At 72.5% G+C, this 112,990-nt stretch carries 101 protein-coding genes and 1 tRNA gene (2 of these 102 cut by a window edge); 36 read left to right on the forward strand and 66 right to left on the reverse strand.

The features are described from left to right. Positions 1–709, forward strand: partial view of a carboxylesterase family protein gene (locus AB0H82_RS06425; protein WP_362989436.1) — the 3' portion only. 800 nt of this gene lie to the left of the window's left edge; 709 of the gene's 1,509 nt are visible here — the last part of the coding sequence; its start codon lies off the left edge, out of view; it ends in the stop codon at positions 707–709. A gap of 71 nt (positions 710–780) precedes the next feature. On the opposite strand, the gene htpG is transcribed toward AB0H82_RS06425, so the two are convergent. From htpG to AB0H82_RS06440, 3 genes are all read right to left on the reverse strand, one after another. Next, positions 781–2,637: a molecular chaperone HtpG gene (gene htpG / locus AB0H82_RS06430; protein ID WP_362989438.1), complete on the reverse strand. Its 1,857-nt coding sequence runs from the start codon at positions 2,635–2,637 to the stop codon at positions 781–783. 78 nt (positions 2,638–2,715) lie between these two features. Next, positions 2,716–3,894 carry a spore photoproduct lyase family protein gene (locus tag AB0H82_RS06435; RefSeq protein ID WP_362989440.1) on the reverse strand — a complete coding sequence of 393 codons (1,179 nt, stop codon included), beginning with the start codon at positions 3,892–3,894 and terminating at the stop codon, positions 2,716–2,718. A gap of 106 nt (positions 3,895–4,000) precedes the next feature. After that, positions 4,001–5,644 (reverse strand): amidase, encoded by a 1,644-nt coding sequence (locus tag AB0H82_RS06440; RefSeq protein ID WP_362989442.1) that lies wholly within the window; start codon positions 5,642–5,644, stop codon positions 4,001–4,003. A gap of 248 nt (positions 5,645–5,892) precedes the next feature. Here AB0H82_RS06440 and AB0H82_RS06445 point away from each other — a divergent pair, with 248 nt between their 5' ends. After that, positions 5,893–6,714: a VOC family protein gene (locus AB0H82_RS06445; RefSeq protein WP_362989444.1), complete on the forward strand. Its 822-nt coding sequence runs from the start codon at positions 5,893–5,895 to the stop codon at positions 6,712–6,714. A gap of 27 nt (positions 6,715–6,741) precedes the next feature. Here AB0H82_RS06445 and AB0H82_RS06450 read toward each other — a convergent pair whose 3' ends face one another. Continuing rightward, positions 6,742–6,939 carry a hypothetical protein gene (locus tag AB0H82_RS06450; protein WP_362989446.1) on the reverse strand — a complete coding sequence of 66 codons (198 nt, stop codon included), beginning with the start codon at positions 6,937–6,939 and terminating at the stop codon, positions 6,742–6,744. Positions 6,940–7,403: 464 nt separating this feature from the next. On the opposite strand from AB0H82_RS06450, the gene AB0H82_RS06455 reads away from it, so the two are divergent. Together AB0H82_RS06455 and AB0H82_RS06460 are read left to right on the forward strand one after the other, a co-directional pair. Continuing rightward, on the forward strand, positions 7,404–8,543 hold the full coding sequence (locus AB0H82_RS06455; RefSeq protein WP_362989448.1) for a Vms1/Ankzf1 family peptidyl-tRNA hydrolase: 1,140 nt from the start codon (positions 7,404–7,406) through the stop codon (positions 8,541–8,543). 253 nt (positions 8,544–8,796) lie between these two features. Next, entirely contained in the window at positions 8,797–9,300 is a 504-nt protein-coding gene (locus tag AB0H82_RS06460) for an SPW repeat protein (RefSeq protein WP_362989450.1), read from the forward strand. A 100-nt stretch (positions 9,301–9,400) separates the two neighbouring features. Here the strand turns inward: AB0H82_RS06460 and AB0H82_RS06465 are convergent, their stop codons facing one another. Both AB0H82_RS06465 and AB0H82_RS06470 read right to left on the reverse strand, forming a co-directional pair. Continuing rightward, the gene (locus tag AB0H82_RS06465) at positions 9,401–9,859 is read right to left on the reverse strand and encodes a DUF6098 family protein (protein ID WP_362989452.1); all 459 of its coding nucleotides are present in this window, start codon (positions 9,857–9,859) and stop codon (positions 9,401–9,403) included. Between the two features lie 79 nt (positions 9,860–9,938). Beyond that, on the reverse strand, positions 9,939–10,964 hold the full coding sequence (locus AB0H82_RS06470) for a DNA topoisomerase IB (RefSeq protein WP_362989454.1): 1,026 nt from the start codon (positions 10,962–10,964) through the stop codon (positions 9,939–9,941). Positions 10,965–11,170: 206 nt separating this feature from the next. On the opposite strand from AB0H82_RS06470, the gene AB0H82_RS06475 reads away from it, so the two are divergent. Further along, a complete protein-coding gene (locus AB0H82_RS06475; protein ID WP_362989456.1) occupies positions 11,171–13,708 on the forward strand; it encodes an ATP-dependent Clp protease ATP-binding subunit in 2,538 nt (845 codons plus the stop codon). Here AB0H82_RS06475 and AB0H82_RS06480 read toward each other — a convergent pair. The 6 genes from AB0H82_RS06480 to AB0H82_RS06505 form a co-directional block, all read right to left on the reverse strand. Further along, complete coding sequence (locus AB0H82_RS06480; protein WP_362989458.1) at positions 13,684–13,953, reverse strand: DUF6480 family protein; 270 nt, start codon at positions 13,951–13,953, stop codon at positions 13,684–13,686. The two genes, AB0H82_RS06475 and AB0H82_RS06480, sit on opposite strands and share 25 nt — an antisense overlap. Positions 13,954–14,013: 60 nt before the next feature. After that, the gene (locus AB0H82_RS06485; protein ID WP_362989460.1) at positions 14,014–14,919 is read right to left on the reverse strand and encodes a glycosyltransferase; all 906 of its coding nucleotides are present in this window, start codon (positions 14,917–14,919) and stop codon (positions 14,014–14,016) included. Between the two features lie 41 nt (positions 14,920–14,960). Then, positions 14,961–15,836 (reverse strand): glycosyltransferase, encoded by an 876-nt coding sequence (locus AB0H82_RS06490; RefSeq protein WP_362989462.1) that lies wholly within the window; start codon positions 15,834–15,836, stop codon positions 14,961–14,963. Next, positions 15,833–16,849, reverse strand: coding sequence for a glycosyltransferase family 9 protein (locus AB0H82_RS06495; protein WP_362989464.1), 1,017 nt, complete (start codon positions 16,847–16,849; stop codon positions 15,833–15,835). Before AB0H82_RS06495 ends, AB0H82_RS06490 begins: the two co-directional genes overlap by 4 nt. Beyond that, positions 16,833–17,807, reverse strand: coding sequence for an NAD-dependent epimerase/dehydratase family protein (locus AB0H82_RS06500; RefSeq protein WP_362989466.1), 975 nt, complete (start codon positions 17,805–17,807; stop codon positions 16,833–16,835). The genes AB0H82_RS06495 and AB0H82_RS06500 overlap by 17 nt, the downstream gene beginning before the upstream one ends. A 115-nt stretch (positions 17,808–17,922) precedes the next feature. After that, positions 17,923–18,669, reverse strand: a complete 747-nt coding sequence (locus AB0H82_RS06505; protein WP_362989468.1) for an SDR family oxidoreductase — start codon at positions 18,667–18,669, stop codon at positions 17,923–17,925. A 438-nt stretch (positions 18,670–19,107) separates the two neighbouring features. On the opposite strand from AB0H82_RS06505, the gene AB0H82_RS06510 reads away from it, so the two are divergent. Further along, positions 19,108–20,532 (forward strand): MFS transporter, encoded by a 1,425-nt coding sequence (locus AB0H82_RS06510; protein ID WP_362989662.1) that lies wholly within the window; start codon positions 19,108–19,110, stop codon positions 20,530–20,532. Here the strand turns inward: AB0H82_RS06510 and AB0H82_RS06515 are convergent. The 17 genes from AB0H82_RS06515 to AB0H82_RS06595 all read right to left on the reverse strand — a co-directional run bounded on the left by AB0H82_RS06515 (position 20,498) and on the right by AB0H82_RS06595 (position 39,212). Then, a complete protein-coding gene (locus AB0H82_RS06515; RefSeq protein WP_362989470.1) occupies positions 20,498–21,607 on the reverse strand; it encodes a glycosyltransferase family 9 protein in 1,110 nt (369 codons plus the stop codon). The two genes, AB0H82_RS06510 and AB0H82_RS06515, sit on opposite strands and share 35 nt — an antisense overlap. Before the next feature lie 2 nt (positions 21,608–21,609). Further along, positions 21,610–23,028, reverse strand: coding sequence for a D-glycero-beta-D-manno-heptose 1-phosphate adenylyltransferase (gene rfaE2 / locus AB0H82_RS06520; RefSeq protein WP_362989472.1), 1,419 nt, complete (start codon positions 23,026–23,028; stop codon positions 21,610–21,612). Continuing rightward, the gene (locus AB0H82_RS06525) at positions 23,025–23,675 is read right to left on the reverse strand and encodes an SIS domain-containing protein (protein WP_362989474.1); all 651 of its coding nucleotides are present in this window, start codon (positions 23,673–23,675) and stop codon (positions 23,025–23,027) included. Before AB0H82_RS06525 ends, rfaE2 begins: the two co-directional genes overlap by 4 nt. A gap of 148 nt (positions 23,676–23,823) precedes the next feature. Further along, complete coding sequence (locus AB0H82_RS06530; protein ID WP_362989476.1) at positions 23,824–25,107, reverse strand: glycosyltransferase; 1,284 nt, start codon at positions 25,105–25,107, stop codon at positions 23,824–23,826. Beyond that, on the reverse strand, positions 25,104–26,069 hold the full coding sequence (locus AB0H82_RS06535) for a glycosyltransferase (protein WP_362989477.1): 966 nt from the start codon (positions 26,067–26,069) through the stop codon (positions 25,104–25,106). Before AB0H82_RS06535 ends, AB0H82_RS06530 begins: the two co-directional genes overlap by 4 nt. Beyond that, positions 26,066–27,178, reverse strand: a complete 1,113-nt coding sequence (locus tag AB0H82_RS06540; RefSeq protein WP_362989479.1) for a glycosyltransferase family 9 protein — start codon at positions 27,176–27,178, stop codon at positions 26,066–26,068. Before AB0H82_RS06540 ends, AB0H82_RS06535 begins: the two co-directional genes overlap by 4 nt. Beyond that, positions 27,175–27,882, reverse strand: a complete 708-nt coding sequence (locus AB0H82_RS06545; RefSeq protein ID WP_362989481.1) for an HAD family hydrolase — start codon at positions 27,880–27,882, stop codon at positions 27,175–27,177. Before AB0H82_RS06545 ends, AB0H82_RS06540 begins: the two co-directional genes overlap by 4 nt. Beyond that, positions 27,879–28,991 carry a glycosyltransferase gene (locus tag AB0H82_RS06550; RefSeq protein ID WP_362989483.1) on the reverse strand — a complete coding sequence of 371 codons (1,113 nt, stop codon included), beginning with the start codon at positions 28,989–28,991 and terminating at the stop codon, positions 27,879–27,881. Before AB0H82_RS06550 ends, AB0H82_RS06545 begins: the two co-directional genes overlap by 4 nt. Then, complete coding sequence (locus AB0H82_RS06555; RefSeq protein ID WP_362989485.1) at positions 28,991–30,652, reverse strand: carbamoyltransferase C-terminal domain-containing protein; 1,662 nt, start codon at positions 30,650–30,652, stop codon at positions 28,991–28,993. Before AB0H82_RS06555 ends, AB0H82_RS06550 begins: the two co-directional genes overlap by 1 nt. Before the next feature lie 165 nt (positions 30,653–30,817). After that, positions 30,818–31,780: an NAD-dependent epimerase/dehydratase family protein gene (locus AB0H82_RS06560; RefSeq protein ID WP_362989487.1), complete on the reverse strand. Its 963-nt coding sequence runs from the start codon at positions 31,778–31,780 to the stop codon at positions 30,818–30,820. 237 nt (positions 31,781–32,017) lie between these two features. After that, positions 32,018–32,434, reverse strand: coding sequence for a CBS domain-containing protein (locus tag AB0H82_RS06565; RefSeq protein ID WP_362989489.1), 417 nt, complete (start codon positions 32,432–32,434; stop codon positions 32,018–32,020). A 111-nt stretch (positions 32,435–32,545) separates the two neighbouring features. Further along, positions 32,546–32,902: a DUF6479 family protein gene (locus AB0H82_RS06570; protein WP_362989491.1), complete on the reverse strand. Its 357-nt coding sequence runs from the start codon at positions 32,900–32,902 to the stop codon at positions 32,546–32,548. 55 nt (positions 32,903–32,957) lie between these two features. Continuing rightward, complete coding sequence (locus AB0H82_RS06575) at positions 32,958–34,157, reverse strand: metallophosphoesterase (RefSeq protein ID WP_362989493.1); 1,200 nt, start codon at positions 34,155–34,157, stop codon at positions 32,958–32,960. Positions 34,158–34,243: 86 nt separating this feature from the next. Beyond that, positions 34,244–36,154, reverse strand: a complete 1,911-nt coding sequence (locus AB0H82_RS06580; RefSeq protein ID WP_362989495.1) for an ABC transporter ATP-binding protein — start codon at positions 36,152–36,154, stop codon at positions 34,244–34,246. A 57-nt stretch (positions 36,155–36,211) separates the two neighbouring features. Then, on the reverse strand, positions 36,212–37,069 hold the full coding sequence (locus tag AB0H82_RS06585; RefSeq protein ID WP_362989497.1) for a GNAT family N-acetyltransferase: 858 nt from the start codon (positions 37,067–37,069) through the stop codon (positions 36,212–36,214). 72 nt (positions 37,070–37,141) lie between these two features. Further along, positions 37,142–38,431, reverse strand: coding sequence for an MFS transporter (locus tag AB0H82_RS06590; protein ID WP_362989499.1), 1,290 nt, complete (start codon positions 38,429–38,431; stop codon positions 37,142–37,144). Further along, complete coding sequence (locus AB0H82_RS06595) at positions 38,424–39,212, reverse strand: FadR/GntR family transcriptional regulator (protein ID WP_362989501.1); 789 nt, start codon at positions 39,210–39,212, stop codon at positions 38,424–38,426. Before AB0H82_RS06595 ends, AB0H82_RS06590 begins: the two co-directional genes overlap by 8 nt. A 242-nt stretch (positions 39,213–39,454) precedes the next feature. Here AB0H82_RS06595 and AB0H82_RS06600 point away from each other — a divergent pair, with 242 nt between their 5' ends. Then, entirely contained in the window at positions 39,455–40,345 is an 891-nt protein-coding gene (locus AB0H82_RS06600) for a glycoside hydrolase family 19 protein (RefSeq protein WP_362989503.1), read from the forward strand. Between the two features lie 41 nt (positions 40,346–40,386). Here the strand turns inward: AB0H82_RS06600 and AB0H82_RS06605 are convergent, their stop codons facing one another. Next, positions 40,387–40,938, reverse strand: a complete 552-nt coding sequence (locus tag AB0H82_RS06605) for a TetR/AcrR family transcriptional regulator (RefSeq protein ID WP_362989505.1) — start codon at positions 40,936–40,938, stop codon at positions 40,387–40,389. A gap of 200 nt (positions 40,939–41,138) precedes the next feature. Between AB0H82_RS06605 and AB0H82_RS06610 the strand changes: the two genes are divergently transcribed. The 3 genes from AB0H82_RS06610 (at position 41,139) to AB0H82_RS06620 (ending at position 43,776) form a co-directional block, all read left to right on the forward strand. Continuing rightward, positions 41,139–41,612 carry a nuclear transport factor 2 family protein gene (locus AB0H82_RS06610; RefSeq protein WP_362989507.1) on the forward strand — a complete coding sequence of 158 codons (474 nt, stop codon included), beginning with the start codon at positions 41,139–41,141 and terminating at the stop codon, positions 41,610–41,612. A 128-nt stretch (positions 41,613–41,740) separates the two neighbouring features. After that, positions 41,741–42,157: a CBS domain-containing protein gene (locus AB0H82_RS06615; protein WP_362989509.1), complete on the forward strand. Its 417-nt coding sequence runs from the start codon at positions 41,741–41,743 to the stop codon at positions 42,155–42,157. 221 nt (positions 42,158–42,378) lie between these two features. Beyond that, on the forward strand, positions 42,379–43,776 hold the full coding sequence (locus AB0H82_RS06620) for an NADP-dependent succinic semialdehyde dehydrogenase (RefSeq protein WP_362989511.1): 1,398 nt from the start codon (positions 42,379–42,381) through the stop codon (positions 43,774–43,776). A gap of 46 nt (positions 43,777–43,822) precedes the next feature. Here the strand turns inward: AB0H82_RS06620 and AB0H82_RS06625 are convergent, their stop codons facing one another. Then, positions 43,823–44,050, reverse strand: a complete 228-nt coding sequence (locus AB0H82_RS06625; RefSeq protein WP_362989513.1) for a DUF5133 domain-containing protein — start codon at positions 44,048–44,050, stop codon at positions 43,823–43,825. Positions 44,051–44,173: 123 nt separating this feature from the next. On the opposite strand from AB0H82_RS06625, the gene AB0H82_RS06630 reads away from it, so the two are divergent. From AB0H82_RS06630 to AB0H82_RS06645, 4 genes are all read left to right on the forward strand, one after another. Beyond that, entirely contained in the window at positions 44,174–44,695 is a 522-nt protein-coding gene (locus AB0H82_RS06630; protein WP_362989515.1) for a DUF6328 family protein, read from the forward strand. Between the two features lie 228 nt (positions 44,696–44,923). Further along, entirely contained in the window at positions 44,924–45,637 is a 714-nt protein-coding gene (locus tag AB0H82_RS06635) for a HemK2/MTQ2 family protein methyltransferase (RefSeq protein WP_362989517.1), read from the forward strand. After that, positions 45,621–45,881 (forward strand): CDGSH iron-sulfur domain-containing protein, encoded by a 261-nt coding sequence (locus tag AB0H82_RS06640; protein ID WP_362989519.1) that lies wholly within the window; start codon positions 45,621–45,623, stop codon positions 45,879–45,881. Before AB0H82_RS06635 ends, AB0H82_RS06640 begins: the two co-directional genes overlap by 17 nt. Next, the gene (locus AB0H82_RS06645; protein WP_362989521.1) at positions 45,878–46,930 is read left to right on the forward strand and encodes an iron-containing redox enzyme family protein; all 1,053 of its coding nucleotides are present in this window, start codon (positions 45,878–45,880) and stop codon (positions 46,928–46,930) included. The genes AB0H82_RS06640 and AB0H82_RS06645 overlap by 4 nt, the downstream gene beginning before the upstream one ends. A 3-nt stretch (positions 46,931–46,933) precedes the next feature. Here the strand turns inward: AB0H82_RS06645 and AB0H82_RS06650 are convergent, their stop codons facing one another. The 4 genes from AB0H82_RS06650 to AB0H82_RS06665 form a co-directional block, all read right to left on the reverse strand. Then, positions 46,934–47,635, reverse strand: coding sequence for a DUF6766 family protein (locus tag AB0H82_RS06650; protein ID WP_362989523.1), 702 nt, complete (start codon positions 47,633–47,635; stop codon positions 46,934–46,936). Between the two features lie 83 nt (positions 47,636–47,718). Next, complete coding sequence (locus AB0H82_RS06655; RefSeq protein ID WP_362989525.1) at positions 47,719–48,123, reverse strand: hypothetical protein; 405 nt, start codon at positions 48,121–48,123, stop codon at positions 47,719–47,721. 174 nt (positions 48,124–48,297) lie between these two features. Beyond that, positions 48,298–48,711: a hypothetical protein gene (locus tag AB0H82_RS06660; RefSeq protein ID WP_362989527.1), complete on the reverse strand. Its 414-nt coding sequence runs from the start codon at positions 48,709–48,711 to the stop codon at positions 48,298–48,300. Position 48,712: 1 nt separating this feature from the next. Continuing rightward, the gene (locus tag AB0H82_RS06665) at positions 48,713–49,678 is read right to left on the reverse strand and encodes an LLM class F420-dependent oxidoreductase (RefSeq protein WP_362989529.1); all 966 of its coding nucleotides are present in this window, start codon (positions 49,676–49,678) and stop codon (positions 48,713–48,715) included. Positions 49,679–49,812: 134 nt separating this feature from the next. Between AB0H82_RS06665 and AB0H82_RS06670 the strand changes: the two genes are divergently transcribed. From AB0H82_RS06670 to AB0H82_RS06680, 3 genes are all read left to right on the forward strand, one after another. Then, on the forward strand, positions 49,813–50,949 hold the full coding sequence (locus AB0H82_RS06670) for a glutamate--cysteine ligase (protein WP_362989531.1): 1,137 nt from the start codon (positions 49,813–49,815) through the stop codon (positions 50,947–50,949). A 93-nt stretch (positions 50,950–51,042) separates the two neighbouring features. Beyond that, positions 51,043–51,669 carry a TetR/AcrR family transcriptional regulator gene (locus tag AB0H82_RS06675; protein WP_362989533.1) on the forward strand — a complete coding sequence of 209 codons (627 nt, stop codon included), beginning with the start codon at positions 51,043–51,045 and terminating at the stop codon, positions 51,667–51,669. Then, positions 51,666–52,532 (forward strand): alpha/beta hydrolase, encoded by an 867-nt coding sequence (locus tag AB0H82_RS06680; protein ID WP_362989535.1) that lies wholly within the window; start codon positions 51,666–51,668, stop codon positions 52,530–52,532. The genes AB0H82_RS06675 and AB0H82_RS06680 overlap by 4 nt, the downstream gene beginning before the upstream one ends. Positions 52,533–53,133: 601 nt before the next feature. Here the strand turns inward: AB0H82_RS06680 and AB0H82_RS06685 are convergent. From AB0H82_RS06685 to AB0H82_RS06705, 5 genes are all read right to left on the reverse strand, one after another. Beyond that, positions 53,134–53,451: an SCO5918 family protein gene (locus tag AB0H82_RS06685; protein WP_362989537.1), complete on the reverse strand. Its 318-nt coding sequence runs from the start codon at positions 53,449–53,451 to the stop codon at positions 53,134–53,136. Positions 53,452–53,509: 58 nt separating this feature from the next. After that, positions 53,510–53,764, reverse strand: coding sequence for a CBS domain-containing protein (locus AB0H82_RS06690; RefSeq protein ID WP_362989663.1), 255 nt, complete (start codon positions 53,762–53,764; stop codon positions 53,510–53,512). Between the two features lie 74 nt (positions 53,765–53,838). Next, positions 53,839–55,314 carry a DEAD/DEAH box helicase gene (locus AB0H82_RS06695; RefSeq protein WP_362989539.1) on the reverse strand — a complete coding sequence of 492 codons (1,476 nt, stop codon included), beginning with the start codon at positions 55,312–55,314 and terminating at the stop codon, positions 53,839–53,841. A 177-nt stretch (positions 55,315–55,491) separates the two neighbouring features. Then, positions 55,492–55,695, reverse strand: a complete 204-nt coding sequence (locus tag AB0H82_RS06700; RefSeq protein ID WP_042169227.1) for a cold-shock protein — start codon at positions 55,693–55,695, stop codon at positions 55,492–55,494. A 318-nt stretch (positions 55,696–56,013) separates the two neighbouring features. Beyond that, positions 56,014–57,855, reverse strand: a complete 1,842-nt coding sequence (locus tag AB0H82_RS06705) for an APC family permease (protein WP_362989541.1) — start codon at positions 57,853–57,855, stop codon at positions 56,014–56,016. A 248-nt stretch (positions 57,856–58,103) separates the two neighbouring features. Between AB0H82_RS06705 and AB0H82_RS06710 the strand changes: the two genes are divergently transcribed. The 7 genes from AB0H82_RS06710 to AB0H82_RS06740 all read left to right on the forward strand — a co-directional run bounded on the left by AB0H82_RS06710 (position 58,104) and on the right by AB0H82_RS06740 (position 64,853). Continuing rightward, positions 58,104–59,258: an aminotransferase class V-fold PLP-dependent enzyme gene (locus tag AB0H82_RS06710; protein WP_362989543.1), complete on the forward strand. Its 1,155-nt coding sequence runs from the start codon at positions 58,104–58,106 to the stop codon at positions 59,256–59,258. Between the two features lie 456 nt (positions 59,259–59,714). After that, positions 59,715–61,040, forward strand: coding sequence for an ATP-binding protein (locus AB0H82_RS06715; protein WP_362989545.1), 1,326 nt, complete (start codon positions 59,715–59,717; stop codon positions 61,038–61,040). Between the two features lie 3 nt (positions 61,041–61,043). Further along, on the forward strand, positions 61,044–61,460 hold the full coding sequence (locus AB0H82_RS06720) for a roadblock/LC7 domain-containing protein (RefSeq protein WP_362989547.1): 417 nt from the start codon (positions 61,044–61,046) through the stop codon (positions 61,458–61,460). Continuing rightward, positions 61,457–61,813, forward strand: coding sequence for a DUF742 domain-containing protein (locus AB0H82_RS06725; protein ID WP_362989549.1), 357 nt, complete (start codon positions 61,457–61,459; stop codon positions 61,811–61,813). Before AB0H82_RS06720 ends, AB0H82_RS06725 begins: the two co-directional genes overlap by 4 nt. Continuing rightward, complete coding sequence (locus tag AB0H82_RS06730; protein WP_362989551.1) at positions 61,791–62,402, forward strand: ATP/GTP-binding protein; 612 nt, start codon at positions 61,791–61,793, stop codon at positions 62,400–62,402. Before AB0H82_RS06725 ends, AB0H82_RS06730 begins: the two co-directional genes overlap by 23 nt. Further along, positions 62,399–63,607, forward strand: coding sequence for a cytochrome P450 (locus AB0H82_RS06735; RefSeq protein WP_362989553.1), 1,209 nt, complete (start codon positions 62,399–62,401; stop codon positions 63,605–63,607). The genes AB0H82_RS06730 and AB0H82_RS06735 overlap by 4 nt, the downstream gene beginning before the upstream one ends. A gap of 13 nt (positions 63,608–63,620) precedes the next feature. Beyond that, positions 63,621–64,853, forward strand: coding sequence for a cytochrome P450 (locus AB0H82_RS06740; RefSeq protein ID WP_362989555.1), 1,233 nt, complete (start codon positions 63,621–63,623; stop codon positions 64,851–64,853). A gap of 81 nt (positions 64,854–64,934) precedes the next feature. Here AB0H82_RS06740 and AB0H82_RS06745 read toward each other — a convergent pair whose 3' ends face one another. The 5 genes from AB0H82_RS06745 to AB0H82_RS06765 form a co-directional block, all read right to left on the reverse strand. After that, entirely contained in the window at positions 64,935–66,245 is a 1,311-nt protein-coding gene (locus AB0H82_RS06745) for a cation:proton antiporter (protein WP_362989557.1), read from the reverse strand. A gap of 227 nt (positions 66,246–66,472) precedes the next feature. After that, positions 66,473–67,885: a hypothetical protein gene (locus AB0H82_RS06750; protein WP_362989559.1), complete on the reverse strand. Its 1,413-nt coding sequence runs from the start codon at positions 67,883–67,885 to the stop codon at positions 66,473–66,475. A gap of 244 nt (positions 67,886–68,129) precedes the next feature. Beyond that, complete coding sequence (locus AB0H82_RS06755) at positions 68,130–70,775, reverse strand: glycosyltransferase family 4 protein (RefSeq protein WP_362989561.1); 2,646 nt, start codon at positions 70,773–70,775, stop codon at positions 68,130–68,132. Beyond that, positions 70,772–72,700 (reverse strand): hypothetical protein, encoded by a 1,929-nt coding sequence (locus AB0H82_RS06760; RefSeq protein ID WP_362989563.1) that lies wholly within the window; start codon positions 72,698–72,700, stop codon positions 70,772–70,774. Before AB0H82_RS06760 ends, AB0H82_RS06755 begins: the two co-directional genes overlap by 4 nt. Next, on the reverse strand, positions 72,697–73,488 hold the full coding sequence (locus AB0H82_RS06765) for a glycosyltransferase (RefSeq protein ID WP_362989565.1): 792 nt from the start codon (positions 73,486–73,488) through the stop codon (positions 72,697–72,699). Before AB0H82_RS06765 ends, AB0H82_RS06760 begins: the two co-directional genes overlap by 4 nt. Before the next feature lie 319 nt (positions 73,489–73,807). On the opposite strand from AB0H82_RS06765, the gene AB0H82_RS06770 reads away from it, so the two are divergent. Further along, positions 73,808–74,755: a hypothetical protein gene (locus AB0H82_RS06770; RefSeq protein WP_362989567.1), complete on the forward strand. Its 948-nt coding sequence runs from the start codon at positions 73,808–73,810 to the stop codon at positions 74,753–74,755. Positions 74,756–74,821: 66 nt separating this feature from the next. Here AB0H82_RS06770 and AB0H82_RS06775 read toward each other — a convergent pair. Beyond that, a tRNA-Pro gene (locus AB0H82_RS06775) sits at positions 74,822–74,895 on the reverse strand. Between the two features lie 107 nt (positions 74,896–75,002). On the opposite strand from AB0H82_RS06775, the gene AB0H82_RS06780 reads away from it, so the two are divergent. Together AB0H82_RS06780 and AB0H82_RS06785 are read left to right on the forward strand one after the other, a co-directional pair. Further along, entirely contained in the window at positions 75,003–75,530 is a 528-nt protein-coding gene (locus AB0H82_RS06780) for a DUF309 domain-containing protein (protein WP_362989569.1), read from the forward strand. Positions 75,531–75,604: 74 nt separating this feature from the next. Continuing rightward, positions 75,605–77,701 carry a DHA2 family efflux MFS transporter permease subunit gene (locus tag AB0H82_RS06785; RefSeq protein ID WP_362989571.1) on the forward strand — a complete coding sequence of 699 codons (2,097 nt, stop codon included), beginning with the start codon at positions 75,605–75,607 and terminating at the stop codon, positions 77,699–77,701. Between the two features lie 49 nt (positions 77,702–77,750). Here the strand turns inward: AB0H82_RS06785 and AB0H82_RS06790 are convergent, their stop codons facing one another. The 3 genes from AB0H82_RS06790 to AB0H82_RS06800 form a co-directional block, all read right to left on the reverse strand. Continuing rightward, positions 77,751–79,268, reverse strand: a complete 1,518-nt coding sequence (locus AB0H82_RS06790) for a long-chain fatty acid--CoA ligase (protein WP_362989573.1) — start codon at positions 79,266–79,268, stop codon at positions 77,751–77,753. 997 nt (positions 79,269–80,265) lie between these two features. After that, entirely contained in the window at positions 80,266–81,453 is a 1,188-nt protein-coding gene (locus tag AB0H82_RS06795) for a thiolase family protein (RefSeq protein WP_362989574.1), read from the reverse strand. Positions 81,454–81,590: 137 nt separating this feature from the next. Next, positions 81,591–82,058 (reverse strand): MarR family transcriptional regulator, encoded by a 468-nt coding sequence (locus AB0H82_RS06800; protein WP_362989576.1) that lies wholly within the window; start codon positions 82,056–82,058, stop codon positions 81,591–81,593. Positions 82,059–82,145: 87 nt separating this feature from the next. On the opposite strand from AB0H82_RS06800, the gene gap reads away from it, so the two are divergent. Further along, a complete protein-coding gene (gene gap / locus AB0H82_RS06805; RefSeq protein ID WP_362989578.1) occupies positions 82,146–83,150 on the forward strand; it encodes a type I glyceraldehyde-3-phosphate dehydrogenase in 1,005 nt (334 codons plus the stop codon). Between the two features lie 16 nt (positions 83,151–83,166). Here gap and AB0H82_RS06810 read toward each other — a convergent pair whose 3' ends face one another. The 3 genes from AB0H82_RS06810 to AB0H82_RS06820 are packed head-to-tail and all read right to left on the reverse strand — an operon-like array spanning position 83,167 to position 87,259. Further along, positions 83,167–84,387, reverse strand: a complete 1,221-nt coding sequence (locus AB0H82_RS06810; protein ID WP_362989580.1) for an FAD-dependent oxidoreductase — start codon at positions 84,385–84,387, stop codon at positions 83,167–83,169. Further along, positions 84,384–85,799 (reverse strand): FAD-dependent oxidoreductase, encoded by a 1,416-nt coding sequence (locus AB0H82_RS06815; RefSeq protein WP_362989582.1) that lies wholly within the window; start codon positions 85,797–85,799, stop codon positions 84,384–84,386. The genes AB0H82_RS06810 and AB0H82_RS06815 overlap by 4 nt, the downstream gene beginning before the upstream one ends. After that, a complete protein-coding gene (locus tag AB0H82_RS06820) occupies positions 85,799–87,259 on the reverse strand; it encodes an FGGY family carbohydrate kinase (RefSeq protein WP_362989584.1) in 1,461 nt (486 codons plus the stop codon). Before AB0H82_RS06820 ends, AB0H82_RS06815 begins: the two co-directional genes overlap by 1 nt. 277 nt (positions 87,260–87,536) lie before the next feature. Between AB0H82_RS06820 and AB0H82_RS06825 the strand changes: the two genes are divergently transcribed. Both AB0H82_RS06825 and AB0H82_RS06830 read left to right on the forward strand, forming a co-directional pair. Beyond that, a complete protein-coding gene (locus AB0H82_RS06825) occupies positions 87,537–88,523 on the forward strand; it encodes a hypothetical protein (RefSeq protein WP_362989665.1) in 987 nt (328 codons plus the stop codon). A gap of 73 nt (positions 88,524–88,596) precedes the next feature. Continuing rightward, a complete protein-coding gene (locus AB0H82_RS06830; protein ID WP_362989586.1) occupies positions 88,597–90,123 on the forward strand; it encodes an amino acid permease in 1,527 nt (508 codons plus the stop codon). A 1-nt stretch (position 90,124) separates the two neighbouring features. On the opposite strand, the gene AB0H82_RS06835 is transcribed toward AB0H82_RS06830, so the two are convergent. The 3 genes from AB0H82_RS06835 to AB0H82_RS06845 all read right to left on the reverse strand — a co-directional run bounded on the left by AB0H82_RS06835 (position 90,125) and on the right by AB0H82_RS06845 (position 92,977). After that, positions 90,125–90,682, reverse strand: coding sequence for a GNAT family protein (locus AB0H82_RS06835; RefSeq protein WP_362989588.1), 558 nt, complete (start codon positions 90,680–90,682; stop codon positions 90,125–90,127). A gap of 36 nt (positions 90,683–90,718) precedes the next feature. Beyond that, positions 90,719–91,453: an SDR family oxidoreductase gene (locus AB0H82_RS06840; protein WP_362989590.1), complete on the reverse strand. Its 735-nt coding sequence runs from the start codon at positions 91,451–91,453 to the stop codon at positions 90,719–90,721. Positions 91,454–91,618: 165 nt separating this feature from the next. Then, on the reverse strand, positions 91,619–92,977 hold the full coding sequence (locus AB0H82_RS06845) for a radical SAM protein (protein WP_362989592.1): 1,359 nt from the start codon (positions 92,975–92,977) through the stop codon (positions 91,619–91,621). A gap of 335 nt (positions 92,978–93,312) precedes the next feature. Here AB0H82_RS06845 and AB0H82_RS06850 point away from each other — a divergent pair, with 335 nt between their 5' ends. Next, positions 93,313–95,004 carry a translation initiation factor 2 gene (locus AB0H82_RS06850; RefSeq protein ID WP_362989594.1) on the forward strand — a complete coding sequence of 564 codons (1,692 nt, stop codon included), beginning with the start codon at positions 93,313–93,315 and terminating at the stop codon, positions 95,002–95,004. A 40-nt stretch (positions 95,005–95,044) separates the two neighbouring features. On the opposite strand, the gene AB0H82_RS06855 is transcribed toward AB0H82_RS06850, so the two are convergent. The 8 genes from AB0H82_RS06855 to AB0H82_RS06890 all read right to left on the reverse strand — a co-directional run bounded on the left by AB0H82_RS06855 (position 95,045) and on the right by AB0H82_RS06890 (position 104,852). Next, positions 95,045–97,189, reverse strand: coding sequence for an NB-ARC domain-containing protein (locus AB0H82_RS06855; RefSeq protein WP_362989596.1), 2,145 nt, complete (start codon positions 97,187–97,189; stop codon positions 95,045–95,047). A gap of 36 nt (positions 97,190–97,225) precedes the next feature. After that, positions 97,226–98,248, reverse strand: a complete 1,023-nt coding sequence (locus AB0H82_RS06860) for a Gfo/Idh/MocA family oxidoreductase (protein ID WP_362989598.1) — start codon at positions 98,246–98,248, stop codon at positions 97,226–97,228. Further along, a complete protein-coding gene (locus tag AB0H82_RS06865) occupies positions 98,245–99,297 on the reverse strand; it encodes a Gfo/Idh/MocA family oxidoreductase (RefSeq protein WP_362989600.1) in 1,053 nt (350 codons plus the stop codon). The genes AB0H82_RS06860 and AB0H82_RS06865 overlap by 4 nt, the downstream gene beginning before the upstream one ends. A gap of 73 nt (positions 99,298–99,370) precedes the next feature. Beyond that, positions 99,371–100,207, reverse strand: coding sequence for a carbohydrate ABC transporter permease (locus AB0H82_RS06870; protein WP_362989602.1), 837 nt, complete (start codon positions 100,205–100,207; stop codon positions 99,371–99,373). Further along, positions 100,200–101,147 carry a sugar ABC transporter permease gene (locus AB0H82_RS06875; protein WP_362989604.1) on the reverse strand — a complete coding sequence of 316 codons (948 nt, stop codon included), beginning with the start codon at positions 101,145–101,147 and terminating at the stop codon, positions 100,200–100,202. The genes AB0H82_RS06870 and AB0H82_RS06875 overlap by 8 nt, the downstream gene beginning before the upstream one ends. Then, positions 101,144–102,400: a sugar ABC transporter substrate-binding protein gene (locus AB0H82_RS06880; protein ID WP_362989606.1), complete on the reverse strand. Its 1,257-nt coding sequence runs from the start codon at positions 102,398–102,400 to the stop codon at positions 101,144–101,146. The genes AB0H82_RS06875 and AB0H82_RS06880 overlap by 4 nt, the downstream gene beginning before the upstream one ends. A 67-nt stretch (positions 102,401–102,467) precedes the next feature. Beyond that, positions 102,468–103,601 carry an ROK family transcriptional regulator gene (locus AB0H82_RS06885; RefSeq protein ID WP_362989608.1) on the reverse strand — a complete coding sequence of 378 codons (1,134 nt, stop codon included), beginning with the start codon at positions 103,599–103,601 and terminating at the stop codon, positions 102,468–102,470. 159 nt (positions 103,602–103,760) lie between these two features. Next, positions 103,761–104,852 (reverse strand): amidinotransferase, encoded by a 1,092-nt coding sequence (locus tag AB0H82_RS06890; protein ID WP_362989610.1) that lies wholly within the window; start codon positions 104,850–104,852, stop codon positions 103,761–103,763. Positions 104,853–105,179: 327 nt separating this feature from the next. On the opposite strand from AB0H82_RS06890, the gene AB0H82_RS06895 reads away from it, so the two are divergent. Next, positions 105,180–106,277, forward strand: coding sequence for a mechanosensitive ion channel family protein (locus AB0H82_RS06895; RefSeq protein WP_362989612.1), 1,098 nt, complete (start codon positions 105,180–105,182; stop codon positions 106,275–106,277). Between the two features lie 288 nt (positions 106,278–106,565). Next, positions 106,566–107,492, forward strand: a complete 927-nt coding sequence (locus AB0H82_RS06900; RefSeq protein ID WP_362989613.1) for a cation diffusion facilitator family transporter — start codon at positions 106,566–106,568, stop codon at positions 107,490–107,492. Between the two features lie 13 nt (positions 107,493–107,505). Here AB0H82_RS06900 and AB0H82_RS06905 read toward each other — a convergent pair whose 3' ends face one another. Further along, on the reverse strand, positions 107,506–107,727 hold the full coding sequence (locus AB0H82_RS06905; protein ID WP_362989615.1) for a hypothetical protein: 222 nt from the start codon (positions 107,725–107,727) through the stop codon (positions 107,506–107,508). A gap of 271 nt (positions 107,728–107,998) precedes the next feature. Between AB0H82_RS06905 and AB0H82_RS06910 the strand changes: the two genes are divergently transcribed. After that, complete coding sequence (locus AB0H82_RS06910; protein ID WP_362989617.1) at positions 107,999–108,991, forward strand: alpha/beta fold hydrolase; 993 nt, start codon at positions 107,999–108,001, stop codon at positions 108,989–108,991. 23 nt (positions 108,992–109,014) lie between these two features. On the opposite strand, the gene AB0H82_RS06915 is transcribed toward AB0H82_RS06910, so the two are convergent. Further along, entirely contained in the window at positions 109,015–110,388 is a 1,374-nt protein-coding gene (locus AB0H82_RS06915) for a phenylacetate--CoA ligase family protein (protein WP_362989619.1), read from the reverse strand. A 669-nt stretch (positions 110,389–111,057) separates the two neighbouring features. Here AB0H82_RS06915 and AB0H82_RS06920 point away from each other — a divergent pair. Both AB0H82_RS06920 and AB0H82_RS06925 read left to right on the forward strand, forming a co-directional pair. After that, positions 111,058–111,837, forward strand: coding sequence for an alpha/beta fold hydrolase (locus AB0H82_RS06920; RefSeq protein ID WP_362989621.1), 780 nt, complete (start codon positions 111,058–111,060; stop codon positions 111,835–111,837). Further along, entirely contained in the window at positions 111,834–112,640 is an 807-nt protein-coding gene (locus AB0H82_RS06925; RefSeq protein ID WP_362989623.1) for an AfsR/SARP family transcriptional regulator, read from the forward strand. Before AB0H82_RS06920 ends, AB0H82_RS06925 begins: the two co-directional genes overlap by 4 nt. Before the next feature lie 85 nt (positions 112,641–112,725). Here the strand turns inward: AB0H82_RS06925 and AB0H82_RS06930 are convergent, their stop codons facing one another. Next, a protein-coding gene (locus tag AB0H82_RS06930; protein ID WP_362989625.1) for a cytochrome P450 crosses the window boundary here: on the reverse strand, positions 112,726–112,990 show its 3' end. It continues 986 nt past the right edge of the window; the window shows 265 of its 1,251 coding nt (coding positions 987–1,251); its start codon lies off the right edge, out of view; its stop codon occupies positions 112,726–112,728.

Below are 112,990 nucleotides of genomic sequence, written 5' to 3' on the forward strand. Positions count from 1 at the left end.
CTCCCGGCTCTCGGGCATCGACCTGCGGACCGATACGCACCACGATCCGCTGATCGGACTCAGCCCCTTCAGTCTGGTACTCGACACGCAGCCCGCCGAAGCCGTCGCCGCCGGCCTCGGCAAGGACGTCGACCTGGTCATCGGGACCAACGCCGAGGAAGGGAACCTCTATCTGGTTCCTGTGGGCCAGTACGCGGCCTCGACCAGCGGTGACGTCGACGACGCCGCGGCGCGCTCGCACCCGGAGCCGGTACGGCTCGTCGAGGCGTACCGGAAGGCACGGCCCGGCGCGTCCTGCGGTGAGCTGCGCTCCGCCATCATGGGCGACGCGCTGTTCGGCGCGGGCAGCTGGGCCCTGGCCGGCGCACACGCCGCCCACCCCGGGTCCGGCACCACCTACGCCTACGAGTTCGCCTGGCGCTCCCACGCCCTGAACGGAAAACTCGGCGCCACCCACGCGGTCGAGCTGCCCTTCGTCTTCGACGTCGCCCACCTTCCGCGGCTGCACGGGCCCACCGGGCTGCTCGGCCCCGACGAGCCCCCGGCGGGGCTCGCCGCCCGCATGCACGAGGCATGGGTCCGGTTCGCCAGGACCGGCGACCCGGGCTGGGACCCGTACGACGACGAGCGCCGGGCCACGATGCGCATCGACGCCGAGTGGACCGAGGTCGACGACCCCCGGAGCCAGGAGCGCCAGGCCTGGCGCTGATTTTCCGCCCCGGCTGCCGCGCGACACTCCGTACGCGCGGCAGCCGTCGCCACAAGACGTAGGCGCCGGGCTCAGACCGTCTTGCTGAGGCGGTCTGCCAGCAGGGCGGCGAAGCGTGCCGGGTCGGCCAGGTCGCCGCCTTCGGCGAGCAGCGCGGTGCCGTACAGCAGCTCGGCCGTGCCGCTCAGCTCCGGGTCGTCGGGCCGCTCGTCATGCGCCGTCCTGACCGCGCTGACCAGCGGGTGCTTCGGGTTCAGCTCCAGGATGCGCTTGACCGGCGGAAGCTCCTGGCCCATCGCCTTGTACATCTTCTCCAGCGCCGGCGTGAGGCCGTCCGTGTCGCTGACCAGGCACGCCGGTGAGCTGGTGAGCCGGGTCGTCAGGCGCACCTCCTTGACGTCGTCGAGCGTCTCGTTGAGCCAGGCCAGCACGGCCGCGTACTCCCCGGCCTCCTCCGCCGACGGCTCCTCCTCGGAGGGCAGGTCCACCGCGCCGCGGGCGATGGACTGGAACTCCTTGCCGTCGTGGTCGCGGACCGCCTCGACCCAGATCTCGTCCACCGGGTCGGTGAGCAGCAGGACCTCGTACCCCTTGGCCCGGAAGGCCTCCATGTGCGGGGAGTTCTCGATCTGCGCGCGGCTGTCGCCGGTCATGAAGTAGATCTTGTCCTGGCCCTCCGGCATCCGGCCGAGGTAGTCGGCCAGGGTGGTGGGCTCCTCGCCGGCGGTGGACGCGAAGGACGCGATGTCGAGAATCGCCTTGTGGTCCTCCGTCCGGTCGAGGAGCCCCTCCTTGACGGCGGGCCCGAACTCGCGCCAGAAGGTGCGGTACTTCTCGGCGTCCTTGCTCATCAGGTCCTTGATGGACGCCAGGATCTTCTTCGCGAGGCGGCGGCGGATGAGCTGGATGTGCCGGTCCTGCTGGAGGATCTCGCGGGAGATGTTCAGCGACAGGTCGGCGGCGTCCACGACGCCCTTGACGAAGCGCAGGTGATCGGGGAGCAGCTCGCGGCTGTCGTCCAGGATGAACACCCGCTTGACGTACAGCTGGAGGCCGTGGCGGGAGTCGCGCTGGTAGAGGTCGTGCGGGGCCCGCGACGGCAGGAAGAGCAGTGCCTCGTACTCGAAGGTGCCCTCGGCCCGCATCTGGATGATGTCGAGCGGGTCCGTCCAGTCGTGGCTGATGTGCCGGTAGAACTCCCGGTACTCCTCCTCGCTCACCTCGGAGCGCGGGCGGGCCCAGAGCGCCTTCATCGAGTTGAGGGTGGTCTCCCCCATCCGTACGGGGAAGGAGATGAAGTCCGAGTACCGCTTGACGATCTCCCGGATCTTGCCTTCATCGGTGTAGTCGTAGAGCGCGTCCTCCTCGTCGGCGGGCCGCAGGTGCACGTGGACCGACGTGCCCTCCGGGGCGTCCTCGACGGTCTCGATCGTGTACGTGCCGTCGCCGTCCGACTCCCAGCGCACCCCGGTCGGCTCACCGGCCTTGCGGGTGACCAGGGTGACCTTGTCGGCGACCATGAACACGGAGTAGAAGCCGACGCCGAACTGACCGATCAGCTCGGCCGTTTCCGTGCTCTCCTTGCCACCTTCCTTCCCCCTGTTCTCCTTGAGCCGGCGCAGCGTCTCGGCGGTGCCGGACTTGGCGATGGTGCCGATCAGCCCCACGACCTCGTCGCGCGTCATGCCGATGCCGTTGTCCCGCACGGTCAGCGTGCGGGCCTCGGTGTCGGCCTCGATCTCGATGTGCGGGTCGTCCGTCTTGAGGCTGTCGTCCTGCAGGCCGGCCAGGCGCCGCTTGTCCAGGGCATCGGAGGCGTTGGAGATGAGTTCGCGAAGGAAGATGTCCTTGTTCGAGTAGATCGAGTGGACCATCAGTTCCAGCAACTGCCGCGCCTCGGCCTGGAACTCCAGCGTCTCGGTACTCATGACTTCCCTTCTGGTCGGTTGGTCTGTGCGACGCCCATATTTTCCGCCACCATTTTCGGTGGTGGCGCGGGGGTCGTGTCAGAAGGCATACCGGACGCGCAGCCACGGGGCGCGCGCCGCCAGCAGTTCCCTGAGGCGCGCCAGGGAACGCTGTTTGACGTCCAGGGAGTAGCGGACGTTCAGAGCGCCGTTCTGTGAACGCTTGGTCTCCTGGATGTCCGGCTGCCACAGCACCTCCTCGGCGCGGGGGTGCCATCCCAGGTTGACCTCGTGGAGCGCCTGGTTGTGCGTCAGCATGATGACCTCGGCCGCCGCCTGCTCCTTCACACGGGCGGGCAGCACGTCGTCGAGGTGGGTGAGCAGCCCGGCCCAGTCCCGCTCCCAATCCGGGCGCAGGACGACGGGTGAGAGGTTGAAGTGGACCTCGTAACCGGCGTCGAGGAAGTCGGCGGCCGCGGCGATCCGCTCGGCGACCGGGCTGGTGCGGATGTCCAGCAGCCGGGCGTCGTCGGCGGGCATGACCGAGAAGCGCACGCGGGTCCGCCCCCGGGGGTCGAGTGCGAGCAGGTCGGGGTTGACGAACTTGGTCGCGAAGGAGGCCTTCGCCGTCGGCATGCCCCGGAACGCGGCGACCAGATCGGCGGTGTTGTCGCAGACCAGGGCGTCGACGGAGCAGTCGCCGTTCTCGCCGATGTCGTAGACCCACGCCTGCGGATCGCACTGATTGGGCGTCGTCTTGGGGCCCTGGGCCCGTACGTGGCGCCGGATGTGGGCCACGACCGCCTCGATGTTGGTGTAGAGGGTGATGGGGTTGGCGTAACCCTTGCGGCGGGGGACGTAGCAGTAGGCGCAGGCCATCGCGCAGCCGTTGGAGGGCCCCGGCGCGATCCAGTCGGCCGATCTGCCGTTGGGGCGGGTCACGAGCTGCCGCTTGACGCCGAGGACGAGCGTCTCGGTCTTGACGCGGACCCACCGGGCGACGTTGCCGTCGTTCCCGTGCAGGGAGGGGATGCGCCAGTGGCTGTCCACCTCGGTCACGCGCACCCCCGGCAGCCGGGCCATGATCTGCCGGCCGCGCGGCGAGTCGAGGGCGGCCGGCTCGGCGTAGACCTCGCGCACATCGAGCAGCCGGCGCGCCTGCGGGCTGTCCCTGAACGTCCCCTGCGCCGGCGGTGCCGGAGGTTCGTCCGGCCATCCGAACAGCGCCGGCTGCTCGGGCTCTCCCGAGGCGGGGCGTCCTGACACCGGCTGATCCATGGCGTTCCTCTCCGGGCGGGCACGGCACGACCGGCCCCTGCAGGCTGACGCACCGATCAAAGCGCACGCCGACACGGCCGTGCCGCCCACACGCCGGGGGCAGCCCCTAGCCGCGGGGCTGTACGCCGGGCGGTGTGCCGGTCTCCGCCGTCGGCAGGTAGCGCGGTGCCCGCCAGGCGTTCAGGCGGTGCTCCACGGCGGCTCCCAGTGCCAGCAGCTCGGTGTCCTCGTGGTCGCCGGCCATCAGGAGCACGCCCACCGGCAGCTCGCCGACCGAACCCGCGGGCACCGAGAGGGACGGGTATCCGGCGACGGCCGCGGGGGTGGAGGACGGGATGACGTCGTTGTCGCCGCGCGCGCAGTCGGTCGTCCAGGCGGGCGGGTTCGTGGGTGCGGCGATGGCGTCCAGGCGGTGGGTGGCCATGGTCTCGTCGAGGGAACGCCGGGAGAGGTCCTTCAACTCGGCCCGCATCGCCCGGTACCCGGGGTCGGTGGTGGGCGGTGCCGCGAGGGCCTGCTCGAACAGTTCCTGGCCGGCGAAGCAGGTCTGTTCCGCGGGGTGGGAGCGGTTGAACTCGATCAGCTCGGCGAGGTTCCGGGGGCCTTCGCGCGTGCCGAGGTAGGCGTCGATGTCCCGGTGGAACTCGCTGAGGAGGGCGGGGAATTCGAGTTCGGCGAGCCGCGCCTGGTAGGGCGGTGTCACCTCGACGACCTCGGCTCCGGCCTCGCGCAGCTTCTTCGCCGTACGGCTCATCACCGCGTCCACGTCGGGGCCGAGCGACGGCAGCCGCCACAGGCCGATCCGCTTGCCGCGCAGGCCGGTCGGCTTGCCGTGCGGAGCGATTTGCCCGTCGTGCGGACCGGCCGCGCGGTCGCTCTCCGCGCGACGGCCCCCGCCCCCGCTCAGTACCGAGAACGTGAGCGCGGTGTCTATGACGTTGCGCGCCATCGGCCCCGCCGTGTCCTGCTCGGCGGAGATCGGCACCACGCCCGACTGGCTGACCAGGCCGAGGCTGGGCTTGTGGCCGACGACGCCGTTCATCCCGGCCGGGCACACGATGGAGCCGTCCGTCTCGGTGCCGATCGCCACCTGCGACAGCGACGCGGCGAGTGCGGCGGCGGAACCGGATGAGGAACCGCACGGGTTCCGGTCGAGTACGTACGGGTTGTTGGTCTGCCCGCCCACCGCCGACCACCCCGACGTCGGCTTCGCGGCACGGAAGTTGGCCCATTCGGACAGGTTGGTCTTGCCGAGGATCACCGCCCCCGCCTTGCGCAACCGGGTCACCAGCACCGCGTCCGTCTTCGGCGGTCCGCCGGCGAGGGCGAGCGATCCGGCCGTCGTCGGCATGTCACGGGTGTTCACGTTGTCCTTGAGCAGGACGGGGATGCCGTCCAGCGGCCCGAGGGTCTCGCCCCGCCGGTGCCTGGCATCGCTGGCGGCCGCCTGGCGCAGGGCCGTGGGGCTGGTGCGCAGCACCGAGTGGATCCTGGGATCGACCTCGTCGATCCGCCGGAGGTAGGCCCTGGTCAGCGCCGACGAGGTCAGCGAGCCGCGCGCCATGCGCGTCTGTAACTCCGGGATGGTCACGGTGTCGAGGTCGAACCCGAGCGCGGGAGGCGACCCGGGTCGCGGCGACGTACTCCCGGTGCCGGGCTCGGCGGCTTGCGCGCCCGCATGCGGTACGCCCGTCAGAAGGGACCCCGCGACGAGCGCGGCGGTCATTGCGGCAACACTTCTCTTCCCCATGCGGCCCAGCCGACTACACGGGCAGCATCCGGCGCAAGGGTGCGGGGTCAGGGTTCGGCGGCGGGACCGCCCCGTGCCGGACCAGACGCACCCGGGCCGGCGCTTGCCATGCCGAGTAGCATGGCAAGCGCCGGGAATCCGGGCATATGCACCGGTTCAGCGGCTCGGCACGACAAGAACGCACGAGAGCGGCGCCCCGGGTGGACCGGCCCGCTGCCGCACCCCTCCCCACCTGGATGTTGAGTGCGATGACCCACCACAGATCAGCCACCCCCGCCGCCCACGCGACGACGAGCCGCGAGGTCGTCGGAGCACCCTGCTGGGCCACCCTGCTGACGCACGACCTGACGGCCGCCGAGTCCTTCTACGGGGCGGTCTTCGGCTGGACGTTCCGTCCCGCGCCGCTCGGCGAGGACTTCCGCGTCGCCGTGCACGAGGGCAAGCCCGTCGCGGGCATCGGTTCTCTCGCCTCCGCGCTGCGGGTTCCCGTCGCGTGGACGCCCTACTTCGCGGTCGAGGACGCCGACGAGACGGCCGCGCGCATCCGTGAGCGCTGCGCCACCGTCGCCGTGGGGCCGCTCCGGTTCCCGGTGGGCCGCGGGGCGCTCGCGGCGGACCGGGACGGGGCCGTCTTCGGCATCTGGGAGGGCCGGCTCGTCTCCGACTGGCACTCCTGGCGCGCGCAGGCGCCCGTCTGGCTGCGGCTGCGCTCACCGGACGCCTTCGAGGCCGCCATCTTCTACGGCCAGGTCCTCGACTGGGCCTGCGGGCGGCCCGGTTGCTGCGACGTCGACTACGAGAACGACGAAGTCGTCCTGAGCCAAGAGGGCACGGTGCTCGCCCGGCTCCGCTCCGGCGCCGTCGAGGCGGCTCGCGACCCGGCCGACCTGCCCCGCTGGGAAGTCCACTTCACGGTCGCCGACCCCGAGGCCACGGTGCGTACGGCGCTCCGCCACGGCGGGTCCGTGGTGCGCCGCGACGACGGCGGGGAGGCCCCGGCGATCACCATCAGCGATCCCGAGGGCGGCATCCTCACCGTGACGGCACGCGTAGCCCCTCGTCAGGGCTGAGCAGCACCGGGAGCGGCGACGGAGGCCTCACGGATGGTTCGGGCGCTCCTCGGGCGGGGTTCCGCCACCGCGGCCGCCGCCCTTGCCGCCCTTGTCCGTTCCGTGGGCGTGCGCGCCGGCCCGGCGGGAGGTGCCCGGCTGTCGCGCCTTGAGTTCGGCGCTGTCCTGGGGCGTTGCCGCGCCCTTGTCGCTGCGCCGTTGGTCGGGCTGCTGCGGGTTCGACATGACCTTCGCTCCCTTGCCTCGCATGGTGCGACCGGCGCGGCACGGTGCGGTTCGTCCGCTCACATGGGCCGGTCGTTCCATGCTGCCACGGCGCGGCGTACGGGTCCCGTCGAGCGGTCGCAGGGCCCGTACGGGCCTGTGTCCCAAGGGAAATGAGTCCTGAAGCGGCGCGCGGGTTCGGCGCGTATTCTGGTGGGCAAGAACGCACGGTTCCGCCGCCGGCCGCGGCGACAAGCCCCACATTGCGGCCCGTCTCGCGTACGTGAGCCCACTACGCCGGCCCCCTCAAATGGACTCCTGGCACCGACTTCGCAGCAAGACACCGACTTCGCAGCAAGAGGGAAGTTTGCTCCCTTTTGCGCCAGGGGACCCGCAGAGCCGAGAGGGGAACGAGCCCACCGACTGAACAGACGAACCCGAACGTGGGCCGGTCGCGGAACGCGGCCCACAAGGAGCGAGTCACCATGCGTCTTTCTTTTCTGCAACCACTCCTGGACCGGCCCGGCCCCTGGGCGACGGTGTACTTCGACCCCGGTCAGGCGGACGAGTCGGGCGCCAAGCGCCGTGAACTGTCGGTACGGGAGGTATGCCGGACCCTGGAGCAGGAGGGTGCGGACGAGGCCACCGTCGCGGCGGTCCGCGACAACCTGTCGTCGCTCTCCCCCGCCGAGGACCCGGCGGGCCGCGTCGTCTTCGCCACCGGCGGCGAGATCGTGCTGAGCCACCGGCTGTCCCGGCGCCCCCAGGGCGAGTTCGCCTGTTGGGCCCCGCTGCCGCGGCTCACGCCCCTGCTGGAGCTGTGCGGCCAGGACCCGGTGAGTCTCGTCGCCTACATCGACCGCACCGGCGCCGACTTCGAGCTGCGGGCCGCGGCAGGACCGCAGGACTCCGGGCACGTGGAGGGCGAGCAGTGGCCGGTGCACCGCACCGCCACCTCCGACTGGTCCGAGCGGCACTTCCAGCTCAAGGTGGAGAACACCTGGGAGCGCAACGCCGCGGAGATCGCCGAAGCGCTGGCGGCGGCCTACGAGGAGTCGGGCGCCGACTTGGTGGTGCTGGTGGGCGACCCCCGCGAGCGGCCGGCCGTGCGCGACAAGCTGCCGGAGGCCGTGCGCGCCGTGACGGTCGAGACGGAGCACGGTGGCCGCGCCGCCGGTTCCGGCTCCGCCGCGCTGGAAGAGGCCATCGAGAACGCCTGCCGGGAGCATCTGCACCGGCGCGTCGACGACGCGCTCGACCGCTTCCGGGCGGGCCGCGTCGGCACCGACCGGCCCACCGACGCCGTGGAGGGCGTGCCCGCCGTGGTGGACGCCGCGCGCGAGCACCGCATCGACACCCTCCTGGTCCGGCCGGACGGGCCCGACCTGCACCGCGAGATGTGGGCGGGCGCCGACCCGGACCAGGTGGCGGTGCGCCGGACGGACGCCGAGGCGCTCGGCGACGGCTCCCCCGTCTCCGTACGCGCCGACGACGCGCTGCTGCGTTCCGCGGCGGCCACGTCCGCCGACGTCCTGATCATCCCGTTCGAGGAGGTGAGCGACGACATCCCGGCAGGAGGACTCGGCGCCCTGCTGCGCTGGACGTACGAACCGAGTGCGGTCTGAGAGTCAGGCACCCGCGAGAGGGAGGTGCATCGCCATGGACCGAGGCAGCAACCCGGTGAGTCCGCGCCAGGACGACGAGATCACCGAAACCGTGCGCGCCATCGGTGCCGCACCCTCGGGCTGAGGCACGGCCCCGGCCCCGTCCGCACCAAGAACCACCTAGTTGGAGGTGGACGCAGTGACAACGTCCCCCAGGTCCCCGTCCGGAATGCCGTCCGGAGCCCCGTCGTCGATGTCAGGAGCCCACGCCCCCATGTCCGGGGCGCCGTCCTCCATGGACACGCACCCCGACATCGTCGACATGCGCGCCCGTCACGAGAGTGCCGAGCGCGCGGCAAGCACACCCAAGGTGCAGGCCATCGACGCGCTGGCCTTCCTCACCGGCCTCTATCTGGCCGCCTCTCCCTGGATCGCGGGCTTCAACCAGTTCACGCGGCTGTCGATGGTCAATCTGATCGTCGGCATCGCGTACGCGCTCCTGATGAGCGGCGGCTTCGGCCGGGCCTACGAGCGCACCCACGGCATGGCGTGGGCGGCGTGCGCGCTGGGCGTCTGGACGATCGTCGCGCCCTGGGTCATCGCGGGTGACGCCACCACCACGAGGACCGTCGTGAGCAACGTCATCACGGGTGCCGTGGCCGCCCTCCTCGCCCTGGCCGCCAGCGCGGCCGCCCGGGCGGGAGACAAGTCCGAGGCGTCGCACGGAAGGGCCGGCGGTAAAGGCAGGAGGGGCATGAGCCGCGCCGGTCACGACTGACCGGCCGGCCACGACCGACCGGTCGGTCCTCCACCACCGACCGGTCGCTCCCTCCACGATCGCGCCCCGCGGCACCTGCCGCGGGGCGCGGTCGTGCGGGTCAGCCGTCGACTTCGTTCGTACGCCGCAGAGGCCCCCAGCCGCCCGCCTCGCGGGCCACCTTCTCGCGGGCCTCGTCGATCATCCTCGTGTCGATCCAGGCCTTCGGCTCGACGTCGTCGACCAGCGGCTCGTTGTCGGGGCCGCGGGCGGCCTCGTGGCCGAGCAGCACCCAGGGGCGGACGCCCGGGCCCTTCTCGCGCGGCAGATGCGAGTAGTCGTGCAGGCGGCGGGCCACCCACAGCTCGACGGGGCGGTCCTCCCACCACGGTTCGACTCCGAGCGGGTTGGCCGAGAGGCCCGGCATGCGGACACCCGTCAGGTCGTCCCTGCTCATCACCCTGCCGAGGTCCGTGGCGGGGCCGCGGGACCAGCGCACGTACAGACCCTCGTGGCGTTCCACGAGACGGGCCAGCTCCTCCAGCGTGTGCAGGACCGGCAGGTCGTCCGAACCGCTCATGCGTGTGGTCACTCTCCTTGTCGCCGTTGCTCCCCTTGTCGGGCTTCTCCTTGGCGGGCCTTTGGCCTTCCCGCCCATCTCACGTCAGCAGCCGCAGTACCGCCTCCTCAATGGCCCCTTGGGTCGCCGGACGGCCGAACGTGGCGCCGTCCCCCAGCCGGTCCAAGGCCTCGGCGATCGTGCGGCCCTCCTCGAAGAGCTCGATGACGCGCGGGTTGATGTACGAGGCACGGCAGACCGCGGGCGTGTTGCCGAGGTACTCGCTGACCTCGCGGACCGCCCGGGTGACGGCGCGTTTGCGCGCCGTCCGGGACTCGTCGGCGACCTGCACCGACACCGCGAGGGCGACCGCCGCGAGGACGGTGGCGTGCCAGACGCGGAAGTCCTTCGCGGTGATGTCCGTGCCCGCGCGCTCCCGCAGGTAGTCGTTGAGTTCGGCGGCGCGCAGCTCGTGCCAGGCTCCGCCCTGCCAGTAGGTGAACAGCCGCGGGCCCTCGGTGTTCCGGCGCAGCAGGGCGCGCAGCACCTTGCAGGCGGGCGGGTCGACGAGGGCGCGCGTCTGCGTCTTGGAGTACTTCGCCGGATACGTGACGCAGACCTCGCCGCTCCGGCAGGAGACGTGCTCCTTGAGCAGGGTCGTCAGTCCGTAGGTGCCGTTGTCCCGCCGGTAGGACTCGTTGCCGATGCGGAAGAAGCCGAGGTCGAGGAGGCGGGCGGCGCAGGCGAGGACGCGTGCGCGGCTGAGGCCGCGGCCCTCCAGATCCTCCGCCACGTGTGCGCGCACCTTGGGAAGCGCTGCGGCGACCTCCAGGACGTGCTCGTGCTTCGCCGTCTCCTGCTGTTCACGGAACCGCGGGTGGTACAGGTACTGGCGCCTGCCCGCGGCGTCGGTGCCGACGGCCTGGAGGTGCCCGTTGGGCCAGGGGCAGATCCAGACGTCCCGCCAGGCCGGCGGGATGACGAGCCGCCGCAGGCGCTCCTTCTCCGCGGGGTCCGTGACGGGGCGGCCCGAGGCATCCGTATAGCGGAACCCGCGTCCCGAACGGACGCGGGTGATCCCGGGCCCGTCGATGTGGCTCGTTCTCAGTCGCCGCTTCTCACCCATGTCCCAGGAGTGCCCCCAAAGCGTGGCGGCAGACTTCGGAGCAGGCCGTTCGGCGGAGTGCGCCGCGGGCACGCCGGGCCGTCACGGGCGACGATCGTAGGCGGGACGCCAGGAGTGACGAGGGTGACGACTGGGCACCCGGAGCGGACACGACACGATCAGGCACGAGGCTGTCCCGGCGGGCCGGGACACCGGAACGGACGGCTATGAGCAGCGGTTTCATCGGGCCCGAGGGATTCGGGCAGGACCCCTTCGGGGAGCTCTTCGCGCGGTTCCTCGGCAGCGGGCGGCGGCAGATCGACATCGGCAGGCTGATGAGCGGCCCCGCGCGGGAGCTGGTGGCCGCGGCGGCCTCGTACGCGGCGGAGCACGGCAAGAGCAACCTCGACACGGAGCACCTGCTGCGGGCGGCGCTGACCATCGAGCCGACCCGCGGTCTGGTCGCGCGTTCCGGGGCCGATCCCGAGCAGATCGCCGAGGAGATCGACCGGCACTCCGCGGAGACCGAGGGCGCCGTGCCCACCCAGGCGGTGGCGCTCACGCCGGCCGTCAAGCGGGCGCTGCTCGACGCGCACGAGGTGGCCCGGGCGGTCGGCGCCGGGTACATCGGGCCGGAGCACATCGTCATGGCGCTGGCCGCCAACCCCGACTCGGCGGCGGGCCACATCCTCAACGCGGCGCGCTTCGACCCCGGTCCGGCCCCGCAGCCGCCGCAGGGCCGGCCGGGCCCCGCCGAGCAGCGGCAGAGCGGTGGCGGCGGCACGGCGACGCCCACCCTCGACCGGTTCGGGCGGGATCTGACGGCGCGGGCCGCGGAGGGCGGCGTGGACCCGGTCATCGGCCGTGAGGAGGAGATCGAGCAGACCATCGAGGTGCTCTCCCGGCGCGGCAAGAACAACCCGGTGCTCATCGGTGACGCGGGTGTCGGCAAGACCGCCGTCGTGGAGGGGCTCGCCCAGCGGATCGCCGACGGCGACGTGCCGGACACCCTCGCGGACCGGCGCGTCATCGCGCTGGACCTGTCGGGCGTGGTGGCGGGCACCCGGTACCGCGGTGACTTCGAGGAGCGCCTGAACGGCATCATCGAGGAGGTGCGCGCCCACTCCGACGAGCTGATCGTCTTCATCGACGAGCTGCACACCGTGGTCGGGGCCGGCGGCGGCGGGTCCGAGGGCGGGTCGATGGACGCGGGCAACATGCTGAAGCCCGCGCTGGCCAGGGGTGAGCTGCACGTCATCGGGGCGACCACCCTGGAGGAGTACCGCCGGTACATCGAGAAGGACGCGGCGCTCGCCCGGCGCTTCCAGCCGATCCTGGTGGCGGAGCCGACGGCCGCGGACGCGGTGGAGATCCTGCGCGGCCTGCGCGACCGCTACGAGGCCCACCATCAGGTGCGCTACTCCGACGAGGCGCTGCTCGCCGCCGTGGAGCTGTCCGACCGCTATCTGACCGAGCGTTTCCTGCCGGACAAGGCGATCGACCTGATGGACCAGGCAGGAGCCCGGGTGCGGCTGCGGGCCAGCACGAAGGGCACGGACGTGCGGGCGCTGGAACGCGAGGCGGAGCAGCTGGCCCGGGACAAGGACCAGGCGGTGGCGGCGGAGCAGTACGAGCGGGCCACCGAGCTGCGGGACCGCATCAACGACCTGGTCCGGAAGATCGCGGCGGGTCAGGGCCGCGAGCCGGGTGACGGGCAGATCGTCGAGGTGACCTCCGACGACATCGCCGAGGTGGTGTCCCGGCAGACGGGCATTCCGGTCAGCACCCTCACGCAGGAGGAGCGGGACCGCCTCCTCGGCCTGGAGGAGCACCTGCACGAGCGGGTCGTCGGGCAGGAGGAGGCGGTGAGCGCCGTCGCGGAGGCGGTCCTGCGCTCACGCTCGGGTCTGTCGAGCCCCGACCGGCCCATCGGCAGTTTCCTCTTCCTCGGTCCCACGGGCGTCGGCAAGACGGAACTGGCGCGGGCCCTGGCCGAGGCGCTGTTCGGCAGCGAGGAGCGGATGGTCCGCCTCGACATGAGCGAGTTCCAGGAGCGGCACACCGTCAGCAGGCTCGTCGGGGCGCCGCCCGGCTACGTGGGCCACGAGGAGGCGGGACAGCTCACCGAGGCCGTACGCCGTCACCCGTACTCGCTGCTGCTGCTCGACGAGGTGGAGAAGGCCCACCCGGACGTCTTCAACACCTTGCTCCAGGTCCTCGACGACGGGCGGCTGACCGACGCCCAGGGCCGGACGGTGAACTTCACCAACACCGTGATCGTGATGACGAGCAACCTCGGCTCCGAGGCGCTCACGGGGCGCGGCGCGAGCCTCGGGTTCCGGGCCGACGGGACGGAGGCCGACGAGGAGGCGCGGCGCGAGCAGGTGCTGCGGCCGCTGCGCGAGCACTTCAGGCCCGAGTTCCTCAACCGCATCGACGAGATCGTCATCTTCCGGCGGCTGACGGACGAGCAGCTGAGGCAGGTCACGGACCTCCTGCTTGAGGAGACCCGGCGCAGGCTGCACGCGCAGGACGTGGCCATCGAGTTCACCCCGGAGGCGGTGGACTGGCTCGCCCGGCGGGGTCACCAGCCGGAGTACGGTGCGCGTCCGCTGCGCCGCACGATCCAGCGCGAGGTGGACAACCGGCTCTCCAGGCTGCTCCTGGACGGCAAGCTCACGGCGGGCAGCCAGGTCCTGGTGGAGGTCGCGGACGACGCGCTGAGCGTGCGGGTCACGCGTCACAGCAGCAGCACGATCGCGTAGACGAGGAAGAACGCGGCGATCAGCACCCCCAGGCCGATGATCAGGGCCAGCGGCCCCTTCCCCCAGCCCTTCGGAGGGTTGTAGGTCTCCTCGGGCCCCGCCCCCGGCATGCTGCTCTCGGCGGGCGGGGTCTCCCCCGGCGGCACGCTCCCGCCGGGTTCCAGTCCTGTGGCGTTTCGCGGGTCGGGGTCGGGATCCGGGTGGCGGGGGTCGGAACCCGGGTCCGGTTTCTGGGAAGGGCTCATGTGATCCAAGTTCCCACGACTTCTGGTGGCTCACCTCTCCACGGCTCACCTCTCCACGGCTCAGCCGACGTAGCGGCGTGCCGTCGAGTGGCGGCGCGCCTTCTCCAGGGCGACGAGGCGGTCCTCGATCGGCGGGGGCACGGGGGCCCGCTGCCGGAGGACCCAGGGCAGGCCCGCCACCGCCCGGGCGACGGCACGCAGGGAGGGCCGGTCGCGCGGCACGGTGCGCAACAGGTGGCCGGTGCGGCGCAGCGCCGAGGGCCAGGGGCGGCGCAGCCAGGTGAACCACAGGGTGTTGCGCAGGCCGAGGACGCGCCGGTCGGTGCTGTCCCGGACCGTCGACGCCGCGTGATGGACGGTCAGTTCCGGTACGTAGCTCAGCCAGTGCCCCTGTGTCAGGAGGTCGGTGGCGAGGAGTTCCTCCTCACCGCCGAGCCACAGCCCGGGGTGGAAGCCGCCCGCGTCCCGGAAGGCGTCGGCTCTGATGACGGTCGCGGCGGCCAGGAACGAGCCGAGGGCCGGTCCTGGCAGCCAGTCGGGTCCCGAGAGCGGGGAGTCGCGCAGCTCGGCGACGACGGGGTCCTCCTCCCCCGACGGTTCGACCACGATGCGGGCCGTCACGGCCGCGAGCGCCGGGTGCGCGTCGAGGTGGTCCGCGGCGCGCCGCAGCGATCCCGGGTCCCACCAGCTGTCGTCGTCGCAGAACGCCACGTACGGCGTGCGGACGTGGCGGACGGCGAGGTTGCGCCCGACGGCTCCCAGGTTCCGACCCGGCCGCAGCAGTCGGACCTCGGGGAAGTATCGGGCGACCGCCTCGGCCGTGCCGTCGCTCGACGCGTTGTCGGTGACGATCACGTGGGGCCGTTCGGGGAGGTCCCGCAGGGTGCGCAGGGTCCGCAGCAGTTCGCGGCGGCGGTCCTTGGTGATCACGACGACGGTCGTACGGGGGTCGGTCTCGTGCGTCATCTGCACTGATCCTTGTCGGAACGGTTCGGGAGAGGTGGTGGTCAGGAAGGGGCCCGGTCCAGCAGGCGGGCCGCGGACTCGATGCGGGCGGGCAGCGGTTCCCGGGCGCTGAGAGCGGCGGGGAGGCGGACGAGTACGCCTTTGAGGGCGCTCGCGGCGTCCCGTTCCCCGCGGGCGGCCGCCGCGGCGAGGTGCGCAGTGCCGCGCAGGGCCACGTGGACCGGCCGCCGGAGCCAGGCGGTGAGGAGGGCGTTGCGCCGCTGCACCGCGGAGCGGCCCGGCCGGGTGGCGGGGTCGGGGTGGTGGTGGGCGGTCACGGAGGGCGCGTAGGTCACGCCCCAGCCACGGGCCGCCAGGTCGTAGGCGAGCAGGGTCTCCTCGCCGCCGAAGAACAGCACCCGGTGGTAGCCGCCCGCCTCCAGGAAGGCCGCGCGCCGGGCCACCGCCGCGCAGGCGAGGAAGCCGAGTACGGGGCGGCCGGGCAGGTCGTGGACGGGTGGCAGCGGCGACTCGGCGAGTACGCGGTTGAGCGGGTCCTCGTGGGTCTCGGGGCCGACCAGGGTGCGGGCGGCCAGGAGCCCGAGGCGTGGATGCGCGTCGAGGAGGTCGGCGGCCGTGTCGAGGGCGCCGGGGGCCCACCAGGAGTCGTCGTCGCTGAAGGCCACGTACGGCGTGGTGGCGTGCCGCACCGCGAGGTTGCGGCCGAGGGCTCCGGTGTTGCGTCCGGCCTCGACGACATGGGCGCCGACGGGGTGGGCGCGCACCGCGTCGGCCGTCGCGTCGGTGGAGCCGTTGTCCACGACGACGACGGGCGGCCGCTCCGGCAGCGCGGCGAGCCGGTCGAGGGTGCGCAGCACGCTCTCGCGGCGGTTCCTGGTGATCACGGCGACGGTGGTGCGCGGGGGACCTGCGCTCACGTGCTCTCCTTCAGAAGTTTCCGCACCGCGCGCACCACGTCGTCCGGCGGTGCCGCGGTCAGGCCCGGGCGGCCGGTGTCCGCGCACACGTCCTGGTCCCCGAGGAGCACGGCGGGCACGCCGTAGGGGCTGCGCCGTTCCGCGGGTACGTCCTGGGGGCCGACGGAGACGACCGGGGTGCCGGTCGCGGCGGCGAGGTGGGCCGGGCCGGTGTCGCCCGCGACCACGACGTCGGCCGTGCGCAGGACGCCGGCCAGGGTCCGCAGGTCGGTGCGGCCGCCGAGGTCGACGGCGGTGTCGCCGCTGACCCGCCGGGTCAGGGCGGTCTCCTCGGGGCCGCCGGTGACGACGACGCGGTGGCCCGCGTCGGCGAGCAGGGCGACCGTCTCGGCCGCGCGTCCGGCGTCCCAGGCGCGGGCGGGTGCCGCGGTGCCCGGGTGCACCACGACGTACGGGCCGTTCCCGGTGAGGCCCGTCGTGTCGGGGGCCGGGAGCACGCGGAGCCGGCCGTCGTCGCCGGTCCTGGGTGAGAAGCCGAGGGCCGCTGCCGTGTCGAGCGCCGCTTCGGCGTCGTGCCTGCCGGGCAGCCGCCGGTGGTGCACGTCGATGAGGCTGCCCGCGTGGTCGGTGCTGTCGGCCCCGATGCGGGGGACCTGCGCCATGCGCAGCAGGAGCGCGATGGGCAGCGGGCTCTGCTCGAAGGACGTGACGACGAGGGCGACGTCGTACGCCGCGTCCCTCATGCGCGTCAGCAGGCCCTCGACGTCCGCCTCGTCCACCGACGGCGGCCGGTCGCCCTCCCAGGGCGCCTCCCAGACGAGGACTTCGTCGACGTGGGGCAGCAGCCCGGCGGCGGGCGCGCCGCGCGGCCCGCACAACATCGCCACGTGGTCGGCCCTCGTCGCGACGGCGCGGACGGCGGGCCCGGCCAGGAGCACACCGCTCATGCCGTCCAGGCAGACGACGAGCGCCTTCGCCACGCTCCCCCGCAGGTCGTCACCAGGAGCACGCATGGCGTACGCCTCCCTCGGCACTCGGTGCGTCTGGTCCGCCGTTCTGGAAGTGGGCGATGGTGCGCTTGAGCCCGTCGTCCAGGGAGACCTTGGGCGTCCACCCGAAGAGTTCGTGGGCGAAGCCGGTGGCGGGCGCGGGGGGCTCGACGGCGTCGGCGCGCGGCCCGGTGAACTCAGGGCGCGCGTCGGAGCCGGTGAGCTCCAGGACCCGTCGGGCGATCTCCGCCAGGGTCGGCCCGGGGTCGCCGCCGATGTCGACGGGCCGCACGGAGCGGCTCGCGGCGACCAGGAGGACACCGTCGACCGTGTCGTCGACGTAGCACAGCGAGGGTGTACCGCCGCCGTCTCCGGCCACGGTCACCGGTCCCCCGCTCAGCGCCTGCCGGATCAGGTCGGGGATCAGCCGGCCGTCCTCGGCGTCCATGCGCGGCCCGTACGCGGGGAAGACGCGCACGATGCCCGCGTCCGCCTCCTTGGCGCTCACGTACGCGGTGGTCAGCGCCTCCGAGAAGCGCTGGGTCTCGTCGGCGGGCCCGGCCGGGTCGCCGTGGGCGGGGCAGGTGGACGCCAGGAGGAAGCGGGCCCCGTCGCGCTCGGCGACGGCCAGGGCGTTGCGGGCGCCGAGGCTGCCGGCGTCCAGCGTCTCCAGGGGGCGTGCGGCGGCCGCCGGGGCGGGGCACGCGAAGTGCACGACCAGGTCGTAGGGTCCGGGGAGGGTGTCGGCGCAGCCGGGTCGCGCGAGGTCCCGTTCCAGGACGCGGAACCCCGGGTGGTCCGCCAGGTGCCGGACGTTGCGGGCCGAGCCGGGCGACATGTCGTCCACGCAGTCGACCGCCACGCCCGCGTCCAGCAGCCGTTCGCACAGGTGCGAGCCGAGGAAGCCGGCTCCCGCGGTGACCATGGCCCTCTCCCACGGGGGCGGTGGCTGCGGCGCCATGGAGAACATCGTCGGCGTCATGGGCTGAACCTTCCTTCCGCTTCCGGGTGGGCAGCGCCTCAGGTGCCCGCCGGGGCGGCTTTCAGACACGGACGTCCGTAGGTCCGTCACTCCTCCGCGGGCGCGAGCGGGCCCCTCACGGCCAGGACGGCTCCCTGCGCGGTACGACGACCAGCTCGCCCACCACGCTGCCGGCCGGGACCGACAGGGCGTACAGGACCGTGTCGGCGACGATGTCCGGGCTCTGCAGCATGCTCACGTCGGCGTCCGGGAAGCGCTCCATGATGAACGGGGTCTCCATGCCGCCCGCGATGATCCCGGTGACGCCGATGCCCACGCAGTCGCGCTGGGCCTCCTTGAACAGCGTGTGGGTGAACGCGCGCAGACCCGACTTGCCCGCCGCGTACGGTCCCGCCTCGGTCCAGGTCCGGTTCGCGGCGGTGGACAGGATGTTCACAATGTGGCCGCCGCCGCGGGCGATCATGCGCCGGTACGTCTCCAGGCACAGGTACATCGGCCCGAGCAGGTTGGTCTCGACGACCCGCGTCACCTCGTCGGCCGTCAGGTGCTCGATCGGCTTGGAGACGTCCACGGCCGCGTTGTTCACCAGGATGTCGAGGGGGCGGCCCGCCTCGTCCAGGTCACGGAAGGCCGCGGCGACTCCCGGGGCGTCCCGCACGTCCATCTCAAGGAACCGGGCGTCGAGACCCTCGGCGGCGAGCTCGTCGCACAGCTCGACGGCCATTTCCTTGCGGACGTCGGCGACCAGGACCGTCGCGCCCGCCGCGGCCAGTTTCCTGGCGATCGAGGCGCCGAGGCCTCTGGCCGAGCCGGTCACGAGAGCCTGCTTGCCGTGGAGGTCGACCTGTGGTGCGCCGCCCATGCCTGTGCCTTCCGTCGTTCCCGTTGACGGCGGTGCGCTCCGCGACCGCCCCGCTTCCCACTGTGACGGCCGGTGCGGAGTCCGGCACCTCGGGCCGGGCGACGGGCGGGCGGCGCGCGGCTGTGGCGCCCCTCACGCGCGGAGGGCCCGGAAGAGGGGTCACGGGGCCGCCGGAAGACCGTGTGAGCAAGCACACCAGAACCGCCAAATCCCTTGCGGGGGAACGATTTTGTGCCCGTTCGGCGTCGCGTCCGGCAGAGCCGTCCCGAAGCGCGGCGAACCGGTCTGCCACCATGGTCATCGCCGTACTTCCGGGGCGTCCACGCGCCACTTGGCGCACCCCGCCGACGCCCCTCCCGCAGCGCGGCGCCCCAGACAGATCCGGTGGAGTGACCGCGCAGTGCTGCCGGTGTTCCGAGCTCCCGCCGAGACCTCCGCCTGAGTCCGTCCCTCCGGACTCACCCCGAGTCTTCGAGTGCCCCTGTGTCTTCTTCTCCCTCCTCTCCTGCCCCGCCGGTGTCCGCTCATGCCTCCGCGTCCGCATCCCGGTCGCCGTGGCGGTCCCTGCGGTACCGGAGCATGCGCTGGTGGTCCGTCGCCAACTTCGTGTCGAACGCCGGCACCTGGATGCAGCTCACCGTGCAGAACCTCCTGGTCCTGCAGATCACCGGCTCCGCCGCCGCCACCGGTCTCTCCATGTCCGTGCAGGCCGCGCCCGCGCTGCTGATGAGCCTGGTGGGCGGTGCCGCCGTCGACCGCTGGCCGCGCAAGCTCACCGCCTCCGTCAGCCAGGCGCTGCTCGGCGCCGTCGCCTTCACGACGGCCGTCCTCGTGGCGACCGGCGGACTCGACCTGACGGTCCTCATGGTCCTCGCGGCCGTCACCGGCGTCATCGCCACGGTCGACGGGCCCGCGTGTGCCCTGCTGGGCAACGACCTCGTGCCGCCGGAGGACGTGCCCTCCGCCATCGGCGTGGGCTCGCTCGTGCACAGCGCGGGCCGGCTCGCCGGTGCCGCGCTCGGCGGTGTCACGGTCGGCTTCCTCGGCACGGCCGCCGCGTACGCCGCCAACGGAGTGTCGTTCCTCTTCGTCGCCTCCGTCATCCCCTTCCTCCGGCCCGCGTACGGGGCGGTGCGCCAGGCCGGGGCCGGCCGGTCCGTCGCTCCGGTGCCGACAGGGCCGGCGCCGACCGGGCCCGCGCCGGTGGGCGAGCACATGACCGTCCGGCAGGGCCTCGCGTACTTCATGCGGCGGCCCCGGCTCGTGGCCCTGGCGGGGGTGACCGGCGTCAGCGCGGTCTTCGGGCGGAACTACAACCTCACGCTCGCCGTGCTCGTCACCGGGCCGCTGGCCGGCGGCGCCGGGTCGTTCGGCACGGTCTCCACCGTCCTCGCCGTCGGCGGCATCATCGGCGCGGTCCTCGGCGCGCGGCTGCGGAAGCCGTCCGTGCGGCTCGTGGGCACGCTGGCCGCCGCGGGGGCGCTGCTCCAGGTCGTGGCGGGCTTCTCCCCGTCCTTCGCCGTGCTGCTGGTCCTCGTCCTGCCGATGGCGGTCGTCGAGTCCGTCTCCGACACCGCGGGGACGACCGTCCTGCAGACCGACCCGCCCGCCCACCTGCGGGGCCGTGTGCTCGGCGTGTGGGGCAGCATCAGCACCGCCTGGGGCCTCGGCGGGCCGCCCGCGCTCGGCCTCCTCATGGAACTGGCCGGCGCCCGCGGCGCCCTCGTCTCCGGCGGCCTGATCATCGCCGGATCCATCGGAGCGGGGTTCCTGCTGCGCAGGCGCCAGACCACCGAGCCCGTACTCCTGCGCAAGAACGGGCGCGGCGTCACGGCGCAGCCCGCCCTGGAAACGGCGGCCTGACCCGTCCGGCGACGGATTCCCTCGCGGGGAAGTCTGTCAGGGGCGCGGGGAACCGGGACTGATCCGGCTCCGGTAAGGACCCCACCGCGGCGAGCACCTCCTCCGGAGTGATCCGGAGGAGGCGTTCGTCCGGCTGCGTGCCGTGGGCGTCGCCCGGGCGGGAGGCGTCGTCGGTGTCCGGGTGCCACAGCGCCCGGTGGCGGGGGTCCGCCGGTGGGCCCCACAGGCGGGGTGCCACGGGGCCGAAGAGGACGACCGAGGGGGTGCCGAGTGCCGTGGCCAGGTGGGCCAGGCCGGTGTCGCCGACGATCACGCAGCGGGCGTGGGCCACGACCGCCGTCAGCCGATCGAACGGCACATCCGCGGCGCCGCCCAGCACGGCGTCCGCCGGCAGCCCCGCGTGCGACGCCACGTACCGTGCCGTCGTCTCCTCCCCCGCCCCTGCCGTCACCATGACCTTGTGCCCGTGGGCGACCAGTCCCCGGGCCACGGCGGCGAACCGCTCCGGCGGCCAGCGGCGGGCGCCCGCGTCGGCGCCGGGGTGGACGACGACCGCGCCGGGTGCCGGTGACGGCGTCGCGGGCGACGGGATCCGTACGTCCGCGGGGTCCGCGTCGATGCCGTACCAGGACAGCAGCCGGCACCACCGGTCCCGCTCGTGCTCGTCGTCCCGCCATGCGGGCCCCTCGATGCCGGGTGTGTCCGGGTGCGCGTACGCCAGGAGCCGTCGGGGCCGCAGTCGTTGGAGGAGCAGGTGGCTCGGGGGGCCGTTGCCGTGCAGGTCCACGGCCAGGTCGGGGGGCGGGCCCGGCCAGGGGAGGCCGGACGGCACCGCCCGGCCCGGGGCCGACGCGGGCAGCAGCCGGTCGACCAGGCCGGTGGCCAGGGCGGGGCCGGTGAGCCGTTCCGGCGCGGCCAGCACCGTCTCGTACGCCGGGAAACGCCGTCGCAGGGCGCGCAGCGCCGGTACGACGGTCAGCAGGTCCCCGAGGCCCAGTGCTCGCAACACCAGGACTCGGGGGCGGTCCGGCGCCGGGGAGTCGTGCCGCGGCGGTCGCGTGGTCTCTTCGGTCACGTTCAGGGGCGCCTCTCGGCCGAGGGTGGGGCCGGCCGGGCCGGCGTCGCGGCCGCGGCGGCCCGGCGGGCCAGCAGCGTGGTGGAGCGGCCGTCGAGGTACGGCAGGACGACGGCCTGTCCGCCCCACGCGCGCAGGGTCCCGGCCTCGGGCAGGTCCTGGACGGAGTAGTCGCCGCCCTTGACCCACACGTCGGGCCGCAGCCTGCCGAGCAGTTCCTGCGGGGTGTCCTCCTCGAAGACGGCCACGGCGTCGACACTGCCGAGCGCTTCGAGGACACGGACGCGGTCCGCCTCCTGGTTGAGCGGCCGCCCGGGGCCTTTGCGGCGGGCGAGCGACGCGTCGGAGTTGAGGCAGACGATGAGGCAGTCGCCGATGCGCCGGGCGCTCTCCAGCAGGCCGACGTGGCCCGCGTGCAGGAGGTCGAAGCAGCCGCCGGTCGCCACCACCGTGCCGCCGCGCGCCCGTACCTGTTCCGCGAGGGCGAACGCGTCGGTGCGGGGCTCGTCCTCGGCGCGGTCTTGGGGCGTCGTCCGCCACAGGGACGGGTTCGTGGCGCCGCCCGCGGAGACGAAGGCGGCGGCCTCCGCGACGGCCCGCTGCAGCGCCTCCTCCGGGAGGGCCCCGTCGGCGAGGGCGGCGGCCGTGGCGGCGGCGAAGCAGTCACCGGCGCCGCACGGGTCGCCGCTCGCGCGGTAGGGCGCGGGGATGAGCATCGGCGTGCCGGAACCGGGCCGGGTGAGGAGGACGCCGCGCTCGCCCAGGGTGACGGCGACTCCGGCGACCTGCCAGCGGTCCGCCAGTTCCACGCCCCGCGCCGCGTACGCGCGCAGCGTCTCGTCGTCGCCGGGGCACAGGGCGCGGGTCTCCGCCGCGTTCGGGGTGACGAGCCGCGCGCCCGGAACCGGCGTGTCGCCCTTGGGGTGCGGGTCCCACACCAGTGGGGTGCGGGGGGTGACGGCCGCCAGATGTTCGCGTACGGCGCTCGCGGTGTGCCGTCCGTAGTCCGCGACGAGGACCGCGTGGGCATCGGCCAGCGCGTCGCGCACCGCGGCGTCGGGCTCTCCCGGCGTGCCGCCGCCCCGGTCGAAGCGCACCAGCGGGCGGCCGGACGCGAGGACGCGCGTCTTCACCGGCAGGGTGCCGTTCAGCGGCAGCTCCACCAACCTGACCCGGCCGCTGAGCGCGCGGCGCACCGCTTCGCTCGCGGGGTCGTCGCCGAGTGCGGTCACCAGGGTCACATCACGGCCGCCGCGTGCCGCGAGGGCGGCGGCGAGTCCGGCGCCGCCGGGGTGGCGCCGGTCGACGGTGACGTCGACGACGGGCGCGGGGGCGTCCGGGGAGAGCCGGGTGGCGACTCCTTCGATGTCCTCGTCGAGCAGGACGTCCCCGACGACGACGAGCGGCTTCGGCGCGGTCACGAGACGTTCCCGTTGACGGGGATCACGGTGCGGGGCGCGACGCGTCCGGCCGTCGCCACGACGGGTTCGGAGAGTGCCGCGTCGAAGGCTTCGCACAGCAGGTGGACGGCGACGAGGTGGGCTTCCTGCACGGTCGCCGTGGTGTCGCCCTCGATGTACAGGACCTCGTCGGCGGCTTCGCCCACGGGGTTCGGGCCCGGCCCTGTGAGCGCCCAGACGCGCAGTCCGGCGGCCCGGCCCGCGACCGCCGCCGTGATCAGGTTGGCGCTGCGCCCTGACGTGGACAGCAGGACGAGGATGTCGCCGGGCCTGCCGTGGGCGGAGACCTGGCGGGCGAACACGTGGTCGAAGCCGTAGTCGTTGCCGATGGCGGTCATGCTGGATGTCTCGGCGTGCAGGGAGATGGCGGAGTACGCCGGCCGTTCCTGCCGGTAGCGGCCGACGAGTTCGGCGGTCAGGTGCTGGGCCTGGGCGGCGCTGCCGCCGTTGCCCGCGGCGAGGAGCCGGCTCCCGGCGGGCAGTGCGGCGGCGAGCCTGCCGCCCCAGTCCGCGATCCGGCCGAGGCCGTCCCGGCGCAGCCGGCCGAGCGCTTGCTCCAGTGCCCGGCAGTGCAGCTGCGCGGCGTCGAGTGCGGGGGATTCGCTCATGCTGGTCGGGCGTGCGGCGTCGCTGAGGACGCCGGGGGCCCGCACCTCCTTCGGGTGTCGGTGCTGCGCGATCGGCCGGCGGAAGCCGGCGGCGGTCGGGAGCGCCCGCGGTGACCGGCACCGGTCACCGGGCTGTCCGGTGCGTGCCTCACACCGCTCCGACCCCCGTCACGAGGGACTTGGCGTCGAGGACTTCGCAGTAGGCCGCCTCGGTGGCCGCGGCGACCTGGCCCCAGCCGTACCGGCGCAGGACCCTGCGCCGCCCCGCCTCGCCGCTCGCCTCGCGCAGCGCGGGGTCGGCGAGGAGTTCGGCGACCGCGCGGGCCAGGGCCTCGGGGTCCCGGGGCGGCACGAGGCGGCCGGTGGCCGGGTCGGCGACCGTGTCCAGCTGTCCGCCGACGGCGCTGGCGACGACCGGTCTGCCGCATGCCATCGCCTCCAGCGGCACGATGCCGAACGGTTCGTAGTCCGCGGGGCACAGCACGACGTCGGCCGCGCGCAGCAGCGGCGGCACGTCGCCGCTCGGTACGCCGCCGGTGAAGCGGACCCGGTCGGCGACGCCCGCCTCGCGGGCGAGCGCGCGCAGCCTGCGGACCTCGGGGTCCTCGGCGATCCTGTCGGCGGGCGGGCCGCCGACCACGACGAGTTCGGTCTCGGGCAGCTGTGCCAGCGCGGCGACGGAGACCGCCGCGCCCTTGCGCGGCACGAGGCGGCCCAGCTGGAGCAGCTGGTGGCGCTGGGCGCCGCGCTCGGCGACCGGCCCTCGCGGGGTGAACAGTTCGGTGTCGACGCCGCACGGCACGATGCCGACCTTGGCGGCGGGGACGCCCATCCTGCCCAGCTCGGCGACCTCGTCGCGGCAGGTGGCGATGATCCGGTCGCAGCCGAGGCCCACCTCCGTCTCCAGCGCGATCCGCTGGGGCGGGCTGGGGTCGGCGAGCTGCTGGTGGCGTCGCTTCACCGTGCCGAGGGCGTGATACGTGTGCAGCAGGGGCAGGCCGGCTTCGCGCGTGGCCCACAGCGAGGCGAGTCCGGACATCCAGAAGTGCGAGTGCACCACATCGGGCGGCCGGCCGCGCCAGACCCGCGCCAGATGGCGGCCGAACTCGCCCATGTGGGGCAGGAGTTCGTCCTTGGGTATCTGCTCGGGCGGGCCCGCGGGCACGTGGTGCACCTGTACTCCGGCGCGCAGCGCGACGCGCTCGGGCAAGTCGGGCGCGTCCCGGCGGGTGTAGACGGTCACCCGGTGGCCGCGGTCGGCGAGCGCGCCGGCGAGGCAGGCCACGTGCACGTTCTGGCCGCCCGCGTCGACGCCTCCGAGGGCGGCGAGCGGGCTCGCGTGTTCCGAGACGAGTGCGATCGACAGCACGCCGGGGCCGACGGGTTCGGCGCCGAGGACGCCGGAGTCGAGGGGGCCGAGGGTCGAGGTCATGAGATCGCCTCCGTCAGCACGCGCTCCCAGTCGTCGAGGAAGCGCTTGAGTCCGTACCTTTCGAGAGCGGCCTGGCGGGCGCGTGCGCCGTCCTCGGCCGCGGCCTCCGGTTCGTGCAGGTAGTGCCGGGCGGCCTGCGCCAGTACCTCGGGGCGGGTGGAGAGGGTGCCCGTGCCGCGCGGCACGGCCTCGACCGCCTCCGTGGTGGCGAGCGCCACGACCGGCATGCCCAGGTGCATGGCCTCCAGCAGGGAGAGGCCGAGGGACGTCCAGCGCACCGGGTGCAGATACAGGCGGCGCTCGGCGAGTGCCGCGTGCAGTTCGCTCTGCGGCAGGTCGGCGGTGCGGCAGCGGTCCTCGGGGAGGCCCAGGTGCTCCGCCAGGCCTTCGGTCCGCATGCCGAAGACATCCAGGGGGGCCGCCTCGCTCAGGTCGGTGAGGAGGTCGGTGCCGGTGTAACGGCCGCGGCGCACCGGTTCGTTGACGACGACGGCGGCCCGGTCGAGGCGGCCGGTGTAGAGGTGACCGGGGTCGACGATGCCGTGCTCGATCACCTCGGTGCGGGTGGTGCCGTTGTCCCAGAACAGCCGGTTGAAGTGCGTGACGTGGACGAGCGTGAGGTCGTCGCGGTCGGCGCACGGGTGCCGGGTGTTGGGCACGTCGCCGTCCGGTGCGTTGTGCTCCAGGTACACGGCGGGCACGTCGCGTCCGGGCCGCCGGCCGCCGAGCCGGCGTTCGGCCAGCTCGGGTTCGTGCGGCCGCTGGAAGAGGACGAGGTCGACCTCGGCGTCGCGCAGTTCCTCGGGCGTGACCTCGCGCACGGAGTCGGGCCAGGCGAACGTCCGGGCGCGGCCGAGGCCGTCGGGGCCGCGGTCCGGTGTGACGGGAACGAGGTAGGTGTGGGGCCCCTGCACGAACGAGGTCGTCCAGGAGCCGTGCACGTGCCACAGCAGGATGTTCATACGGTCGCTCCTCGTTCGGTCACCGGTCGCGGAGGCGTCCGGTGGACGGTTGTGCGGTCGGCGTCGGCGATGTCGGCGGTCCGGGCGGCATCGGAGATGAGTGCCGCCACCGCGGCGAGCACCTCGCCGTCGCCGATGCCGTCGAGACAGGGGTGGCCGGGCACCGGGCAGGTCCGCGCCCTGGTGTCCGCGCACCGCTCGCGCTGGTCGCCGAGCAGGATGTGGCGGACGCCGTACGGGCCCCAGCGCTCGGCCGGCACCACCGGCGCGAACAGGCTGACGACGGGGGTGCCCACGGCGGCGGCGAGGTGCCCGGGCCCTGTGTTGCCGACCACCGCCACTCGTGCCGCCGCGAGCACGCCCGCCAGGTGCCGCAGGTCGGTGGCTCCGCCGAGGTCGAGGCCGTGCCGTCCGGCGACCTTCGCGGTCAGCTCGCGCTCCCCAGGACCGCCGGTGACCACGACCCGGTGCCCTGCGGAGGCGAGGGCCGCGACGGCACGGCGTGCCCGGTCGGGGCTCCAGGCGCGGGCGGGCACGGTGGCCCCGGGGTGGAGCACCACATAGGGTTCGCCGCCGGTGAGGGGTGTGGTGTCGGGCGGTGTGGTCACCCGCAGGGCCCCGTCGTCGCCGGGCGGCAGCGCGAAGCCGGACGCCTCGGCGAGGTCGAGGGCGGCCCTGGCCTCGTGGCGGTGGGGCAGCCGGTGGTGGCGCAGGTCGAGGAGGGCGCCCGGGTAGTCCTCGCTGTCGGCGGCCGTCCAGGCGACTCCGGCGAGCTTGAGGAGCAGCGCGACGGGCAGCGGGCTCTGGTGGTAGGAGACGAGGATCAGGGCCCGGTCGAAGCGTCCTGCCGTCATGGTGTTGAGCACCTGGCGCGTCGCCTCGCGCGACACCCGCGCGGGCTCCAGGCCCACCCAGGGGGCGTCGTACACCAGCACGTCGTCCACGCCGGGCAGCAGCTCGCCCGCGTGGACGCCCTGCGGCCCGCAGAGCAGCGCGGTGTAGGAGGAGCCTGCCGCCACGGCACGCACGGCGGGCCCGGCGAGCAGCACGTCGCCCGCGCTGTCGAGACGTACGACGAGCGTGCGCGGAAGGGACGGGGTGCCGGTCATCGCCGCTCCCCCTCCCCCGCACCTGTGCCCGCCCCGGGCGCGCACACGGCTGCCGCCGGGCGGTCCGCGCCCCGCCCGTCGAGGACGAGGCGGACCGCGGTGAGCAGGTCGGGGGCCACGGTGTCGGCCGCCTCGATCTCCTCGGCGCGGGTGACCGGGGTGGGAACGAGGACGCCGCGGGCTCCGGCGGCGCGGGCGGCGTCCGTGTCGGCCCCGATGTCGCCGATGACGGTGGTGCGCCCGGGCGGGACGCCGAGCCGTTCGCACGCGGCGAGCACCAGGCCGGGCGCCGGTTTGCGGCAGCCGCAGCCGTCGCCGGGGCCGTGCGGACAGATGGCCCAGACGGCGAAGGGTCCGAGGAGGTCCTCCACGCGCCGCCGCACCGCGTCGACCTGGGCGCGCGTCAGCAGGCCACGGGCCACGCCCGACTGGTTGCTCACGACGCCGACCGGGATGCCCGCCGCCCGGACGGCCCGGACGGCGGCGCGCACGGTCGGTGCGAGCCGCACCAGCGCGGGGTCGCCGTTGTAGGGCACGTCCTCGACGAGGGTGCCGTCGCGGTCGAAGAGGATCGCCGCGGGCAGGTCCGGGTGGTCGCCGCGCGGGGTCGCCACCGCCCCTCGGGGGCCGTCGATCAGCCAGGGCCCTTCGCGGCCGTGGGCGAGGGTGTCCGTGCGCGGGGTTTCCGGAGGGCGCCGGCTCATCGGCGCACCCGTTCCTCGTGGGCCGGCCGGACCGGCGGGGGCGAGCCGTGTCCGGGCACGGCCGGGTGCGGGCCGAGCTGTTCGACCCGTCGGTGCACGGCCTGTCCGCGCAGCCAGTGCCAGACGGCAGCGGGCGGGATGAGCACGCTGGTCAGCGCCATGGCGGTGACTTCTTCCCGGTTCCGCGGCCCCGGCAGGATCCGGGCGAGGGCGAACTCGGCGGTGCCGGCCAGCCAGCCGGCGGCGCAGAGGGTGGCGGCCCCCGGCCTGCGGAGCGCGGCGCAGGCGAGGGTCCCTGCGGCCGCCGCGGTCACCGCGATGTGGCGGTGCAGCCGGCCGCGCGGCGCGGCGGCGCGGGCCCACCAGTCGGGTCCGTGCAGCCGCGTCATGAGTACGTCGTCCGCGTTGCCGGCCTGCACACGCACGGAGACCCAGCGGTCGGCGGGGCGTACGGGGTGTGCCGTGGTGCGCGTTCCCGCGTCCACCGTCCAGCCTGCGGCGAGCACCCGCAGCGCGAGGTCGGCGTCTTCCCTGAAGGCGCGCCGGAACCGCTCGTCGAAGCCGCCGACGGCCTCCAGGGCCTCGCGGCGGTACGCCATGTCCGCGGTGATCCACCGGGCGGTGGCGAGCCCCGCGGTGTTGCGTTCCCAGTCCGTGGGCCTGCGGTCGTCGGGGAGCGGGACGTCGATGTGGGCGGTGACCGCGGCGTCGCGCGGGGCCGCCGCGGCGAGGTCGAGTGCGAGGTCGTCGCACCAGGTGGGGCCGGGGACGACGTCGTCGTCGAGGAAGACGATCCACGGCACGCGCCCGGCCGCCCGCCATCCCGTGTTGCGGGCCGCGGCGGGCCCGCGGGCCTTGCCCTCGACCACGGTGGTGAAGGGCCGCAGGGCGGCCGGGACCTCGACCGGCAGCGGGGTCGTGCCCTCGGCTCCCGGCCGGTCGTCGACGAGGATCACACGGTCCGGTGCGGGTCCCGCGGCGTCGGCGAGGGCGCGGAGGGTCACGCGCAGGCTCGGCCGTCCGAGAGTGGGGATCACCACGGCGTACGTGCCTTCGGGGGTGTTTCCGTTCCGCTTCTTGTGGCCGGTCGTCTTCTTGTCGGCGGTCATCAGGCACCGCCGCCTTCGGAGCCGCGGAAGAGGTCCTGGCGGCGGATGGCGTACGGGCCGATGGCCAGCAGGTCGACGGGCGAGGAGCCGAAGCACTCCAGCGCGTCGCGCGGGTCGTCCACCATGGGGCGGCCTGCCGTGTTCAGGCTGGTGTTGACCACGACGGGCAGCCCGGTGAGCTTCTCGAACTCGCCGAGCATGCGGGCGACCAAGGGCTCCTGCACCGGGTCGACGGTCTGGATGCGGGCGGTTCCGTCGACGTGGACGACGGCCGGGATCCGGTCCCGCCAGGGTTCCGCCACGTCGTGCACGAAGAGCATGTACGGGCTGGGCATCGGCCCGTCGAAGATCTCCGGGGCGCGGTCGGCGAGGACCATGGGGGCGACGGGCCGGAACTGTTCGCGGCCCTTGACGTCGTTGAGGCGTTCCAGGTTGCCCGCGTGCCCGGGGTGGGCCATGAGCGAGCGGTGGCCGAGCGCCCGTGGGCCGTACTCGGACCGGCCCTGGAACCAGGCGACGATCCGGTTCTCCGCCAGCGCCCGCGCGACCGTCGCGGCGATGTCCGCGGGCCGCTCGAAGGTCACGGCGGCGGTCTTCAGCCAGGCGCCGAGTTCGGCGTCCGACCAGTCGCGGCCGAGGTCGGCGCCGGTCATGGGCTCCGTCGTGACGCCCTCGCCCGCGGTGAGGAGCAGCGCGCCGCCCAGTGCCGTGCCCGCGTCGCCGGCCGCGGGCTGCACCCACACCCGGGAGAAGGGCCCTTCGCGGGCGATCCTGGAGTTGGCGACGCAGTTCAGCGCGACGCCGCCGGCGAGGGTGAGCACGTCGTGATGCGTCTTGCCGTGCAGCCAGCGTGCGAGGTCGAGCAGGGTCTCTTCGAGGACGGCCTGAGCGCTGGCGGCCACGTCCGCGTGGTCCTGGGTCCACGGTTCGTCCGCGCCGCGCGGCGGGCACAGCTCGTGCCACGGCACGGCGGTCGCGCGGAACCCTCCGTCGCCCGTCGGATACACGTGCCGGCGCAGCTCCGGGAGCATGCGGGGGGTGCCGTGGGAGGCGAGGGCCATCACCTTGAACTCGTCGGAGGAACGCAGGAATCCGAGGTGCCCGGTGAGCTCTTCGTAGACGAGGCCGAGCGAGTGCGGCAGGTCCTGGGCGTACAGCGGCTCCAGCTTGTCGCGGACGCGTCGGGCGGCGAGGTGCGAGGCGCGCTCGCCGCGGCCGTCGAGCACGAGGACCGAGGAGTCCTCCGCGTCCGGCGCGGCGAAGGCGCTCGACGCGGCGTGGGCCATGTGGTGCGGTACGAAGCGGACGATGCCCGGATCGAGCCCCGGCAGCGCCGTCCTGAGGAAGTTCGGGGCCTCGCGGGCGTAGGTCTGGCGCAGGTGGTCCCAGGGGTCGTCGAGGCCCATGGACTCGGCGGGCCTGGCGAGTTCGGGGTCGTAGGAGTAGGCGACCGCGTCGAGGTCCTCGGGCCGTAGGCCGGCCCTGCTCAGGCACCAGGCGGCGGCCTGTTCGGGCAGTTCCCAAGCCGAGAACGGCAGGGGCCGTTTGCCGTGTTTGCGCCGGGAGAACCGCTCCTCCTCGGCGGCGGCGACGGTTCTGCCGTCGATCACGAGGGCGGCTGCGGGGTCGTGGAAGAGGGCGTTGATTCCGAGGACGCGCATGGAGTGTCCGAGATTCTGTCGGCGGTCCTTGGCCCGTGTCCGGTGCCGCGGTCGCGGGCGCGTGGGCGCACGTCCGACAGCGGTACGGGGAACATGACCAAGCTGGGTCTGGGCAGGCAGGTTTCCCGCGAGGGGCGGCGGCTCGGTGGGCGCGCCGCGCGGCGGTCAGTGGCCCGCTGTGGCGCGGAACCAGTCGATGGTGCGCCGCAGGCCTTCCTCGGCGGCGACTTCCGGTTCCCAGCCGAGCTTGTCGCGGGCCAGGGTGATGTCCGGGCAGCGCACGGCCGGGTCGTCCGTCGGCCGGTCGATGAAGCGGATCTCCGAGCGGGAGCCGGTGAGTTCGATGACCAGGCGCGCCAGTTCGAGCATGGTGATCTCGGTGGGGTTGCCGATGTTGACCGGGCCGCGCATGCCGTGGGCGGCTGCCGCGAGGATGCCGCGCACGGTGTCGTCGACGTAGCAGAGCGAGCGGGTCTGGTTGCCGTCGCCGGTGACGGTCAGCGGCTCGCCGTCGAGTGCCTGCCGGACGAAGGTCGGCACCGCACGGCCGTCGTGGCCGCGCATCCGGGGCCCGTAGGTGTTGAAGAGGCGCACGATGCCGGTGTCGGTGCCTTCGGCGTCGGCGTGTGCGGTGGTCAGGGCCTCGCCGAACCGCTTCGCCTCGTCGTACACGCTGCGCGGTCCGACCGGGTTGACGTGGCCCCAGTACCGCTCGTCCTGGGGGTTCTGCTCCGGATCTCCGTAGACCTCCGAGGTCGAGGCGAGTACGAAGCGGGCGTCGGACCGGTGGGCGAGTTCCAGGGCGTGACGTGTGCCGAGGCTGCCCGTGTCCAGGGTGTGGAGGGGGAGCCGCAGGTAGTCGGCGGGCGACGCCGGGGAGGCGAAGTGGAGGACGAGGTCGACGGGCCGCTCCACGGTGAGTCCCTCGGCGACGTTCGCCTGTATCAGCCGGAAGCCGGGCCGGTCGAGGAGCGGCGCCAGATTCTCGGGCCGCCCGGTGCTGAAGTCGTCGACGCAGGTCACAGCGGTGCCTGCGGCCAGCAGGGCGGTGCAGAGGTGCGAGCCGACGAAGCCTCCGCCGCCGGTGACGACGGCGTGCTCCCACTTTCCTGACAGAGCTGTGGTCATCCAGGACTCCTCCGTACACGGGGACGGCGTACCCGATGCGGTGCCGACCGCCGGTCGCCGGCGGCTTCCGGGGCCGCCGAGTTCTCGATCAGCCTCTGTCAGGTCAGCGCGGACGGCTCGGTGGTGTACGGCATACGGGTGACGCGTTCGCGCCGTCGGGCACGCGGAATGCCCGCCGCGCCACGCCGGTGGCGGCGTCGCGGGCGGGCATCGGGAACGCGGGGCCCGACTGCGTGTTCAGTCGGAGGAGAGGGCTTCGAGGAGCTGTCCCACGGACGGGTCGGGAAGGCTGCGGGCGACGTCGGCCTGGGCGACGACGCCGATGAGGTCGTGGCCGTCGATCACCGGCAGTCGGCGGACCTTGTGGGACGTCATGGTGCGCATGATCTCGTCGGCGTCGTCGTCCGCGCCGATGGTGACGGCCTCGCCCTGGGCGAGCTCACCGGCCTTGGTGCCGGCCGGGTCCTTGCCCTGGCCGAGGACCTTCACGACGATGTCGCGGTCCGTCAGCATGCCCTTGAGCCGGTTGTCGGTGCCGCAGATGGGCAGCGCCCCGACGCCGAGCTCGGTCATCTTCCGGGCGGCGAGCAGGACGCTTTCTTCGGCGCCGATGCACTCCGCGCCGCCGGTCATGATGTCTCTGGCGGTGGTCATGTCACTCCGTGGGTCGGTCCGCTGAGGGGCAGCCCTATGGGTTCCCGGGAGCGGCACGGGGTGTATCGCCGCCGTACGGGTCTATTTCCGGCCGCGGCCGCCTCGGCCGCCTCAGCTTCCGAGGCCGCCGCCGCCGAAGCTGCCGCCGCTGCCCTTCCTGTGGTCGTCCGGGTCCTGGGAGGGGCTGGGGTGCGTGCCGGACTTGCCGTACCCGTCGTTGAGCTCGTGCGGCGTGAGACGGCCGCCGTCCTGCGGCATCTCGTCCGGGTCGCGGTACTCCCGCTCCTCCCGCACCGGTCCGTCGTACGGCCGTTTCGGCTGCTCTTCGGGGCTCGGCGTGCGCGTCTCGCGTGCTTGGGCGCGCCGGCCCCAGAAGAAGGCGGCCAGGAGCACGCCGGCCACGACGATGCCGGCGACCCACATCAGCAGGGCCACGGTGTGCGGGACAGCCAGTTCCATTGGTTCCATACAGGGGGTGTACCCGCCCTGCTCGAAAAATAGCTTAAATCGCCCTTTTGCGACGTCACTGCACGGGCGTGGCTGTCCGCATACGGTGGGCGAGGCGGGCCCGGCGTGTGGCGACGTCGACCGTGTACGCCTCGACGGTCATCGCTCGCTCGGACACCTTCAGCACCATGAAGCCGTGCTCGGAGAAGTTCTGCCAGGCCGACGGATGATTGAAATGGGCCCTTCCGTCGCCGGCCTTCCCGGCGGCGCCGCAGACGATCTGCCGGGTGCCGCCGGTGCGGGCGGTGGGCTCCAGGATCTGCAGCGTGTGGTCGTGCCCGGACAGGATCAGGTCGGCGCGCCCGCACACCACTTCCTCGTACAGCTCCTTGAGGTGGATGCCGCTGGTGTAGTGGCCGATCACGAAACCGTCGTACGAGCCGGCGCTCCCGTGCTTGCCGTTGTTCAGGTACGGGTGGTGGCCGAGCACGATCTTCCAGCGTGCCCGCGACGCCTTGAGCGCGCTGTAAAGCCACTCGCGCTGCGCGCGCATGTAGGGGCCGTTCCACCGGTAGTGCGGGTCGAGCTGGGCGACGTAGGACGAGACGGGGTTGGTGTCGATGGCGAAGAACTCGACCACCGGGTCGTTCCCGGCCGTGGCGGGCAGCGCGACGTTGTAGTAGCGGCTCGGCATGTACCAGCGGGGCGATCCCTGGGCGTAGGCGACCTCCCGGTCGCCGCGTGACGGGTCGCCGCCGCTGCCCGGTATCAGGCCGGAGCAGTCGTGGTTGCCGAGGACCATCAGCCACGGCATGTCCACACCGGAGTTGGGCTCCTCGAACTTGGTGCGGAACTCCGAGTCGTCGGCGGACTCCGGGCCGTTCTCGTAGATGTTGTCGCCGAGGCCGACCGCGAGGCCGATGCCCTCGGCGCGGCACACCTCGCGGGCGGCGGCGGCCACCGCGTGCTGGGCCTCCTCGCCGGTGCCTGCGTCACCGGTGAGGAGCACCGCGTACTCCCCCGACCTGTTCGGAGACGCCGGAAAGGGGAACTTGCCGGTGCGGGAGGCCGCCGCGGCGGGGGTCTGCGCCCCGCCCGGCAGCACGGTCAGCGCCGCCGCGCCCGCCACCACACCGCCCAGCACGGTCCGGCGGCGCGGCGCCCGCAGCTGCCTGACCCGCTCCCCCACCGGCCCTTCGGCGAGCGCCGGATCGGCCCGCAGCCACTGGTCCTCCGTCAGATCCGCGCCCGGTGGTATCAACTCGTCGTCGCACATGGAGGGTTTCTCTCACGGGTGCGCGTGTGGTTGGTGGTGAACCGATGAACTCCTGGTGGACGAATGGACACGGGCCGTCGCACCTCTCAGGCCGCTGTCACGACCTCCGCCGGATCCGCAGGGTCCGCCGGCTCCGTGCCCTTGGCGAACTGGGTCCGGTACAACTCCGCGTACCGCCCCTCGACGGCCAGGAGTTCGTCGTGCGTCCCGCGTTCGACGATCTGTCCCGCCTCGACGACGAGGATCTGGTCGGCGGACCGCACGGTGGACAGCCGGTGCGCGATCACCACGGCGGTACGGCCTTCGAGCGCCTCGGCCAGCGCCTCCTGCACGGCGGCTTCCGAGGTGTTGTCCAGGTGGGCCGTCGCCTCGTCGAGGATGACGACGCGCTGCCCGGCGAGGAGCAGCCGCGCGATGGTCATCCGCTGCCGTTCGCCGCCGGAGAGGCGGTATCCGCGCTCGCCGACCACGGTGTCCAGGCCGTCGGGCAGCGAGCGGACGAGGTCTTCGAGGCGGGCCCGCCGCAGGACGTCCCACAGCTCGTCCTCGCTCGCGCCGGGCCGGGCGAGGAGCAGGTTGTCGCGGACGGACTCGTGGAAGAGGTGACCGTCCTGCGTCACCATGCCGAGGGTGGCCCGCATCGAGTCGGCGGACAGGTCCCGCACGTCGACGCCCCCGATCCGGACGGTGCCCTCGTCGGTGTCGTAGAGGCGCGGCAGCAGCTGCGCGATGGTCGACTTGCCCGCTCCGGAGGAGCCGACGAGCGCGATGGTCTGGCCGGGCTCGGCGCGGAAGGACAGTCCGTGCAGGACTTCGTCGCCGCCGCGCGTGTCGAGGGATGCGACCTCTTCGAGGGAGGCGAGGGAGACCTTGTCGGCGGAGGGGTAGCCGAACCGGACGTTGTCGAACTCGATGGCGACGGGCCCGTCGGGCACCGGCACCGGCTTCTCCTTCTCCTCGATGAGCGGCTTCAGGTCGAGCACCTCGAAGACCCGTTCGAAGCTGACGAGGGCGCTCATCACCTCGACGCGCGCTCCCGCCAGCGAGGTCAGCGGTGCGTAGAGCCGGGTGAGCAGCAGGGCCAGCGCGACGACGTCGCCCGCCGCGAGGGTCCCTTCCAGCGCGAAGTACCCGCCGAGGCCGTAGACGAGCGCCAGCGCGAGGGCCGACACCAGGGTGAGCGCGGTGATGAACGCGGACTGCGCCATCGCGGTCCGTACGCCGATGTCCCGCACCCGGCGGGCCCGCGCGGCGAACTCCGCGGACTCGTCGGCGGGCCGGCCGAAGAGCTTGATGAGGGTGGCGCCGGGTGCCGAGAAGCGCTCGGTCATGCGGGTGCCCATGGCGGCGTTGTGGTGCGCGGCCTCGCGCTGCAGCCTGGCCATGCGTGAGCCCATGCGGCGCGCGGGCACGACGAAGACGGGCAGCAGCACCAGCGCGAGGAGGGTGATCTGCCAGGAGAGCGTCAGCATGACGACGAGGGTCAGGAGCAGCGTGACGACGTTCCCGACGACGCCGGACAGCGTGTTGCTGAACGCCCGCTGCGCGCCGACCACGTCGTTGTTGAGGCGGCTGACCAGCGCGCCCGTGCGGGTGCGGGTGAAGAAGGCGACGGGCATCCGCTGTACGTGGTCGAAGACGGCGGTCCGCAGATCGAGGATGAGGCCTTCGCCGAGGTTCGCCGACAGCCAGCGGCTCAGGAGTCCGAGGCCGGCCTCGGCGAGCGCGATGACGGCGATGAGCACGGCGTACCGCACGACGGTCGAGGATTCGGAGCCCTTCACGATCGCCGTGACAACATGCCCGGCGAGGACGGGAGTTGCCACGGCGAGCAGTGCGGTGAGGACGCTCAGCAGCACGAACTGCCAGATGCGTCGGCGGTGGGGCCGCGCGAAGGCGCCGATGCGGCGCAGCGTGGCTCGGGCGAAGGGGCGGCGGTCCTGCTGCGCGTTCATGACGCTGTACATCTGCGTCCACGCGGTCGTTTCCATGCTCATGCTGGAAGGTTATGACCTCAACTAAACTTGAGGTCAAGGCTCGACCGCCGCTTTCACCTAGCCGAGTTCCAGCGAGGTGACGCCGAAGACCCGGCGCTCCGCGTACTCCCGTATCGGTCCCGTGTACATGCGGGCGGTGTCGAAGGTGGGCTTCATGCCGCGCGCCTCGGCGAGCGCCACCGCCTCCGGGTTGGTCTCGGGCACGTCCATCGCGACGGGCGCGCCGTCCGTCTCCGCGGCCAGCGCGTCCAGGAGCGCCTCGGCGTCGGCGCGGGTGTCGGCGAACAGCGGACCGACGCGCGGGGCGTCACGGCCGGGGCGGAGCACTCCGTACCCGGTCAGTCGGCCGTCGACGATGCGGGCGAGCGCCCGGTGGCCCGGGGCGGCGAGCCAGGACTCCAGGAAGCGCGGCCGGTCGGCGGGCAGACATGCGCTGTCGTACGCCAGGAGCGCCCGCAGGCCCGCCGCCTCGACGGGGCGCACATGCCGGTCGGGTGCGCCGGCCGCGGGCAGCGGGCCGAGGTAGCGCAGCGTGCCGTGCCGCCGCTCGAAGCCGGAGCGGCGGTAGTTGTCCTGCTGGGCAGGGACGCCGTCCAGGCCGACGATCCTGCCCTCGGCGTGTGCGAGCCCCGTCCGCCAGGTGGCGAGGCCGAAGCCGCGGCCTCGCCGGTCGGGGCGGACGAGGTAGAAGCCCAGGAAGGCGTAACTGTCCCCGTAGTTGACCACGGAGATCGCGGAGACGGGTTCGCCGTCGAGGCGGCCCAGGAAGAACCCGTCGGGGTCCTGCGCGAAGAACGAGGGGGCGTCGCCGAGGCCGGGGTTCCAGCCCTCGTCCGCCGCCCAGCCCGTCACCACTCGCCAGTCGTCGAGCGTCGCCCGTGACACCGAGAGCCGCCCGGGGGCCGAATCCGTCATCGCTGCACCCTTCTCGATCCGACACGGCGGGCCGTGGAGGACCGCACCGGATGCATCCTGCCCGACCCGGCGTCAGCCGATGCCCGCCACGTGCCGGTCGCGTGCGGCGCCGAGCCCGGCCACGACCTGAGGCACCAGCAGGACGAGCAGGAGGACGAGCGGCACGGTCCAGCTGTGCGAGACGTCGTGGACGGCGCCCAGGAGGGTCGGTCCGGTGGCGGCGAGGATGTACCCGAAACACTGCGACATGCTGGAGAGTTGCGCCGCGTGCCGGGCGTCGGGCGCCCGCTGCACGATGAAGAGCAGCGCCAGGCTGATGGCCGCGCCCTGCCCGAGGCCGAGCAGCGTCATCCACAGATAGGCGCCGCCGACCGGCGCGGCGAGCAGTCCGGCGAAGCCGAGCGCGCACAGGACGGCGCCGAGCGCGGCGAGGGTGCCCGAGCGCAGCCTGCGGCCGACGATCACCGGGGCCAGGAAGGAGCCCGCGATGCCGAGCAGCGAGGAGAAGGAGAGCATCCAGCCGGCGTCGCCCGCGTCCATCCCCGCGTCCTGGAAGACCGTCGGCAGCCAGGCGGCGGCCGCGTAGTAGTTGAGGGACTGCAGGCCCATGTACGCGGTGACCTGCCAGGCCAGCGGGGAGCGCCACAGGCCGCGTACGGGATGCGCGGCCTGCCGTGCCGCGGCCGCGCCCACCCGCGTACGCGACCGGATCTGCGGCAGCCACACGAGCAGCGCCACCACCGCGAGCGCACCCCAACAGGCGAGCGTCGTCCGCCAGTTCATGCCGCTCGCCTGCTGCACGGGCAGCGTCACACCGGCCGCGAGCGCCGCGCCGCCGAACAGCGACATCGAGTACAGGCCGGTCATCAGGCCCGCCCTCGCGGGGAAGTCACGCTTGATGAGACCGGGCAGCAGGACGTTGGCGACGGCGATGCCCGCGCCGATGACGACGGTGCCCGCGAAGAGCGCGACGACCGAGTCGAGCATGCGCAGTGCCGTGCCCGCACAGATCAGCACCATCGTGCCGAGCAGCGACCGCTCCATGCCGAGGCTTCGGCCGAGCCGCGGCGCGACGGGCGCGAGCAGCCCGAAGCAGAGCAGCGGCAGCGCGGTGAGCAGACTGGTCGCGGCGGCCGACATGCCGCTGTCGTCGCGGATGGTATCGGCGAGCGGGGACACGGCGACAAGGGCGGGCCGAAGATTGAGAGCAAGAAGCACGACCCCGAGGGCGAGGTAGAGGGCGCCGCGTCGGGATATCGGGGGTGTTGGGGGGTTCGGCGAGGCCGCGGCGCCGGGTGAGGCCGTTCTGGTGCCGGCGGGCGCGACTTCCGCGCATGCGGCTTCCGGTGCTGCCTCACTCATCTGCTGCTCCTGGTTCGTTCTCGTCGGCGCCGAAGGCGGTGTCAGGGACGGTGCCGGGGGTGGCGTCCGGCGCGGTGTCGGGGGTGCCGGGCGGGTGTTCGCGCAGTGCGGCCATGCCCTCGGCGAGATGCGCCAGCACCGCGGCCTCCGCGGCCTCGGGGTCGCGCGCCTCGATGGCGTCGACGATCGCCTCGTGGCCCGCGAGCTGGTGGCGCACCGCGTCCGGGACGGGTGCGCCGATGACGGACTGCACCGTGGAGCGCAGGGCCTCGCTGAGGTGGCCGTACAGCTCGGCGAGGACACTGTTGTGCGCCGCGTCGGCGACCGTCCGGTGAAAGGCCATGTCCGCGTCGACGAACGCGGCCGTGTTCCCGCTCTCCCACGCCAGGTTGCGCTCGGCGAGAGCGGCCCGCAGCGTCGCGAGGTCCTCGTCCGTGCGGCGCTCCGCCGCGTACCGGGCGGCGTCCCGCTCCAGGCTGGCGCGGACTTCGTACGCCTCAAGGACGCCGGCCCTGCGCACCCTGCGCTGCACGGCCGCGCCGAAGTCGCTGTTCGCCCGGACGTACGTGCCGTCGCCCTGCCGGGGCTCCAGCATGCCGGTGTGCACGAGTGCGCGGACCGCCTCCCGGACGGTGTTGCGCCCCACGGCGAGCTGCTCCACGAGCAGCGGCTCGGCCGGGATCTTCTCGCCCACCCGCCACTCGCCGTCGGCGATGAGGCTCTCCATCTGGGCGATGACGAGGTCGACGAGGCTCGTCCGGGCGGCGCTGCGCAACGGCATCCGTCGGCACCTTCTCTCACAACTCAAGGCATGGGAACATCCCATGTTTCTCGCGCTTCTCAGACATGGGAACATCCCATGTTTCGACTGTCAAACGAGGCACGAATGGGGGCACCGAACGAGGCTTTACCTTCCAGGGCTGGTCTAGACCTTGACAGGTCCAGACCATTTTCGCTTGAGTTCGCGAGACCCCCTGGAGGCGCGGCCCCCCGCAAACCGCGCCGCCCGTAAGGAGAGTTGGCATGATCCGACGCTTCACCAGCTTCGCGGCCGCGCTCGCCGCGCTCGGCGCGCTGATCGTCCTGGGCCCGGCCGCCACCACGGCGTCCGCCGCCGAGTGCGCCGCACCCTGGAGCTCCTCGTCCGTCTACACGGGCGGCAAGTCGGCCTCGTACAACGGACACAACTGGACCGCCAAGTGGTGGACCCAGAACGAGACCCCGGGCCGCTCCGACGTCTGGGCCGACCAGGGCACCTGCGGCGGCGGGACGGACCCGGGCAACCCCGACCCGTCCGGCTTCGTCGTCAGCGAGGCCCAGTTCAACCAGATGTTCCCGAGCCGGAACTCGTTCTACACGTACAAGGGCCTGACCGACGCGCTCAAGTCCTACCCGGCCTTCGCGAAGACCGGCAGCGACACCGTCAAGCGCCAGGAGGCGGCGGCGTTCCTCGCCAACGTCAGCCACGAGACGGGCGGCCTGAAGTACGTGGTCGAGCAGAACCAGAACAACTACCCGCACTACTGCGACAAGACCCAGCCCTACGGCTGCCCGGCAGGACAGGCCGCCTACTACGGCCGCGGCCCGATCCAGCTGAGCTGGAACTTCAACTACAAGGCCGCGGGTGACGCGCTCGGCATCGACCTGCTCAACAACCCCTATTTGGTCGAGCAGAACCCGGCCATCGCCTGGCAGACGGGCCTCTGGTACTGGAACACCCAGAGCGGCCCCGGCAAGATGACCCCGCACAACGCCATGGTCAACGGCGCGGGCTTCGGCGAGACCATCCGCGCCATCAACGGCACCCTGGAGTGCAACGGCGGCAACCCTGCCCAGGTCCAGAGCCGCATCGACCGCTACAAGGCCTTCACGCAGATCCTCGGCACCACCCCGGGCTCGAACCTGAGCTGCTGATACCCCGCGGGCGGGCCCGGCACACGGGCCCGCCCGCCCCGTCACACCGAGGCAAGCAGCCGCGCCGCGCCGCCGCGCGCCTGGCGGGCCGGGTCGGGCGAGCCGGAGATCGCGGCCGCCGTCATGGCCCCTTCGGCGAGCAGGACCAGCGGACCGACCAGGTCGCGCGGGGCACCCGCGTCCGCCACGAGAGCGGCCAGGTACGCGGCGAAGGCATCCTTGTGAGCCCGGACGGCGCCGGCCACCGCCGGGTCGACCGCGCCGAGTTCCCCGTACGAGTTGATGAAGGCGCAGCCCCGGAAGCCCGGCTCGGCGAACCACTCGTACAGCCAGTCGTAGACGGCGAGGACCCGCTCCTCGCCGTCCGCCTTTCGCGCCACATACGCGGCGAGGCGCTCGCGCCAGCGACGGTCGCGGCGCTCCAGGCAGGCCAGGACCAGCTCGGACTTGGACGGGAAGATCCGGTAGAGCCGCTTGAGGGAGATGCCCGAGGCGGCGCGGATCTGGTCCATGCCGACCGTCTGGATGCCGCGCTCGTAGAACAGCGCTTCGGCGGCGTCGAGGAGCCTGCCCTCCGCCTCCACTTGATCCATCGGGCTCCCCCATTGATCCATCGGGCTCCCCCACTCCTGACCGCCCGGCCGAGAACGTACGTTCTCCGAGGCTACTACGGCCTGTCACCACCCCGCACCATTGCGGGAGAACGAGCGTTCTCCTATCGTGGCGCCACGACGAGGGAGAACGAGCGTTTTCCCTCCGTGCGTCCCCGTGTCGAGCCCTCCAGGAGCACCCCATGGCCACTGCTGCCCGCCCCCCTGTCCCACCCTTCACCCGGAAGACCGCCATCGAGAAGGTGCGCCTCGCCGAGGACGGCTGGAACAGCCGCGACCCCGAGAAGGTGGCCCTCGCCTACAGCGAGAACTCCCGCTGGCGCAACCGCGCGGAGTTCGTCGCGGGCCGCGAGGCCATCGCCGGCTTCCTGTCCCGCAAGTGGGCCCGCGAGCTCGACTACCGGCTCATCAAGGAACTGTGGGCGCACGACGGCCACCGCATCGCCGTGCGCTTCGCCTACGAATGGCGGGACGACTCCGGCCACTGGTTCCGCTCGTACGGCAACGAGAACTGGGAGTTCGACGACAGCGGCCTGATGCACACCCGCCACGCCTGCATCAACGACCTGCCCATCCGGGAATCCGACCGCCTGTACCACTGGCCGCTCGGCCGCCGCCCCGACGACCACCCCGGCCTCACCGGCCTCGGTCTCTGAGCGGCCGAAAGCTCTGCCCGGACCGGGTGTTACCCCCTCGCACACTGGGCACCCGGTCGGCGACAGCGGCCCGGTCCACCCCATGGACGACGAGGCCGAACATTTCGCCGACCGGCAAGGAGATCCACATGACCACCGCACGCGAGATCATGACGCCGGGCGCAGAGTGCGCCGGAGCCGAGGAGACCGTGCTCCAGGCGGCCACCAAGATCACCGAGCTGGGTGTCGGCGCCCTTCCCATCTGCGGGACCGACAACCGCCTCAAGGGCGTCATCACCGACCGGGACATCGTGGTCAAGGTCCTGGGCAAGGGCAAGGACCCCTCGAAGGTCCTCGTGAAGGAGCTCGCGCAGGCCGAGGCCGTCACCATCGGCGCGGACGACAGCGTCGACGAGGTCTTCGCGACCATGACCTCGCACAAGGTGCGCCGGCTCCCCGTGATCGACGGGCGTTCCCTGGTGGGCATGGTCGCGCTCGCCGACGCCGCCCGCGCGCTGACCGACCCCAAGGCGGGTCAGCTCCTGGAGGCCCTCTCCACGGACTGACCGGATCATCCAGTCATCAGAACTGGCCGGACTGACCGGTCCGCCGTACCGAACGATCACCTCGCCGTGGGGCGGGCAGCCGCCCCACGGCGCCGGGCGGCCCTCTCCGGCATGCCGCCGCACGCGGGTCGCCCTACGGTGGACATTCCGGGGCCGCGTCGCCGCTCGGAGCCACACCGCCCCGGCCCCGCCGGGCCCCGGGCACCCCGAGGAGGAACCGCATGCCCATCGCCACGGTCGACCCGGCCACCGGTGAGACCCTCGAAACCTTCGAGCCACTGTCCGCCGACGAGGTACAGGAACGCCTCGCGGCGGCGGAATCCGCGTACGCCCACCACCGCACCACCGGCTTCGCCGAGCGCGCGCGGCTGCTCAACCGCGCCGCCGACCTCCTTGAGGAGGACGCCGCGGACGTCGCCCGCACCATGACGACCGAGATGGGCAAACCGGTGAAGGCCGCGCGGGCGGAGGCCGCGAAGTGCGTCAAGGCCATGCGCTGGTACGCGGAGCACGCCGAAGAGCTGCTCGCGGACGAAGAGCCCGCGCAGGACGACGTGTCCGACTCCGGCGCGTCCCGCGCGGTCGTCCACTACCGCCCCCTAGGCGTCGTCCTCGCCGTGATGCCGTGGAACTTCCCGCTCTGGCAGGTCATCCGCTTCGCCGCCCCCGCCCTCATGGCGGGCAACGTCGCCCTGCTCAAGCACGCCTCGAATGTGCCGAGGACCGCCCTCTACCTCCAGGACCTCTTCCGCCGCGCCGGCTATCCGGAAGGCTGCTTCCAGACGCTGCTGATCGGCTCGGGCGAGGTCGAGGACATCCTGCGCGACCGGCGAGTGGCCGCGGCGACGCTCACCGGCAGCGAGCCCGCAGGACGCTCGGTGGCGTCCGTGGCGGGCGACGAGATCAAGAAGACGGTGCTGGAACTGGGCGGCAGCGACCCGTATCTGGTGCTGCCAAGCGCCGACATCGAGCGGGCCGCCGCGACCGCGGTGACCGCCCGGGTCCAGAACAACGGCCAGTCCTGCATCGCCGCCAAGCGCTTCATCGTGCACGCCGACGTCTACGACGCCTTCCGCGACCACTTCGTCGCCGGCATGCGGGAGTTGACCGTGGGCGACCCGATGGACGAGGACACCGATGTGGGCCCGCTGTCGAGCGAGCAGGGCCGCGCGGACCTGGAGGAGCTCGTCGAGGACGCGCTGAGCCGGGGCGCGACCGCGCTGTGCGGCGGCGAACGGCCCAAGGAACAGGAGCGGGGCTGGTACTACTTGCCGACCGTCCTGGCGGACGTCACTCCGGAGATGCGGATCCACCGGGAGGAGACGTTCGGGCCCGTGGCCACGCTCTACCGCGTCGCGGACCTGGACGAGGCGGTGGCACTGGCCAACGACACGCCGTTCGGCCTGAGTTCGAACGTGTGGACCCGCGACGACGCCGACATCGCGCGGTGCGTGCGCGATCTCCAGGCGGGCGGCGTCTTCTTCAACGGCATGACCGCCTCCCACCCCGGACTGCCCTTCGGCGGCATCAAACGCTCCGGCTACGGACGGGAGCTGTCGGGCCACGGCATCCGCGAGTTCTGCAACGCCACGACGGTCTGGTACGGCGCCACGGAATGAACCAAGGAGGCCCGGGGTGCCCGCGGGCACCCCGGGTCGGTGACCCTCACGCCGACAGCAGCGAGTCGTCCATGGTCCTGGCGCCCGGCAGCCGGTGGCCCGCCGCGACGACCGCGGCGTCGACGTCGCTGGTGCCGGTGGCCAGGCACAGGCTGTACGCGATGTCCTCGTACGCCTGCCGGCTCTCGGCACTTCCCTGGTCGGCGCGGAGCACGGCCAGGGCCTTGTAGCGCTCCAGCAGGTCTTCCAGTACGACGGGGTGCGCCAGCAGCACGGGGTGCCTCCTCGGGTCGGGTACAACGGTTGCTCGACGTCCCGCCTGCCCCCGTGAACCGACTCGAATCAACATGAGTGCTTCCGTTTGTCGATCCGGCGGTTCATGGTCAGACTCGGTGATGTGGACACGTCGAACAGCAAGGCCGCGGGGCGGCCCGGACCGGAGACCCGCGACGACGGCCGCCGCGAGACCGAGAGCGAGCGCGCCGACCGCCGCTGGACCGAACTCATCCAGGAAGTGCGGGTGGCGCAGACCGGTGTGCAGATCCTGTTCGGCTTCCTGCTGACGGTCGTCTTCACGCCGCGGTTCACGGAGTTGAGCGACACCGACCGGACGATCTACATCGTGACGGTGCTGCTCGGCTCGGCGACGACGGGCGCCCTCATCGGGCCGGTCTCGTTCCACCGCGTCGTCTCGGGCCGGAAGATCAAACCGCAGGCGGTGGTGTGGGCGTCCCGGCTGACCTTCGTCGGCCTGATCCTCCTCCTCTGCACACTGACGACGGCACTCCTCCTCATCCTCCGGGTCGCCACCCACGACTCCGTGGTGCCCTGGCTCGTGGCCGGTGTCGTCGCCTGGTACCTGCTGTGCTGGTTCGTGCTGCCCGCGTGGGCGCGGCACAGGTACACGACGGCCGACTGAGCGCGTACGGCCGACAGCCTCCTCCCGTGTGGGTCGCGCAGGGATCAGGTGTGGATCACCGCGCCCGGGGCACCCAGTGTCAGGACCAAGCAGGCAGCAAATCCACACTGTTCGCGATAAGTCACCGGAAATCACTACGCGTCACTTTTCGGGTGGTGGCAGGTGACGAACGAGCGGAGTGTGGGAGGAGGAGCCTCTAGTGCAGTTCCCACAGACGGGAGATGCCACATGACCACGCACACTCGGTCGCCCATCCCGATTCCGGCACGCCCGACACGCCCGGCACGTCCCGGGCGTCTGGTCGCTCTGCCCGGCGTCTACGCACCGCAGCACGACACCGAGATGCTGGCCCGCGCCCTGTACCGCGAGCGCATCGGTGAGGGCACTTCCGTACTGGACCTGGGAACCGGCTCCGGGGCGCTCGCCGTGACGGCGGCCCGGCAGGGCGCGCGGGTGACGGCCCTCGACATCTCCTGGCGCGCGGTGCTGTCCACCTGGCTCAACGCACGCCTGTCCAGGCAGTCGGTCACCGTGCGCCGCGGCGACATGACCGCCGGGGTGCCGGCCGGACCGTACGACGTCGTGGTCAGCAATCCGCCCTACGTCCCCTCTCCCTCACCCCTGCTCCCCCGGCGCGGCCCGGCCCGCGCGTGGGACGGCGGACCGGCCGGCCGCGCCGTCGTGGACCGCGTCTGTGACGCCGCTCCCGACGCGCTGCGGGTCGGCGGCGTCCTGCTGATGGTGCACTCCGCGCTCTGCGACGTGGACGCCTCGCTGGAGCGGCTCGCGAACCGGGGCATGGAACCCGCCGTCGTGGAGCGGGAGTTCATTCCCTTCGGGCCCGTGATGCGCGCCCGCGAGGCGTGGCTGCGCCGCCGCAACCTCCTCGGGGAGGACGAGACCTGCGAGGAGCTGGTGGTGATCCGTGCCGAACGCCGCTGACCGACCTCGCCGCGTCACGGTCGACCGCGACGGGCCGCTCCTGGTGGAAGGGCCGGTCGAGGTGGTGGGTGACGACGGGACCGTCTCCGTCTCGCGGCGGTTCACGGTCGCGATCTGCACCTGCCGCCGCAGCCGTACGTACCCGTGGTGCGACACGAGCCACCGCCGACGGGTGAAGCAGCACGCGGACAAGGCGGACAAGCCGTCCGCGCCCGACACCGAGGAGCCGGAGACCTCGTCATGACCGCCCCCGCCGAACTGCGCCCCACCGTTCCGCCCCACGCCGAATCGCGGTACCGCAGCCCCGAGCTGCCGTCCGCCCGCGGCGAGCTGTCCCGCGGCGTGCTCGCCGCCCTGCGGAACGGCGGCCCGGTCCCCTCCCCGCGGGACGCCGAGCGCGCGGACCCGTACGGGGACGATCTCCAGCTCGCCCTCTACGTCCTCTACGAGCTCCACTACCAGGGGTTCGCGGAAGTCACCGACGAGTGGGAGTGGGACCCCGCCCTGCTGACCCTGCGCCGCGCGATGGAGCGGCGCTTCCTGGACGCCCTGCGCGCCGACGTGCCCCCGGGCGACGACGCGGAAGCGGCCCTGTCCGAGCTCCTGGTGGAACCGGTCGGGCACGACGAGGCGAGCGTCAGCCACCACCTCCAGCGGAACGGCGAGCTCTGGCAGCTGAGGGAGTACGCGGCGCTGCGCTCCCTGTACCACCTGAAGGAAGCCGACCCGCACGCCTGGGTCATCCCCCGGCTGCACGGCCGGGCCAAGGCGGCGATGGTGGCCGTCGAGTTCGACGAGTTCGGCGCGGGCCGCGCCGACGACATCCACGCCAGGCTCTTCGCCGAGCTCATGGCCGACCTCGGCCTGGAGACGTCCTACGGCCACTATGTGGACGCCGCCCCCGCCGACGCCCTCGCGACCGTGAACCTCATGTCCCTGTTCGGCCTGCACCGCGCCCACCGCGGGGCGCTGGTCGGGCACTTCGCCTGGGTCGAGGTGACGTCGTCGCCCGGCTCGCGACGGCTGGCGGCGGCGCTGCGCCGGGCGGGCGCGGGCCCGGCCGCGCAGCGGTTCTACGACGAACACGTGGAGGCGGACGCCGTGCACGAGCAGGTGGTGCGCCGCGACGTCGTCGGCGGTCTCCTGGCCGCGGAGCCGGATCTCGAAGCCGACGTCGCCTTCGGGGTCCGCGCCACCGGCTTCCTGGAGGACCGCCTCGGCGCCCGGCTCCTCGACTCGTGGCGGGGCGGGCACAGCGCGCTGCGCGTCCCGCTGTCCGGCACGGAGGGGTGAGCGTCAGCCGCCTTCGACGCCGGTCGCGCCGTGCGGGGAGCCGACCGGCTTCGACTCCGGGGAGCCGCGCTGGCGCAGATAGACGGAGAAGACGGCCATCGACCCGACGGCGAGGAGCTCGGACTGCCAGTTCTGCAGGGTCCTGCTCCAGAAGTCGGCGGCACCGAGGTACTCGAACCAGCCGATGGGGGCCTGGAGTTCACGCAGGTGGTCTTCGTTGTAAGCGGCTGTGCCCGCGACGGACTGGGCCAGCCAGGAGAGCAGGAACAGGGCGCACATGAGGATGCCGAGCGAGCGGGAGTACCAGGCCTGACGCGCTCCGCCGACGGAGGCCAAGTGCGGCGAGTCGTGCTGCGCGTGTGCGCCGGTCCGCTGGTCCTCGTCGGACTCGGTGCCCGCCTTGTGGAGCTCCTTGGACTCGGGCGAGCCGCGCTGGAGCAGCCAGACCGTGCCGAAGATGTAGAGGAAGAACTGCAGGTATTCGGACTGCCAGTTCTCCATCACGTCCACGGCGAAGTCGGAGCTCAGGAGATAGCCGCCGAAGCTCATCGGGGCCAGGTCCTCGGCGGCGAGGTGGTTGTTGAAGTCGGCGTGCCCGGCGACCGCCTGCCCGGCGAGGGTGAGGAGGAAGCCCGCGCCGAAGGCGAGGGTCAGGCTGTTGTCGTGCAGGAAGCCACGAGCGCCCTTCTCGCGCCCCGGCCTCATCGCTGCATCAGCCCCAGCACCGTGCAGTAGGCCAGCCCGGCGGCCACCATCAGCAGATACACCGTGAACATCGTCCGCACCGGTCAACCCCCCTTGATCAGACACTGATACGGCTTCTCGGGGCGCTCGGTACAGCCGGCGGCCGTGACCTTCCAGCCGTCCGGGAAGGACGACAGGAAGAGCGTGTCGCGGTCGGTCACGACGCGCGCCTGACGCCCGTACACGTCGACGTGCCGCACCTCGGCCGCGGTGGGCAGCCCCGCGTCGGGCAGAGCCCGTGCGCAGGGCAGGTCGGCGGACTGCTCCAGCTCGTCGCGGGTGCCGGGGGCGAGCGCCCCGCAGCCGCGTGCGGCGTCCGAGGCGCGCAGGCCGGCCTCGAACCGGGTGACGGCCCGGGCCGCGCCGTCCTCGCGTGCCCCGACGTCCCCGCAACCGCTGAGGGTGCAGCACGACAGTGCCGCGGCCACCCCCCACCTCGTTCCGCGCACCAGTTCTGCTCTCCTTCGCGGTCCCGTCGGCTCGTGACTGCTGCCCCACCGCGACGGCGGTCCGTCAGGGTGCAGGCCCTCCGACGATGCCGTCGCCCCGTCCGGGCACGCGGAACCCGTACGTCCGACACGCGGACGTGCACCCGAACGGACGGCACCCGTTCGGCCGCCCCCTCAGCCGTCCTCGGGCGGTGCTCCGCGCTCGGGGCCGGTCAGCCGGAGCTGCACCTCGACCTCCTGGTCGCCCGAGACGCTGCCCGCGGCCGACACGACGAAGGCCGATTCGAGCGTCCTGCGCAGGCGGGCCACCGCGACCGGGCCGCCCTGCAGGTCCGCGGTGACCGAGCCCGCGAGCAGTACGCCCGGGACGGAGTCCGGAGTGTGGGCGGCGAGGAAGCCACCGGTCCAGACGGCGGGGCACTCCTCCCCCGTCTGGCGTGGCGCGTCGCTTCCGCGGTCGGACGTGAAGTGGGCGCGCAGGACGTTGAAGACGGTGTCCGCGTCGGCCGGTGAGCACTCACCGAGGACCACTTGCACGAGGTCCGGGGACGGGGCGTGCGGTGTACGGGAGTCTCGGGTCTCCGGCACGTCACAGCTCCCGCAGCGCGGGCAGGAGCTTCTTCTCGGCCCACTCGATGAAGGGACGCTGGTGGTCGCCGCCCACCTGTACGAGGGCGACCTCCGTGAAGCCCGCGTCGACGAAGGGGCGTACGGCTTCAACGAAGTCGTCGACACTGTCTCCGCACGGGATCTGCCGGGCGATGTCCTCCGGGGTGACGAACTGTGTGGCGCCGGCGAACCCGGAGGGCCCGGGCAATTCGGAGTTGACCGGCCAGCCGCCGACGGACCAGCGGAACTGGTCGTGGGCACGGGCCACCGCCGCGTCCTTGTCGGTGTCGTAGCAGACGGGCAGCTGGCCGACCCGGGGCTTGCCGCGGCCGCCGTGCTCGTCGAAGGACGTGAGCAGGTCGGCCTTGGGCTCGGTCGCGATGACGAGGTCGGCGAGCCGCCCGGCCAGCGCACAGGACCGGCCGCCGGAGACAGCGATGCCGATGGGCGGCAGTTCGTCGGGCAGGTCCCACAGACGGGCGTTCGCCACGTCGAAGTGGTCGCCCTGGTGGTTGACGTTGTCACCGGTGAACAGCGCGCGGATGATGCCGACCGCTTCTTCGAGCATGTCGAGGCGGACGTGCGGGGAGGGCCAGCCGGCCCCGACGACGTGCTCGTTGAGGTTCTCGCCGGAGCCGAGGCCAAGGCGGAAGCGGCCCTCCGAGAGGAGCTGCATCGTCGCGGCCTTCTGGGCCACCACGGCGGGGTGGTAGCGGACCGTCGGGCAGGTCACGTACGTCATCAGCGGGATGCGCGAGGTCGCCTGCGCCGCCGCGCCGAGCACGCTCCACGCGTACGGGGAGTGCCCCTGTGTGTCGAGCCACGGAAAATAGTGGTCGGAGGTGACGGAGAAGTCGAACCCGGCCCCCTCCGCCGCGACCAGGTCGTCGACGAGTGCGCGCGGTCCCGCCTGCTCGGTCATCATTGTGTAGCCGATTTGCACCATAATGGATCGGTTTGCCGAACTGCTCCCGCTCAAACATCCGACGAACCCCTGCTCCACCGTACGGATGCGGACGGCGAGCGGGGGTACCGGGGGAACCACAGCCCGGACGGTTACGGACAGAGAGGCAGGCCCCTTTGCGCACTGTAGGAGTGGAGGAGGAACTCCTCCTGGTCGACCGCGAGAGCGGGGAACCCCGAGCCCTTTCCTCCGCGGTTCTGGCGCGAGCGGCCAGGGACACCGGGGAGCGCCCCGGCACGGAGAAGCACGCCGACGACTACCGCGAGCCCGAGGACGAGGCGTTCGAGAAGGAGCTCCAGAGTCAGCAGCTGGAGTTCGCGACGCAGCCGCGGACGAGCATGGACAGCCTCGCGGACGAAATCGTCCGGTGGCGCGGGGAAGCAGCACGGCACGCGGGCGACGTGGGCGCCGCGATCGCCGCCCTCGCCACCTCCCCGCTGCCGGTGAGCCCGTCGATCAACACGGGCAGCCGCTACCAGTGGATGGAGGAACAGTTCGGCCTGACCACTCAGGAGCAGCTGACGTGCGGCTGCCACGTCCATGTGTCGGTCGAGTCGGACGAGGAGGGCGTGGCCGTCATCGACCGCATCCGCCCGTGGCTCCCCGTCCTGGTCGCGCTGAGCGCCAACTCGCCGTTCTGGCAGGGGAACGACAGCCTGTACAGCAGCTACCGCAGCAGGGTGTGGGGCCGCTGGCCGATGGCGGGCCCCACGGAGCTCTTCGGCTCCGCCGCCCGGTACGAGGAACAGGTCGAGCAGATGGTCGCCACCGGGGTGCTGCGCGACCGGGGCATGATCTATTTCGACGCCCGGCTCTCCCACCGCTACCCCACGGTCGAGATCCGGGTCGCGGACGTCTGCCTGGAAGCGTCGTCGACCGTCCTGGTCGCGACTCTGGCGCGGGCGCTGGTCGAGACGGCGGCGCGGGAGTGGCGGGCCGGCCGGCCGCCGCTGGCGCACGGCATCGACCTGCTGCGGCTCGCCGCGTGGCGGGCCGCGCGCTCCGGCCTCGACGACACGCTGCTGCACCCCGTGACCATGCGGCCCGCCACGAGCGCCGAGGTGGTGCGCGTACTCATCGACTACGTGCGGGACGCCCTGGAGGACACCGGCGATCTGGACCTGGTGCGCCGGGCCACGGCGGATCTTCTGAAGAACGGCAACGGAGCGCAGGTCCAGCGGGACCTGTTGCACCGGACGGGCAGTCTGCGGGACGTGGTCGCGGAGTGCGTACGCCGCACACAGCTGACGTGATCGCTCTCCCCCACCCTTGACACTTTTAGAGACCTCTCTATTTTTAGAGGGGTCTCTAAAATTTTCCATGTCATGGCGGAGGGGTGTACGCGTATGCGGAAGGTCGAAGGGGGCGGGCTGCGTGAGCAGAACAAGGCCCGGCGACGGTCCTTGATCCTTGAGGCGACACGCGCGCTCCTGCGGGACGGCCCGGATTCGGTGATCAGTACCGAGCGGATCGCCGAGCGGGCGCAGGTCTCCCCGGCCACCGTGTACAACCTGATCGGGCCGCGCGACAAGGTCTGGGAGGCGCTCGCCGCCGGATTCATGGATGAGCTCGAACGCCGACTGGCGGTGTCGGGAGCCGGTGATCCGCGGGACATCGTGAGGTCGACCGTCCGGCTGTTCGCGGACGACCCGGTGGTGTCGCGGCGCATGGTGCGGGAGTGGCAGGCCAGTGGCCTCGTGTTCGACCGCAGTCCGCTCCTTCAGCTCCGTCGGACGATGGCGGACGCCCGGACGCATGGCCTGCTGCGGGCCGACATCGACACCGACGCGCTGGCGGCCACCGTCGCCGCCTCGTGCGTGGGCGCACTGCATCAGTGGGTCGCCGACCTGATCGACGACGAGCAGTTCCTGGCGCGTTCCCTGTTCGCACTGGACGTCGCCCTCGCGGCGGCGGCCTCGGACCCCTGCCGCGACCAGTTGCTGGCACCGCTGCGGACCCGGGGCACCGCATGAGGCCCGGCGCCGCGCCACGGACCCGGCGTTTCGTGGGCCGCGACGGCATCCGCCTGGTGGCGGACGTATGGGGCGAGGCGTCCGCGCCGCCCCTCGTCCTGCTGCACGGCGGCGGCCAGACGCGCCACGCCTGGGACAGGACCGGCCCTCGGCTGGCCGCCCTGGGGTGGCATGTCGTCGCTCCCGACCTGCGCGGGCACGGCTCCAGCGAGTGGTCGGCCGACGGCGGCTACGACCTCGGCCAGTTCGCCGACGACATCCGGGCGCTCGTCACCGCCATCGGCGGGCGCCCGGTGCTCGTCGGTGCCTCGCTGGGCGGCCTCGGTTCGCTGCTGGCCGCCGGAGAGCCGCCCGGGGCGGCGGTTCGCGCGCTGGTCCTCGTCGACGTCGCCCATCGGCCGGACCCCCGCGGGGCCCACAGGATCGTCGAGTTCATGCGCCGTCGGCCGGAGGGATTCGCCGACATCGGGGAAGCGGCTGCGGCGGTCTCCGCCCACCTGCCCCACCGGCCGCGCCCGGACGACCCCGAGCGGCTACGGAACAACCTGCGCCGCCGCGGCGACCGCTGGGTCTGGCACTGGGACCCCCGGCTGGTGGACGGCTTCGAGGACCGGATGGACCCGCCCGGCATGGCGGAGCGCCTCCTCGGGGCCGCGCGCGGTGCCGACGTGCCGATCCTGCTCGTCCGCGGCGGGAGCAGCGACGTGGTGCGTCAGGACATCGCGGAGCAGTTCTGCGCCGGCGTCCCCCACGCGCGGTGCGTCGAGGTGGCGGGTGCGGGACACATGGTGGTCGGCGACCGGAACGAGCGCTTCATCGAGGCGGTCGTCCCGTTCCTCGAAGGGGCGCTCGCCCGGCCATGACATGCGGGCGGGCAAGTGGGCGGACGACACGCGTCGGGCATGTGGAGGGCCCCGGTGCCGTGTGGCACCGGGGCCCGAAGGAATTGCAACACCATCTGCCGACGTCAGTGTCGCGTCGGCTTTCCGTATCCGCACGGCCGTCCGTCGCTCCGACGGGGGTGCGGGGATCGCGGATGCGTGACCGGAGACCACCTGCCTATCGATGTCCTGCGGTACCCGGGTGCAGATTTCCGCCCGGGCGATCCTGACGGCGCTCGTTTCCTCCGTTCTTCCCTCTCTGTACTCAACCGTGGCCTTTCACAGCGCCACTTCGGCAGCCGGCCCTTCGCCCATCCCGATCCACTCCGGCGCTGGGCCCCACTGCCGTACCGCTGCCCGGCAGTTCGTGTCTGCCGGGCCTTTCTCGATCTCGGCTACGGGAGAAACCATAGACGGGTGAGCACCCAATGTCTACTCCAGCGAGAGCAGATTTTTCGCTTCACTCCGGTGAGGTAATCGGACTCGTCGATCTATGGGTGCGGAACGCGATGAGGGCCTGACCGGCACATGCCGGTCAGGCCCTCACTGCTGTCACTGCTGTTCTGGTGGTCGCTCCGGCGGGTCAGGCCGGCAGCGGAGCGCCCAGCAGGGCGGAAGCCCGCTCGAACGGACTGCCGACCCCGGCGGGGGCTGCCGGGGCGGTCGCGGGAAGGGTCCGGCACGTGAAGCCGAGCTGAGTCATGGCCCGGAGGACCTCACCCGCGCTGAAATCACGGCGGTCCTGCCGGGTGATGACCTGGCCGACCTGCTTGACCGGGTAGTGGCGGCGCCCGATGATCACGGACTGGCCGGTGACCGGCTCGGGCTTGACGCCCTTCATCGTTTCCAGCACCCCGCTCTTGGTGAGGTCGAACGGGAAGCGAGCGATGACACAGCGCATGAGACCTCACATGGGGAGGGGGTGAAGTGGAGGGTCGGGCGGCCCGTGGCGGGCTGGTTCAGTGGACCGGGGTGGCGGCGAGGTCCCGCAGGCGCAGCAGATCCGTGTAACCGGAGCCGTCACGGACAGCGGTGAGCTGGGCCCGGGTGACCAGAGCGGTGCGCCGGCCGTCCTCGTCGCAGACGAGCAGGTGCCCGACGCGGGCGCCGGCCATCACGGACAGCGCGACCTCGACGGTCATGTCGTCCCAGACCCGCGGCCCTGCCTCGACCGCGGTGTCGGCCGAAGGCCCGCGGGCGGGCTCGGTGTCCACCGGCCGGGAATGCGTCTGAACCAGCGTCAAAGGTGCCTCCTGGAAGCGGGGTTGGCGTGCGGAGCGCGAAGGGGTTACGCCGCGGTGTCGACGGCGGGCCGCTGGGCGGCGGCTCGGCGCGCCGCGGAGGCGGGGCGGCGGCGGCCGCGTGCGGCAGTGCCGCGCTTGGGGCGCTCGGCCACCGGCGCGGTGATGACGACCGGGATGCCCGAGGGGGCCTGGGCGCCGGTGATGCGGCTGAGCGCTTCCTCGCCGGAGCGGACCTGGGTGATCTGCGGGCTGATGCCGGCGTCCGACATGAGGCGGACCATGGAGCGGCGCTGGCCCGGGGTGACCAGCGTGACGACGCTGCCGGACTCACCGGCGCGGGCGGTACGGCCGCCGCGGTGCAGGTAGTCCTTGTGGTCGGTCGGCGGGTCCACATTCACGACAAGGTCGAGGTTGTCGACGTGGATGCCGCGGGCGGCCACGTTGGTGGCCACGAGCACCGTGACGTGCCCGGTCTTGAACTGCGTCAGGGTGCGGGTGCGCTGGGGCTGCGACTTCCCGCCGTGCAGCGCGGCGGCCCGTACACCGCTGTTGAGGAGGTCCTGGGTGAGCCGGTCGACGGCGTGCTTGGTGTCCAGGAACATGATCACGCGGCCGTCGCGGGCGGCGATCTCGGTGGTGGCCGTGTGCTTGTCGGCGCCCTGGACGTGCAGCACGTGGTGCTCCATCGTGGTGACCGCGCCGGCCGAGGGGTCGACCGAGTGGACGACAGGGTCGGTCAGGTAGCGGCGCACCAGCAGGTCGACGTTGCGGTCCAGGGTGGCCGAGAACAGCATCCGCTGCCCCTCGGGCCGCACCTGGTCCAGGAGCGCGGTGACCTGCGGCATGAAGCCCATGTCGGCCATCTGGTCGGCCTCGTCGAGCACGGTGATGGCGACCTGGTTCAGGCGGCAGTCACCACGGTCGATGAGGTCCTTGAGGCGGCCCGGGGTCGCCACGACGATCTCGGACCCGGTGCGCAGCGCGCCGGCCTGCCGGCCGATCGACATGCCGCCCACGACCGTGGCAAGGCGCAGCCGGACGGCGCGGGCGTAGGGGGTGAGGGCGTCGGTCACCTGCTGGGCGAGCTCGCGGGTGGGGACCAGGATCAGACCCAGCGGCTGGCGGGGCTCGGCGCGCTGTCCGGCCGTCCGGGCCAGCAGGGCCAGGCCGAAGGCGAGGGTCTTGCCGGAGCCGGTGCGCCCGCGGCCCAGCACGTCACGGCCCGCCAGGGAGTTCGGCAGCGTCGCGCCCTGGATCGGGAAGGGGACGGCCACACCCTGCCTGCCCAGTTCGGCGAGGAGCGTCGCGGGCATGTCGAGATCGGCGAAGCCTTCCACGGCGGGCAGCGCCGGGGTGATCGTCTTGGGGAGAGCGAACTCACCCTGCACGGCGGCGGGCCGGCGGCTGTACCCACCGGAGCGGCGCGGGGCCGACGATCCGAAGCGGCTGCCGCTCTTCCCGGCGGCGGTGCCGTTATTACGGGTGCGGGAGAATCGGTCGTTCGTACGTGTGCGGTTCATGCGGAACCTTCCTCGATGCGGTGCATATCAAGGAATTCTTCCGGCGATGAGCGGCACAGAGAATCACAAGAAATGGACCGAATGGAACGTAAAAGCGAAGATGCTTTACGGAAAAACAATGCAGCTGGGGCCCGCACCCCGAAGGATGCGGGCCCCAGCTGCAAGTGCGCGTTCGCGTCAGGCGGGAACGATGTTCTCGGCCGTCGGGCCCTTCTGGCCCTGCGCGATGTCGAAGTTCACCTTCTGGCCTTCGAGCAGCTCGCGGAAGCCCTGGGCGGCGATGTTCGAGTAGTGGGCGAACACGTCAGCGCCGCCACCGTCCTGCTCGATGAAGCCGAAACCCTTTTCCGCGTTGAACCACTTCACGGTGCCAGTAGCCATGTCATATCTCCTTTGGGGCAGTACATCGGCGTCCACACTGTGCGGACGCCGTGTCGCCGTGATGATTGACCCCGCCCGGAAAAATGACCGGAAATACAAGAGTGCTCCCACCGGCCAGGCCGGTCAGGGGCACTTGAAGTTCGGGAACCACAACTGCAACTGAGATCGACAGTAGCACGCTGAAGGGGGCCTGCACACGGCCGAAAATCCCGCTCCTCCGCTGTGCCAAAAACCCTCACCGCGGGGATCGTTAAACCCTCATCCGGCGGTCTCATATATTGATCGACCGGGAGTCCAATGTTTCGAGAAAATTGCCCCTCAGGTCAGTCGGAAGCGGAGGCGGCAGATCGCGGCGTCCGTCTCCCGGCGTACGGCGTGGGCGACGACCGTGCCCCGCTGATTCTGCAGGATCCGCTGCCAGAGGTGGGCCGGCTCGGTCTCCGGGATGAGGACGGTGACCCGGGTGCCCGGGTGGTAGTCGTAGATCCTCCTGACGTACTCCGCCACGGGGCGGCCCACCGTGCGGTGCCGGGACCTGAGCTCGATCAGGTCGACACCCGGGTTCCACAGCTCCCAGTCGCGGCGCAGCGCGGCCGCCGCCTCGCGGTCCTCGGGCTCGTCGTAGGTCACGGTCACCGCCCGCACCTCGTCGCCGAGCGACACCGCCGCGTTCAGCGCCTCGCCGGTGAGCTTCGAGAGCCCGCCGACCGGGACGATGACCAACGAATGGTCGCGGTGCGGGGATTCGGGCACGCGGCCGATGCCGAGCCGCTCGCCGATCTTCGCGTACGCGCGGTGGACGGTCTCGAAGGAGAGCACGAGCAGCGGGAGCGCGACCACGACGAGCCAGGCGCCGTCGTGGAACTTGGTGGCGGTCACGACGACCGCGCTGACCCCCGTGAGCAGGGCGCCGAGGCCGTTGAGCAGCGCCTTCGCCCGCCACCTGGGGCCGCGCTCACGCCGCCAGTGCAGCACCATGCCGGTCTGCGCGACGGTGAAGCCGACGAAGACGCCGATCGCGAAGAGCGGTACGAGCGTGTTGGTGTCGCCGCCGGAGAACAGCAGCAGCGCGGCCGAGACGGCCGCGAGCGCGAGCACGCCGTGCCGGTGCACCTGGCGGTCCGCCTTCAGGGCGAAGACGTGCGGCAGGAAGTGGTCGCGGGCGAGCAGCTTGAGCAGGACGGGCAGGCCGCCGAAGGAGGTGTTCGCGGACAGCGCGAGCAGGACCGTGGTGGCGAACTGGATGACGTAGAACGCCCAGTTGTGCCCGAGGGAGGCGTCGGCGAGCTGGGCGAGGACGGTGACGCCGTCGACCGGCCGCAGGCCGAAGCGGGAGATGAGCACGGCGAGCCCGATCAGCATCGCGCCGAGCAGACCGCCGAGGGCGATCTCGGCGTGCTGGGCGCGCCTGGCCCGCGGCTCGCGGAAGGAGGGCACGGCGTTCGCGATGGCTTCGACGCCGGTCAGCGCCGAGCAGCCGGACGCGAAGGCCTTGAGGAGGAGCAGGGCGCCCACGGTGGTGGCGTTCTCCGTGAGGACGGCGGCATGGCCTTCGGCGGCGGCGGTCGAGACGGGCGCGTCCCGGAACAGGCCGACGGCTATCAGCGTGAAGATCGCCACGACGAAGACCGCGGTGGGCGCGATGAAGACCTTCGCGGACTCGACGATGCCGCGCAGGTTCACGGCCGTGATCAGGACGAGCACTCCCAGGCAGAGGACCAGCCGGTCGTCGTACAGCGCCGGGAACGCGGAGGTCAGCGCGGCGACGCCGGCGGTGACGGCGACGGCGACGTTCAGCACGTAGTCCAGGACGAGCGAGGCCGCGGCGACCAGGCTCGTCCGGCGCCCCAGCTGCGCCTTGGCCACGGCGTAGGAGCCGCCGCCGTCCGGGAACGCGGCGATCACCTGGCGGTACGAGGCGACGAGGACGGCGAGCAGGCCGGCGATCGCGAGGGTCACGGGGAGCGTGAAGCCGAGGCCGTGACCGCCCGCCGCGGCGAGCACGAGAACGATCGCCTCGGGTCCGTACGCCACGGACGCCATCGCGTCGAGGGAGAGGGCGGCGAGTCCGGTGAGGGCGGTCAGCCGGTGCTTCTCGCCGGTATCCGGCGGTTCTTCCGCGGCCGGGACGGTGCCGGGCTCGACTGTCACGACGGACATGTACGCGCACTCCTTCACGCGCCCTCTCGGGCTTCACGCGCCCTCTCGGGCAGTTCATGGGCAGGTGCGCTCAGGTTCCGTCCGTTCGGGCCGGCGGGAGCCCGTCCCTTACGGGTCCTTCATGTCGCGGGCCACATTCCATACGCGGCTCTGACGGGGGCGGCTCCGGGGGCGAGAATGCGACATCCGCGGCAGCGGTGCCTGCGGACGCCTGCGGCTGCCACCGTCTCCCTGAGACGATCGACGGCGTGCCCCCGACCACCCCCACCGCCCCCACTGCATTTCCCGGCGGCGCCGAGCTGTTCCGGCTCGGCGCCGATGTGGCCCATCTCAACCACGGTTCCTTCGGGGCCGTCCCCGTCCCCGTCGCCCGCGTCCACCGGCGCTTGACGGAGGAGGCCGCCGCGGATCCGGACGCCTTCTTCCTCGGCGTCCCGGACCGGCTCGCCGAGGCCCGCGCCCGTATCGCGGTCCATCTCGGCGCCGACCCCGACGGGATCGCCCTCGTCACCAACGCCACCGAGGCCGCGGGGCTCGCCCTCGACACCCTGCGGCTCGCACCCGACGACGAGGTGCTGGTCACCGATCACGGCTACGGCACGGTCGTCGCGGCCGCCGCCCGCCGGGCCCGTGTCGTCACCGTCTCCCTCGACCCGGCGCTCGCCGACGGAGAGGCGGTGCGCAAGGCCGTGCTCGCCGGCCTCACCCCCCGCACCCGGGTCGCGCTGCTCGACCAGATCAGCTCGCCCACCGCCCGGCCCATCGCCACGCCCGGGCTCCTCGCCGACCTCGCGGCGCGGGGCGTGACGACCGTGGTCGACGGCGCCCACGCCCCCGGCATGCTCCCCGATCCCCTCGCCGGAGCGCCCGACCTCTGGTTCGGGAACCTCCACAAGTGGGCGTACGCGCCGCCGGGCAGCGCGGTGCTCGCCGTGGCCCCCGCCCACCGGGGCCGGGTGCCGGCCCCCGTGCCCTCCTGGGAGGACGACCGCGGCTTTCCCCGCGCCGTCGAGTACCGGGCCACCGCCGACTACACGGGCCTGCTCGCGGCCCCGGAGGGCCTGGACCTCATCGCCTCCCTCGGGCCCGGCCGCGTACGCGCCCACAACAGCGCCCTCGCCGGCTACGGCGCCGAACTCCTCGCGGCGCTGCCGGGGGTGCGGGCCCTGCCCGCCGACGAGCGGCTGGCCATGCGGGCGCTGCGGCTGCCGGCGGGGCTCGCCCGCACCCAGGCCGAGGCGGAGGCGCTGCGCGAGGAGGTGGCGGCCCGGCTCGGTTTCCGCGTGCTGGTCTGGTCCTGGCCGGGGGGCGGCGGCATCCGCGCCTCCGGGCAGATCTACAACGTATCCGCGGAGTACGAACGTCTCGCGGCGGCGCTGCGCCCGCTGCTGGACGGGCGGTGACCAGGTCGCCCGGCATGGTCCCTGCTCATCTGGACCACGAGCGGTGAACACGACAAGATATCGTTGACGCGCGACGCCAACTGGCTCTCTTCAGAAGCCAATTGGCTGAAAACGTATGCCGTGGGAAGTATGCCACGACCGAGGAAAGCCAGGAAGTGCTGATGAGTGCAGTGAGACAGGTCGGGCTCTTGAGACGGCCTCGATGCGCCCACCGGCTCGGCTTCCCACAGACGCCCTAGTCGGCGCCCGCCCCGCGGCATCCCGGTCCACGGCGGGCCCGGCACGCGCCCGTGCGGCTTCCGGACGGGCCCCACACATCGTGGCAGCCGTGCGCACCGGATGCCGCCGGGCCGGCCGCGGGCCGCGGGCCGCAGCGCCTCCCGCATCTGCCACAGTCACCCGTCCAGTCGGCGGCACCTGGCCGCCTCACCCCCTATGAGACCTCCAGAGGACGTGATGACAGACCTGATACAGGCCACCAGCGTGGTGCCCTCGGTTCTCGCCCTGGCCGCCGGCGGCGCGGCCTGGCGGTTCTGGGACCAGTACCGAGGCGAACGCGCCACCAGCGGCCGCCTCCGCAGGGAGGCCGAGGAGCTCGCCGGGCGGCAGCGCGCCACCGAGTCCGTGCTCGCGCAGTTCGCCGGCGGTGTGATTCCCAGGCTGGGGGCCGAGGCGGAGCGTCTCGGCACCGGCCACGGGGTCGACATCGAACTGCCCGAGGCGCTGGTGAACACGGCGCTCGCGCAGCGCCTCGCGGAGCTGGCCGACTCCGCGGCCCACACGGTGCGCAAGGTGCAGTACGACGCGCAGACCAGCACGAGCGCCCAGATCGCCGAGGTCCGGGAGAGCGCTCAGGACGAGGTGGCCCGCGCGCGGCAGAGCGCCGAGGAGTCCAGCAGGGCGGCGGTGCGTGCCGTCTCCTCCGCGATGGTGGGCATGGCCTCGAAGCTGAGCCAGCGGGTCAGTCACGGTGTGCGGCGGCACGAGGGCGACGAGGCGTACGAGACGCTGGTCGGCATCGACCACCCCACCCAGCAGATGCTGCTCGTCGCCCAGAACTACGTGGTCCTGTCCGGAGGCAAGTTGTCGCGTCGCTGGCCGGCCACCCCGCTGACCGACGTGGTGCGGGCCGCGATGGGCAGCATCGAGGAGTACGAGCGCGTCGAGCACCAGGAGCTCGACGCCACGCTGACCAGCCGGGCGGTCGGACCGGTCGTCCACGCGCTCGCGGTGCTCCTGGACAACGCGGTGCGCTACTCCCCCTCCTCCTCGCGCGTGCACGTGGCTTTCCAGGAGGGCCACCACGGCGTATCGGTCATCGTGGACGACGCCGGTCTGCGCATGAACGAGGAGCAGCTGACCTGGGCCCGAACGATCCTGACGGGTACGCGGCGCGACGACATCAACCAGCTCGGCGCGCATCCGCAGACCGGCCTGCGGGCGGCCGCGGCCCTCGCCGCCGACTACGGCTTCCGGATCGACCTGGAGGCGCCGAACCCGTTCGGCGGCACCCGCGTGTACCTGTTCATCCCCAAGAGCCTGCTGACCGCGTCCGCCGCGCCCTCGCCCGCTCCCCCGCCGGCCGCCGAGCCGTCCCCCGGCCGGCGCACCACCGCCAGTGGCCTGACGGTCCGGTCCCGGTCCCGGTCCGCCGCGGGCCGGTCGCGGGCGTCGTCGCCCGAGGCCACGGCGCCGGGGCGGCCCTCCATCGCCGCCGCCTGGGCGCAGGGGACCCGCAGCGCCCGCACCGAAGACCCCACCACCACGCATGAAGGAGCCTGAACCGTGACCACCGGCAACGAACTTGGCTGGCTGCTGGACCGATCACTGGGGTCCCTCGACGGCGTCCGGCACGCGGTGCTGATGAGCTCCGACGGTCTGCTGCACTCCCGGACGTCCGGCATCGGACAGGACGAGGCGGAGAAGTTCGCCGCGATCACCGCGGCCGTTCGCGCCGCCGCCCTCGCCTACGACGAGGAGACCGGCGGCGGGGGCACCCGGCAGGCGCTGATCGAGCTGACCAACCACGTCGGCCTCATCACCCAGGCCGGCGGCAACACCATGCTGTCGGTGCAGACCAGCGGCCCCGACGCGGACATCGGCCTGATCACCCATCACATGCTGGAGCTGGCCCAGCGGGTGGGCCATGAGATGAAGGTCGCGCCGCGGCAGCCCTCCGAGTTCGGCCTGCCGACGACGTGAGCGGACCGCGGCGCGACCCGGACCTGGTCAGGCCGTACGTCCGCACCGACGGGCGGGTCCGCGCCGATCCCGCGGTGCGCCTGGAGACCGTGGTGATCGCCGCGAGCGGGTCGAGCGACGGTCTGGGGGCGGACGCCCGGCGGGTGATGGGCCTGTTCACCCACGCCGGTGGCGGCGGCCTGGCGGTCGCGGACATCGCGGCCGCCCTGGAGTTCCCTCCTTCCACGGTACGCATCCTCGTCTCCTCGCTCATCGACGAAGGCCTGTTGACGCGCCCTGTCGCCGCCGGTGACGACCAACCCCAAACCGATCTGCTCCAGGAGGTACTGCGTGGTCTCCGCGCCCTCGTCTGACGGCCTCATCTATGTGCCACCCGGCGTGACCCGGTCCGCGAAGATCGTGATCTCGGGGAGCTTCGCCGTCGGCAAGACGACGTTCGTGGGCAGCGTCTCCCAGATCCCGCCGTTGCGCATGGAGGAGCGGATCACCCAGGCCAGTGCCGGGGTGGACGACCTGGCACGGACGCCGCGGAAGACGACCACGACCGTCGGCATGGACTTCGGCCGCCTGCACCTGAGCGACTCCCTGGTCCTGTACCTGTTCGGCACTCCCGGCCAGGGGCGGTTCCGCCCCATGTGGGCCGGGCTGACCGAGGGTGCCCTGGGAGCGCTGGTCCTGGTCGACACCCGCAACCTGGAGGCCTCCTTCGAGATCCTCGCGCTGCACGAGGAACAGGGCACGCCGTACGCCGTGGCGGTCAACCTGTTCGACGGAGCGCCACGTTACGACCTGGACGAGATCCGGCAGGCCCTCGACCTCGACCCGCACACGCCCTTGACGACGTGTGACGCGCGTGAGGGCACCTCCAGCGTGCTGGCCCTGATCACCCTCTGCGAGTACCTGTCCGACCTGAACGCACCTGTTTTGGAGTCCCGCCCGTGACCAGCCCGACCACGACCGACGCGGCGACCGAGCGCCGGACAGCCCTGTACGACGCCGAGTTCGCGGCCGATCCGCACGCGGCGTACGCGCGGATGCGGGCCGAGTTCGGGCCGTTCGTCCCGGTGGACCTCGTACCCGGGGTCCCCGCGACCCTCGTCGTCGGTTACGCCCAGGCCCGGCGCATCCTCAACGACCCCCTGCGGTTCCCGGCCGACCCGCGGGTGTGGGAGCAGTCCGTCCCCGAGACGTGCCCGGTCCGCCCGATGATGGAGCACCGCCCCAACGCGCTGCGCTCGACCGGTCCCGAGCACACCCGCTACCGGTCGGCGAACACCGCCGCGATCGACGGCGTCGACCAGCACGAGCTGCGCACGCTCGTCGAGCGGGTCGCCGACGCGACCATCGCCGGGTTCCGCGACTCCGAGGGCGCCGATCTGCTCACCCAGTACGCCTGGCCCATCGCCTTCCAGGTGCTGAGCGCCCTGCTCGGCTGCCCCGACGAGGTGGGCCGCCGCATCGCCGACGGCATGGCCAAGATCTTCGAGGGGGTGGACGCCGCCAGCGGCAACGAGATCCTGGCCCGGGCCGTCGCCGACCTGGTGGCGCTGCGGCGGCGGGAGCCCGGGAACGACATCACCTCCCGGCTCCTCGCGCACGCCGCGGAGCTCGACGACATGGAGATGGCGCACCAGCTCGTCACGCTCTACGGCGCCGGCATCGAACCCCTCACCAACCTCATCGCCAACACCGTCCTCAGGATCCTCGTCGACGACCAGTTCTCCGGTGACCTCCACGCGGGCGGCTCCTCCGTGCGTGAGGCGCTCGACACCGTGCTCTACACCGACCCTCCCCTGGCGAACTACTGCATCAGCTACCCGCCGCACCCCGTCGACGTGGACGGCTTCCTGCTGCCCGCGCACCAGCCGGTCGTCATCTCCATGGCCGCCTGCAACAACGACCCCGCCCTCGGGGACCAGCGCATCGCGAGCAACCGCGCCCACCTGTCCTGGAGCACCGGCCCGCATGCCTGTCCCGCACGCCCGCACGCCTACCTCATCGCCGAGACCGCCATCACCCACCTGCTCGACGCGCTGCCCGAGATGGACCTGGCCGCCGCCCCCGACGACCTGGTCTGGCGCCCCGGGCCCTTCCACCGGGCGCTGTCCGCCCTGCCCGTCCTGTTCCCCACCGCCGCATCCGTCTGAAGGGACCACCACCATGGCCGTGCCCACGCAGCCGATCATCCTCGACCCCACCGGCGCCCGCGCACACGACGAGCACCACCGGTTGCGGGCGCACGGCCAGGCCGTCCGCGTCGACATCCTGGGCGTCACCGCCTGGTCCGTCACCGACCCCGCGCTCCTCAAGGAGCTGCTGACCAGTCCGGACGTCTCCAAGGACGCCCGCGCCCACTGGCCGGAGTTCGCGGATACGGTCCAGCGATGGCCGCTGGCCCTGTGGGTCGCGGTGGAGAACATGTTCACCGCCTACGGAGCCGACCACCGGCGCCTGCGACGCATGGTCGCCCCCGCCTTCAGCCACCGCCGCATCACCGCGCTGCAGGAGAACATAGACACGCTCGTCACCGACATCCTCGACCGGCTGGCCGCGCTCCCGCCCGGCGAGACCGTCGACCTGCGCGAACACCTCGCGTATCCGCTGCCCATCGCGGTCATCAGCCGGCTCATGGGCGTACCGGCCGAACAGCAGGACTCCTTCCGCCGCGTCGTCGACGGTGTCTTCGACACCACCCTGACCGCCGAGCAGTCCGAGGCCAACACCAAGGCGCTCTACGAAGCCCTCCACCTGCTCATCGCCGCCAAGCGCAGCGAACCCGGCGACGACATGACCTCCCTCCTGATCACCTCGCGCGACGAGGACCCGGACGGCGGCATGTCGGAGGACGAACTGCGCGACACGCTGCTGCTGATGATCAGCGCCGGGTACGAGACCACCGTCAACGTCATCGACCAGGCCATCACCCAGCTGCTCACCCACCCCGATCAGCTCGCGCTGCTCCGCTCGGGGCAGGTCGACTGGAACGAGGCCGTCGAGGAGACCCTGCGCCTCGAACCGGCCGTCAGGCACCTGCCGCTGCGGTACGCGGTGACCGACATCCCCCTGTCCGACGGACAGACGATCGCCCGGGGCGAGGCGATCCTCGCCTCCTACGCGGCCGCCAACCGCCACCCCGACTGGCACGGCGACAGCGCGGACGACTTCGACATCACCCGCACAGTCAAGGAGCACCTCGCCTTCGGCCACGGCGTCCACTTCTGCCTCGGGGCCCCGCTCGCCCGCCTTGAGGTCAGCACGGCCCTGCGTCTCCTCTTCGACCGCTTCCCGCAGCTCGAACTCGCTGTCCCGGCAGCCGAGTTGAAGCCGCTCGGCTCGCTTCTCAGCAACGGCCACCAGTCCCTGCCCGTACGTCTGCGGCCCGCGCAGTCGTGACGCAGCTCTGACGCAGTTCTGACGCAGTCCTGACGAGAAGAGGGTGGTCGTGGCCGGCGGCCGGTCGGCCGCGACACCCCTCTACGTACCGCGCCCGGTGCCGTCCACCGCGTGCCCCGGCGCCGGCTCCCTCTTCCGCGAGGGCCGGGTGGTCCTGCGCCGGTCGAGCCGGGAGACCACCGGCCCGGCCGTGAGGCCGTGCAACACGACCGACACGAGCACGGTGAAGGTCACCACCGCCCACAGCTCCCGCTCCGGCACCGGGAAACTCTGCCGGCCCAGCGCGTAGGCGAGGTAGTACAGCGACCCGATGCCGCGGATGCCGTAGGCGGCGACCACCCAGCGCTCCCGGCCTCGCACCCGGCCGCCCAGCAGCCCCGCCCAGCCGGCGAGCGGCCTGACCACCAGCAGCAGCAACAGCCCGGTGACAGCGCCCTGCCAGGTCAGCGGTGCCAGGCCGCCCAGCGCGACGAAAGCGCCGAGGAGGAACAGCAGGGCCGCGGTGAGCAGGCGCTCGACCTGCTCGACGAAGTCGTGCAGCACGTTGTGGAAGCCGTGCGCGCGCTCGGCCGCCCGCACGGTGCACGCGGTGGTGAAGACCGCCAGGAAGCCGTAGCCGCCGGCGAGTTCGGTCACCCCGTACGACAGGAAGGTGGCGGCAAGGGCCACGAACCCTTCCTTGTACTCGGACAGGCGCAGCGCGGTCGCACGGGTCCGGAAGAAGAGCCAGCCCAGCAGCCGCCCGACCAGCAGTCCGCTCAGTACGCCGACGACGCACTTGAAGGCGACGTCCTCCACCGCCCACCTGCCGACCCAGTCGGCCGACCAGCCGGCTCCCGCTGCGGCGGCCAGCGCGATGGCCGCGTAGGTGAAGGGGAAGGCGAGCCCGTCGTTGAGCCCCGCCTCACTGGTGAGGGCGAACCGCACCTCGTCCTCGTCGTGCTCGTCCCTGGTGGGCTCACCCACCCGCACCTCGGAGGCGAGCACGGGATCCGTCGGCGCGAGGACGGCCGCGAGCAGCAGCGCGGCGGCGGGCGGCCAGTCCAGCAGCCACCATGTCGCCAGTGCGGTGACCGCGACGGTCAAGGGCATCGTGATGCCGAGCAGCCGCCAGGCCGAGGACCACAGCCGCGGGCCCACCGGCCGGTTCAGGGCCAGCCCTGCACCCATCAGGGCGATGATGACGCAGACTTCGGTGACGTGCTCGGTCAGCAGCCGGTGCTGCACGGGGTCGACCGCCGGCAGGGGCAGCGGCAGCAGGTACACGGCGATACCGCCCACCAGGAACACCACGGGCAGCGACAGTGGCCGCCCGGCCACCACCCGGGGAAGCACCGCCGCGAGCAGCGCTCCCGCTCCCAGCCACACGAACACGCCGTCGGCAAGCGTCACTGTGCTGTGCCTGTCCTTTCCATGGCCGCGCCCCATGACTCCCACGGGTCGCATTCGTCGTCCTGAGCCACATGGCTCACCCTTCCACCTGCCCGCTGACGAGGCCGTCTCACAGCCTCCGGTGCCGGATGGTCGAGCGGCGGGCCGGCGGCTGCGGTCACGCCGAGGCCCCTGACACCCGCGGAGGCGGGTGTCAGGGGCCGTCGGACGGTGGGGTCAGGCTGGGGTCAGGGGCGTTCGGGGCAGGTTTCGGGCCGGCCCTCGCGGTCCTTCATGACGAAGTTGGCGTCGGCGGCACCGACGTCGCCGACCTTGAAGTTGACCCGGGGCACCTCGCAGGGCTTGAGCGAGGCCATGGTGCCCACGACGGTGCGCAGTTCGACCGTCTCGCCGGGAGCGAGGTTGAGGTTCACCCCCTTGCAGAGGACCTGCTTGGGGTCGTCCTCGACGAGGTCGCAGCCGAACTCCTCCTTTCCTCCGTCGCGGGAGGTGTAGAGCTTGTGGTGCTCCAGCCACTTCAGTCCGCCGGGACCGAGGGTGAGGGTGACGTCCTGCCGCCCGATGCGGTCGCCGGTGTTGTTGGTGACGGTGACCTTCGGTACCGCCTTGTCGCCCGGTTCGGCGGTGACCCCGTCGACCTGCTTGACCGCCGAGCCCCCCGGTGCCGGCGGGGTGGGCGGCGCGGGCGGGCCGGGTTGGGCCCCGCTGCCTCCCAGGTTCCTCACCTTCCACAGCACGCCGTCGTAGTCGGCGATGTAGGCGTTGCCCGCCGCGTCGAGGGTGATGCCGTCAGGCTTGCCGAGCCCCGTCACGACATCGGTCTTCCGGCCGGTCTCCAGGTCGATCTCGACCACCTTGTTGCTGTCGTAACCGACGACGTACGCCTTCGTGCCTGCGGCGTTGATCGCGACGTCCTCCGCCCGGCCGAGGCCCGTGGCGACCTCGTACTTCCGGCCCGTGGACAGGTCCACGGCCCACAGCTTTCCGCCGGAGTCGGTGCTGACGTACGCGGTGTTGCGGGCGGGGTCCAGGGCGAGGCCGTCCGCGTGCGGCACCTCCGAGGCCACCTCGCTCTTGGCGCCGGTGCGCAGGTCGATCTTCCACAGCTTGCCCGACCCCTGTGACGTGAGGTAGGCGGAGCCGTGGCCGTCCAGGGCGAGGTTCTCCACCTGGCTGTCGATGCCGGTGGCCACCTCGTCCTTGTGGCCGGTGTCGAGGTTCACCTCCCACAGGTTGCCGGTGTCGTGGCTCGCGACGTACGCCGTCCGGCCGTCGACGGCGACGCCCGTGGCGTAGGAGATGCCGTCGGTGACCTCCGTCGACTTCCCGCTGTTCAGATCGACCTGGAACAGCCTGCCGTACCAGTAGTCGGTGACGTACGCGTTGCCCTTGCCGTCCAGGGTGACGCTGTCGGGGTAGCCGACGTCCTGGCTCACCCGCCGGCAGGCCGCCGACGGGCAGTGCAGGGGATCCGCCTGGTCGGCTGCCACGGCCCGTGGACCCGCGGCCCACGCGGGAGTCAGGGACGCGGCGGCGCCCGCTCCGGAGGTGAGCGCGGCCACCGTCAGCACGGCCGCGGCCAGCCGGGACCCTCGTCGGGTGCCTGCCCTGCCCGCGCTGTGACGCACTGCGTTCTTCATGGGGTTGGTCTCCTCGCCGGGGCGCGATCCGGTGGGTCCGCGCCCACCGGGAGGGATCGCACCCTCCGCCCAGAGCGTGCGCCGCGGGGTGCCGGGGCAAGCGGAAGTCCGTGTGGGTTTGGACAGGTTGACCAACCTTTGTCCCTCGCGGCGGCCGAACCGGCTGCGGGCGTGCGGCACTCGTCGCTCCGGACCGAACACGTACCGGCACTCCTGCCCGGAGGCCGGGCGGGGGCCGCCGCTGTCACCCACTCCGCGGCCACCGTCCGGGCTCGCCCGCCTCCATCGCCATCCGGTACTGCGCGAGTTGCTGTTCGGCGACGACGTCCCAGTCGAGATGGCGGACGGTGTCGGGGCCCGCGGTGCCGAGCGCGCGGCAGCGGGCGGGGTCGGCGGCGAGCTCCGCGAGCGCCCGGCCGTAGGCGGCGACGTCCCCGGCAGGGATCCGTACGCCCACCGTCTCCGTCACGAGGTCGCGCAGGCACGGCAGGTCGAAGGAGAGGACGGGGGTCGCGGCCGCCAGGGCCTCGGCGGCCACGATGCCGAACGTCTCGGAGCGGCTGGGCACGCACACCAGGCGGGCGGAGGCGAGCAGGTGGAAGCGTGCGTCGCCGTCGACCCGCCCGAGCCAGTGGAGCCGGTGGTCGACGCCGAGCCGTGCGGCCAGGGCGCGGGCCGCCTGCTCGTCCGGGCCGTCACCGGCGATCAGCAGGTCGGAGGTGAGGGCGGGGGCGGCTTGCGCGTAGGCGCGCAGGAGCAGGTCGAGTCCCTTGGACTTCGTCTCCAGGCGCCCCAGGTAGACCAGGTCTCGGCGGGGCGCCGAGCGGGACGGGACGAAGGCGGCCGGGGCGAGCCCGTTGGGCAGGACGACGACGTCGGCTGCGGGGTGGCGGCTTCGCAGCTCGGCGGCGAGGTGCCGGCCGACGGTGACCAGGCGGGTGTGGGAGCGCAGGCCGCGCCGTTCGACGAGGTGGAAGGGCAGCCGGTACCGGGCCGTCATCTCGGCGGCCGACAACCACTGCACCACTCCGATGACCGGGCGGCGGGTCAGGTAGGGGACGCAGACGCTGGAGAAGGGAGGGACGAAGTCCTCGACGACGAGGTCCGGGTCGGTGCGGCGCAGCAGCCAGGGCAGGCCGAGGGTGATCACGGGGAAGTAGGCCATTTGGTAGAGGAACCGGTGGCGGGCGAGGGGGCCGGGCCGGGGAGGCAGCGGCCGGTAGCGCACGCCGTCGCGCACCGAGGCGGCGCAGCCCGGCCAGGGCGCGCACACGACGGTGACCTCGACGCCCCGTGCGGCCAGTCGCCGGTTGACCTCGTGGGCGCGCAGTGCGGCCCCGCCCGCCCCGGGGGCGTGCGGGGCTTCGAAGCCGAGGTGGAGGATCCGCTGGGGCCCGCTGCGGCGGCGCCGGGGGCGGGCCGCCAGGAACGCGGCGAGCAGGGCCACGCCCGCCCCGGGCAGCCACACCCATGGGTGGGGGCGCAGCTGGTGCAACGCGAGGGCGGTGCCGACGGCGGCGGCCAAGGGGGCCGTCGCTCCCGCGGCAGGGCCGAGACCGGGGACCCGGCGGCGGGTCAGGGCGACGGACCCGGCCGCGGCGAGGCCGGTGCAGGCCGCCGCGCTCCAGGCCAGCGCCGGAGGGTGGGACGCGGTCAGGGTGGCGGCGCACGCCAGGGCCAGGCAGCCGCCCGTCAGGAGCAGGACGGCGGATCGTACGGGTGGCTCGGAGCGGAAGACGGTGGTGGTGACGGTGAGGGTGGCGCCCGCCAGGCCGGCGATGCCGAGCGGCAGCAGCAGGCCGGCCGCGTCGACGTACGTGCCGGGCAGGAGGAGGGCGAGGAGCTCGCCGGGGCAGGTGACCAGGACGGCGGTGAGCACCCCTGTGGTGATCCAGTGGGTGCGCAGCGCCTCCTTGAGCGCGGCACGGCCGGGGGCCGAGGTGGTGCCTTCCGCGACGAGGCGGGGGTAGAGGACGGTGGCCGTGGCCGTCGCCAGGTACAGCGGAACCCTGGCGATGACGGCCAGGGCCTGGTAGGGCGCCAGGGCGGCGTCGCCGTCCAGGACGGCCGTGGACAGCACCACGTCTCCCGTCAGCAGCAGGCAGAGCAGGACCTGGACCCCGGCGACCGAGCTCGTCCGGCGCCACAGTCCGGTCGGTGGCGCCGGACGGCGACGCGTCCGCTCACCGGCGGCCCGCGGTGCGCTCCGGCCCCGCATCCGGCTCCACGTCCGGGCCAGGGTCCAGGCTCTGGTCCAGGCCCGGAACACGCTCCGCGGCGCGTCGCGTCGGTACATCCCGGCGACCGCGCCCAGGGCACCGACTCCGGCGGCCACGGCCGTGGCGCCGACCACCCCGGCGGCTCCGCATCCGGCGCCGACCGCGGCCAGTGCGGCGCAGCACCGCACCGCGGTCTCCACCAGCTGCAGTCCGGCCAGTCGGCCGTAATGGCCGGTGCCTTGGAGGTATCCGGCACCGGCGGAGTTGCACCAGATGGCCGAAGAGGCGGCCGCCGTCGCGACGAGCAGGCCGGTTTCGGCGTACGGGGCGACGGCCGCGCACGCCGCGAGGGCGCATCCCGCCGCCAGGACGGTGGTCATGCGGAGGCAGGCACGGACGGCCGCGCGGCGCCGGGCGCTCCCTTCGGGGGTGGTCACCACTTCGCGGGCCAGGACGGCCGGGACGGTCGCGGTGGACAGGACACCGACGGTCAGCAGGACCGAGGAGGCGGCGGCGTGCACGGTGTACTGGCCGGCCGGAAGCAGCCGGACGAGCAGCAACGACAGCCCGTAGTGGCCGACACCGGCCACCACCGTGGAACCGGCCAACAGCATGGCCGAGCGCCCGGGCACGCCGTGCCGTACGCGGCCGGAGGACGCGGTGACGGTCATCGGCACCCCTCAGGGGCGGTGCCGGGCTTGTCGACAGGGGGTGGCGAGCAGGGCGGGGGCGTGGGCGACGCGGTCATGCCCCGGAGGTCGTACAGCTTCAACGCGCGGTTGCTGGGCCCGAGTTCGCGGTGCGCCAGCCGGGCCCGCCGCTCGACGGCCGCCAGGAGTCCGGGGGCGATGGCGGCGGAGCCCTGCGCGGCCACCTGGGTGTCGGACACCAGCAGATGGTCGACGCGGTGCCCGGCCAGATCCTCGGGGCCGCTCCACTTGGCCTTGACCGTACGGGGCAGGAGGAGGGTGGGCGTCTCCTCCGTGACGGCGACCCGTGCATCCGGTGGGAGGTGCCGTGCGGTCCAGGCGATGAGGCGTCGATAGGCGTCGTCCTGCCGGTTGTGCACCTGGGCCCAGGTCACGGTGTCGACGGTCAGGCCGGCGGCGAGGGCCAGGGCGGGCAGCACGGCGAGGGCAGCCGTGCGGCGACAGCCCGCGTTCGTTGCCCGGAGCCCTCCGCCGCGCGTCGGCAGGGCATCGGCGGTGACGGCGAGAGCGGCGGCTCCTGTGACGAGGGCGGGGTAGAACATCTGCTCCTCGCAGGTCCCCCACACCACGGCGTACAGCAGGGCGGGCAGGGCGAACGCCCCCCATACGGCGATCAGCGAGCGGCCGGGCAGGCCGGCGAAGAGCCACGGCCGGCGCCCGAGCTGCCACAGCAGCCGGCAGGTGGCGGCCGCGCCGAGGAGGATCAGGACGTACGAGACGCCGAGCTGGCCCGCGTTGGCCAGCAGTCGGTCGGTGAAGCCGGTGGTGGCTTCCGGGCGGTGGAATCCGGTGGTCTGCTTCAGTCCGACCACTCGGTGCAGCCCGTCGAGCTTCTGTGCCTGCCAGGCCGGCCACCCTCCGGTGGCGCAGATGGCGCCCACGTACGTGGCGTAGCCGGTGACGGCGACGGCTGCCGCGGTCAGCAGCGTCCGTCGGGCGACGCCGGTGGACAGCGTGGCGAGTGCCAGGACGGGCGCGACGGTGATCAGGACGTACCAGTCCTTGGTGGTGACGGACACGGCGAACAGCAGTCCGCCGGCGACGGCCCCGGCGCACCGCCCGCGGGGCGTGGCGGGTGTGTGGGCGAGCACGAGCATCCCGGCGGCCGCGGCGGCGGTGGCCTGGGTCTCCAGCATGACGCGGCTGTCGAAGCGGTTGAGGAAGGGGTCGACGGTCAGCAGCAGTCCGGCCGCCCAGGCGACTGCGGCCCGCCGCACGGTCCGGTGCAGCAGCGCGGTGACGCCGACCACCAGCAGCGCACCGGTGACGGCGATGACGGCACGCAGCGCCAGGACCGTCGGCAACGGGTCGTCGTGGCCCCCGGCGCACCGCAGGACGGCGGCCAGCACGGCGAAGAGGGCCGGGGGGTGCAGGGCGAACGGCTCCCCCTGGGACGTCAGCCCGTGACCGGCGGCGAGGTTGCGGGCGATGCCCGTGTAGTACAGCTCGTCGACGAACACGTCGTAGGACGTGTCCAGGGCGACGAGCCGCGCCCCCAGGGCCAGGGTGAACAACAGCCCGAGGGCGGCGGCCCGTCGGCTCCGCGCCGGCAGGAGGGCAGGGTGGCGCGGTGACTTCGGCGGAGGGTCGGCGGCGGGTCTGTAGCGGTCGAAGAGGTCGGTGCGGCGGGCCGGGCGCAGGACGGCGCTCTCGTTGCCGGGGTCGATACCGGCGCGGGCCAGGCGGTCCCTGGCTTCGTGCACGCCGCACCCGGTGAGCAGCAGGGTCGGCCCGCGGTCCCCCACGCCCACCAGGGCGGTGGGCCCCAGGAGGTGCGGGGCGGCTCCTTCGAGGGCCCCGCGGGGCAGGGTGACCAGCGTGACGTGGGCGTCGGTGCTGTCCGCCCTCTCGGAGCGGCCATCGGCGACGCCCTCGACCGGCCTCATCGCGTACGTGCCGGGGCCGGGCCGCTGTCGCCGGACGGGAGCGGCCTTCGGGCACCGGCTCCGTCCTTGCGGAGGCCGCGCACCGTCTCGTACACCCGCCGGAGTTCCGCGGCCGTCTGCCAGAGGTGGCGCACCGGGCGGAATGTGGAGCCGCTCCGGTCGTCCCAGGTGACCGGGAACTCGGCGATGCGCATCCCCGACGCCCTGGCCCGCGCGACGAGTTCGAGGTCGAAGACGAAACCGGGGGCGGTCAGGTCGCGGAAGAGGAAACGCGCGGCGTCGGCCGTGAAGAACTTGAAGCCGCACTGCGTGTCGGCGACGGGTCCGGCCAGCGGGCGGGACAGCAGCCGGAAGCCCGCCCCGCCCAGGCGGCGCAGGACGGGTTGCCGGGTGCGCACGTGTGCGCCGGGGCAGCGGCGGGACCCGACGGCCACGTCGAAGCCCTGGCGCAGCAGTGTCACGGCGTCGTCGAGGGCATCGGCGGATGTGGCGAGGTCCGCGTCGCAGAACCCCCGCCACGTCGCCCTGGACGTCAGCATGCCCCGGGCGACCGCGGCCCCTTTCCCCGGCCGGGAGCAGCCGGTGGCGGTCACCGCGATGCCCGACGAGGCCAGTCGGTCCACGCACTCCAGCGTCCGGTCGCTGCTGCCGTTGTCCACCACGCGCAACGCCCAGGTGAGGGGCAGGTTCCGCATGTGCCGGCTGAGGCTCTGCACGGTCGGCCCCAGCCGCTCCTCCTCGTTGCGGGCGGGGATGATGATCTCCAGGTCGAGCGAATGTCCGGCCACGCGCTCGGCAGCACCGGGTCGTCCGCCACCGACCGGCGCGTGGGGCCCCATGGTCCCTGGTGTCAGGAGGCCGACAGGTGGGCTCGGGAGCTGGTTCACGGCGAGGTGTCCTTCCGGGCGCGGGGGCTGGTGGTCCTGCTTGGAGCGTCCCTCCACCGGTCCCGGAAGCATCACGGTTCCCTGCCGTACAGGCCGATGTGGCCAGGGTTGTGCCGGAGACGGAATGTGGACGGGCCGGAGGACGCATCCCGTCGTTGAGGGGCGCGAGTCAGTCGTCGGCGGGATCCCCGCCCACTCGGCCCTCCGAAGGAGACACGGCATGCAGACCACAACATCCCGCGGGCCCGCCCGTGCGCGTACGGCGTCCGGCGCGAGCCGGTGGGCGGCCGCCGCCCTGGCCGTGGCCGCGCTCACCGGCGGTGCCCTGGCAGCCGTACCGGCGACGGCCGTGGCGCAGCCCGCGCAGGCACCCTCGATGCTCGCCGCTGAGCGGCCCCCGCAGGAGAACATCCCCGAGCTGGAGGCCGGCGGCGCCGAGCAGAAGGTGGTGTTCCCGCCGAACAACCGGCACTACGACCACCCGACCGAGCTGGTGGTCGAAGCCCCGCCGCACACGCGCATCACCCACATCAACCCCAACTGCCGCGGCATGCGGTGCCCGGTCACGATCTCGCCGGACGGCAAGACGGCACGGGTGCCGTTCGAAAGCCACAACCACGTCAACTCCCGCCCGTACGAGGTGTCCCTCCAGGCGGAGAACAGCGCTCCGCTGACGGGCGGCACGTTCCAGGGAAAGCTCACCGCGGACGGTGAGACGAAGGATCTGACGGTCCGGATCAGGCCGCGGCCGGTGGTGCAGGTCGAAGGGGTGACCGCGGCACCCGGTGGCTTGGCGGTGCCGAAGATCATCATCACCAACACCACCGGCGAGCGCATCGGTCAGCGCGACGTCACGCTCGCCCTGGGCCCGGGCGGCCTGCACTGGATGGGCTGGCAGAGCGTGTACACCCCGCGCAACGGTGGCACGGAGGAGTTCAAGTGCCGCATCGACCCCAATGACTCCGACAAGGCCCTGTGCAAGGACGTCAACCTCAACCTGGACCCCGGTGAGTCGATCGAACTGCGCACCATCGTGGGCACCTACAAGTCGCTCAAGCCGTGCGAGGTCCCGCGGGTCAACTTCTCCGTGGACCGTCTCGGAGCCGGGGACGCCAACTTCGTCATGAAGGACGAGAACGGCAACCCGCCCGTCTGCCCGGACCACTGACCGGCCGGCTCCCGAAAACGCGGTAGGGGCCGCCCGAAGGCGACCCCTACCTGCGACTCTTTCGAGTCGGGACGACAGGATTTGAACCTGCGACCCCTTGACCCCCAGTCAAGTGCGCTACCAAGCTGCGCCACGTCCCGTGGTGTTCGGCGCGGTGTCCCGCGTGATCACAGGTAGAACTCTACCCCACGTGGACGGGTGCTTCGTCCTCCGGTGACCGCCGTCAGGCACGCGCGACAATCGTCGTATGAGCTCTGCACCTGGACCGTACGGAAGTGGCCGCGAGCGGGACCGCGACGAGGAGGGGCGGGCCCGTAACCAGCGGCCTCGCGACGGGCTCGGGCGGCCGTTGCCCTATGGCACCGACGGGGTGCCCCGGCAGCCGGAGGGTGTCGTGCGCGCGCCCGAGGAGTCCGTGAGCGAGGCGCAGGCGCTGCTGGACGCGGGGCGTCCCTTCCACGCGCACGAGGTCTTCGAGGACGCCTGGAAGTCCGGGCCCGAGGCGGAGCGCGGCCTGTGGAAGGGGCTGGCCCAGCTCGCCGTCGGCCTCACCCACTCGGCGCGCGGCAACACCACGGGCGGGGCGCGCCTGCTGCTGCGCGGCGCCGCCGCCGTCTCCGACTGGAGCGCGCGGACCGGACAAGAGCGGCCGTACGGAATCGGTGTCGCCGAACTTGTCACCTGGGCGGAGGCGTTGGCCGGGCGGTTGGAGCGGGAGGGGGCCGCGGTGGACGCGGCGTCCCACGCGCCGCGGCTGCGCGGCGGGACGCCATAGGGGGCAAGGGGCCTCGTCACCGGACCGGCCTCGCCCCGCATGCACATGGCCGGGGGCGGTGTGAGGGTGGCTGTGTGACGACGACCACCGATCAGTCGGCTGCTTCCGCCTTCGTCGAGGCGCAGGCGCCGCCCGTGCTCGACCGGCGGCGCCGCAATGTCGTCTTCGTGACGATCATGCTGGGGATGCTGCTCGCCGCCCTCGACCAGACCATCGTCGGCACGGCGCTGCCGACGATCGTGTCGGATCTGGGCGGTGCGGAACACATGTCGTGGGTCGTCACGTCGTATCTGCTCGCGGAGACGGTCGCGACGGTCCTCGTCGGCAAGTTCGGTGACCTGTTCGGGCGCAAGGTCGTCTTCCAGGTGTCCGCGGTCATCTTCATCACCGGGTCGTTCCTGTGCGGTCTGTCGACCAACATGACGCTGCTGATCGCCTGGCGGGCGATGCAGGGCATCGGCGCGGGCGGCCTGATGGTCACCTCCATGGCGCTGATCGCCGACGTGATCCCGCTGCGGGAACGCGGCAAGTACCAAGGTGCGATCGGTGCCGTCTTCGGGGTGTCCACGGTCATCGGGCCACTGCTGGGCGGGCTCTTCACGGACCATCTGACGTGGCGCTGGGCGTTCTACGTCAACGTGCCCATCGCGATCGTCGTGGTCCTCGCGGCCGCCCGCACGATCCCCGTCGTGAAGTCGGCGGTGCGCCCCGTCATCGACTATCTGGGCATCGCTCTCGTCGCCGTCGGCGCGAGCGCGCTGATCCTGGCGACGAGTTGGGGTGGCAACCAGTACGCGTGGGGGTCGCCGACGATCATCGGGCTGTTCGTCGGCGGGCTGGTCGCGCTGGCGCTGTTCTGCGTCGTCGAGACACGGGCCGCCGAGCCGATGCTGCCGATGCGGCTCTTCGCCAACCCCGTCTTCACGGTCTGCTCGGTCCTCAGCTTCATCGTGGGCTTCGCGATGCTCGGCGCGATGACGTTCCTGCCGACCTACCTCCAGTACGTCGACGGCGACTCGGCCACCGTCTCGGGTGTGCGCACGCTGCCCATGGTCGTCGGGCTGCTCATCGCGTCCGTCTTCAGCGGCAACGTCGTCAGCAAGACCGGCACGTACCGCATCTTCCCGATCGTCGGCGCGCTGGTGATGGCGCTCGGGCTCTATCTGCTCTCGCTGATGGGGCGCACCACCAGTACGTGGCTGGAGTCGCTGTACATGTTCGTGCTCGGTACCGGTATCGGGCTGTGCATGCAGGTCCTGACGATCGCCGTGCAGAACACCGTCGCGTACACGGACCTGGGCACCGCCACGTCCGGCGTCACCTTCTTCCGTACGCTGGGCAGCTCGTTCGGCACGGCCGTGTTCGGCACCATCTACGCCAACACCCTCGCGCCGAACCTGAAGGACGGGGTCGCCGAGGCTGCGCGGGCCGGCGCTGACCCGGCCGTGGTCGGCAAGGCGGCGCAGAGCCCGGGCGGGCTGCACGAACTGCCCGCGGCCAGCGCCGAGCCCATCATCGAGGCGTACGCGGACACCCTGCAGACGGTCTTCCTGTGGACCGTCCCGGTGGCGCTCCTCGGATTCCTGGTGGCGCTCTTCCTCAAGCAGGTGCAGTTGCGCGACAGCGCGCGCATGGGCGCCCCGGACATGGGCGAGGGCTTCGCGCAGCCGACCAGCGGCGACTCCGGACACCTGCTGGAGCGGGGCGTCGCCAACATCATCCGGAATGTCGGCATGACCACCGCCCGCGGCATCATCCGGGACTCCGACACCCGCCTGGACATCGCGGGCGCCTGGGCGGTCATGCAGGTCTCCCTGTTCACCCGGATGGTCGGGCACGCCAGCCTGGGGCTGATCGCGGCCCGGCGCAGGATCCCGCCCGAGGTCCTGGTGCCCGTCTTCGACCGCATGGTCGAGGAGGGCTATCTGACCCGTACGGACGTGTACTTCTCGCTCACGCCCGCCGGGGAGCGCGAGGCCGAGGTCATCTCCAGGGCGTGGTCCGCCTGGCTGGGCGAGGAGATCACGAAGGACATCGGCCGACCGCCGGACAAGGAGCTCACCGCGGCGGTCGACGCGATCGCCAAGCGGCTGCTCGCGGAGGACCTGGAGCACGGGCTCTCACCCGAGACGACGGGCGCCACGGCGGGCGCCACGGCCGGCGCACACTGAGGGACCGGAGGACCGGACCCGCGGCTCCTGCGGGATCGTCGGGGAGTTCCTACGCGCTGTAGTGCGCCCTCAGTTCCCGCTTGAGGACCTTCATGCTGGGGCCGAGGGGGAGCTCGTCGATGAACTCCACGAGGCGCGGGTACTTGTGGCGGCCCAGGTGGTCCTTGGACCACTCGATGATCGCCGCCGCCTCGCCGGGCGTGGCGTCGGCCGCCGCGACGACGACGGCGCAGATCTCCTCGCCGTGCACGGGGTCGGGCAGTCCGATCACGGCGGTCTGGGCGACGGCGGGGTGCCGCATCAGGACCTCTTCGACCTCGCGCGGGTAGACGTTGAAGCCGCCGCGGATGATGACGTCCTTCTTGCGGTCGACGATGGTCAAGAAGCCGTCGGCGTCCTTGGTGCCCAGGTCGCCGCTGCGGAACCAGCCGTCGACCAGGGCCTCGGCGGTCGCCTCGGGGCGCCCCAGGTAGCCGGAGAAGACGTTGTGGCCGCGGATGACGACCTCGCCGAGTTCGCCGGTGGGCAGCAGTTCGACGCGGTCGTCGAGGTCGGCGCGGGCGATCTCCACGTCGATGCCCCACAGCGGGTGGCCGATGCTGCCGGGCTTCGTACCGAAGTCGGGCTGGTTGACGGACGCGGTCGGGGAGGTCTCGGAGAGCCCGTATCCCTCGTAGACGGGGGTGCCGAAGGCCTTCTCGAAGCGTTCGAGGACGGCGACGGGCAGCGAGGCGCCGCCCGAGATGCAGATCCGCAGCCGGGGCAGCCGCTCGGCGGCCTCGGCTGCGGCGACCAGGCCCACGTACATGGTGGGGACGCCGTGGAAGGTGTTGACGCCCTCCGCGACCATCAGCTCGATGGCCCGCGCCGCGTCGAAGCGGGGCAGCAGGACGAGGGTGGCGCCCGCCCGCCACGTCGAGTTCATGGAGACGGTCTGGCCGAAGGCGTGGAAGAGCGGGAGCGCGCCGAGAGCGGTGTCGTCGGGGCGGATGTCGTTGGCGTCGAAGGCGTTGACCGTCGCGTTCATCACCAGGTTGAAGTGGCTGAGCACGGCGCCCTTGGGGACGCCCGTGGTGCCGCTGGTGTAGAAGACGACGGCCGGGTCGTCGGCGTCTCGTGTCGCGTACGTGGCGAGGGGCTCGGTGGCGCGGGCCAGGCTCTCCAGCTCACCCTCGGCGCCGAGCCGCAGCATCCGCACGCCGGTGGCCTCGGCGGCCGGCCCGCCCGTCCCGGCCTGCGCGGGGTGACAGAGGAGCAGGGTCGCGCCGCTGTCCCGCAGGACGTGCTCGACCTCCTCCGCGGAGAGCAGCAGATGAACGGGGACGACGACTCCGCCGGCCGCGAGGACGGCGTAGTACGCCTTCGGGAACTCGGCGGTGTTCGGCGCCATCAGCGCCACGCGGTCCCCCGGCCGCACACCGAGCTCCGCGAGAGCCGCACCCTGGGCGCGGGCCTCGCGCCACAACTCCTGGAAGGTGAACCGCTGTTCGCCCTCCACGAGGGCGATGCGGTCCGGGTGGCGGCGGGCAGGCTCGGCGAGGATCGCGGCGAGGGAGAGCGTGGCCATGAGGAAGGATGCTCCGTTTCCGTGGGGCTTGCGTGAGTCTTTCGGGGGCTGACGTGGGTCTTTCGGGGGGGGACTTTTTTGGGGGGCTCGGTGAGTCTTTCAGGGGGTGGTGGGACTTTTGGAGGGCTGGCGGTGAGCTTTCGTGGGGCTGGCGGCGGGTCCTTCGGGGCGGGCTGGCGGTGAGTCTTTCGTAGAGCCTTGCAGTGAGTCGGCGGGGAGTCGGGTCGGCTTCTCGACGGCGGTGTAAGGGGTTGCGTCTGCGTAGGTAGAGGGCGGCGGCTGGCTGGGGGTTGGGTCGTGTCTCGCCCGGGGCAGGTCGTGCCCCCGACAGGGGATTGGGCCCGCCTCGCCGGGGGTGTGCATCGTGCCCCGACGAGGGGTGGGCCGCGCCTCGCGCGAGGGGATGCCCTACCCCGCCGGAGGGCCGTACCGCGCCGGAGGGGCCATGCCCCGCCCGAGGGGTCGTACCCCGCCGGAGGGGCCACGCCCCGCCCGAGGGGTCGTACCCCGCCGGAGGGGCCACGCCCCGCCCGAGGGGTCGTACCCCGCCGGAGGGGCCACGCCCCGCCCGAGGGGTCGTACCCCGCGGGGGACCGCGCCCCGCCCGGGGGGGGGCGTACCCCGCCGGGGGGCGTACCCCGCCCGAGGGGTCCCCGCTGGGGGGCCGCGCCCCGCTGGAGGGCGTGACTCGCCGGTGGGGTCGTGCCCCGCCGGAGGTCGTGCCCCGCCGGAGGGGTCGTGCCCCGCCGGAGGTCGTGCCCCGCCGGAGGGGTCGTGCCCCGCCCGAGGGGCCGTACCCCGCCGGGAGGCCGCGCCCCGCCGGAGGGCCGTACCCCGCTGGGGGGCCGCGCCCCGCCCGAGGGTTCGGGTCATGTCCGAGGGTGGGCACGCCCCGGGCGGGTCAAGCCCCGCGGTAGCGGCACGGCACGCACCCGCTGCCCTTCCCCACTCCGCCCCTCCCCCGCGCCTCCCGCGACGCCGACGCACGCGCGTCAGGTCAGTCGCGCTCGACCAGGAGCGCGCTGCCCTGCCCCACGCCCACGCACATCGTGGCGAGGCCGCGTGTGGCGCCGGTGCGGCGCATTCTGTGCAGCAGGGTGGTGAGGATGCGGGCGCCGGAGCAGCCGAGCGGGTGGCCCAGTGCGATGGCCCCGCCGGAGGGGTTGACCAGCTCCGGGTCGATGCCTAGGGCGTCGACGCAGGCGAGTGCCTGGGCCGCGAACGCCTCGTTGAACTCCGCCTCCTGGAGGTCGGCGATGTCCCAGCCGACGCGGGCCAGCACCTTCCGCGTCGCGGGGACGGGGCCGATGCCCATGACGTCGGGGTGGACGCCGGCCGAGGCCCCGGCCGCGTACCGCCCGAGGGATTCGAGGCCGAGGTCGTTGAGCGCCTCCTCGCTGACGAGGAGCAGTCCGGCGGCGCCGTCGTTCATCGGCGACGCGTTGCCCGCGGTGACGGTGCCGTCCTTGCGGAAGACCGGTCGCAGGCCGCTGAGCTTCTCGTACGAGGTGTCCTCGCGCACGCATTCGTCCGCGTCGACGACGACGCCGTCCGGGCGCGTGACGGGGAGGAGTTCGTCGTCGAAGTGGCCGTTCTTGCGGGCGGCGGCCGCGCGCTGGTGGCTGCGGAGCGCGAACTCGTCCTGGCGTTCGCGCGGGACGCCGTAACGCTCGGCGACCTCCTCCGCGGTCTCGCCCATCGCGAGGACCCCGTGCAGGTCCTTCATCCGCTTGTTCGTGAGGCGCCAGCCGAGGCGGGTGTCGGCGGTCTCCATGCGGTGCGGCAGCGCCTCGTCGGGGCGGGGCAGCACGAAGGGCGCGCGGCTCATCGACTCGGAGCCGCCCGCGAGGACGATGTCGGCCTCGCCCGCGGCGACGGTGCGCGCGGCGGTCGTGACGGCTTCGAGGCCCGAGGCGCACAGCCGGTTCACGGTCGCGCCGGGCACGGACTCGGGGAGCCCCGCGAGGAGGGCGGCCATCCTCGCGACGTTGCGGTTGTCCTCGCCCGCCTGGTTGGCGGCACCCCAATAGATGTCGTCGATCCGGGCGGGGTCCAGCTGGGGGAGGTCGGCGAGGAGTCCCCTCACGACGCCCGCTGCGAGGTCGTCGGGGCGGACGGAGGAGAGGGCGCCGCGGAGTTTGCCGATGGGGGTGCGGCGGGCGGCGGCGAAGTGGACGGTGCGCACGATACGGCTCCGGATCGTTCTGCGAGGTCTCGCTGCGTAAATTAGCGCTGCTAGTTTTGGAGTCTATGCGCGAGACGGGGCCATGGGAAGGGTGTCCTGGGCCTCACCAGGACACCCGGCGCCGACCCGAGGGTGCCCTACGCCTCGCCCCGCCCCAGTTCCGCCAGGCGCGCCAGGGCGGGCAGGGCCGCCGCCACGGCCGTGCGCTGCTCCGGGGTCAAGCGATCCACGAGCGGCGCGAGATGGCGCGTGCGGTCCTCGTGGCGGGAGCGGCCGATCCGGCGGCCCTTCTCGGTGAGGTGGACGAGGACGGCGCGCCCGTCGGTCGGGTCCGGGCGGCGCTCCACCAGGCCGTCGCGCTCCAGGCGGGTGACCAGCTGGGTGATGCCGGGCTGGCTGACCTGCTCGGTCTTCGCCAGCTCGGTCAACCGCCTGGGGCCGCCCCCGAACGCGAGGGTGTCAAGCACCGACAGCGTCGTGAACGGCAGCTTCTCCAGCACCGGGAGGCGGATGTAGAAGCGGTTGAAGTTCTCGATCGCCGCGGTGAACGCCTCCACGTCCAGCTCGCCGTTGCGGTTGTCGTCGCCCTGATCGTCGCCGTGCATGTCCGCCACCCTGAATTACATTGCTCACTTATGTAAGCTGCTTATATTGTTCTCGATCGCGCTTCGGCAGCGCAAGGAGAGAGTTCCATGACTGTTCGTATCGGCATCAACGGCTTCGGGCGAATCGGCCGCAACGTCTTCCGGGCGGCGGCGGCACGGGACGCCGACCTGGAGATCGTGGCGGTCAACGATCTGGGCGACGTGCCGACCATGGCGCATCTGCTGGCCTACGACTCGGTCCTCGGCCGCTTCCCCGGCGAGGTCACCGCCGAGCCGGGGGCGATCCGCGTCGGCGACCGGACCGTCCAGGTGTTCGCCGAACGCGACCCCGCCGGCCTGCCCTGGGGAGAGCTCGGCGTGGACGTGGTCATCGAGGCGACCGGCGTCTTCACCGACGCCGGCCGGGCCCGCGCGCACGTCGAGGGCGGCGCGAAGAAGGTCATCATCGCGGCCCCCGCAAGCGGCGAGGACGTCACGATCGTGCTCGGCGTGAACGACGACGCCTACGACCCCGAGCGGCACACGATCATCTCCAACGCCTCGTGCACCACCAACTGCCTGGGCGTCCTGGCGAAGGTGCTGCACGACGCCGTGGGCATCGACTCCGGAATGATGACCACCGTCCACGCCTACACCCAGGACCAGAACCTCCAGGACGCCCCGCACAAGGACCTGCGCCGCGCCCGCGCCGCGGGCCTGAACATCATCCCGACCTCCAGCGGCGCCGCCAAGGCCATCGGTCTCGTCCTGCCCGAACTCGCCGGCCGCCTCGACGCGTTCGCGCTGCGGGTCCCCGTCCCCACCGGTTCGGTCACCGACCTCACCGTCACCACCCGACGGTCCACGAGCGTCGAGGAGATCAAGGAGGCGTACGCGGCGGCGGCCGCGGGACCGTACAAGGGAGTGCTGTCCTACACCGAGGCCCCCATCGTGAGCACCGACATCGTCAGTGACCCCGCGTCCTGCGTCTTCGACGCCGGGCTCACCCGCGTCACGGGGCCGCAGGTCAAGGTCGTCGGCTGGTACGACAACGAATGGGGTTACTCCAACCGCCTCATCGACCTCGCCCGGCTGGTCGGCGCCTCCCTGTAGCGGACAGGAACCGCTATCAACCGAGGGCGACCCGGACCGCGCCGCCCCGCACGTCCACCCCCGCCGTCCAGCTCCCGGAGACACGGAACGGCCGGTTCGGGACGGCCGGGCGGCGCGGGCGGACACGGTGCAGGGTTCTGCCGTCCTGGGTGATGACGAGGGCGGGGCGCGGGACGAACTCCGTGGTGCGGAGCGTGAATTCAGCCGTCGGCTCGTCCGGGCAGAGCCGGTTCGGGGCGATCCAGGCGAGCGGGGCCGCGACCCGCAGCGGCACCGACGCCGAGGGCCAGTCCCCGTCGGAGAGGTAGCGCCGCACGGCCGCGGCCGCCAGGGCCCCCTCGCGCGCCACCACGCGCGCCGGCTCGGCGGCGTGCAGCACGTTGCCCACCGCGAAGACGCCTCGCTCGTCCGTGCGGAAGGCGCTGTCGACCGCGGGGCCCCGCGTGCCGGGGTCGAGCAACAGGCCGCCGCGCCGGGCCAGTTCGTGGTCGGGGACGAAGTCACCGGTGAAGACGACCGTGTCGCAGGGGACGTGTGCCGTCCTGCCGTCCCGGTGCCGCAGCCTGACCCCCGACAGGCGGCCGCGGCCGAGGAGTTCGGCCACGGTGGCGTCCGTGAGCAGCGGCACGCCGCGGCGCAGCCGTGCGTCGAGGGCGCGGGCGGGTGGCGCCTGGTGGCGGGGGTGTTCGGTGACCTGGGCGGTGACGGAGACACCGGCCCGCCGCAGCGTGTCCAGGGCCGTGAAACTCACCGGTTCCGCGCCGACCACGACGGCCCGCGTGCCGATCCGCTGCCGGTGGAGGTGGACGGCCCGCTGCAGCTCGCCGGTGGTGTAGACCCCGGCGGGTCGCGTCCCCGGCACCAGGCGTGCGGCGCGCGGCCGCTCCCGGGCGCCCGTGGCGAGGACGACCGCGCGGGCGGTGATCCGCTCCAGGCCCCGGGGGCTCGTGGTGTCCAGGGTGAGCGGTGCCGCCCAGGACGTGACGGTGACGCCGGTCCGCAGGACCGCGCCGGTGCCCACGGCCGCGGCCACGCACCGCTCCGCGTACTGCGGTCCCGACATCCCGAGGCGTCCGAAGCCCCCGTGCAGGCAGTGCCGCGGGGCCCCGCCCGCCTGCCGCTCGCGGTCCACCACCTCGACCTCGCCGACGCCCGCCGCGGCAAGGCCGACCGCCGTGGCGAGCCCCGCCGGTCCGGCGCCGACGACCAGCACGTCGACGATGCGCTCGCGCCTCATCCGGTATCCAACTCCGCACCCCGTTCGTAGAGTTCCCGCACCTCGGCACCGCAGTAGAAGCCCTGGCAGCGGCCGCCCCGCGCCCGGGTGCGCCGCCGCAGGCCGTCCAGTGAGCCGGGCGGCACCGTGGCCGCGAGGGCGTCCCGGATCTCGCCGCGCGTCACCCGTTCACAGTGGCAGACCACGTCGCCGTACGCGGGATCGGCGGCGATGAGGTCGGCGCGCCGATAGGGGCGCGGGAAGGCCTCGCCGAGGTTCGGCATGCGGACGGGCGGCAGATCGCGGGGGTCGGCGAGCTCCAGGCCTGTGGCGGCGAGGAGTTCGGTGGCGTGGGCCGCGATGGCCAGGGACGCGGTGAGGCCGGTGGAGCGGATGCCGCCGACGGTGACGTAGCGCTGTTCCTTGTGGGCACTGATGCGGTAGTCGTCGTGTTCGGTGGCGGCGCGCAGCCCGGCGTAGACCGCGGTGACCTCCTCGTCGAGCAGCTCCGGGAGGATCCGGCGGCCCTTCTCGCGCAGCGCGGCGACGCCGTCGGCCGTCGACCCGGTCGCCGTCCTGTCGTCCAACTCCTCGGCGGTGGGCCCCAGAAGGACATTGCCGTACACGGTCGGCGCCACGAGGACGCCCTTGCCGAGCGCCGTGGGAACGGGCAGCAGGATGTGCCGCACCAGGTCGCGGGCGAGCTTGTCGAAGACGAGGAGCTGGCCGCGGCGCGGGGTGACGGTGAAGTCGTCGTGGCCGAGCAGCCGGTCGACGGTGTCGGCGTGCAGGCCGGCGGCGTTGACGAGCCAGCGGGTCCGCACGGGGCCGCGGCTCGTGGTCAGGAGATGCGTGTCGCCGGTCGTAACGGCCCTCTGCAACCGGCAGTTGAGGAGCAGGTCGACGCCCGCGCGCACGGCCTGGGTGGCGTAGGCGAGGGTGGTGGTCCAGGGGCAGATGATGCTCTCGCCGGGGACGTCGAGTGCGCCGAGGGCGCCGGGGCCGAGGTGCGGCTCACGCGCCCGTACCTCGGCGGGCCCGATGATCCGTGCCGCGTCGTAGCCGTTGCGCTCCGCCTTCTGCAACAGGCCCGGCAGTGCCGCCAGTTGGTCGGCGTCCCAGGCGACGAGGAGTGCGCCGACCGGCTCGACGGGGATGCCGGACTCGGCGGCGTACGCGGCGAGCAGCCGTCGGCCCTCGCGGACCAGGCGGGCCTCCAGGGATCCGGGCACCGCGTCGAAGCCGGTGTGCAGGATCGCCGTGTTCGCCTTCGACGTGCCCTCGCCGACGTCGTTCGATGCCTCCACCAGGGCGATGCGCAGGCCGGGGTGGCGGGCCAGTTCGCGGGCGACGGCCGAGCCGACGACTCCCGCGCCGACGACGGTCACGTCGTACGTCACGTCGGGCGGCGTGCCGCGCCTGGTCAGCGCCATCAGGGCGTACGTTCCAGGAGTGCCGTCACCGCCGCGCCGAAGCCCGCCAGGCGCTCGGCGGCCCGGTCCGCGTCGATCCGCGGCTCGTAGACGGCGGCGGGCCGCCACTCCGGGACGACATCGGCGACGGTGAGCGCGGGATCGAGGCCGATGCGGGCGACGGCGGCCGCGCCGAGGGCCGTGACGTCGGGCAACGCCGATACCTCGACGGGGAGTTGCAGCAGGTCGGCCTGGGTCTGCATGAGCAGGGCCGAGCGGGTGAGACCGCCGTCGACCCGCAGGCTCGTCAGGGGCTGCCCCAGGTCGGCGGCGACGGCGTCGGCGAGCGAGACGACCTGGGCGGCGATGCCCTCGCAGAGGGCGCGCACCACGTGGCCCGCGGTGGTGTCGAGGCCGAGCCCGGTCAGCGATCCACGCAGGTCGCCGCGCCACCAGGGGGCCGCGAGACCGGCGAGCGCCGGTACGAAGGTGACGCCCCCGGCGTCCGGGACGGCGGAACCCACGGGGTCGATGTCCTCGGCGCCCGCGATCACGCCGAGGTCGGTGAGCCAGCGGACGGCGGACGCGGCCGTGTAGACCTGCCCGTCGAGGCAGTAGCTGCTGCGGCCCGCGAGCCGCCAGGCGACACAGCTGACGAGGCCCGAGCTGCCGCGCCGTGGCCGCGCCCCGGTCTGGGCGAGGAGGAACGCCCCTGTTCCGTAGGTGCACTTGGCGCTGCCCGGGGCGGTCACGTCCTGGGCGAGGAGCGCGGCCTGCTGGTCGACGAGGAGGCCGGTGAGGGGGAGTTCGGGGCCGAACGCGGTGGTCGTGCCGACCTGGCCCGCCGCGTCGACGACGCGGGGCAGCCGCTCGTCGCCGAGGCCGTAGAGCTCCAGGGCGCGCGGTGACCAGGCGACGGTGTCGAGGTCGAGGAGCTGGGTGCGGCCCGCCGTCGCGGCGTCCGTGACACAGGCGCCGGTGAGGCGGTGGACGAGCCAGGCGTCGCTGGTCGTGACCATGCCGCGCCGGGTCAGGTGGCGGCGTATCCACGCCATCTTGGGGGCGGCGAAGTACGGATCGAGGGGCAGGCCGGTGAGGGCCCGCAACTCATCGGCGCGGTCGGCGAGTTCGGCGCAGACCGTCTCCGCGCGGCGGTCCTGCCAGACGAGGGCGTCGGTGAGGGGACGTCCGGTTTCCGGGTCCCAGGCGAGGACGGTCTCGCCCTGGTTGGCGAGGCCGACGGCGGCGACCGGTTCGCCCGCGTCCGCCAGTGCAGCGCGGCCCGCATCGACGACGGACGAGAACAGTTCGGCGGGATCGACCTCCACCAGGCCGCCGGGCAGGAAGCGGGGGCGCACCGGCGCCGCGCCCGATCCGATCACGCCGCGCTCCGGGCAGACGACGAGGGCCTTCGTCCCGGAGGTGCCCTGGTCCACGGCGAGCACGGGGCGCTGCGCCGGGGGCCGCTGATAGGTGATCACCGCGGGAAGACTGCTACAGCGGCCCGGAGGGCGTCAAGGGATCGCGATGACGGATGACGGTGACAGATGACGTCCGCCAAATGTGCGCTCGGCGCGCCGTGTTGACAGAACGGGGTCATAAAAGATCGGTGAAGTGCCCTGGAACCGGAAGGCCCGGATCTACACTGTCCGCCGAGCCCCACCCGTCACCTCCCGTCCACGCCGTCAACTCCCGCAGCGAACAACCCCGTTAATCGATCAACCTCCGCCCTCTTCCCCCAACAGAGGTCTCATGCCCATGCCGTTAGGCCGCCCGGTGTACCACCCGGCAGGCCACGACGAAGCGTTGCGCGCGGTGCTCCAGGACCTCAGGACCGGCCGCTGGGTCTCCACGCGCAACCTGCTGACCGAGACACCCGACTGGGGGCTGTGGACACAGCGCACGCAGATCCTCGGGGCCGCCGTCGCCGGGTCCGACGTGGTGCGGACCTGGCGCGCCGAGGAACCGCGCAGCGCGTCGGCCGCCGTGCTGCACACCCGCGTCCTGGTGGAGCGGGCCCTGCGCGCCCACCGCACGGGGCACCGCAGGACCAACGACCTGTGGCGCGAGGCGGTCGCGGCGTGCGCCGACGCCTCGGCCATGTCGCCCGAGGACCCCGTGCCGTGGATCTGCCTGCTCGCCCTGGCCCAGCTGGACGTGGGGCAGCGCTGGGACGAGCACCGGATGGCCCCTCCGGAGCCGATGCTCTTCCCCGGCCCGTGGCAGCTCCTCGCCGAGGCCGACAAGCGGGACCCGGGCAACCGCGAGGCGTACCACCGGATGCTGCAGTTCGTGTACGGACGCCGCGCGGAAGGCCCGCTCACCGAGGCGTACAACTTCGTGCAGTGGGCGTCGGCCGCCGCGCCCGCGGGCTCCGCGCTGCACCTGCTGCCGCTGTACGTGCGGGTCGAGCGGTACCGCAGGGAGGCCGGGCAGGAGCAGGCCCTCGATCTGCACTGGATTTCCGAGGACGCCACACGCGCCGCGCTCCTCGCGCTGCAGCTGTGGTTCGACCACGCGGCGCCCGCCACGACCTCCCTCCTCGACCTGAACCACCTGGCGCACGCGCTGTGGGGCGCCCACCAGTTCCACGACGCGTCACGGGTGTTCCAGGCCCTCGACCCCTTCTACACGACCGTGCCGTGGGCGTACCGCACCCACTCCCCCGGCGACGCGGACGCCGCCGCCGAGATCTTCGTCCAGGCCCGCACCCGCTGCTTCAGCGCCTCCCGCGGCCCCGGTTAGCCCCACGGGCCCGCCGACGGACCCACCCCCCTTCCCCGCACCACCACCGCCGCTCCCCACCGGAGGTCCCACCGTGTCCCGCACCACCTGGTCGTCGAGCTCCGTCCCAGCGCCACGCCAGGACGAGGAAGAACGGCTCAGAGAGCTCGGCTACCAGCCCGTCCTGGCCCGCCGCATGGGCGGCTTCGGCAACTTCGCCATCAGCTTCTCCGTCATCTCCATCCTGTCCGGCTGCATGACCCTGTACGGCTTCGGACTCACCACCGGCGGCCCCGCCGTGATGCTCTGGGGCTGGGTCGGCGTCGGCCTGTTCGTGCTCTGCGTGGGCCTCGCGCTCGCCGAGGTCACCAGCGCGTACCCGACGTCGGGCGCCCTCTACTACATGGCCGACCGGCTCGGCGGGCGCCGCTGGGGCTGGTACACGGGCTGGCTGAACCTCCTCGGTCTGCTCGGCGCGATAGCCGGCATCGACTACGGCGCCGCACTGTTCACCGGCGCCTTCCTGAACCTGAAGTTCGGCTTCACGCCGACGCCGGAGAAGACGTTCCTGATCTTCCTGTGCATCCTGCTGCTGCACGCCGTCCTGAACCTCTTCAACGTCCGCCTGGTGAGCCTCCTCAACTCGGTCAGCGTCTGGTGGCACCTGGCCGGCGTCACCGTCATCGTCGGCGCCCTCGCGATCGTCCCCGACCATCACCAGTCCCCTTCGGACGTCTTCACCACGTACTTCGACGGCACCGGCTGGGACAACCCGCTCTACGTCACCGCCATCGGCCTGCTCCTCGCCCAGTACACGTTCTCCGGCTACGACGCGTCCGCGCACCTGTCCGAGGAGACCTCCAACGCGTCGGTGTCCGCGGCCCGCGGCATCGTGCGCGCCATCTGGGCGTCGTGGATCGCCGGCTTCGTGCTGCTCACCGGGCTGACCTTCGCGATCCAGGACTACACGGGCACGCTCGCCACCGACACCGGGGTGCCGCCCGCCCAGATCATGATCGACGCGCTCGGCGAGTCCGGGGCGATGGCGCTGCTGCTCATCGTGATCGTGGCGCAGCTGTTCTGCGGCAACGCCGAGACGGCCGCCGCGAGCCGCATGGTGTTCGCGTTCAGCCGCGACAACGCGCTGCCCGGGTCCGCGATCTGGCGCAAGGTCAGCTCCCGCACGCAGGTGCCGGTGCCCGCGGTGTGGCTGTCGGTGGGACTGGCCGCGGTGATCGCCCTGCCGTCCCTGTACTCGGCGACCGCGTACACCGCCGTGACCGCCATCAACGTCATCGGCATCACGCCCGCGTACGCCATCCCGATCTACCTGCGCCTGCGCGCCGGTGACCGCTTCCGGCCCGGACCGTGGAACCTGGGCCGCTGGAGCAAGCCCATCGGCTGGACCGCGGTGGTCTGGGTGGCGTTCGTGACGGTGCTGTTCTGTCTCCCGCAGACCTCGCCGGTGACGGCCGAAACGATGAACTACGCGTCGATCGCGCTCGCCGTGGTGCTGCTCCTGGCCACCGTGTGGTGGTTCGTGGCACGCCGTTCCTACAGCACTCCGCAGGCGTACGGTTCGGACCGCGAACAGGCCGAGGTCGCGGAGAACATCGTCTGAGCTAGAACGCCGGGCGGTCGTTGAGGATCCGCTGGAAGAGCCGGTGATCGCGCCAGGCGCCGTTGATGTAGAGGGACTTCGGCGCGATCCCGTACTCCTCGAAGCCGCATTTGGTGAGCACGTGCTGCGAGGCGGTGTTGTGGAGCAGGGTGCCCGCCTCGACGCGGTGCAGGCCGAGCCGGGTGTCGGCCACCTCGCAGGCGTGGCGCGTGGCGGCGGTCGCGATGCCACGGCCGACCTGTTCCGCGTCGGTCCAGTAGCCGAGCGTCGCGCTGCGGGCCGGGCCGAGCACGATGTTCGACAGGGCGGCGTGCCCGATGATCTCGCCGCCCTCGACGAGCACCCAGTGCGCGGCCCGGCCCACCCGCATCTCCTCCAACTGACCCCGGACCCGGTCGGCCTGGCCCTCCACGGTGTAGAAGGCCTCGGGCCTGTCCGGGTCCCAGGGTGCGAGGTGGTCGCGGTTGCGCCGGTAGGAACGGGCCAGCGCCTCCGCGTCGTCGAACGAGACGGCCCGCATCAGGACGCCGGCCGTCAGTACTGTCTCTCCGCCGATCATGCGAACCAGCGTACGAGAGAGGCCGGCGCGGGAGTGTCAGCGGCCGCCCGCGACCCGCAGCACCGTCCCCGTCGCGTACGAGGCGTCGTCCGAGAGCAGCCAGGCGACGGCCGCCGCGATCTCCGACGGCTGCCCCGCGCGGCCCAGCGGGATGCCCGACGCGAGCTTCGCGGGCCGCTCGGGGTCGGCGTGGAATTCGGTCCAGATGACGCCGGGGGCGACGGCGTTGACACGGATGCCGTCCGCCGCGACCTCCTTGGACAGGCCGACCGTCATCGTGTCGACCGCGCCCTTGGCGGCCGCGTAGTGGACGTACTCGCCGGGTGCGCCGAGGGTGGCCGCGGCGGACGAGAGATTGACGATCGCGCCGCCGCCGGTGGCCCTCATGTCCCGCACCGCGCGCCGGGCGCAGAGCAGATACCCGAGGACGTTCACGTCGAGCGCCCGGCGCATGCCCTCGGCGTCGGCGTCTGCGAGGGGGCCGACGGGGCCGCTGACACCGGCGTTGTTGACCAGTCCGGTGACGGGGCCGAGCTCGGCGGCGGCGGTGTCGAAGAGGCGGTCGACGTCGGCCTCGTCGGCGGTGTCGACCTGGACGGTGACGCAGCGGCGACCGGCCGCGCGGACCGCCTCCGCGGCCTCTTCCGCGGCGGCCGCGTTCGAACGGTAGCCGATGACGACGTCGTGGCCGTCCTCGGCGAGACGGGCGCTGACAGCGGCGCCGATGCCACGACTGCCGCCGGTGACGACGGTGACGGGGTGGGGCTGCACGGGGGACCTCCGGCTCTGGGTGACCGAGAGCCTGTGCCATGGCACAGGCTCCGACTGTCGCGCCGCCCGGACGCGGGGGTCGCCCGCGTCCGGATCACGCCGTCATCCTACGAAGCGGTGATCTTCACCGGGGCCGAGGGGCGCCGCCGATGCGGCCGCGCGCGGCTACTGGGCCTCCGCCGGGAGCACGGCGTCCTCCGGGGCCGCCTTCTCCGCGGGCAGGCTGTCCATGAAGGAGCTGACCGAGAAGACCGCGTTGCCGGGGCCCGCGGGGCCGTAGCCGGGCGGCGACGAGAGGCCGTTGGCCTCCATGGTGGCGCGGTAGGCCTCCAGGAGCCGCACGTGGTACTCCAGGGGCGCGCCCTGCGGGTTCGCCTTGCCGAGCGGAGTCGTCGGCTCCGGGCACCAGGTGGTGAAGCGGGGCGTGATGCCGCGCGACATGAAGTACTGCAGCCCCTCGACGGTCGAGGCGATCGCCTCGTCGACGGTCTTGAAGCCGAAGGGCTCCGCCATCTCCACGCCCGCCACGAAGTTCGGGATCACGTTGCGCGGCCCGAAGACCTCCGCGGAGTCCAGGATGCGGCGGTGCCACTCGTCGCGGCCGACGTAGCGCTCCTTGCCGGGGCAGTACCGCTCGAAGAGGTACGGATCCCACACCTCGTAGTTCGGGTGGTAGATCCGCACGCCGTAGTCGTGGAAGCGCTGCACGTCCGCCTTGGGCAGGGCCTGGGCGACGACCTTGCCGATCCAGCGGCCCGGGAAGCGCTCCTCGATGGCCTTCGCGTACTGCCCGTAGAAGTCGGCCTCGTCCTTGCCGCCGACCTTCGAGGTGACGGCGCCACCGGTCAGCGTATAAGCGGTGGACGACTTGTTGGTGTCGTACTTGTCGATGATGGCGAGGGCCTCAAGGACCTCCTCGACCGGCTTCACCCCCGTGTACGGCCGGCCCGCCGCCTTGTGCTGGCGCCAGTTGTGGTTGATGTCGCAGTACTGGCACTCCTCCTTGGCGCCGAAGTACTGGCAGACCCGGAAGACCGTCAGATAGATGAGGTAGCCCCACTGGATGGTGGGCGCCACCTCCATCACCGACTTGCCGTTCTCCAGCGTGTGCCGGTAGTAGTCCGGCATCGGGGGCAGGCCGACGTCGGAGATGCGCACGCCGTCCAGGTAGAGGCCGAGCACGCCGTTGTCGTCGGCGGCCACGCGGTACGGCGACGCCGGGTTCACGCGGACCGAGACGACGGTGCGGCGCAGCTCGTACGGGCCGCCGGTGAGGACGATCTCCTCCGGCGGGCGGCGCAGCGCGGCGGCGCCCAGCTCGGGGAGCGTGCCGTGGTCGAAGGAGAAGATGAAGTACGACTTCGGCTTGACGTCGCCGTCCTCATTGTCGCTCAGCGCGGACTCGTCGAAGGCGATGCCGCCGCGCAGCAGGTCTTCCTTGATCACGGCTTCCCGCGGGACGTGCGGGAACCGCTCCATGAGTGACTCGATGAGCTGGGTACGGCTCTCGCTGCGGCTTGGCATGGGCCGGGCACCTCGGATCCTGTCGATCGATCTGTTCCGTCCACGCTAATACCCTGCCGATCCGTTCCGGATCCGACTCCGGTCGCAGGACGCATCCGCCGCAGGTCTATCCTGCGGGCCCGGCCGGACGATCCGGGTACGATCTCCGGCATGCCGCCCGCCGACCCCCACATACCCGCCCCGAAGTGCGGAAACGGGCCCCCCGCCACTTCGCCGCAGACTAGGATGAACACTCCCGAAGCGGGCAGCGGGCAGCGGGCAGCGGGCAGCGGGCAGCGGGCAGCGGGCAGCGGGCAGCGGGCAGCGGGCAGCGGGTCCCCTCGCGGGTGCCTCCGGTGGTGAGGGACAGTGGCGAGAAGCACGTGCTCTTCGCCGCCCGGTCGGCGACCGCCCTGCACCGGCTCCTCGACGTGCTCCCCGTCTTCGCCGGTGACGACCGCATCCGGCGCCGCTTCACCCTCGTCCCGGGCTCCGACTTCGGTGCCGACGCCCTCGCGGCCGTCGAGCGGGCGGGCGGCCGCACCATTCCGTGGGCCGATGCCCTGGCCCACCCTCACGACCTGATCCTGGCCGCCAGCCCCAAGGGTGGCCTCGCCGAGCTCCGCGGCCCTCGCGTCCTGCTGCCGCACGGCGCGGGCTACAACAAGGCCCTCGGCGGGAAGACGGACGAGGACGGCCCCGGCGACTCCGCGTCCGGCATGGACCCGGCGCTCCTGATGCCGGGCGACCGGCCCCTGGCGCGCCTCCACGCCTTGGCCCACCCCTCCCAGGTCGCCCGCCTCGCCACCGAGTGCCCGCCCGCCGCGGCGCGCGCCACGGTGACCGGCGATCCCACGCTCGACCGGGTCCTCGCCTCCCTCCCGCTGCGCGAGCGCTACCGGGCCGCGCTGCGCACCCACGGCCGGCGACTCGTCGTCCTCACCTCCACATGGGGACCGCACTCCCTGCTCCGGCGCCACCCCGGACTCCCCGCCCGCCTGGCCGCCGAGCTCCCCCACGACACGTACCAGCTGGGGCTCGTCCTGCACCCCAACGAACACAGCAGGACCGGCGGCTTCGACCTCGCCCAGGACCTCGCGCCCGCCCTCGACGCGGGCATGGTCCTGGCCCGGCCCCACGAGGAGTGGGCCGCGCTCCTCATCGCCGCCGACACGGTGATCACCGACCACGGCTCGGCGGCGCTGTACGCGGCGGCGACCCGCGACGTCCCGGTGGTCGCCGCGGGGGACGGCGGCGGCGAGCTGATACCGGGCAGCCCGATGGCCGAACTCCTCGCCCGCGTACCGGCGTTGACCTCCGTGGAGCGGCCGACCGCGGCCGATCTGGAGCGCGCCGTCGCCGCGCACCGACCCGGCGTCGCCGCCGCGGCGGCCGGGCAGGCGTTCGCCGAGCGCGGCCATGCCGTACGCCGGCTGCGCGAGGAGCTGTACCGCGTCCTCGGCCTGACCCCTCCGGACGCGCCCGCCGAGCCGCGCCTCCTGCCGGACCCCGCGCCGCCTGCCCGCGCCCTCGCGGCCTTCGCCGTCCAGGTCGACCGGCGAGGCCCGCACCTGCGCATCGAACGACGGCCCGCCCGCTCCGACGCGCCCGCCCACCACCTGGCGGCCGAGCACGGCAGGGCGTCGGACACCCAGCTGCAGAGCGCGGGGCTCCTGTTCCGCCGCGCCGGACACCCCAACGGCCATCCCGGCCGGGGCGAGACCTGGACCGTGGACGGCTGGACGCGGCACGCGCTGGCCGAGCACGGCGGCACGCGCACGGCCGCCGTCGCACTGAGCGCCTCGCACTGCGTGCTGCGCCGGACCGGCGGCGCCCTCCTCTCCCTCCGCGTCGAACCGCACCGGGAGCCGGACGGCCGCCTGCTCCGCGCGGACCCGGCAGCGGTGCTCTCCGGCGTACACGCGTGGCTCGTGGACCACCCCGGGGCGCCCACCGCCCCGGTGTCGATCCCCTGTGTCATCGCGGACCGCACCCACCACGCGACGCTGGCCCCGGCCACCCCGGCGGAGGGGCAGCAGGAGATCTAGGGCGTGTCTTTTGGATCGGTCCCCGCTGTCGGGGAGCGCCTCACGGAGACGACGCCGACGCCTCACCGGGCTCGGTCAAGCCGCCGCCCCGCTCCCGCACCGCGCGCGCCGCCGTCCGGAACTCCGTGGCGGCGGTCGCGTCCCCGGTCTCCGCGGCCAGCTCGGCCAGGGCGTCCAGGGCCCGCAGCTCCTCGCGCAGGGACTCGCTGAGGCGGGCCTCCCGCAGCGACTCGTCGTAGAGAGCCATCGCCTCGCCGGGTCGTCCGAGGCCCCGCAGCACCCGGGCGAGCGCGAAACCCGTGCGGGCGGTCAGGCGGGCCCGGCCCGTGGCCTCGGCCTGCGTGTGCGCCTCCGTCAACAGGGTCGCGGCGCGGGAGAGTTCGCCGAGCTCCGTCAGAGCCTTGCCGAGCAGGTACGTCTGGAGCATGGCGCCGTAGGCGTTGCCGATCTCCGTGTGGATGCGCCCGGACGCCTCGAAGTCCGCCGCCGCTGCCGCCCACTCGCCCCGGGCGGAGCTGAGCAGCCCGCGGAACTCGATGACCGAGGCGCGCAGTTTCCTCTCCCGGGTGCCGTCCCCGAGCGTCTCGGCGGCCGCCGACGCGAGGCGCAGTTCCGTCGCCGCGTCGTCGAAACGTCCTTGCTCCCACAGCGGGCGCGCGAGCTGGCAGCGCATGCGGATCAGTGCGGTGAGCGGACCTCCGGCGCGCAGCGCGGCGTCGCGTCCCGTGCTGAAGGTGTTGACGACCTGGGTGAGGCGGGGGTGGTCCATGTAGTGGGTCCACAGGGGTTCGCAGAGCGCCCAGGCCTCCGCGTCGAGTCCGTGCGCGTGGGCGACGCGTACGCAGTCGTGGAGCGCGAGCCGGTGGGCCTCCAGCCAGTGCAGCGCCTTCGCCTTCCGCTGCTTCTCGCTGTCGGCGGCGGTGATCCCGAAGTCCGTGTCGGGGGTGTCGGGGAGGTGTGGCACCGGGTCGGCGAAGGTCATGCGCGGGCCGGCGCGCAGTGCGTCGGCGCGCTGGGCCTGGCGGAGGTACCAGCGGATGACGCGCAGCCGCCCCTCCGCCGCCTCGGTGCCGGCGCCGGCACGGCGTTCCCGGTCGGCCCGGCGTGCCGCGTGGGCGCGCAGCAGGTCGTGCAGGCGCAGCCGTCCGTCCCGCTCCCTGGCCAGGAGGCTCGCCCGTACGAGGTCGTCCAGGGCGTCCTCGGCCTCGTCCTCTCCCCTGCCGAGCAGCGCGGTGGCCGCCTCGGGGTCGATCCAGGGGCCCGGGTGTTCGACGAGCAGCCGGTAGAGCGTGCCGGCGCCCGGGGTGAGGTCCTGGTACGCGGCGTCCCACACGGCCTCCACCGTGGGCACCCCCTTCGCGTCGAGTTCGGCGGCGAGCTGCGCGGTGAGGCGTGCGAGTCTGCGGGTGCGGTGCTTGCGCAGCCATTCGGCGGCCACGTGGAGTGCGGCGGGCAGGCCGCCGCAGATGCGGGTGAGTTCGGCGGCCGACGCGGGGTCGGCGGTGAGCCGCGGGTCGTCGACGATGTGGTGCAACAGGCGTTCGGCGTGGGGTTCTTCGAGCGGTCCGACGGGGAGTTCCAGGTCGACGCCGCCCTCGACGTCGTAGAGCGTCTGGCGGCTGGTGGCGACCACGACGCTCTCCGCCGACGACGGGAGGAGCTGGGTGATCTCGGTGCCGGTACGGATGTTGTCGAGGATGAGGACGAGGCGCCGCTTGCCGGTCTGTTCCCAGTACTGCTTGCGGCGCCGTGCCGGGTTCCCTTCGAGGAGGTCGGTGACCTCGAAGGAGCGCAGCAGCTCGCCCATGACGTCGGCCAGGTCGGCGCCGCCGTCGGGCCGGTGGTCGTCGAGGTCCACGTAGCGCACCACGTAGGTGTGCTCGGCGGCGAGGCGGTGGGCGAGGTGCACGGCGAGCGCGGTCTTGCCGACGCCGTGCACCCCGGTGACCGAGACGACCAGGGGGCGTCCGGCCGCCCTGGGGCGGGCGGCGATGTCGAGCACGCGTGAGCGCTGGGCGTCGCGGTCCTCGAAGTGCCGGACGTCCGGCGGCATCTGATGGGGTACGAGGGAGTCCTCGGGCGTGCCCGGGGCGCCGTACACGTTCAGTACCTCGACCCGGCCCGTCTGGACGGCCGTCCCGATCTTCGCCTGTCCGCTCACACTGTTCCGCGTCCGCTCGTCCACGGCGTCAACTGTAGGTGGCGGTACGGACGTCCGCGTCTATTGGTCCCGGCCCAGCGTGACCGGCACTCCGCTGCGGGCCGACGCGTAGCCCGCCTCGACGATGCGCAGCGTGCGCAGGCCGCCCTCGCCGTCCGCTACCGTCATGCCGCCCTCTCCTGGCCCGTGGAGGAAGGCGCGCAGCATCAGTTCGTCCAGGTTGACGCCGAACGGCACTTCGGTGCCGCGTCGCAGGCGTTCGCTGAAGCCGTGCACCTTCTGGTCGAAGGCGTCCATCTCCAGAGTGGCGCGCTCGCCGACGACGGTGAGTTCGAGGCCGCCCCACGAGTGGTGGGACCTGGGGTGGGACCAGCTGCAGTCGATGGTGGCGACGGCGCCGTTGGAGTAGGTGACGCTGACCAGGCCGCTGGTCTCGGCGGCGACCTCGTCGGCGTACAGGATGTTGTTGGTCTGCGCGTACACCTCGACGGGCCTGGCCTCTCCGAAGAGGTCGTCGAGCAGGTCGGCGATGTGCACGGTGTGGTCCATGAGGGCGCCGCCGCCGGAGAGTTCGGGCTCGGCGAACCAGCGGCGGTCGCGGGTCGGCATGGCGCCGTTGTTCGCGCCGGACACCGCGAGGACCCGTCCGGCGTCGCCCGCGGCGACGGTGGCCTTCACGGCCGCGTAGGCCGGACTGAACCGCACGGGGTATGCGACCGCGAGCCGTACGCCCGCGGCGCGGCAGGCGGCGACCATCGCTTCGCCGTCCTCGACCGTGGCCGCCAGCGGCTTCTCGCAGAGGACGGGCACGCCGTGCGCGGCGGCGCGTTCCACGAGCGGGCGGTGCCGGGCGTTCTCGGAGCAGACGATCACCGCGTCGGGGCGCCGGGCGAAGGCTTCCTCGTACGTGTCCGCGTACGCGACCCCGAGCCCGTCGGCGAGCGCGCGGCCGCGCACCTCGCCGGGTGCCGCGAGGTCCGTGTCCGGGTCGCTGCCCAGGACCTCGATGCCGGGCATGCGGTCCAGGAGCCGCAGGTAGCCCGCGGCGTGGACGTGGGCGAACGACAGGACGGCGACCCTCATCGGACTGTCTCCTCGGTCCGGCCGGAAAGTTCGGGAGGTGTGACCGGGACCGGCTCGACGACCGCGCCGGTGCGGCTGGATTCCGCCGCGGCCTCGGCTATCCGCACCGCTTCGACGCCGTCGCGCGTGCTCACCCGCGGTTCGGGCCCGCCGTCGTGCCAGGACGCGGCGAACTCGCGGAGTTCGGTGAGGAAGGGGCTCTCCGTCATGGGGCTGGACGGGATGCCCTCGTTGACGGCGCGCACTCCTTGTGCGGTGATCCGGAAGCCGGGCACGGCGGTCGAGTCGTGGTGCAGCAGGCCGTCGGCGCCCGCGACCCGGAACGTGGTGCGGAACGGCTGGTCGGGCAGGCCCCACAGCCCGCTGATGTGGCTGACGGCGCCCGACGCGTGGGTGAGGACGGCGGTCGCGGTGACGACTTCGGGCGGGGCGCCGGTGGCGTGCTCGACGCCGCGGGTCCGGGCGTGGACGCGGACCACGTCGCCCGCGAGCCAGCGCGCGATGTCGATGTCGTGCACCATCAGGTCCATGATGACCCCGCCCGACTGGGCCGGGTCGCCGAACCACGGCGCCCACTGGGGCCTGGCCCCGCCGCGCGTGAAGCGCAGCACGGCGAGGGCGCCGAGGTCGCCGCGGACGACGGCCCGGCGCAGGGCGGCGTACGCCGGGAAGTAGCGGACCACATGGGCGGGGTGCAGCCGTACGCCCGCCGTGGCCGCCGCCGCGGCGAGCTCCTCGGCGTCGCGGGCGGTGAGGGCGAGCGGCTTCTCGCAGACGACGTGCCGCCGCGCGGCGACGGCCGCGAGGACGAGTTCCTTGTGGGTGGGGGTGGGGGTGCAGACGTCGACGGCGTCCGCGTCCGCGAGGAGCGCGTCCAGGCTATCGACCGCCCGGACGGCGTGGCCGCGCCCGGCGTACTCCGACGCGAGTTTCTCCGCGGAGCCGTCGACGGTGTACACGCTCACCCGGGCGCCGAGGGCCAGCCAGCCGGGCAGGTGGGCGCGCGCGATGCCGCCCGCGCCGAGCAGGCCTATGTGAAGCGGTGGCATGCCTATGTGAAGCGGTGGCATAGGGAGGGGCTGCCTTTCCGTGGGGGGGGTGGGTGACGGGGGCCGGACCCGGTCAGTTCTTGGAGCCGGAGAGGGCGACGCTCTGGACGAAGTGCCGTTGGAGGAAGACGTAGACGAGCAGCATCGGCAGGCTCGCGATGAGCGAACCGGCCATCATGACCGGGTAGTTGGTCTCGAACTGACCCTCCAGGGAGGTGAGGCCGGCGCTGATCGGCATCTTCTCCGGGTCGGTGTTGACGATCAGGGGCCACAGCAGGTCGTTCCAGGACCACATGGCGGTGATGACGGCGAGCGCGGCGAGCGCGGGCCGGATCAGCGGCAGCATGATCGACCAGAAGATGCGGAAGGACCCCGCGCCGTCGATGCGGGCGGCCTCCTCCAGCTCCTTGGGGAGCGTCAGGAAGAACTGGCGGAGCATGAAGGTGCCGAACGCGCTGAACATGCCGGGCAGGAAGAGCGCGGGCGCGGTGTTGAGCAGGCCGAGCGACTGGATGATGTCGTACTGCGGCAGGACGAGCAGCGAGCTCGGGACCATCAGGACGGACAGGAAGAGCGCGAACAGGACGTTGCGGCCGCGGAATTGCATGCGCGCGAACGCGTAGGCGGCGAGCGAGCAGAACACGAGCTGGCCGAGGGTGCGCCCGACGGTGTTGAGCAGGCTGTTGGTGAGCATTTCGCGGAACGGCAGCGCGGTGAAGACCTCTTCGAAGCTCGCCCGGTTCCAGTTGTCGGGCAGGAAGGTGGGCGGCACACGTGAGGTCTCCGCGAGGGTCTTGAGCGCGGTGAGCAGTTGCCACAGGAACGGGAAGACCATGACCAGTGCGCCGAGGGAGAGCGCGGCGTGGGTGGCGACGGAGCCGGTGTCGATGCGCCTTCGGGGCTCAGGCATAGTGCACCCACCTCTTCTGGATCCGGAACTGGAGATACGTCAGGGCCGCGATGACCAGCATCAGCAGGAAGGCGAGCGCGGCGGCGGCGCCCTGGGCGTTCTCGACGAAGGCCCATTTGTAGAAGAGGCCGACGATCGACTGCGTATCGCCGATCGCGGGATTCGACTCGCCCATCATGATGTAGATCAGGTCGAAGGTCTGCAGGGAATTGATCATGCAGATGACGGAGGCGAAGAAGATGGTCGGGCTGAGCAGCGGGAGCGTGATGGTGAAGAACCGGCGCAGCGGTCCGGCCCCGTCGATTTCCGCGGCTTCGTAGTAGTCGCGGGGGATTCCCTTGATGCCCGCCATGAAGATGACCAGGTAGTAGCCGGTGGTCGACCAGACGATCACCGCGCCGATCGCGTAGACAGCGGTGGAGGGGTCGGACACCCAGTAGCGGCCGTCGAGGCCGAACCGGCTCAGGACTTCGTTGATGAGGCCGAAGTCGCCGTTGTAGAGCCAGTTCCAGACGAGGCCGACGGCGACGGGCAGGGTCACGAACGGTACGAAGTACAGGGCGCGGTAGAGGGCGACGCCGCGCAGTCCGCGCCGGTTCAGGAGGGATGCGACGACGATGGCGACCGGCAGCGCCATCAGCCCGATGACGCTGTAGATCAGGGTGTTGCCGAGCGCCTGCCAGACGGTGACGTCCTTGATGACGCGTACGTAATTGTCGGTGCCGATGAAGGTGTGGCCGCCGAACGCGCCGAATTCGGTGAAGCTGTAGTAGAAGGTCTGGAGGAGCGGCCAGAAGTAGAAGACGGCGAAGCCGATGCCGAGCGGCGCGATGTACCAGTAGGCGGACCGCTGGTTGCGGGACCCGGATGGGGCGCCGGGCGCGGACGCCCGGTCGCGTCCGGCCGACTTCGCGGCCGCCGTGGCGGGAAAGACACTCATGAGGCGCGTTCCTCCTTCAGGGCCCGGTCCATCTGCTCGCCGAGGGTGCGAGCAGCGCTCTCGATGCCGCCTTTGCCGCTGAAAGCGGCGCCGAGCAGCGGGTATTGGAGGTTCTCCCAGACGGCGGTGTTCTCGGAGCTCGGATAGGGCACCGCGTACTTCTGCATCTCGATGAAGTGCTTGAGGTCGAATTCCGGCATCGACTTGAGCCAGGCGTCCTGGGTGCCCTCGTACGAGGAGATGGTGACGCCCGCCTCGGCCTGGATCTCGGCGGCTTCGCGCCCCGCCATGAAGTGCACGAATTTCCAGGCGGCCGCCTTCTTGTCGCTCTTGGCGGAGATGACGTTCGCCAGGCCGTGGATGATGGTGGCCCTGCGGCGGCCCTTGGGCAGGACGGCGATGCCGCCGTGGTCCTTGAGGGCGGGTACGGCATACATCTGCCCGGACATCGCGGAGAGGTCGTAGTTCATGGCGACCTTCTCCGACCAGTAGCGCACGCGCCCGACGGACTCGGTCATGGCGCTCTGCGGCGGTGACCAGCCCCGGTCGATCATGTCGGTGAGGAAGCGCAGGCCCTCGATGGAGCGGTCGTCGCCGAAGCCGGAGCGGCCGTCCCGCAGGATGAAGCCGTCGGCGCCGACAACCGCGGGGTAGATCTTGATCTGTCGGTGCATCTCGGCGGCGAAGCCGTGCACTCCCTTGTGGGGATCGGTGAGTTCGGCCGCGGCGTCGCGCACGTCGTCCCAGGTCCAGCTCTCGTCCGGGTACTTGATGCCCGCCTTGTCGAACAGCTGTTTGTTGTACCAGAGGCCGATGGTGTCGAAGTCCTTGGGCAGGCCGTACTGCGTGCCCTGGTAGGAGTAGAGCTTCACCAGGGCCTCCGGGTGGCGGTCCACGGGGGTGGAGTCGGCCTTGATGTGCCCGGAGAGCGGTTCGAGGACCCCGTTGGACGCGTACAGCTGGAAGTTGACGGCGTTCATCCAGAAGACGTCGGGGGCGGTGCCGCCGCGCATGGACGTCTTGAGAGTGGTCCAGTAGCTCGCCCAGGGCGTCAGCTGGATCCGCACGGATATCCGCGGGTTGCGCTTCTCGAACGCGGCGATGATCTTCTCCATGCCCGGCGCCTGCGCCGGATCCCACATCCCGTACGAGAGCGTCGTCCTGCCACCGCTGTCCGTGCCGTCGCTCCCCCCGGAGCAGGCGGCGAGCAAGGGGGCCGCCAACGCCCCGCCGAGCAGAGTCCTTCTGCGCATGTGCGCCTTCGCCTCCCGATGAGTCGTCGGACGCCCCACGGCCGGCCCGCGCGTGGCGGGCCCGCCGCTACGGCGCCTTGTCCGCGAGCAGGTCCTCCTCCACCAGGTCGAGCGCCTTTCGCACGGCGCCGATGGCCACGCCCCGGTCGCCGAGCGAGCTCAGCGCGATGCGCGGGACGTGCAGGGTCATGGGGCGCAGCCGCTCTTCGAGCAGCGGCACGAGGTGGCGGCCGACGGGTGTCGCCCCGCCGGTCAGCACGATCAGTTCCGGGTCGACGGCGAGGGCGAGGGCGGCGATGCCCGGGGCGATGCGGTCGGCGAAGTCCGCGACGGCGGCGAGGGCGCGCGGGTCCGCGGTGTCCGCGGCGCGGGCGAGTGCGGCCACCTCGGACTCGCCGGCCCGCCGCGCGCCCGGCCACTTCAGGGCCTCCTGGGCGGTGCTCATGCCGAGCAGCGGCAGCATGCCGAGTTCGCCCGCGCCGCCGCGCCTGCCCCGGTGCAGCCGGCCGCCGATGGTGAGGCTGCACGAGACGCGGTGCCCGGTGAGTACGCAGACGACGTCGCCCGCGAGGGTGGCGGCGCCCTGCCAGCGCTCGGCGAGCACCGCGAGGTTCACGTCGTTCTCGACGAGGGTGTGGCCCGGTCGGCCGTCCTGGAGGAGCCGCCCCATGTCGACGCCGGACCACTCGGGCACCACCACGGAGTTCAGGATCCCGCCCGTGTCCACCACTCCGGGTACGCCCACGCAGCGGGCGAGCACGGCGGCGCGGCGCGGGGCGTGGGCGTCGAGGAAGGCCTCCGTGCCGTGCCGCAGCAGGTCGAGGCGGGCGCCGCCGCCGAGCCGCGGGTCGATGTCGCGGCGGTGGGCGGCCAGCACGGTGCCGCCGAGGTCGGCGAGGAGCAGCACCATCTTGTGCAGGCCTATGTCCGCACCGAGCACGCAGCCGGCCTCGGTGCGGAAGCGGAAGCGGCGCGCGGGCCTGCCCGGCGTGCGCTCGGCCGACTCCACGGTGGACTCGCCGACGAGGCCGCGCTCGGACAGCTCTTCGACGGCGGCTTCCACGGTGGGACGGGAGAGGCCGGTGCTCGCGGCGAGCTCGGCGAGGGTCCGCGGGCTGCGGTGGTGCAGGGCGCGCAGCACGACGGTGGTGTTGAGCCGCCGCAGCGCTACCAGGTCGTGCCCACGAGCCGCGTTCCGCATCAGTGCTTCACCCCGTATCCGCGCGGCGGCAGCCCACTTGACGGGCTGCGACGTCCACCGGCCCGCGGAATTAAGGAGGAGACTTGCAGAACTGTCGCGGTCGGGGAACCCCTCCGGCGACGGTCGGTCGGCAGAGCAGGCGCTCGGACGCCCGGTCGGTCAGTCGAAGTACGTTTCGAGGGTGCCGCGGCGCCGGACGTCGAGCGTCGCGCAGTGGAACGCCCCGCCGAACGGCGCGTAGTGGAGCAGGTCGCACGGGATCGGCTCGAACCCCCACTTTTCGAGGGCGCGCAGCATTCCGGTGTGGTGCCGCTCCGCGATGACCCGTTTCTCGTCGATCATCAGCACGTTCATGCTGAGCCACTTGCCGCACATCGAGGTCATCTTGAGCAGCCGCTCGTCGATGGGGTCGGGCTCCGGTGCGATCAGGACGTCCCACGAGTCCAGCACGTCGGGCAGGCGGTCGACGTCGACGTACTCGGGATTGACGAGGACCTTGCCGGGCGCGAGGAGGACGAACGTGGTGTCGATGTGCATGGGCACGCGGCAGCGGCTCTCGATCTCGTGGACGCGGTACTCCGGCCCGAGGTGGCGGCGCAGCCATTCGATGCCGAGCAGGTTCGTGACATTGCTCCGCGTCACGAACAGGTCCCGGCCCGCCCGCACGAAATCCGCCGCGTCGAATACCGGCTCGAACTCCGTGAGGATGTAGCGCATCGGCTCGCCCTCCTCGGGCGGGCGGAAGTCCTTCTCGTAGAGCGCCTCGGTGAGTTGGGGTTTCGGCGCCGCCGTCCAGCGCGCGCCGCGCCGGAAGTAGTCCTTGAGGAGTTCGCGGTACGAGTGCGTCTCGAAGTACCGGCACGGCCATGCCATCGGGGTCTCGATGATCTCGTCGCCGACGACGAGCATGCTGTCCCGCGGACAGGAATTGCAGAAACCGCGCGACTGCCAGTCGGGGGTGCCGAAGCGGTGTTTGTGGTCGACGGCCTCCGGGCGTTTCACCGTGACGTCGAGGGATTCCAGGAGAGCGATGAACTGGTCGAGTTCCTGCTGCGCCGGCTCGATCAGCCGCTGCGGATATTCGAATCCGGCGGCTAGGCCCTGCAGCCGTGCCGCCCAGGGCGGGATGTTGCACGTCACGACCGGATGGCTGGAGGGAATGGTCGAGCCCTCCAGACGGCCGACGATGACCTCCTCCAGCGGGTCCCACTCATTGTGCGAATTGACGGGAGAAATTCCGGGTCTGCCCATGGACGCCATGCTCAACCGCCTCCGCTCGCGTGGATCGACCGGCTCGACCGGTCCGCTGAATCCCGGGTGGCCAAATCGGCTGACTCAATGCTTTACCACGGACAGCGCGCCCATCGGCGCATGGACAGACGTGGCCGCTCTGTGAAGATCCAGGTGGGGGTATGCACGCCTGCCGTGTGCGGATGGGGCAGGATGACGTCCGCGCCGGAACCGAGCTCTCGTCCCGGCGTGACCGCACTCCCCGGAATCGAGCAGGTATCACAAGGTGACGACACATCACATACGCCCCGCGCAGGCGCACTCCCCCCGTACGACGGGAGCGAACTGATGACCCGTGCCCTCACACTGCACGACTGGATCGCGGCCGGGATCGCGGTCGTCGCCGGCGTCGTCGCCGGGCTGCTGCTCCGCGCGCTCCTGAGGTGGCTCGGCGAGCGGGCGAGCAGGACCAGGTGGAGCGGTGACGACGTCATCGTCGACGCCCTGCGCACCCTCGTGCCGTGCGCGGCCATCACCGCCGGGCTCGCCGCCGCGGCGGGCGCGCTGCCGCTCACACCGCGCACCGGACGCAACGTCACGATGACGCTGACCGCGCTGCTCATCTTCGCCGCCACGCTCACGGCGGCCCGGATCGTCACCGGTCTGGTCAAGGCCCTGGCGCAGTCGCGCTCCGGCGTGGCCGGGTCGGCCACCATCTTCGTGAACATCACGCGTGTCGTGGTCCTCGCGATGGGCTTCCTCATCGTCCTGCAGACCCTCGGCATCTCCATCGCGCCGCTGCTCACCGCGCTCGGCGTGGGAGGTCTCGCGGTCGCCCTCGCGCTGCAGGACACGCTCGCCAACCTCTTCGCGGGCGTCCACATCCTCGCCGCGAAGACCGTGCAGCCCGGCGACTACATCCAGCTCAGCAGCGGGGAGGAGGGATACGTCGTCGACATCAACTGGCGCAACACCACGGTCCGCCAGCTCTCCAACAACCTGGTCATCATCCCCAACGCGAAGCTCGCCGGCACCAACATGACCAACTACAGCCGCCCCGAGCAGGAGCTGTCGATCATGGTGCAGGTCGGGGTCAGCTACGACAGCGACCTGGAGCAGGTCGAGAAGGTCACGACCGAGGTGGTGGACGAGGTGATGGCCGACATCACCGGCGCGGTCCCCGACCACGAGGCGGCGATCCGCTTCCACACTTTCGGCGACTCGCGGATCAGCTTCACGGTGATCCTCGGCGTCGGCGAGTTCAGCGACCAGTACCGCATCAAGCACGAGTTCATCAAGCGCCTGCACCAGCGTTACCGCGCCGAGGGCATCCGGGTGCCCGCCCCCGTGCGCACGGTCAGGGTGCAGCAGGGCGAGCTGCCGCCGCCGCTCGGCATCCCGCACCAGCGCGACCGCGACACGTCGGTCTCCTCGCAGCTCCACTGAGAGCCTGTCTTTGAACCCCCGTCGTTCGCGCGGAGCGCGGGCGCAGCGGCGGATTGGGGCCTCCCCTGCTCAAGCGGAGCCGAGAGCTTGGGGAAGCGTGCGATCGCGTGCGGTGTCCCAGGTCATGTGGCGGAGCCACCTGTCCTGGGGCGCCGTGCGGCGAGGGTGCGTGCCGGGCGTCGGGGCGCAGGCGGGGGTTCAAAGACAGGCTCTGAGCCCCCGCCGGGCTGGGCCGGGTGGCCGACCGCTCGGTGGCGGCGCCGTGGAGCGCGTGGTCCACTCGCGGGCATGGGGCACGACCACGGCCCGTCCGCCGGGGCGGCGGGCGGCACTCTCAGCGGGACGTACCGCGGCCGCCTGCTGTGGACCATCGGCATCAGCGGCTCGATCACCGTCATCCAGGTGGTCGGCGCGCTCCTGTCCGGCAGCCTCGCGCTGCTCGCCGACGCCGCCCACAGCCTGACCGACGCGGTCGGCGTCTCGCTGGCCCTCGGCGCCATCACCCTCGCCCAGCGGGCGCCGACGCCGCGGCGCACCTTCGGGTTCTACCGGGTGGAGATCTTCTCCGCGGTCCTGAACGCGCTGCTCCTGGTCGCCATCTTCGCCTGGGTCCTGTGGTCGGCGATCGGCCGGTTCAGCGAGCCGGTGGAGGTCAAGGGCGGCCTGATGTTCGTGGTCGCGCTGGGCGGGCTCGCCGCCAACCTGGTGGGCCTGTGGCTGCTGCGGGACGCCAAGGAGAAGAGCCTCAACCTGCGGGGCGCGTATCTGGAGGTGCTGGGGGACGCGCTCGGCTCGGTCGCGGTGATCGTGGGCGGCCTGGTCATCCTGCTCACGGGGTGGCAGGCCGCCGACCCCGTCGCGTCGATCGTCATCGGCCTGCTGATCGTGCCTCGCGCGTACGGCCTGCTGCGGGACTCGGTGCACGTCCTGCTGGAGGCGACCCCGCAGGACGTCGACCTCGGCGAGGTCCGCCGGCACCTGATGGCGGAGCGGGGCGTGGTCGCCGTGCACGATCTGCACGGCTGGACGGTCACCTCGGGGATGCCGGTGCTGACCGCGCACGTGGTGGTCACGGAGGCGGCTCTGGCGAGCGGGTACGGGGAGCTCCTGGGGCGTCTGCAGCGGTGTGTCGGGGGCCACTTCGACGTGGCCCACTCGACGATCCAGCTGGAGCCGGAGGGGCATGTGGAGGAGGACGGGGCGCTGCACACGTAGCGCCGGCGGCGGGTCAGGCGTCGTCGGTGCCGAGGACCCGCCGCACCGCCTGCTGGGCCGTGTAGAAGTCGGCGTCGGAGACTCCGGGGTCGTCCTCGACGCCGTCGAGCCACTCCGCGATCTCCTCGGCCGTCCACAGGTCGAAACCCTTTGGAATGTCCAGTGTCGTGGTCTCCGCGCGGAGCTGCTCGGCGGCAGCGGCTTCCTTCATGCTGCGCGTGCTGACTTCGATCATCGTGATCGTGGCTCTCCTTTCGGGCCCGGGGCCCTCCGCTCCTGGAGGGGGACGGACGGGCGACCATGCCAGACGCCTCCCCGGATGTCCAACCACGCCGTCCAGGCGCAGGCCGACGTCACGGTGAATGCGGACGTGCCGCATCCCAACTTCCCTCACGCGTGGGGCTGTTGACGTCTGGTGTGACGGCGGCTCACGATGAGGAGCTCGCTGCAGAGCTCCCTCTGGAGGGAGTCACCGCTTACTCGTGAAGGTTCCTGTGGAGGTCACTGTGCGCTTGTCCTCATGGTTCGGCGGACTCGTGGCGGCCGCGCTGGCGGCCACCGTGCTGCCGGTGTCCGTCGCCCGCGCGGCGGACGACTCCTCTCCGCCGTTGGAGATACCGGCGGCCGAGCTCGCCGAGGCCCTGCACTGCGGGACGCCGCTGGAGGACCTGCGCGAGGCAGGTGACAGGCCGACCGTCCTCTTCGTGCCCGGGACCGGCCTCAAGGGCGAGGAGAACTACGCCTGGAACTACATGGCCGAGCTGAAGAAGAAGGGCTACGAGTCCTGCTGGGTGGACTCCCCCGGCCGCGGGCTCCGTGACATGCAGGAGTCCGTCGAGTACGTGGTGTACGCGACGCGCGCGATCCAGGAGGCCACCGGCCGTAAGGTCGATCTCGTCGGGCACAGCCAGGGCGGGCTCCTCACGGCGTGGGCCCTGCGCTTCTGGCCGGACCTGCCGGGGAAGGTCGACGACATGGTGACCTTGGGCTCCCCGTTCCAGGGGACGCGGCTCGCCTCCCCCTGCCGTCCGATCGCCGAGGTCGCGGGCTGCCCGGCCTCGGTCCTGCAGTTCGCCCGCGACTCGAACTGGTCGAAGGCGCTCGGCGCCGACGGCACGCCCATGCCCGCGGGACCGTCGTACACCACGATCTACTCGTACGCCGACGAGTCGGTGGTGGCCGACGGACAGGCCCCGTCGCTGCCGGGCACCCACCGTGTCGGCGTCCAGGACATCTGCCCCGGGCGGCCGTGGCCCACCCACATCGCCATGGTCGTCGACCAGGTCAGCTACGACCTGGTCGCCGACGCGGTCGAGCACCCCGGCCCGGCCGACACGAGCCGCATCGACCGCGCGCACTGCGCCGAGCCGGTGATGCCGCTCAACAGCGAGGAGGCGGTCAACGCCCTGCCCGGCCTGCTGAACTCCCCGGTCGAGCTGCTGATCCACAGCCAGCCGTGGGTCAAGGAGGAGCCGCCGCTGCGGGCCTACGCGCAGTAGTCCGGTCCGCACGGCGGGCCGGCTCAGTCCTCCAGCGGGATGATCGTCCGGTACTTCCCGCCGGACGTCTGCCGCGGCGGCTCCTCGCCCCGTTCGACGGTTACGTTGTCGAGTTTGTTGTCGGCGAGGAGGCGGGTCAGGCCGTCGTGGGCCCGCTGCCACACGTGGTCCGCGTCGGCGCCGGGAGATCCGACCACGCGGACGCGCAGGGTCGACGGCGCGGTCTGCTCGATCTGGAAGAGCTCGACTCCTGGCATGCGGTCGAAGAGGCTGCTGAAGGCGAGCGGGGCGAGGCTGACGTCGTCGCCCCGGCCGGTGGGGAAGGTGAGGATGTCGCCCGACCTGCCCTGGACGCGGATCGCGGGCGAGGAGGTGCCGCAGGGGCAGGGGTCGGGCCGGAGCATGACGCTGTCCCCCAGGTCGTAGCGGAGGAACGGCTGTACGCGGTTGGCGAGGTTGGTGATCAGGACGGTGTGCGAGAACTCTCCCGGCGGGGTGGGCCGGTGGTCGGCGTCGACCGGTTCGAGCACGGCCCAGTCGTCGTTGACGTGGTACCAGCCCTCGGCGCAGCCGTGGCTGAGGTAGGTGCACTCGGTCGCGCTGTACATCGTGCGCACCTTGGCGCCGAAGGCCGCCGCGATGCGGTCGGTGTCGCTCTCGGTCATCGTCTCGCCCGCGGGCTCGACCAGCACCGGGTCGATGTGCAGGCGGCCCGCTTCCTGTTCCGCGGTGAGCAGCATGATCGTGCTGGTGTATCCGATGAGGAACGACGGGCGGTACTCGTTCAGTTCGGCGACGAGGCGTGACATCGGCTCGTGCACGGAGAAGGCCCGGATCAGCTTGCTGCGTGCCCCGCCCTCCTGGAGCAGGCGGGAGTATCCGGCGAAGCCGACGTAGTGCCCCTCGGTGGCGACGAGTTGGGCGAAGCGGCCGCCGTGGACGACGGCCCGGGCGATGCCGAGGGGGCCGAGCCAGGAGGCGAGCGCCCGGGAGGTCACGGCGGACGACACGTTCATGTACCGGTCGTCGAGGACGAACAGGCCGCGCCTGCCGCTGGTGCCGGACGTGGTGGCCACCAGATAGCGGCCGAGGAAGCGCCGGCCGATCAGGTCGGGGTCGTCGGTGAACGCGCGGACCTTCTCCAAGGTGATGTCACGGTCCGTCGCCCAGTCGTCGAAGCGGTCCATCAGCTGCTTCTTGTCCGTGACCGGCAGCAGCGCCGGGTCCTCGATCCGCTCGGGCAGGCCGCGGTAGAGCTCCCGGTAGTACGGCGACGCCGAGCGGGCGTGGGCGACCAGGTCCGCCAGTCGGCCGGCTCGGCGCCGCGCGGTCTCGGCGGCGCCCTGCTTGCGGGCCTTGCGGACGTCCCGCGTCAGCCACGCCATGCTCTCGCTCATCGTTCTGTGCTCCTTCGGTGGCTCCGCACTTCACCCATGGCACGACGATCGCGGATGCGCCATGGAACAGGACACCTTGAACGAGGCACAGTCACCCCAAAAGGTGACAACCCCGTCTCCGGAGCCTGCAGAGCGAGTGGCCAGCCGCCGCCGTTTCACACGCGGCGCCACAAGAAAACAACAAGCCACAATCGGGGTCGAGGCCCACTCGACCGGCGCCCGAGAGGGGAAAGGGGATTTTTTACCGTCCCTTACATAAGGACGAGACACAGCGCAGGCCAACGGCCGGGACGGCGGAGCAAACCAGAGCAACGTAATAATCCCGCAAAAACCTCTGCGGCAGCGGGCGGACGGCGGCCCCCGGAGGCCTCGTCAGGCCATCACGGCTGGCAGGGCGGTCGACTGCTCCCCTGGCTGCACACCGCACACAGTACGCCGTGTTAAGCATTCATATTGAAATTTACCCCATCTTGCCTCCCTGGTTTTGATCACGTAAGAATCGCTCGATAAACGATGAGGAATGTCTTATTCCGCCCCGTTCCCGTGTTAGCGACGTTGCCGTTTAAACTTTGAGCTGCGCATGATCAGGAGCGGCTATGAGATGTGACGACACCGTTGTCAGCGTTCCTGGCGAAGGGAAAGATCTTGTCTGCCTTCCCCCCACCCGATATGTCGGACCCTTGGATACGTCGCTTCCGGCCCCGGCCGGAAGCCGACGTCCGGCTGGTCTGCTTCCCCCACGCGGGCGGCTCGGCCTCCTACTACCATCCCCTCGCGCAATCCCCCGCTCTCCCGGCCGACACCGAGGTCCTCGCGGTGCAGTACCCCGGGCGACAGGACCGCCGCAGAGAGCGGCTCCTGGACGACATCCCCCGGCTCGCCGACCTCATCACCGACGCGCTCGGCCCGTTCGACGACCGTCCGTCGGCGTTCTTCGGCCACAGCATGGGCGCCGTCCTCGCCCTCGAAGTCGCGCAGCGGCTCCGTGACCGTACGGGCAAGGAGCCCTGCCGGCTGTTCGTCTCGGGACGCCGCGCACCGTCCCGGTTCCGGCGCGGCACCGTACACCTCCTCGACGACACCGAGCTGGCCGCCGAACTGCGCCGGGCCGGGGGCACGGATCCCCGGTTCCTGGACGACGAGGAACTGCTGGCGGAGATCCTCCCGGTGGTCCGCAACGACTACCGGGCGGTCGAGCTGTACCGGTGGAACCCGTCGCCCCCGCTGTCCTGCCCCATTACCGCCCTGGTGGGCGACCGGGACCCGCAGGCGCCGCTGGATGACGTCGAAGCCTGGGAGCAGCACACGGAAGGGCCCTTCGACCTCAAGGTCTTCGCCGGGGGCCACTTCTATCTGAACACGCATCAGCAGGGCGTCACGGACGTCATCTCCAAGGCACTGGCGGACAATTCACGGCAGCGTGCGACAGCAAGGGGGAACGCTCGGTGAGATACGAAATGCTGGGCCCGCTCCGCATCAAGGACGGAGACGACTACGCCACCATCAACGCGCAGAAGGTGGAGATCGTCCTCACCGTGCTCCTCATCCGCGCCGACCGGCTGGTCTCGCTGGAGCAGCTGATGCGGGAGATCTGGGGCGAGGACCTGCCGCGGCGCGCCACCGCGGGACTGCACGTGTACATCTCCCAGCTCCGCAAGTTCCTGAAGGTGCCGGGGTCGGCGGGCAACCCCGTCGAGACCCGGGCGCCGGGGTATGTCCTGCACAAGAGGGACGACGACCAGATCGATGCCCAGATCTTCCCCGAACTGGTCGACGTGGGGCGGTCGTTGCTCAGGCAGAAGCGCTTCGACGAGGCGGCCTCCTGTTTCGGGCAGGCGCTCGCGCTGTGGCGCGGCCCGATCCTCGGGCAGGGCGGGAACGGGCCGGGCGCCAACGGTCCGATCATCGACGGCTTCTCGACCTGGCTGACCGAGATCCGCCTGGAGTGCCAGGAGATGCTCGTCGAGTGCCAGCTCCAGCTCGGGCGGCACCGCGAGGCCGTGGGCATGCTGTACGCCCTCACCGCGGAGAACCCGATGTGCGAGGCGTTCTACCGCCAGCTGATGCTGGCGCTCTACCGCTCCGAGCGGCAGGCGGACGCGCTGAAGGTGTACCAGTCGGTGCGCAAGACGCTCAACGACGAGCTGGGACTCGAACCCGGGCGCCCGCTCCAGGAGCTGCAGCGGGCCATACTCGCGGGTGACATGCACCTGATGTCCCCGCCGTCGCCCCTCGCCATGTCAGGTCGCTGAGTCGCTGAGTCGCTGAGTCGCCGACTGGAGCATCGTCGTGCGGCGCACGTGCGCAGAGGGAAGCGTATGTGTGCGGGACGAGGAGTCAGAAGGCGCAGTGCAAGTGCTTGATTCCTTCGATGAAGCTGGAGTCCAGCCTGCGGGGCTGCCCCACGGCATGGATCTGGGGCAGCGCCGCGAGCAGCTCCCGGTACAGGACGGTGATCTCCATTCGGGCGAGGTGGGCCCCGAGACAGACGTGCGGGCCCACCGCGCCGAACGTGACGTGCGCGTTCGTCCCGCGCGTGATGTCGAACCGGTACGGGTCCGGGAAGACCGCCTCGTCACGGTTGCCCGACCAGTAGAACAGG

The sequence above is a fragment of the Streptomyces sp. NPDC050732 genome, assembly GCF_040654255.1.
GTDB lineage: Bacteria > Actinomycetota > Actinomycetes > Streptomycetales > Streptomycetaceae > Streptomyces.

Excerpts from the sequence above, each read along its gene's own strand:
- AB0H82_RS06740 (WP_362989555.1), top strand. The coding sequence starts at position 63,621 with ATGGCCGTGCCCACGCAGCCGATCATCCTCGACCCCACCGGCGCCCGC.
- AB0H82_RS06445 (WP_362989444.1), top strand. The coding sequence starts at position 5,893 with ATGACCCACCACAGATCAGCCACCCCCGCCGCCCACGCGACGACGAGC.
- AB0H82_RS06455 (WP_362989448.1), top strand. The coding sequence starts at position 7,404 with ATGCGTCTTTCTTTTCTGCAACCACTCCTGGACCGGCCCGGCCCCTGG.
- AB0H82_RS06530 (WP_362989476.1), bottom strand. The coding sequence starts at position 25,107 with ATGACCTCGACCCTCGGCCCCCTCGACTCCGGCGTCCTCGGCGCCGAA.
- AB0H82_RS06450 (WP_362989446.1), bottom strand. The coding sequence starts at position 6,939 with ATGTCGAACCCGCAGCAGCCCGACCAACGGCGCAGCGACAAGGGCGCG.
- AB0H82_RS06605 (WP_362989505.1), bottom strand. The coding sequence starts at position 40,938 with ATGGATCAAGTGGAGGCGGAGGGCAGGCTCCTCGACGCCGCCGAAGCG.
- gap (WP_362989578.1), top strand. The coding sequence starts at position 82,146 with ATGACTGTTCGTATCGGCATCAACGGCTTCGGGCGAATCGGCCGCAAC.
- AB0H82_RS06650 (WP_362989523.1), bottom strand. The coding sequence starts at position 47,635 with ATGAGGCCGGGGCGCGAGAAGGGCGCTCGTGGCTTCCTGCACGACAAC.
- AB0H82_RS06825 (WP_362989665.1), top strand. The coding sequence starts at position 87,537 with ATGCCGTTAGGCCGCCCGGTGTACCACCCGGCAGGCCACGACGAAGCG.
- AB0H82_RS06700 (WP_042169227.1), bottom strand. The coding sequence starts at position 55,695 with ATGGCTACTGGCACCGTGAAGTGGTTCAACGCGGAAAAGGGTTTCGGC.
- AB0H82_RS06505 (WP_362989468.1), bottom strand. The coding sequence starts at position 18,669 with ATGGGCGGCGCACCACAGGTCGACCTCCACGGCAAGCAGGCTCTCGTG.
- AB0H82_RS06750 (WP_362989559.1), bottom strand. The coding sequence starts at position 67,885 with ATGAAGAACGCAGTGCGTCACAGCGCGGGCAGGGCAGGCACCCGACGA.
- AB0H82_RS06435 (WP_362989440.1), bottom strand. The coding sequence starts at position 3,894 with ATGGATCAGCCGGTGTCAGGACGCCCCGCCTCGGGAGAGCCCGAGCAG.
- htpG (WP_362989438.1), bottom strand. The coding sequence starts at position 2,637 with ATGAGTACCGAGACGCTGGAGTTCCAGGCCGAGGCGCGGCAGTTGCTG.
- AB0H82_RS06680 (WP_362989535.1), top strand. The coding sequence starts at position 51,666 with ATGAGGCCCGGCGCCGCGCCACGGACCCGGCGTTTCGTGGGCCGCGAC.
- AB0H82_RS06685 (WP_362989537.1), bottom strand. The coding sequence starts at position 53,451 with ATGCGCTGTGTCATCGCTCGCTTCCCGTTCGACCTCACCAAGAGCGGG.
- AB0H82_RS06890 (WP_362989610.1), bottom strand. The coding sequence starts at position 104,852 with ATGGGCAGACCCGGAATTTCTCCCGTCAATTCGCACAATGAGTGGGAC.
- AB0H82_RS06635 (WP_362989517.1), top strand. The coding sequence starts at position 44,924 with ATGACCACGCACACTCGGTCGCCCATCCCGATTCCGGCACGCCCGACA.
- AB0H82_RS06860 (WP_362989598.1), bottom strand. The coding sequence starts at position 98,248 with ATGAGGGTCGCCGTCCTGTCGTTCGCCCACGTCCACGCCGCGGGCTAC.
- AB0H82_RS06790 (WP_362989573.1), bottom strand. The coding sequence starts at position 79,268 with ATGGCCACGCTCTCCCTCGCCGCGATCCTCGCCGAGCCTGCCCGCCGC.
- AB0H82_RS06885 (WP_362989608.1), bottom strand. The coding sequence starts at position 103,601 with ATGCGGAACGCGGCTCGTGGGCACGACCTGGTAGCGCTGCGGCGGCTC.
- AB0H82_RS06905 (WP_362989615.1), bottom strand. The coding sequence starts at position 107,727 with ATGATCGAAGTCAGCACGCGCAGCATGAAGGAAGCCGCTGCCGCCGAG.
- AB0H82_RS06540 (WP_362989479.1), bottom strand. The coding sequence starts at position 27,178 with ATGACCGGCACCCCGTCCCTTCCGCGCACGCTCGTCGTACGTCTCGAC.
- AB0H82_RS06500 (WP_362989466.1), bottom strand. The coding sequence starts at position 17,807 with ATGACGCCGACGATGTTCTCCATGGCGCCGCAGCCACCGCCCCCGTGG.
- AB0H82_RS06815 (WP_362989582.1), bottom strand. The coding sequence starts at position 85,799 with ATGGCGCTGACCAGGCGCGGCACGCCGCCCGACGTGACGTACGACGTG.
- AB0H82_RS06465 (WP_362989452.1), bottom strand. The coding sequence starts at position 9,859 with ATGAGCGGTTCGGACGACCTGCCGGTCCTGCACACGCTGGAGGAGCTG.
- AB0H82_RS06675 (WP_362989533.1), top strand. The coding sequence starts at position 51,043 with ATGCGGAAGGTCGAAGGGGGCGGGCTGCGTGAGCAGAACAAGGCCCGG.
- AB0H82_RS06560 (WP_362989487.1), bottom strand. The coding sequence starts at position 31,780 with ATGACCACAGCTCTGTCAGGAAAGTGGGAGCACGCCGTCGTCACCGGC.
- AB0H82_RS06580 (WP_362989495.1), bottom strand. The coding sequence starts at position 36,154 with ATGAGCATGGAAACGACCGCGTGGACGCAGATGTACAGCGTCATGAAC.
- AB0H82_RS06550 (WP_362989483.1), bottom strand. The coding sequence starts at position 28,991 with ATGACCGCCGACAAGAAGACGACCGGCCACAAGAAGCGGAACGGAAAC.
- AB0H82_RS06615 (WP_362989509.1), top strand. The coding sequence starts at position 41,741 with ATGACCACCGCACGCGAGATCATGACGCCGGGCGCAGAGTGCGCCGGA.
- AB0H82_RS06780 (WP_362989569.1), top strand. The coding sequence starts at position 75,003 with ATGAGCTCTGCACCTGGACCGTACGGAAGTGGCCGCGAGCGGGACCGC.
- AB0H82_RS06585 (WP_362989497.1), bottom strand. The coding sequence starts at position 37,069 with ATGACGGATTCGGCCCCCGGGCGGCTCTCGGTGTCACGGGCGACGCTC.
- AB0H82_RS06610 (WP_362989507.1), top strand. The coding sequence starts at position 41,139 with ATGGCCACTGCTGCCCGCCCCCCTGTCCCACCCTTCACCCGGAAGACC.
- AB0H82_RS06590 (WP_362989499.1), bottom strand. The coding sequence starts at position 38,431 with ATGAGTGAGGCAGCACCGGAAGCCGCATGCGCGGAAGTCGCGCCCGCC.
- AB0H82_RS06665 (WP_362989529.1), bottom strand. The coding sequence starts at position 49,678 with ATGGTGCAAATCGGCTACACAATGATGACCGAGCAGGCGGGACCGCGC.
- AB0H82_RS06570 (WP_362989491.1), bottom strand. The coding sequence starts at position 32,902 with ATGGAACCAATGGAACTGGCTGTCCCGCACACCGTGGCCCTGCTGATG.
- AB0H82_RS06475 (WP_362989456.1), top strand. The coding sequence starts at position 11,171 with ATGAGCAGCGGTTTCATCGGGCCCGAGGGATTCGGGCAGGACCCCTTC.
- AB0H82_RS06525 (WP_362989474.1), bottom strand. The coding sequence starts at position 23,675 with ATGAGCGAATCCCCCGCACTCGACGCCGCGCAGCTGCACTGCCGGGCA.
- AB0H82_RS06495 (WP_362989464.1), bottom strand. The coding sequence starts at position 16,849 with ATGCGTGCTCCTGGTGACGACCTGCGGGGGAGCGTGGCGAAGGCGCTC.
- AB0H82_RS06565 (WP_362989489.1), bottom strand. The coding sequence starts at position 32,434 with ATGACCACCGCCAGAGACATCATGACCGGCGGCGCGGAGTGCATCGGC.
- AB0H82_RS06810 (WP_362989580.1), bottom strand. The coding sequence starts at position 84,387 with ATGAGGCGCGAGCGCATCGTCGACGTGCTGGTCGTCGGCGCCGGACCG.
- AB0H82_RS06895 (WP_362989612.1), top strand. The coding sequence starts at position 105,180 with ATGACCCGTGCCCTCACACTGCACGACTGGATCGCGGCCGGGATCGCG.
- AB0H82_RS06880 (WP_362989606.1), bottom strand. The coding sequence starts at position 102,400 with ATGCGCAGAAGGACTCTGCTCGGCGGGGCGTTGGCGGCCCCCTTGCTC.
- AB0H82_RS06915 (WP_362989619.1), bottom strand. The coding sequence starts at position 110,388 with ATGAGCGAGAGCATGGCGTGGCTGACGCGGGACGTCCGCAAGGCCCGC.
- AB0H82_RS06440 (WP_362989442.1), bottom strand. The coding sequence starts at position 5,644 with ATGGGGAAGAGAAGTGTTGCCGCAATGACCGCCGCGCTCGTCGCGGGG.
- AB0H82_RS06645 (WP_362989521.1), top strand. The coding sequence starts at position 45,878 with ATGACCGCCCCCGCCGAACTGCGCCCCACCGTTCCGCCCCACGCCGAA.
- AB0H82_RS06485 (WP_362989460.1), bottom strand. The coding sequence starts at position 14,919 with ATGACGCACGAGACCGACCCCCGTACGACCGTCGTCGTGATCACCAAG.
- AB0H82_RS06545 (WP_362989481.1), bottom strand. The coding sequence starts at position 27,882 with ATGAGCCGGCGCCCTCCGGAAACCCCGCGCACGGACACCCTCGCCCAC.
- AB0H82_RS06900 (WP_362989613.1), top strand. The coding sequence starts at position 106,566 with ATGGGGCACGACCACGGCCCGTCCGCCGGGGCGGCGGGCGGCACTCTC.
- AB0H82_RS06845 (WP_362989592.1), bottom strand. The coding sequence starts at position 92,977 with ATGCCAAGCCGCAGCGAGAGCCGTACCCAGCTCATCGAGTCACTCATG.
- AB0H82_RS06695 (WP_362989539.1), bottom strand. The coding sequence starts at position 55,314 with ATGAACCGCACACGTACGAACGACCGATTCTCCCGCACCCGTAATAAC.
- AB0H82_RS06770 (WP_362989567.1), top strand. The coding sequence starts at position 73,808 with ATGCAGACCACAACATCCCGCGGGCCCGCCCGTGCGCGTACGGCGTCC.
- AB0H82_RS06555 (WP_362989485.1), bottom strand. The coding sequence starts at position 30,652 with ATGCGCGTCCTCGGAATCAACGCCCTCTTCCACGACCCCGCAGCCGCC.
- AB0H82_RS06480 (WP_362989458.1), bottom strand. The coding sequence starts at position 13,953 with ATGAGCCCTTCCCAGAAACCGGACCCGGGTTCCGACCCCCGCCACCCG.
- AB0H82_RS06920 (WP_362989621.1), top strand. The coding sequence starts at position 111,058 with ATGTCGGACCCTTGGATACGTCGCTTCCGGCCCCGGCCGGAAGCCGAC.
- AB0H82_RS06535 (WP_362989477.1), bottom strand. The coding sequence starts at position 26,069 with ATGAACATCCTGCTGTGGCACGTGCACGGCTCCTGGACGACCTCGTTC.
- AB0H82_RS06620 (WP_362989511.1), top strand. The coding sequence starts at position 42,379 with ATGCCCATCGCCACGGTCGACCCGGCCACCGGTGAGACCCTCGAAACC.
- AB0H82_RS06595 (WP_362989501.1), bottom strand. The coding sequence starts at position 39,212 with ATGCCGTTGCGCAGCGCCGCCCGGACGAGCCTCGTCGACCTCGTCATC.
- AB0H82_RS06575 (WP_362989493.1), bottom strand. The coding sequence starts at position 34,157 with ATGTGCGACGACGAGTTGATACCACCGGGCGCGGATCTGACGGAGGAC.
- AB0H82_RS06600 (WP_362989503.1), top strand. The coding sequence starts at position 39,455 with ATGATCCGACGCTTCACCAGCTTCGCGGCCGCGCTCGCCGCGCTCGGC.
- AB0H82_RS06755 (WP_362989561.1), bottom strand. The coding sequence starts at position 70,775 with ATGACCGTCACCGCGTCCTCCGGCCGCGTACGGCACGGCGTGCCCGGG.
- AB0H82_RS06835 (WP_362989588.1), bottom strand. The coding sequence starts at position 90,682 with ATGATCGGCGGAGAGACAGTACTGACGGCCGGCGTCCTGATGCGGGCC.
- AB0H82_RS06870 (WP_362989602.1), bottom strand. The coding sequence starts at position 100,207 with ATGCCTGAGCCCCGAAGGCGCATCGACACCGGCTCCGTCGCCACCCAC.
- AB0H82_RS06865 (WP_362989600.1), bottom strand. The coding sequence starts at position 99,297 with ATGCCACCGCTTCACATAGGCCTGCTCGGCGCGGGCGGCATCGCGCGC.
- AB0H82_RS06800 (WP_362989576.1), bottom strand. The coding sequence starts at position 82,058 with ATGCACGGCGACGATCAGGGCGACGACAACCGCAACGGCGAGCTGGAC.
- AB0H82_RS06875 (WP_362989604.1), bottom strand. The coding sequence starts at position 101,147 with ATGAGTGTCTTTCCCGCCACGGCGGCCGCGAAGTCGGCCGGACGCGAC.
- AB0H82_RS06760 (WP_362989563.1), bottom strand. The coding sequence starts at position 72,700 with ATGAGGCCGGTCGAGGGCGTCGCCGATGGCCGCTCCGAGAGGGCGGAC.
- AB0H82_RS06470 (WP_362989454.1), bottom strand. The coding sequence starts at position 10,964 with ATGGGTGAGAAGCGGCGACTGAGAACGAGCCACATCGACGGGCCCGGG.
- AB0H82_RS06460 (WP_362989450.1), top strand. The coding sequence starts at position 8,797 with ATGTCCGGGGCGCCGTCCTCCATGGACACGCACCCCGACATCGTCGAC.
- AB0H82_RS06715 (WP_362989545.1), top strand. The coding sequence starts at position 59,715 with ATGACAGACCTGATACAGGCCACCAGCGTGGTGCCCTCGGTTCTCGCC.
- AB0H82_RS06705 (WP_362989541.1), bottom strand. The coding sequence starts at position 57,855 with ATGTCCGTCGTGACAGTCGAGCCCGGCACCGTCCCGGCCGCGGAAGAA.